This window comes from Streptomyces sp. NRRL F-6676 (genome assembly GCF_000725625.1).
GTDB lineage: Bacteria > Actinomycetota > Actinomycetes > Streptomycetales > Streptomycetaceae > Streptomyces.
In genome coordinates this window covers 171,336-285,875 of the sequence record NZ_KL647083.1, presented here as the reverse complement: position 1 = coordinate 285,875, position 114,540 = coordinate 171,336, and the positions used below count along the sequence as shown (strand labels likewise).

Genomic DNA, 114,540 nt, shown 5'->3' with positions numbered 1-114,540 from the left:
GAGGCCACCACCGTGGCGGAGATCGCTGCCCGGGCCGAGGTCACCGAACGCACCTTCTACCGGCACTTCGCCGACAAACGGGAAGTCCTCTTCCAGCCCAACGCCCTCGCTGACGTCCTCGCGCACGCCACGGCCACCGCCCCCGACCCGCTCCCGCCGCTGGAGGTGGTCACCCACGCCCTGATCGAAGCCGTTCCCGTCTTCGAAGAGCGCGAGGACCTGGTACGGCAACGCCAGACCGTCATCGCCGCCAACCCCGAACTCCAGGAACGCGAACTGGCCAAGCTCGCGGCACTCGCCGCGACACTCACCCGGGCGCTGCGTGAACGCGGGGTGGACACCACCACCGCGGCGCTCTCCGCGGAAATGGGGATCGCCGCGTTCAAGGTCGCCTACGAACGCTGGGTCAACGACCCCGACCGGCGCACCCTCGCCCAGCACATTCGAGAAACCCTGGACACGGCCGGGCGCCTCACCGCTGCCGCCGAGAATGCGGCCGGGAGCGACGACGTGAGCCGCACAGGCCAGGACGACATGGCATGAATACGGGGGCACGCTGAGCGAGGAGGCCCCCGGTGGCCTCGCTCAAGGCTCGCGCCTGCGATCGGTGGTTCAGTCGGGCGGGGGCGAAGCGGATCCAGTGCCGTGCCGAGGGAAGGTCCAGGAGGGCCCGGGCGACCGCCAGGCACAGCAGTTCGGCGTCCACACGAACCAACGGGCACCCTTCGCCATGGTCGCGGCCGGCACAGACACCGGACTCATTCCTCCAGTGCGAGCACACGCCGCTCGCGCACCGCGAGCCGAGCCAGTTTCCTCAGCATCATGCCGTTGCGGACCTTGACGACGTAGTCCACGGGGAGTCCGTGCATCCGGGTGCCGGGACCTCGAAGCGGGTGCCAGTCGAGCGTGAACAGTGTGCTCTCGCCCCAGGGGATCAGCCTCATCGCGATGCGGGCCGAGCCGAAGGGGTCCGCCCTCGCTTCCAGCTCCAGTCGGTGTCGTGGCTCGCAGATGCGGACGACGCAGGTGTCGTCGAGGACCAGGGGACCGACGCCGACCCGGACCTTCAGGCGGGCGCCCACCTCTGGCCAGTGCGGGTCCGCCGCAAGAACCTGCTGGGTGCCGGTCACCCACTCGCCGTAGCGGCGGCCGTCGGACAGCAGGCGCCAGACGTCGGCGGGCGAGCTGAGGATCAGACAGCGATTCCGGGCCATGCCATTCACACTCCGGGGGGGATGGGGACGTGACCGGAGAACCGAAGCTCCTGTGCGACGGCCGGCCGCGGCCGGAACAGGTGAGAGCGGTCGTCCACCCAAGGGCCTGGCCTCAAGCCTCCTGCCGATGGCCCCCCGTGCACAGTCCGGCAGGTCCAGACGGGGGCCGGGCCCCGCCCCCGTCTGGACCTGCCGGACTGCGCGGGTGACGCCGTACGCGTGAGTCTGGGGGGCCAGGCCCCGCGGCGGCGGACTGCGGGCCCCAGTGGCCGCCCGCTCGCCGTCGCACCGAGGAGGAATCATGGCTGACCAGCAGGGAAAGACGGACCGCATCGTGGTCGGGGTGGACGGTTCGCAATCGTCGAGGCAGGCCCTTCGCTGGGCCGCACGCCAGGCGGAACTCACCCGTGGAGTGGTGGAGGCGGTGGCCGCCTGGAACATTCCGCATTTCTACGGCGCGCGCGCCTGGCTCCCCCCGTCCAGCACGGACGAAGCAGCTCTGAAGAGCCGGGCGCACAGCGAACTCGTCGAGGCCGTCGAGGAGACCCTGGGATCGTCGCCGCCGGTCGAGGTGCGGGCCGAGGCGCGCTACGGCACCGCGGCCAGTGTGCTGATCGACGCGTCGCGAGACGTGGCCGTGCTCGTGGTGGGCAGCCGAGGTCTCGGCGGCTTCTCGGGGCTGCTGCTGGGATCGGTGGCGCAGCACTGCGTTCAGCACGCCGTCTGTCCGGTCCTGGTGGTCCGCGGCGGTGAGAGCTGAGCCCGCGCGCCCGGGCCCGGTGGTGAGTGCCGTTGCGCCGAGTGGTCCCTGTATTCACCGGAAAGCAGCACTGCGCGGGCGGCCGTATCGCGGTGCGGCGCCGCCCCCGTGACCGTGGAGGCGTGAGCGGCGCGGGCGACGACCTTCCCGGCGCGGAGTGAGCCCACTCGGTCCTCGCCGCCGCTCATGTGACAGCGGCGCACCGGCAGGAGGACGCGGCACGTGAAGGCATTCGTGATGAAGGAGATCGGGCGGGTGGGTTTCATGGAGAAACCCGTTCCGCAGCCGGGTCCGGCCGACGCCGTCGTGCGCACGACCAGGGCCCTGATCTGCACCTCCGACTCCCATACGGTCCAGGGCGGCATCGGCCCACGGGAGAACCTGACACTGGGACACGAGGCGGTCGGCGTCGTGGACGCCGTCGGCAGCGAGGTGCGGGACTTCCGGCCCGGCGACCGCGTGCTCGTCGGCGCCATCACCCCCGACTGGGGCGACCTGGCGTCGCAGAACGGCCACCCCTCGCAGTCCGGCGGTCCGCTCGGGGGCTTCAAGTTCGCGAATTCCAAGGACGGGGTGTTCGCCGAGTACTTTCACGTGAACGACGCCGATGCCAATCTCGCCAGGATCCCCGACGGCATCACGGACGCGGACGCGGTCTACTGCGCCGACATGCTCTCCACCGGATTCATGGGCGCCGAACACGGCAACATCCCGATCGGTGGCACCGTGGCCGTTCTCGCCCAGGGGCCGGTCGGCATGATGGCGACGGTGGGGGCCCGGCTCCGCGGCGCCGGCCTCGTCATCGGCGTCGAGTCGGTCCCGAGCCGGCAGAAGCTCGCGCAGCTGTACGGCGCCGACGAGATCGTCGATTTCACCAGCGAGGACGTCGTCCAGCGGGTCCTCGAACTGACCGGGGGACAGGGCGTCGACACCGCGATCGAGGCGCTCGGCGCGGACGTGACGTTCCAGACCGCGGTCAAGATCACCAAGCCCGGCGGCACGATCTCCAACACCGGCTATTTCGGCGAAGGCGAGTTCGTGCGCATCCCACGCGTCGAATGGGGCGTGGGCATGGCGGACAAGACCATCGCCACAGGACTGTGTCCCGGCGGAAGACTGCGGATGGAACGACTTCTGCGGGTGCTGGAGACCAAGCGTGTCGACACCTCGCACCTGACGACCCACGAGTTCCACTTCGATGACATGGAACGGGCTTTCGAGGTCTCCGACAAGAAGCTCGAAGACGTCATCAAGGTGATGATCACCTTCTAGCGGACCCGCGTTGACAGGACGATCTGCCCGGCGCTGCGGAAGCGAGACGGCATGCACGATCCCGATCCACCGTTCCGGCCGGTCCGCGGCCGTGCGGGCTATCTGCCGCTGGAGGACCTCGGCCTCATCGGGGACGGAACGACCACCGCACTGGTGGGCCTGGACGGCTCCATCCCCTGGATGTGCCTGCCCCGGTTCGACGCCGAGCCGCTGTTCTGCGGCCTGCTGGACCATGCCCGAGGCGGCCACTTCACCCTGGCCCCCGAGGAGCTGGTGGAGGCGCGGCAGCGCTACGAACCGGACACCGGCGTCCTGGTGACCGAACTGCGCGGCCGCACCGGCCTGGTGCGCGTTACCGACGCGCTGACCCTGCGCTCCGGCGCCGACCTGACCGACGACGCACCGGCCGACCGGGCCGAACTCGTGCGGTCGGCGGTGGTGTTGGCCGGCACCGTCCGCCTGCGGGCGGAGGTGGAACCCCGGGGCGGCGCCCAGGTGCGCGCCTTGTTCAGCGGACTGGAGGTGCGCCCGTCCAGGCGGCCGGACCTCCGGCTCCACCTGCGCTCCAACCGTCCCCTCACCGGCCTGCACAGCACCCACGACCTGCGGCAGGGCGACCGCCTCGATCTCGTACTGTCCTGGGGCCGCTTCCACCGCCACCACCGTTTCGACACCGACGGGATGCTGCGGGCGACCGCCGACGCCTGGCACCGCTGGATGCGGCACTTCGACTACGGCGGTCCCGAGGAACCCCTGGTCAGACGAGCCGCGATCACGTTGAAGCTGTGCGACGACTGGGCCAACGGCTCACTGGTCGCGGCCCCCACCTCCTCCCTGCCCGCGCCGATCGGCGGCATCCGCAACTGGGACTACCGCTACGCCTGGATCCGCGACGCGGCCTACGCCGTGTTCGCGCTGCGCCGCATCGGCTTCCGCGGCGAGGCCGACGCCTTCCTCGGCTGGGTCCTCGACGCCTTCGAGTACAGCCGGCGGCCCCGGATCATGTACGACCTGAGGGGCGGGCCGGTGCCGGACGAGGTCGAGGACGCGGAACTGGAGGGCTACCAGCGCTCCGCGCCGGTGCGCTGGGGCAACGGCGCCGCCGACCAGCGCCAGCACGACGTCTACGGCGAGATCCTGGACTGCGCCCACCAGTGGCTGCGCTCCGGCGGTGAGATCCAGCCCGCGCTGTGGGCGAGCCTCGCGGGGCTCGCCGACACCGCGGAGCGGGCCTGGCGCCAGCCGGACCAGGGAATCTGGGAGGTGCGCAGCGAGGGCCGGGTGTTCACGTACTCGGCCGGGCTGTGCCAGGTGGCCCTGGACCGGGCCGCGCGGATCGGTGAACGGCTCGGTCTGCCCGGGCGGATCGCCGAGTGGCGGGCCTCCGCCGACGAGTTGCGCCGGCTCGTCCTGGAGCAGTCGTGGGACGAGAAGGCCCAGACCCTCAGCGCCCACCTGGACGGTGGCGGCGTACTGGACGCGAGCCTGCTCGCGCTCCCGCTGCGCCAGGTGCTGCCGGCCGACCACCCGCGGATGGTGGCGACCACCAAGGCCGTCTCCGAGCGACTGTCCGCGGGCGGCGGGCTGCTCTACCGCTACGTCCACGAGGAGTCCCCCGACGGCCTGGCCGGTGACGAGGGCGCCTTCGTGCTGTGCAGTTTCTGGCTGGTCGACAACCTGATCGGGCAGGGCCGGATCGCGGAGGCCGAAGAACTGTATGCCTCGCTCTGTGCCCGCAGCAGCCCGCTGGGGCTGCTGTCGGAGCAGATCAACCCCTCTACAGGAGAGTTCATGGGCAACTTCCCGCAGGCGTTCAGCCACATCGGCGTCATCGCCAGTGGCGTGAACCTGGCCCGAGCGAAGGCAGGCGGGCAGCGATGATCGACCGGCTGGCCGTCTTCGGCGCGACGGGCGACCTCACGGGGCGTTACCTGCTGCCCGCGCTGGCCGCCCTGCATGCGGCGGGGCACCTCGGCGAGCGGTGGGAAGTGACCGGCGCGAGCAGGGAGGACTGGGACACCGAGCGGTACCGGGAATGGATGGCCGCCCAGTTCGAGCGGCACGACCCGTCCGGTCCGGCCGGAGCCAAGGAGGCGATCACGGCCGCCGCCCGCTACGTACGGGCCGATGTCACCGATCCCGCCGACGACGCCGCGGCCGTCGCGGGGGACGGCCCCGTCGCCGTCTATCTCGCCCTCCCCCCGGCCCTCTTCCCGCCCGTGATCACGGCCCTGCACGAGGCGGGCCTGCCGGCCGGCAGCAGGATCGTGCTGGAGAAGCCGTTCGGGGAGGACCTGGCCGGTGCGCAGGAGCTGAACCGGCTGCTCGCCGACCTCGTACCGGAGCAGGCGGTGTTCCGCGTCGACCACTTCCTGGCCATGACGACCGTGCAGAACGTCCTCGGCAGCCGCCTGGCCAACCGCGTACTGGAACCCATCTGGAACAGCACCCACATCGCCGAGATCGAGATCGTCTGGGACGAGACGCTGGCACTGGAGGGCAGGGCCGGCTACTACGACCACGTCGGGGCGCTCAAGGACATGGTCCAGAACCACCTTCTGCAACTGCTCTGCCTGGTGGCCATGGAACCGCCGGTCACCCTCGGCGAGCGCGATCTGCGCGACCGGAAGGTCGACGTCCTGCGGTCCGTGCGGCTGCTGACCGAGTACGACGTCGTGCACCGCACACGCCGTGCGCGCTATCTGCCCGGCCGGATCGGCGACCACGACCTGCCCGCCTACGTCGACGAGGACGGCGTGGACCCACAGCGCCGCACGGAGACCTTCGCCGAGGTGGAGCTGGAACTGGACAGCTGGCGCTGGTCCGGCACGAGGTTCCGCCTCCGCAGCGGCAAAGCGCTCGCGGCGGACCGCAAGGAGGTCGCGGTCCGCTTCCGCCCCGTGCCCCATCTGCCGTTCGGGCACAGCGGGGAGGCACTGCCGAACGTGCTGCGCTTCAACCTCGAACCGGAAGGCCTGGCCCTGGACCTGACGGGCATCGGCGCCCACACCGACGAACTCGCCCCGCTCGCGCTCACCGCGCGGATGGAACCACCGGGCCTGCCCCCCTACGGACGGCTCCTGCTGGACGTCCTGGAGGGGGACCCGGCCCTGTCCATCCGGGGCGACGAGGCCGAGGAGGCGTGGCGGGTCCTCGAACCCGTCCTGTCCGCCTGGGAGAAGGACCTGGTGCCGCTGGAGGAGTACCCGGCCGGCTCAGCGGGACCGCCCCCACGCCAGCAGCCCGCGGACAGCCTGCGGCGGCGCGAGGCCCTGCTCCACGACCCCGCGGCCCCGCCGAACGACATCTGACGGCCGGGACAGGAACGCACCTGATGGCCGTCAGCACCGAGCGCCGCTCCCCGTGCCTCGTGGTCCTCGGCGTCTCCGGAACCGGCAAGACCACGGTGGCCCGGCTGCTCGCCGAGCGGCTGGGGGTTCCCTTCGTGGACGCCGACGACGTCCACCCGCCGGAGAACATCGCCAAGATGGCGGCCGGCGTCCCGCTCGACGACGCGGACCGTCAGCCCTGGCTGGAGGCCGTCGGCCGGCGGCTGCACGCAGGCGACGCGGCCGGTACCGGCTGCGTCGTCGCCTGCTCGGCGCTGCGGCGGCGCTACCGGGACACCCTGCGGTCGGCCTGTCCCGACGTCTTCTTCCTGCATCTGACGGCGGGTCACGACCTGTTGGCGCGACGGCTCGCGCACCGCACCGGCCACTTCATGCCCGAGCTGCTGCTCGACTCGCAGCTGGCCGCGCTCGAACCGCTCGAACCGGACGAGAGCGGCGCCTCCTTGGACGCGGGACCGGCCCCCGACCTGATCGCCGAGAAAGCCCTGCGTCTGCTGCCGCATCCGTGAATTCCCCCTGCCTCACGAGCCGTTGCAAGGCCGCCGGTCATACGGGTGCTCGTGGTGGCAGACGATCCTGACCCTGGCCTTCGCCCGCCGACTACCTGATCTTGATGATTACCTTTCCGAACGGGCTCGCCGATTCGTAGTACCGGTACGCTGCCATGGCTTCCTCGAACGGGAACACCCGGTCGAGGACTGGTCGGAGCCGATGCGCGGTGATGACGTCGTTCGTCGAGGTGAACTGAGCGCGACTGCCGACGGCCAACGCCCGGACCGTGGCGGCGGCGCCGAACAGCAGACGAGGGTCGACCGGCGGCCAGTTGCCGGAGACGGACCCCACGAAGGCGATATGTCCGTCGACGGCGACCGACTTCAGCGACTGCTCCAGCGTTCCGGCGGTGTCGACCACGCGGTCGACCCCTCGTCCGGCGGTGAGTTCGCGGGCCGCGGTGTGCCAGTCCGGGATGTCGCGGTAGTTGATGACCTCGTCGGCTCCGAGATCGCGAAGGCGCTGTTCCTTGTCCGCGCGGCTTGTCGTGGCGATTACTCTCGCGCCCAGGAGTGTGGCGAACTGCACCGTGAACAGCGATACGCCGCCGGAGCCGGTGGCCAGCACGGTCTGTCCGCGCTGGATTCCGCGGCCGTCGCCGGTCAGGGCGTTCCATGCCGTGACGGCGGCGCAGGGAAGAGTCGCCGCCTCGGCGTAGGAGAGGTGGTCCGGGACGGGCACGAGGGCGTCCTCGGGGAGGACGGCCAGTTCGGTCAGCATTCCGTCGAGCGAGCCACCCAGTTGCGGCAGGTATGCCGGTTCCAGCGGGCCGTCCAGCCACCGCGGGAACAGTGCGGCGGTGACGCGGTCGCCCGGGCGCACCCGCCGGACATCCGGCCCGACGGCGACGACCTCGCCGGCACCGTCCGAGACCGGTATGACGCCCGGATCGACGGGCAGCACGTACTGCCCTCGTAGCACCAGGAGTTCGCGGAAGCTGAGCGAGGTGGCGTGGACCGCGACCGCGACCTCTCCCTCCCCGGGTGTGCGTGGTTCGTGCGTGCGCAGCGACAGGCCGTCGATACCGCCGCCGGTGCCGACGTGGTAACTGCGCACCCTCGACGGGAGCATGGGCGCCACCGCGGTCATCCTTCGATGAACTGGTAGTCGCTGACGATGCGGCCGTCGGGGCCGAGCACGAGGATCTCCAGCCCGACGCCGGCGACCTCACCACCGTCCCGGGGCGCCATCTCCCAGTTGAACTTGACGACATCGTGGAGCCTGCCGGTGTTGCCGCGCGACCGGAAGACGAAGGTGCCCGGCGCGACGAACTCCTTGTGGGCGCGCGTCACCCGGAACTCCAACGCGTGGTGCCCGCGTGCCTCCAGAACGGGACGGTCGAAGCCCAGCCCTTCGGCCGCGTCCAGGATCTCCTGGGGAGGCCGCACCACATGGACCGCATCGGCGGACCACAGCTCGCGAATCGCGGCGCGGCGTCGCTCCGCATCGGGTTCGTTCCACACGGCGACGTAGCGGTCGGTGAGGTCGTGGATGTCGATGTCGGCCATGGTTGTTCCCCTCGGTCGCGAAAGCTCGGCGTACGGCGACGACCGTGCTGCCGCCGGCCGTCGCGCGGCAATTCCCCGCAGGGAATCGCGGATCGGCGGCCCAGCGGGTTACACAAGAGGAGTGATCGTCGAATCGACCGAAGGCGGGCTCGCCGGCGCGTTGCGTGAGTGGCGCACTCGGCGGCGCGTCAGCCAGCTGGAACTGGCCACGCGTGCCGGTACCACGCAGAGGCACGTCAGCTTCATCGAGAGCGGACGGTCGACCCCCGGCCGATCGATGATCATCCGGCTGGCCGAATCCCTGGAGGTGCCGATCCGCGAGCGCAATGAACTGCTCCTCAAGGCCGGATTCGCACCGGTCTACCCGCAGACCCGCCTGGACGACCCGCGGCTCGAACCGATTCGCACCGCACTCGAACGGATCCTGCACGGCCACCTGCCGTACCCGGCGGTGGTCGTCGACCGGCATGGTGACCTCGTCTCGGCCAACGCCGCGTTCCACTCGCTCACCGCCGGCGCGGCACCGCATCTGCTCCTGCCGCCGGTGAGCGTCCCCCGGGTGTTGCTGCATCCGCAGGGCCTCGCGCCACGCATCGTCAACCTCGACGAGTGGGCGTGGCACATCATCGACCGCGTCCGGGACGAGAGCGTGCGCAATCCGGACGACCAACTCCAGCGCCTGGCCGCCGAACTCACCGACCTGGCACCACCACGTTCGCGCGAGTCACCGCACCACCTCGGCTTCGCCGTACCGCTGCGCCTCCGGGCACATGATCCGGCCGACGACAGGGAGCTGACGCTCATCACCACGCTCACCCATTTCGGCACCGCTGTCGACGTCACCGTCGCCGAACTACGACTCGAGGCGTTCCTGCCGGCTGACCAAGCGACCAGCGCCATGCTGGCCGAACTCCTCACGCGGTAACCGATCCGCCCACCACAGCCCCGCGCAGCCCATGCCTTGTCGCGGTCATGCCGCTACGGCGTTACGCTGCGCGGACGGTTCTTGACTGGAGGTACGCATGCGTCGTCCCGTCGCACGGAATTGGGCGGTACTCGCGGTCTCGGCCGCGGTGGTGTCGGTGGGGGCCGCCGCGCCCCCGTCCGCGCCGCCGGGCCCGGCCGCCACCGCCGGCGCCACACCGGCGAAGGTCCCGGTCGCCGTCGGCTACGGCGGTGCCGTGGCCAGCGTCGACGCGGACGCCTCGGCGGCCGGCATCGAGGTGCTCAGAAAGGGCGGCAACGCGGTCGACGCGGCCGTCGCCACCGCCGCCGCCCTCGGCGTCACCGAGCCCTACTCCGCCGGCATCGGCGGAGGCGGCTACTTCGTCTACTACGACGCCCGTTCCCGCACGGTGCACACGGTCGACGGCCGTGAGACCGCGCCGCTCACCGCCGACAAGGATCTCTTCGTCGAGAACGGCAAGCCGCTCGCCTTCGCGGACGCCGTCACCAGCGGACTGAGCGTCGGCACCCCCGGCACCCCCGCCACCTGGGCCACCGCCCTTGACCGGTGGGGCAGCGAACGGCTCGGCACGGTCCTGAAGCCCGCCGAACGCCTCGCCCGCCGCGGCTTCACCGTCGACGAGACGTTCCGCTCCCAGACCGCGTCCAACGAGACCCGGTTCCGGTACTTCCCCGCCACCGCGAAGCTGTTCCTGCCCGGCGGCGAACTGCCCGCCGTCGGCTCCACCTTCAGGAATCCCGACCTCGCCCGCACCTACCGCGAGCTGGCCCGCGAGGGCGTCGGCGCGATCTACCACGGCGACCTCGGCGCGGACATCGTCGCCACCGCCGCCAAGCCGCCCATCGACCCGGCCACCGGCTACAACGCCCGCCCCGGCAAGCTGACCCGCAAGGACCTGGCCGCCTACCGCGCCAAGCTCCAGGCCCCCACGAAGACCGACTACCGGGGCCTCGGCGTCTACTCCATCGCCCCGTCCTCCTCCGGCGGCACCACCGTCGGCGAAGCGCTCAACATCCTGGAGCGGACCGACCTCTCCAAGGCGAGCGAGACGCAGTACCTGCACCACTACATCGAGGCGAGCCGCATCGCCTTCGCCGACCGGGGCCGCTGGGTCGGCGACCCCGCCTTCGAGGACGTCCCCACCAAGGGTCTCCTCTCGCAGAAGTACGCCGACTCGCGCGCCTGCCTGATCAAGGACGACGCGGTCCTCACCAGCCCGCTCGCCCCCGGCGACCCGCGTCACCCCGCCGCCTGCGGCGCGGGCGGTACGGCCGCCCCGACGACGTACGAGGGCGAGAACACCACCCACCTCACGGTCGCCGACAAGTGGGGCAACGTCGTCTCCTACACCCTCACCATCGAACAGACGGGCGGCAGCGGCATCACCGTCCCCGGCCGCGGTTTCCTGCTCAACAACGAGCTGACGGACTTCTCCTTCGCCCCCGCCAACCCGGCGGTCCACGACCCGAACCTGCCGGGCCCCGGCAAGCGGCCGCGCTCGTCGATCTCCCCGACGATCGTGCTCGACAAGCACGACCGGCCGGTCGTCGCGCTCGGCTCACCGGGCGGCGCGACCATCATCACCACCGTGCTCCAGACCCTGACCAACTTCGTCGACCGGGGCATGCCGCTGGTCGACGCGATCGCCGCGCCCCGCGCCAGTCAGCGCAACGCGGCGAAGACGGAGCTGGAACCGGGCCTGTACGACAGCGCGCAGCGGGCCCGCCTTGAGGCGCTCGGCCACGCGTTCTCCCTGAACCCGGAGATCGGCGCGGCGACGGGTGTCCAGCGCCTGCCCGACGGCGCGTGGCTGGCGGCTGCGGAGAAGGTCCGCAGGGGAGGGGGTTCGGCGAGGGTGGTACGGCCGACGAGCTGAGTCGGACGGGTGCCGGGCCCGCCGCGCCCGGCACCCCATGAAGCGTCCAGTGAACGGGTGCGTGAGCGGGAGACGAAACCGCTCACCGCTCCGCGTCGAACACCCGCTCACCGCTCCGCGTCGAACACCAGCTCCCCCTCCTCCGCGTCCACCCGCACCCGGTGCCCCGCCGTCACCCTCCCGTCCAGCAGGAAGCGCGACAACTGGTTGTCGACCTCCCGCTGGATCGTGCGTCGCAGCGGCCGCGCCCCGTACTCCGGCTGGTAGCCGCGCCGGGCCAGCAGGTCGACCGCCGCGTCGGTGAAGTCGACGTCGATGTCCTGCGCCCGCAGCCGCCGCCGGGTCTGGTCGAGCAGCAGGTCGGTGATGCGGCGGAGCTGTTCCTCGGTGAGCTGCCGGAAGACGACGACCTCGTCGATCCGGTTGAGGAACTCGGGCCGGAAGTGCTCCCGCAGCGGCCGCAGGATCTGCTCCCGCCGCGCCTCCTCGGCGGCCTCCGCGCCGCCCGCCGTGAAGCCGAGTCCGGCGCCGCGCCGGGTGATGGCCTCCGAGCCGAGGTTGCTGGTCATCACGATGACGGTGTTGGAGAAGTTGACCGTGCGGCCGTGGGAGTCGGTGAGCCGGCCGTCGTCGAGCACCTGGAGCAGGATGTTGAAGACGTCCGGGTGCGCCTTCTCCACCTCGTCGAGCAGCAGCAGCGAGTACGGGTGGCGCCGTACGACCTCGGTGAGCTGCCCGGCCTCCTCGTGGCCGACGTAGCCGGGCGGGGCGCCGACGAGCCGGCTGACGGTGTGCCGCTCCTGGTACTCGCTCATGTCCAGGCGCACCATCCGCTCCTCGCTGCCGAACAGCGCCTCCGCGAGCGCCCGGGCCAGCTCGGTCTTGCCGACGCCGGTCGGGCCGAGAAAGAGGAAGCTGCCGATGGGCCGGTCGGGACTGGCGAGCCCGGCCCGGGAGCGCAGTACGGCCTCGGAGACCGCGCGGACCGCCTCGTCCTGCCCGACCACCCGCTCGTGCAGATGCTGCTCCAGGCCGAGCAGCCGGTCCTTCTCCTCCTGGGTGAGACTGGCGACGGGGATGCCGGTCTGCCGGGAGACGACCTCCGCGATGGCCTCGGTGGTGACCACCAGGTGCTGCCCGTCGTCGACGGCCTGCTCCTGGCTCCCGTCGCCGATGCGCTCCTTCAGCTCGGCGATGCGGTCGCGCAGCTGGGTGGCCTGCTCGTACTGTTCGTCGGCGACCGCCTGGTCCTTGTCCCGGACCAGTTGCTCCAGCTCGCGTTCCAGGGCGCGGGCGTCGGTGCCCTTGGTGCGCGAGCGCAGCCGTACGCGGGCGCCGGCCTGGTCCATGAGGTCGATCGCCTTGTCGGGCAGGTGCCGGTCGGTGAGGTAGCGGTCGGAGAGCTCGACGGCGGCGACCAGCGCCTCGTCGGTGTAGCGGACCTGGTGGTGGGCCTCGTAGCGGTCGCGCAGTCCGCGCAGGATCTCGACGGCGTCCGGCACGGACGGCTCGGGCACCAGGATCGGCTGGAAGCGGCGGGCGAGTGCCGCGTCCTTCTCGATGCGCCGGAACTCCTCCAGCGTGGTGGCGCCGACGATGTGCAGTTCACCACGGGCCAGGGCGGGCTTGAGGATGTTGCCGGCGTCCATCGAACCGCCCTCGCCGCCGCCCCCGGCGCCGACCACGGTGTGCAGCTCGTCGATGAAGACGATGAGCTGGTCGGAGTGGGTGCGGACCTCGTCGACGATGGTGTTGAGCCGTTCCTCGAAGTCGCCCCGGTAGCGGGTGCCGGCCACCACGCCGGTGAGGTCGAGGGCGACCACCCGGCGGCCGAGCAGGATGTCCGGCACGTCCCCCTCGGCGATGCGCTGGGCCAGCCCCTCCACGATGGCGGTCTTGCCGACGCCCGCGTCGCCGATGAGCACCGGGTTGTTCTTGCCGCGCCGGGACAGCACCTCGATCGTCTGCTCGATTTCCTCGTCCCGCCCGATCACCGGGTCGACGCGGCCCTGGCGGGCGAGGTCGGTGAGATCACGGCCGTACTTGTCCAGGGTGGGGGTGCCGGTGCTCCGGGGCCGCTCGGGGCGGGCCTGCGCGACGGCCTCCGGCGACTCGGCCGGCAGCGGGCCGCCGGGGCCGCCGAACCGCAGCGAATTGAGGATGTGCCCGGCGGCGGAGTCCGGATTGGCGGCGAGCGCGCTGAGCACGTGCTCGGGGCCGATGTAGCCGGCGCCGCTCGCCCGGGCCATGTCGTGCGCGTCGAGGAGGGCGCGCTTGACCGCCGGGGTCAGGGCGACGGAGGTGGGCGGCGGGCCCTCGCCGGCGCCGTGGACGGGGCCGGAGCGCTCGTCGATCTCCGTCGCCAGGTTGTCGGGGTCGGCCCCGGCGCGGCTGAGCATGCGCCGGGTCGGCTCGACCGCCAGCGCGGCGCGGAGCAGGTGCTGGGTGTCCAGGTCCCGGCTGCCGTGCTCGGCGGCGTAGGTGGCGGCCCCCGCGACCAGCTCCCGGGCCGGCTGGCTGAGCAGCCGCCCGATGTCGATCTGCCGGGGGCCGGGGCGGGCACCGCCGAAGAAGCGGGCGAAGAACTCTGCGAAGGGGTCCGAACCGAAGCCCTCCGGGCTGGTGAAGCCGCTGGTCATGGCCTTCCGTTCCCTGGCTTCCCGGTCGGTCTGGGGACGCCATAGCTCTGGGTGCCGGTCGGCACGGCGAGTGCCCGTGCGCTCCGCTGTTATGCATGGGGCGCCCAGGGGGGAGGGGGTTCTGCCGTCCGGCGGGTGCGGGTTGTGTGTGGCTGGTCGCGCCCCGCGGCGGAGCCGCAGATCGACACAGCCCCGCGCCCCTGGGCGGGCGGGGGTTCCGTGGATCGGTGGGTGCGGGTTGGTTGCCTGGCGCGGTACCCGCGGGGCGCGGCACCTTGGCAAGGGGGCGCCGGAGGCCTACCGTCGTCGTTCCGTGGTCGTGTCTACGGGCGTAGAGGGTCTGTGGAGGTGTGGCACGTGGGTCATGTCGTGCGCGCCGCGCTGGTTCAGGCGAGCTGGACCGGTGAGGGCGAATCCATGATCGCCAAGCACGAGGAGCATGCCCGGGAGGCCGCCCGGCAGGGGGCTCGGGTGATCGGGTTCCAGGAGGTGTTCAACGCTCCGTACTTCTGTCAGGTGCAGGAGCCCGAGCACTACCGCTGGGCGGAACCCGTGCCGGACGGGCCAACCGTCACCCGGATGCGGCAGCTGGCGCGCGAGACGGGGATGGTGCTCGTCGTGCCCGTGTTCGAGGTCGAGCAGCCGGGGTTCTACTACAACACCGCCGCCGTGATCGACGCCGACGGCACCTACCTCGGCAAGTACCGCAAGCACCACATCCCGCAGGTCGAGGGGTTCTGGGAGAAGTACTACTTCCGGCCCGGCAACGCCGGCTGGCCCGTCTTCGACACCGCCGTCGGCAGGATCGGCGTCTACATCTGCTACGACCGGCACTTCCCCGAGGGCTGGCGGCAACTCGGGCTGAACGGGGCGCAGTTGGTCTACAACCCGTCCGCCACCCACCGCGGCCTCTCCTCGTACCTGTGGCAGCTGGAGCAGCCCGCGGCGGCCGTCGCCAACGCGTACTTCGTCGCCGCGATCAACCGCGTGGGCCAGGAGGAGTACGGCGACAACGACTTCTACGGCACCTCCTACTTCGTCGACCCGCGCGGACAGCTCGTCGGCGGGGCCGCCAGTGACACCGAGGAGCAACTCCTCGTCCGCGACCTCGACTTCGGGCAGATCGACGCGGTACGGCAACAGTGGGCGTTCTACCGCGACCGCCGCCCCGACGCGTACGAAGGACTGGTGCAGCCGTGACCGACGACCTCCACGCCCGCCACCGCGCCGTACTCCCCGAGTGGCTCGCCCTCTACTACGACACCCCGCTGGAGATCACCCACGGCGAGGGCCGGCACGTCTGGGACGCCGACGGCACCAGGTACCTCGACTTCTTCGGCGGCATCCTCACCACCATGACCGCGCACGCCCTGCCCGAGGTCACCAAGGCGGTGAGCGAGCAGGCCGGCCGCATCCTGCACTCCTCCACGCTCTACCTCAACCGCCCGATGGTCGAACTCGCCGAGAAGATCGCCGAGTTGAGCGGCATCCCGGACGCCCGCGTCTTCTTCACCACCTCCGGCACCGAGGCCAACGACACCGCGTTGCTGCTCGCCACCACATACCGGCGCAGCAACACCCTGCTGGCGATGCGCAACAGCTACCACGGCCGCTCCTTCTCCACGGTCGGCATCACCGGCAACCGCGGCTGGTCGCCCACCTCCCTCTCCCCGCTCCAGACGCTCTACGTCCACGGCGGCGTCCGCACCCGCGGCCCCTACGCGCACCTGGGCGACGCCGAGTTCGTCACGGCCTGCGTCGAGGACCTGAAGGACCTGCTCGGCCACACCCGCCCGCCGGCCGCCCTGATCGCCGAACCGGTGCAGGGCGTCGGCGGCTTCACCTCCCCGCCCGACGGGCTGTACGCGGCCTTCCGCGAGGTGCTGCGCGAGCGCGGCGTCCTGTGGATCGCCGACGAGGTGCAGACCGGCTGGGGCCGCACCGGCGACCACTTCTGGGGCTGGCAGGCGCACGCCGAGAGCGGCCCGCCGGACATGGTGACCTTCGCCAAGGGCATCGGCAACGGCATGTCCATCGGCGGCGTGGTGGCCCGCGCCGAGCTCATGAACTGCCTCGACGCCAACAGCATCTCCACCTTCGGCGGCACCCAGATCACCATGGCGGCCGGCCTCGCCAACCTCTCCTACCTGCTGGAACACGATCTACAGGGCAACGCCCGGCGGGTGGGCGGGCTGCTCCTGGAGCGGCTGCGGGACGGCACCGCGGACAACCCGGCCGTTCGGGAGGTGCGCGGACGCGGGCTGATGATCGGCGTCGAACTGGTCCGCCCCGGCACCGACGAGGCGGACCCGGCCGCCGCGGCCGCCGTACTGGAGGCCGCACGCGAGGGCGGACTCCTCGTCGGCAAGGGCGGCGGCCACAACACCAGCGCCCTGCGCATCGCCCCGCCCATGACCCTCACCGCCGCCGAGGCGGAGGAGGGCGCGGAGATCCTTCTGCGCGCGCTGCGGAGCGCCCACTAGCCGGACAGGAGAGGCAGGCAGCATGAGCAGCCGTACCGTCGTCCGTGGCGGCCTCGTCGTCACCGCCTCCGACGAACTCCACGCCGACGTCCTGATCGAGGACGGCCGCATCGCCGCCCTCGCCACGACCGGCAGCCCGGCCGCCGAGGCGTTCACCGCCGAGCGCACCGTCGACGCCACCGGGAAGTACGTCGTCCCGGGCGGCGTCGACGGCCACACCCACATGGAGATGCCCTTCGGCGGCACCTACGCCTCGGACACCTTCGAGACCGGCACCCGGGCCGCCGCCTGGGGCGGCACCACCACCATCGTCGACTTCGCCATCCAGAGCGTCGGCGGCACCCTGCGCGAGGGCCTGGACGCCTGGCACGCCAAGGCGGAGGGCAACTGCGCGATCGACTACGGCTTCCACATGATCGTCTCGGACGTCCACGACGGGACGCTCAAGGAGATGGACCGCCTCGTCGACCGCGACGGGGTGACCTCGTTCAAGCAGTTCATGGCGTATCCGGGGGTCTTCTACTCCGACGACGGCGAGATCCTGCGGGCCATGCAGCGCGCCGCCGGCAACGGCGGGCTCATCATGATGCACGCCGAGAACGGCATCGCCATCGACGTCCTCGTCGAACAGGCCCTCGCCCGCGGCGACACCGACCCCCGCTTCCACGGCGAGGTCCGCAAGGCCCTGCTCGAGGCCGAGGCCACCCACCGGGCCATCCGGCTCGCCCAGGTCGCCGGGGCGCCCCTGTACGTCGTGCACGTCTCGGCGCGGGAGGCGCTCGCCGAGCTGGCCAGGGCCCGCGACGACGGGCTGCCCGTCTTCGGCGAGACCTGCCCGCAGTACCTGTTCCTGTCCACCGACAACCTCGCCGAGCCGGAGTTCGAGGGCGCCAAGTACGTGTGCAGCACCCCGCTGCGCCCGCGCGAGCACCAGGCGGCGCTGTGGAAGGGGCTGCGCACCGACGACCTCCAGGTCGTCTCCACCGACCACTGCCCGTTCTGCTTCACCGGCCAGAAGGAGCTGGGCCGCGGCGACTTCTCGAAGATCCCCAACGGGCTGCCGGGGGTGGAGAACCGCATGGACCTCCTCCACCAGGCCGTCGTGGACGGGCACATCTCCCGCCGCCGCTGGATCGAGCTCGCCTGCGCCGCCCCGGCCCGCATGTTCGGCCTCTACCCGAGGAAGGGCACGATCGCCCCCGGCTCCGACGCCGACCTCGTCGTCTACGACCCGGGCGCCGAGCAGGTCCTCTCCGCCGCGAGCCACCACATGAACGTCGACTACTCGGCGTACGAGGGGCGGCTGATCACCGGCCGGGTCGAGACCGTGCTCTCGCGGGGCGAACCGGTCGTCACAGCGGGGGAGTTCACCGGCCGAGCGGGTCACGGCAGATACCTCCCGCGCGGCACCTGTCAGTACCTCGGCTGACGGCCGCCGTCAGCGACCCGGACCCTTCCAGGAGTGGCGCATGGATGACGGACGCACGGATGACGCGCGCATGGACTTCGGACTCGTCCTCCAGACCGACCCGCCCGCCTCGCGCGTCGTCGACCTGATGCGGCGCGCCGAGCGCAACGGCTTCACCTACGGCTGGACCTTCGACTCGGCCGTGCTCTGGCAGGAACCGTTCGTCATCCACAGCCAGATCCTGGCGCACACCGAGACCCTGACCGTCGGCCCGATGGTCACCAACCCCGGCACCCGTACCTGGGAGGTGACCGCCTCCACCTTCGCCACCCTCAACGACATGTTCGGCAACCGCACGGTGTGCGGGATCGGCCGCGGCGACTCCGCGATGCGCGTCGCGGGCCGGAAGCCCCACACCCTGGCGCGGATCAGCGGGGCGATGAAGGTGATCCGGGCGCTGGCGCGGGGCGAGGAGGCCGACCTCGGCGGCGGCACGGTCGTCCGGTTCCCGTGGGTCCGGCCGGGGGCGCGACTTCCGGTGTGGATGGCCGCGTACGGGCCGAAGGCGCTGCGGATGGCGGGGGAGGAGGCCGACGGGTTCATCCTCCAGCTCGCCGACCCCTACCTCACCGCCTCCATGGTGCGGACCGTGAAGGACGCCGCCGCGGCGGCCGGGCGCGACCCCGGCGAGGTGACGGTGTGCGTCGCCGCCCCCGCGTACGTCACCGCCGACGACTCGCCCGAGGCGCTCGCCCACGCGCGGGAACAGTGCCGGTGGTTCGGCGGCATGGTCGGCAACCACGTCGCCGACCTCGTCGCCCGCTACGGGGAACACTCCGCCGCCGTGCCCGACGCGCTCACCGACTACATCACGTCCCGTGAGGGCTACGACTACTCCCACCACGGCCGCGCCGACAACCCGGACACCGCGTTCGTGCCGGACGACATCGTCGACCGGTTCTGCGTCCTCGGCCCGGTGGCGGCGCACATCGGGAAACTGCGCGCCCTGCGGGACCTGGGCGTCGACCAGTTCGCCCTCTACGCCATGCACGACGCCCAGGAGGCCGTCATCGACGCGTACGGGGACAGGGTGATTCCCGCCGTCAACTCCGCTTGAGCGAGCGCCGGTCGCGGCTGCTCTCAGCCCTTCCCCAGCGCCGCCACCGCCTCCTTGGCGGCCTTGATCGCGCCCTTGTTGATCTCGTCGGTGCCCGGCGCCTTCTTCGTCTCGAAGTCGCTGCCGTTGTAGGTGACGACCACCAGCGCGTTGGACACCCGGGCCACCACCACGCCCTCGCGGGTCTGCTGCTTCTTGTCGGTGGTGAGGTTGACGACGGAGTAGCCCGCGTCACCGAGCCCGGGCACCGCGCCGCCGCCGCTCTTCTCCTTCGTACGGTCCTCGTACGCCGTCCGCGCGGCCTTCACGGAGTCCGTGATCTCGAAGGAGACGTCGAGCCAGCGGTAGTCGAAGCCCTTGAGGGCGTTCCAGGAGCAGGTGCGGCGGACCGTCTCGTCCGTGGACGCTATCTCCTTGCCGGCCGTCTTGGCGCCCGGCACAAGGGACTTGACGGTCTTCTCGGCGATGCTGCCGCAGGGCGCGGGCGCCGAGTCGTACGCCTTGGCCGCGGGGGAGGCGGAGGAGCCGTCGCCGTCCTGCTTCCCGGCCGGGTTCCCGGCGTCCGGCGACCGCTCCGCGGCGGTGTGGCCGGAGTCCGAGTCGGACGCGGAGGCGAGGGGACCGGAGGACAGTGCCCAGCCCGCCGAGGCGAGCACGGCGACCGGCAGCAGTCGCGCGGTGAGCGCGAGGGGCAGGGGAAGTGAGCGCACGGGCACTTCTCGTGGGGGAGGGTGCGGAGGGGTCCGCACTGCGGACGGGAGGCACAGTCTCACACGACTCCCTGTGCGGGGAAAGGCCGAACTCGCTCCGTGCCTGTGCGGTCACTGTGACCGACCGGGGGCCCGCTGTTTCCGGTCACCGTGGCCGACGGTCGGCGTGCTACTCGCGGTTACCGTGGCCGACGGGCGGCGTGCTGCTTCGGTCACCGTGGCCGACGGTCGGCGTGCTCCTTCGATTACCGCGGCCGACGGGCGGCGTGCTGCTTCGGTCACCGTGGCGGCCAAGGCCGGCGTGTTGCTGCCGGTTGCCGCGACTGGCCATGGGCGCCCGCCGGTCCGGGCCGCGTGGCATGATCACGCCGTGACCGTTCACCGCCGTCTCCGAAGCACCGCCGGCCTCCTCGCCGTCTCCCTGCTGGCCGCCGGGTGCGGGCTGTCGGCGGAGCTGGACCGGGAGAGCGACCCCGACCGCCGCCCGGACGTGACCCCGGCGACGACCCCCGCGGTGCCCGCCGTGACCCCCGGCGAGGTGGAGACCGGCGCCCTGCCGGGCGAGCCGGCCCGCTCCCCGACGCCCACCAGCACCGCCTGCCCCGCCTCCGGGGTGCGCATCGAGCCGGGGCCCGTCGACGCGGCCATGGGGCTGCGCGCGATGACCGTACGGCTGACCAACTGCGGCAAGGCGGTCTACCGGCTCGGCGGCTACCCCGTTCTCACCGTGCTCGACGGGGACCGCCAACCCCTCGACGACGTGAAGGTCCTGAAGGGGCCGGGGGAGATCACCACCCTGGACGACCCCGGCCCGCACCCGGTCTCCCTGGCGCGCGGGGAGTCCGCCACCACCTCGCTGGTGTGGCGCAACACCGTCACCGACCCCACTACGACCGCCGTGAACGCCCCCTGTCTGCGGATCGCCCCGGTCAAGGGCGCCGCCACCACGGTGCTGACCGTCGACGGCGGCCTGGACCTCGGCAACACGGGACGGCTCGGCACCACGGCCTGGAAGAAGGCCGGCTGACCGAGCGCGGCCGGGCCGCGGGTGCTCAGACCCCGATCGCGTAGCCGATGAACCCGGCGGCGAACAGCAGCACCAGCAGCAGGATGATCGCCAGCGGCGCCTTGGCCCAGCCGCGCGGCGGGTTGTACTCCGTGTCACGGGGCAGTGTTCCCGAGATGCCGTCCTCGGCCGGCGGGGTCTCGCCCGGCGGAACGAGACCGGCGGTGTCCACCGTCCGGCCGGTGGGCCGCGGATCGGGCACCCGGCGGGCGGACCCCGGTTCGGAGGAGGAGTTGCCGTACTGCATGGACATGAGAGGCCCCTGTCGGTCGGACCCGGACGCGCGGGTCAGTCGGAACCGAAAACGGTGCGGCTGACCTTGTTCGGGCCGTCGAATTCGTCCTTGCCGTGTGCCGCGAGCGCGTCCACGAGCGCGCTGTCGGCCCCGTTGTCCCGGGCCAGCCGTGCCAGGTCCTCGCCCGTGGCCGGATAATCGGCGCCCTTGAGGGCCTGCTGGAGATCGACCGGGCTCAGTTTCGCCATCCGCGGCTCATTCCTTCCCGCTGCTCGTGTCGGCTGCTCGTGTCGGTGGGGGCTCCTCGTCCGGCGGGGGGCTCCGGTATGCGGTGGGACGTTACGCAGTACCCCTCGGCACGCGGGCCATGCAGAACCCCCGGTACCCCCCGTCATCAGTGAGGTGTTCAGACCGCATGTTCACCACCCGGCCCACCGATGTGACGGCTCCGAGGGGTTTTGAACAGGCCGATGGCGAGGCTGCGGAAGGCGGCCATGGCGCGGGGTGCGGTGCCGGTGTGGAGGGTGGAGGCGTCCTCGGCGTAGGTCATGTCTCTCACGTGGTGCGGGGCCTCGACGGCCCGGTGGCCGCGGACGGCGGCGAGTTCGGCCGTGGGGGAGGGGGGAAGACGATCCCGCCGAGTTCGTCGGCGATGCCGCAGGTCTTGATCGAGCGGGGCTCCCGGCGACCGTGTCCGGCAGGGGAAGCGGTGTGCTGGACGGCGACGTCCGGGCAGGCCAGGGCAGGGCGGCGAGCTGCCAGTGGGCGGTCGGCTGATTTCGCTTGATCACGGCGATGTAGTGGGCGTTCTTCGTCTCGACCAGCCAGGTGACGTTCGCCTCGACCGAGTGCGGGGCGTCGAGGGTGACGACGGCGCCGGTCAGGTCCAGCGGTTCGAGCAGGGGCCGCAAGTGCGCGGTCTCGTTCGTCTTGGTTCCGATCTCGGCCTGGGCGGGGGTCCGGGCCCGGTGGTGAGTGAGGGCGGAGAGCAGGTGTCTGCGGCCGGCGGACAGGCGGGCCGATCCTCGCGGTGACTCGCAGTCGACGGCGATCACCTGTCGTTTCTCCGAGACTGTTCCCGCGGGGTTCCGGGCGGTGAGGTCGGCGCCGACCACTTGGTCCTGGGCGTCACCGTCGACGGCCGCGCGCATGCGGCGGATCGTGGCCCGCGAGGGGGGCACGGCGCCACCTGAGCGGATGCCGGCGGACTCCGACGGCCGTCAGCACGGTGTCCGAGGCCCGTGCCGCCCACTCGGCGATCTCGTCCACACTCCTCATTCCGGAGACGGCCGCGCGGGCACAGACCAGGAGGATCGCGGTCAGCGAGTACCAGCGGCCCCGCCTCGCCCGCGGGTCGGGCACCCGCTCCAGAAGGGCCGCAGGCCAGCGACTTGACCGGCATCCAGCGGACCCAGCCTCACCAGCACCGGCGGGATGAGAGAGGATGCGGCGTCAGGCACGGGCCACCGCATGTTCGTTGAGCTTCGAAGTCGCAAGGTGACCAGTGTTAGGGTCCGACACACCCAAAGACACAGACTCGAGAGTGGAGGACCCAGCGTGAGGGCTCACGATGGTCGGGCGCCGGGGGCCGTGCCGCCGCGCCGAAGTGTCCCGGCTGCTGCTCTGCCGCAGATGGTGCAGCGGTTGGCCAAAGGCGGAATTTCCGATGGAGAGCGTGAACAAGCCGCCGCGATGCTGATGGCTCGGGGCCAGCTTCCCATTGGCAACGCTGCTTTGGGGCATCTACTCGGCCGTGAAGAACGGCATGTGCAGGGCGCTGAGGGCGCGACGCAGAACACCGTATCCTCTCCTGCGTCGGCCACCTCCATCCAGCGTTCCCCGTCCGGTCGGCGTCACCGCAGCAGGCCGTCGTCGCAAGACCAGGATCCGTACAACGCCTACAACGCCTACGCAAATCCGTACTACGCATATGGCGATCCGGAGGAAGGCGTCTCTCCTTTGTCCCCTGGCGTTGCTCCTTGGGACGACAATGTCTCACCTGTGGCCCCCTCTGTGGCTCCGAGTTTCGGCGATATAGATGACCCGGCCGCCCTTGCGGAGGCGATGCATGGCTGGGACCCCTTTGGCGTTGCCAGTGGCGGTCAGCCCTATCAGGGCGACAGTTCAGGGCACGACTCCAAGGGGAAAGCCCCGGCCCACGGAGCTGCTGCCGCCTCACGCGCTCCTGACCCGGCTGCGAATCCTGCATTGGCTGGACAGGCAATGATTGGCGTTGATCCCCAAACACTCCACCAGCTCGGCAGCCCAGACGGTGTCAAGCGCAGGTCGGCGGTCCGTCATCGCAGGGATGGGGACAAGAAGCGTGAAAGGATGCGGCAAAAGGCAGACCATATGGAGGCAATCAAGGAAGAAGGCGAGGCGTCCAAGTATCACTTCAGGCGCAGGGGTGGCAACTCAAATGTGGAAAGGTGGATGAGTCAAGGCACAGCTGGTCGAGCCGCAGAAGATCCTGCTCCGTTCCATGGCTTGGGGACAAGCCCGGTGGAGGACGGGCCGGTTGACGAGAGGGACGTGCCGGGATATTTGCCGAACGCTGCTCAGGCCGATCCTGAGGTGCCGTGGTGGCATCAAGAGTCATGAGCGTGGACTCGTGATGTCGTTTTCGGTGATCAGGGTTGCGGGCGCCCCCTCTCGGTGAGGCGGCCGTCCGCAGGTTCTGATGCGCCGCACGGTGACTTTCCCTGTCGTCGGCGTGCGTGCCAGGGCTTGGGCGCGTTCCGGGGGCGGGCGGTTGGTACTGCCTGGACGAGGTGAGTGATGCGGGTGGTCGAGCAGGGGAGTTTGCGCAGGAGGCGCCAGGTCTTCAGGGAGGCGATGGCGGGTTCGACGAGGGCTCGGATCCTCGCGTGGGACCGGTTGACGGCCTGCTGACCTGTGGAGAGCTTCTCCCAGCGGCCCCAGCAGGGGACACGGACGGTGCCTCCAGCTCCTCAGTAACCCTTGTCCGCCCAGCACGTGACGTCGGCCTCGGCCAGAGCGTCGATGATTCCGTACTCGCGGGCGGCGCGGACGTCGTGGATCGCGCCCGGCAGGGCCGGTGAGGCCCACAGCAGCCGACCCGCCGGATCCGTGAGGATCTGCACGTTCATACCGTGCTTCTTGTGCCTGCCGGAGTAGAAGGGCCGGTCCGCGGCGGTCCGGCCGGTCGGCAGCAGCGTCCCGTCCAGCAGGACGAACGCCCTCGACGATGCGGTTCGTGCTGCTTCGGCCAGGCCAGGAGACAGCGCGGCCAGGACCTCCACAGCCTCGGTGATGTATCGGTAGGCGGTCGTGGTTCCGATGCCGAACCCGGCTGCGAGCTGGGCGTACGGGTGGCCGTGACGCAGGTGAGCGAGCGCGAGCAGGGCCTGTCGGCCGGCGCCACCGGCTGCCGATCGCACGGCGGCGTTCCCGCAGACGCGTGGTGAGGAAGCGAAGATGCGAGCTGGACAGGTCCAATCCGGACGGGTAGACAAGCATGCGAAGCCTCTGACGGAACGGGTGATCTTGGTCGTGAACCCGTCTACCAGGGGCTTCACTCATTTGTCACGCCAACCGCCCGACGGTCGCAGCAGGTTGGAAAAGGCTCACTGGCGCCTAACTTATGGCGGCCTACTTCCTCCGCCCCCGCTTACTCGGCCTATCAGCAACCCGAGACGGCGGTCGTTCGACATACGACGACGACCCGACATACGACGACGACCCGGCATGCGACGACGGCCCCGCATGAGAATACCCAAAATTACTGGGAAGGTATGACTCGGCTGTTATCGGATTCGTTGGATACCCGCCCCCGCCGGAGAAATCACTGACCCCGTAAGCCGACTCCTGTGTAGCAGGAGTGTCCCAGGTGGACCAGTTGGCAGCAGGCAAGGATGCATCCGCAGATGCGGTGACCGACATCTGTTCCATTCCCTGAGACAACGCAGCAACCTAACTGCTGGCCCCCTGCGCCGGATCGTAACCGTACATACTCACCGGATTCTGCGGGTACTGCTGTTGTTGATTCAAGGCGTCTTTATCAATGAGCCATTTGCCGCCCTCGACCTGTTTCACGGGAATTAGCGCGTCTTGCAACGCGGCCGCCTCATGTGGCCCCGCCTTACTCCCGTCACTCTCTCTAGTGAGGTAGTACAGCCGATTCCGCGTGCTTATCTCGAATTCGGAGGCGTCTCGCGGCATTCTCCGGCCCGGTAGGGATCCTTTGTCCAGGATGGGTTCGCTTCCGTCGAGGCCGTAGAAGGTACGGACGGCGGCGGCGTTTTGCCGGTCTATGGCTTCTGCCTTGACTTGCGATTCTTTGCCCGCCAGGTCTTTGTCAATGATCCACCTGCCGCTCTCGACCTGTTTCACGGGTATTTGCGCCTGTTGCAAAGCGGCCGCCTCATACGGCCCCGCATTATGCTTAGTCTTAGTTTTAGCGAGGGAGGCCAGCCGCGACCGCGTGCTTATCTCGGATTCGGAGGCGCCTTGCGGCGCGTACTCGCTCGGCAGGTATCCCCGGGCCAGGATGGGGTCGCTTCCGTCGAGGCCGTAGAAGGTACGGACGGCGTCGGCTTTTTGCAGGTCTAAGGCGACTGCCTTGGCTTCCGCTTCTGTGCTCGCCGCGGCTCTGTCAATACACCATCCGTCGCCCCGTTCTTTCAGGGGTAGCTGCGCCTCTCGCAACGCGGCCGCCTCAAGTGGCCCCGCATAACGCTCATCACTCTCCCTGGCGAGATGGTCCAGCCGGCTCCGCATGCTGCTTTCGAATCGGGAGGCGCCTTGCGGCACTCGCTTGCTCGGCAGGTATTTCGGGGCCAGGATGGGGTCGCTTCCGTCGAGGCCGTAGAAGGTACGGACGGCGGCGGCTCGTTGCTCATCTGTTGTAACTCTAGGCATGGAACCCTCCATAGTAGGTCAGAGTCAATGAACTTCGTCAGCGAACCCTTGTCCGAGTGAAAGGCGGCATCGAGTTGACCGAGTAAAAGCCCCTGCGTCACCCGGTAGATCACACCCCACAGTCGTTAAGAAGCTCAATGTAATCCCACAACGCACCAGACGGCCCTGTGGTTCAGGGCTTCGGCGTAGTTGTGTGACGCCCGGTTCATGTCGATCTATCAGGTGGGCGGCGCCCTCAGAGCGTGACAGGCGCGGCTTCCAAGATCATGGAGTTTTCGACGCCCCGTGATCCGAGTGGAAGACCGTGAGCCCTTTCCATCTTGATCAGGTAGCGAGTTCGAGGGCGATGACAGCACGGACGACAACTGCGATCCGAGTGGTGCTGCAATGGAGCTTCGATCACGCCAAGATCCGCAGCCTCGGTGAACGTGCCATGGCCACCCTCAAATGCCGGCGGCTCCTGCGGAAGCGGTTGTGACGCCGACGCCATCCGCGCAGACCCTTGCCCCGGAACCAGGGTCTTTGAGAAGTGATCTTGTGTCCGGGTTCGTCATGCCAGGCCGAGGGCGGTGAGGGGCCGCAGGTGGTTTCGGGCGGTGTGGCGGAGGCAGGGTCCTTCGCGTGATCGACGTCTGTCCGGGTTGATCCGGTGATGCCGAGGGTGGTCAGGGGCCTTCGCCAGTCGCGAGAGGTGTGGCGTAGGGCGGCGGCGATGTTGGTGTGGCCGTCCTGACGGTGGGCGCCGATGGCGAGGTTGCGCAGGCCGGCCATGATGCGCGGGAGATGGCCGGCATGGATCTTGGAGTCGTCCTCGCGGAACGTGCGGTCGCGGACGTGGTGCAGGAGGTTTTCGATCTTCCAGTGTCCTCGGATCCAGTCGGCGAGCTGTGCGCCGGTAGCCGCGCCGGGCGGCAGGCTGGTGATCAGGTAGACGCGCTCGATGGTGAGCCTGCCGGTGGTGAAGTCCGCCCTCCAGCGCACGACGTGCAGGGCCTGGCGTGCGTCTGGGTAGTCCAGGTGGGCGAAGGCAGCGGTCTTCAGCCGCCGGATCTCCAGGCGGTGGTGGGCCCGCGTGCGGTCGTAGTGGCCGAGCGTGATCTCGCGCCAGGGCAGGCGGCGGACGCGGTCGAACAGACCGGGATGGTTGGCCTTGACCTGGGCGATGTAGTGGGCACCACGCTCGCGAAGGTAGGTGCCGTGAGCGTGCTGGGTGTGCAGCGCGTCGGCGGTGATGACCGTGTCGGTCAGGTCGACGCTGTCCAGCAGGGGCCGGAAGGCGGGGATCTCGTTGCTCTTGTCAGCTACCTGGCGCTGGGCCAGGACGTGGCCGGTGTGGTCCATCGCGGCGAGCAGGGTGACGTAGGTGGTGGTAGCGGTGCGTGAGCCGCGCAGGGCCTTGCCGTCGACGGCGATCGCCCGCGGTCCGGGGCCGGCCGGGGCTGCGCGGGCGGTGAGGAAGTTGCCGATCGCGCGGTCCAGGGCGTCGCCGTCGAGCTGGACGAGCAGACGGCGCAGGGTGTGGGGGTGCGGGACCGACACGGTGCCGGAGAGCGGGTCGACGGGGAAGCCCAGAACCTGGCAGGCCCACGCGGGGACGTCGCTGATCCATTCCGTGATCGCGGTGAGCGAGCGGGCACCGGCCAGGACACTCGCCGCGGCCGCGGCGACCAGGGCGGACAACCGGTAACGGCGGCCACGGACGCCTCGCGGATCGGGCACCAGGTCCAGGAAACCGGACAGTGCGACCGCGTCCGCCAGCGGGACCGGCGCGGCAGTCCGGCCCAGTTGGGCCAGCGCGGTGGCATGGGAGAAGATGCAGGAGCAGGCACGGACTCGCCAGGTGTTCATGGGACTTCGACACTCACATGATCACTGAGACCGTGCCTGCACTGCGTCCACCCTCGCCCGAACCGGGACGTCCCCTCCAAGGAAGGGTCAGCACGGCACTTCGGAAAAAACGCAATCATGCAACAGCCCCTGGAGAGGCAACGCCGAGAACGCTCAATGACGGCTCCCACGTGCTGAGGCACACGTACGCGTCCCTCGTCCACGAGGCAGGCGAGTCGGTCGTGACCCTCTCCAAGTGGTTGGGGCACTCGTCGCCGACCATCACCCTCGACCACTACGCCCACTTCATGCCGGAGGCGGGGAAGAAGGGGCGCAGGGCGATCGATAGCCTTCTGGGGGAGCGGGGGGAGGAGGCCGTCGGCGCGAACTCCCCAGATTCTCCCCAGGACCTGTCCTGAGTGCCCATCAATCGGGCCGCGACACGTAAACAACGAGGTGAGAGGCCCTATGTTCACGACCCGGCCCACCCTCCAGGGCACCTTCGGCATGGTGTCCTCCACCCACTGGCTCGCCTCCGGCTGCGCCATGGCCGTACTGGAGGACGGCGGCAACGCCTTCGACGCGGCCGTCGCCGCCGGTTTCGTCCTGCACGTCGTCGAGCCGCACCTCAACGGGCCCGCCGGGGAACTCCCGGCGCTCGTCGCCCCGGCCGGGGGACCGGTACGGGTGCTGTGCGGCCAGGGCGTGGCGCCCGCCGGCGCCACGATCGCCCACTACCGCTCCCTCGGCCTGGACCTCGTCCCCGGCACCGGTCCGCTGGCCGCCGCCGTGCCCGGCGCCTTCGACGCCTGGATGCTGCTCCTGCGCGACCACGGCACCAAGCCGCTCGCCGACGTCCTCACGTACGCCATCGGGTACGCCGAACACGGGCACGCCCCCGTCGAGCGCGTCGGCGGGACCGTGGAGACCGTACGGGAGCTGTTCGAGACGGAGTGGACCTCCTCGGCCGCCGTGTATCTGCCGGACGGCGAGCCGCCGCGCCCCGGCCGGCTCTTCCGCAACCCCGCCCTCGCCGCCACCTGGAAACGGCTGCTCGCCGAGGTCGCCGGGGCGGGCGGCCGGGAGGCGGAGATCGACGCGGCGCGCGAGGTGTGGCGCACCGGGTTCGTCGCCGAGGCACTGGTCCGGCAGTCCGCGCGGCCCACCCTGGACACCAGCGGCACGCACCACACCGGGACGCTCACCGCGGCCGACCTCGCCTCCTGGTCCGCCACGTGGGAGCGGCCCGCGACGTACGACTGGAACGGCTGGACCGTGTGCAAGGCCGGGCCCTGGAGCCAGGGCCCGGTGCTGCTCCAGCAGCTCGCCCTGCTCCCGTCCGAACTGCCGCCGTACGCCTCCGCGGACTACGTCCACCTCCTCGTCGAGGGCTGCAAGCTCGCCATGGCCGACCGCGAGGCCTGGTACGGCGACGCCGCCGCCGTACCCCTGGAGGAGCTGCTGTCCGCTCCGTACAACGCGGAGCGGCGGGCGCTGATCGGGGCGGCGGCCTCGTACGAGCTGCGGCCGGGCGCGCCCGGCGGGCGGACACCCCGGCTGAGCCGGTACGCGCTCGGGCTCGCCTCCGCCGAGCCGGGACACGACGCGCTCGGCGTGGGAGAGCCGACCGTCGCCAAGAGCCCGCTGTCGCCCGTGCCGGGCGAACCGGCGGGCGCGGACGGAGAGCCGACGGTGGCCGGTGACGGTTCGACCCGGGGCGACACCTGCCACCTCGACGTCGTTGACCGCTGGGGCAACATGATCGCGGCGACCCCCAGCGGCGGCTGGCTGCAATCCAACCCGGTCGTGCCCGAACTGGGGTTCCCGCTCGGCACCCGGTTGCAGATGACCTGGCTCGACGAGGGGCTGCCGGGCTCCCTCACCCCGGGTCGCCGCCCGCGCACCACGCTCAGCCCGTCCCTGGCGCTGCGCGACGGGGTGCCGGTCATGGCGTTCGGGACGCCCGGCGGCGACCAGCAGGACCAGTGGGGGACCCACTTCTTCCTCGCCGTGGCGCTGCGCGGCCGGATACGCGGCGGCCTCGACCTCCAGGGCGCGATCGACGCCCCCAACTGGCACAACGACAGCTTCCCCGGCTCCTTCTTCCCGCGCGGAATGCGGCCCGGCGCGCTCACCGTGGAGTCGCGCACGGACCCTGCGGTCGTCGCGGAGCTGCGGCGGCGCGGGCACGACGTGCTGGTGGGGGAGGCGTGGTCGGAGGGCCGGCTGAGCGCGGTCGCCCGGGACCCGGAGACCGGCGTGCTCTCCGCGGCGGCCAACCCGCGGGGGATGCAGGGGTACGCGGCGGGGCGCTGAGGGGGAGCCGGGAGGGGCGGCGCCGACGGCACACGGGGGCGGGCGGCGCCGGGTGCCCCGCACCCCGGAATTCACCCCGATTCCGCCCGCTGTGCACCGGGCGGGACGGGAATGTCAGTGGCGCGTGCTCTCATGGAGCCATGATCGAGAGCATGGACATCAGCACGGGAACCATCGACGAGTTCCTCACCCGGCACGCCGACGACGTCGAGACGGCGGTCCGCAGGGCGGCCGCCACCGAGATCATGCCGCGCTTCCGCCGCCTGGAGGCCCACGAGGTCGACGAGAAGACCGGCCCGCACGACCTGGTCACCGACGCCGACCGCAATGCCGAGGCGTATCTCACCGAGGAGCTGGCCCGGCTGCTGCCCGGCTCCGTGGTGGTGGGCGAGGAGGCGGTCCACGCCGACCCGCGCGTGTACGAGGCGATACGCGGCGAGGCCCCGGTGTGGGTCGTCGACCCGGTGGACGGCACCCGCCAGTTCGTCCACGGCGACACCGGCTTCTGCACGCTGGTCGCGCTGGCCCGGGGCGGCGAACTCCTCGCCTCCTGGACGTACGCGCCCGCCCGCGAGCAGTTCGCCACCGCGCTGCGCGGCCGGGGCGCGTTCCTCGACGGCACCCGGCTCAGCGCCGGCTCCCCGGACCCGGCCGGCGCTCTGGAGGTGGCCACCTCGCACCCCGACTACACCACCGACGCGCAGAAGGAGGCGCTGCTCGGCCTGCGCACCGAGGGCGTCCGGCCCCGGCCCTGCGGCTCGGCGGGCCTCGAGTACCTGGCGGTGGCCCGCGGCGAGCTGGACGCCACGGCGTTCACCTGGGAGGCCGCCTGGGACCACGCCGCCGGGCTGCTCCTGGTCGAGGAGGCGGGCGGCACCCACCTCACACGCGCCGGTGTGCCGTTCCGTATCACCGGCGGCAATGCCCTGCCGTTCAGCACCGCGCGCGACGGCGCCACGGCCCGCAGGGTGGTGGAACTGCTGGGCGGCGCCCGGTGAGCACGGCCGCCCTCCCACCCGCGCCCCGGCGCCGCCGGAGGTGCGGCATATCCTGATGCCTCAGTGGCCGTCGGCCGGCGAAGGAGTCCGAAGGTGCCGTCAATGCTCGATGCGGTCGTGGTGGGAGCGGGCCCGAACGGACTGACGGCCGCCGTGGAGCTGGCCCGCCGGGGGTTCTCGGTGGCCGTGTTCGAGGCCAGGGAGACCGTCGGCGGGGGAGCGCGCACCGAGGAGCTGACCCTCCCCGGCTTCCGGCACGACCCCTGTTCCGCCGCCCATCCGCTCGGCATCAACTCGCCCGCGTTCCGGGCGCTGCCCCTTCAGCGGTACGGCCTGGAGTGGCTCCAGCCGGAGCTGCCCATGGCGCACCCGTTCCCCGACGGCACGGCGGCCGTGCTCGCCCGGTCCGTCGCCGAGACGGCCGCCTCCTTCGGCCCGCGCGACGCGGGCACCTACCGCAGGCTCGTCGCCCCGTTCCTCGACAAGTGGGACACCCTGGCGAAGGACTTCATGTCGCTGCCGGCCACCGCGCTGCCCCGCGACCCGGTCACCCTCGCCCGGTTCGGCCTGGTCGGACTGCCGCCGTCCACCTGGCTGCTGCGCCGCTTCCGCGACGAGCGGGCCAAGGGCCTGTTCGCCGGGCTCGTCGCCCATGTCATGGCACCCCTCGGCGGCTTCGCCACCTCCGCCGTCGGCCTGGTCTTCGCCCTGGCGGCGCACGCCCGGGGCTGGCCCGTCGCCCGCGGCGGCTCCCAGGCCATCTCCGACGCGCTCGCCGGGTACCTCACCGCACTCGGCGGCACCCTGCACACCGACTACGAGGTCAAGCGGCTCGACGACCTGCCGCCGGCCCGCGCCTACGTCTTCGACACCTCGCCCACCGCCCTGGCCCGCATCGCCGGCCTCGGCCGGACTTACGACAACTACCGCTACGGCCCCGGCGTCTTCAAGATCGACTACGCGCTGGACGGCCCGGTGCCCTGGACCGCGGAGGAGGCGCGCACCGCCGGCACCGTACAGATCGGCCCCACCAGCGGCGACATCGACACCGCCCTGCACGCCGCCGGCACGGGCCGCGCCCCCGACGCGCCCTTCCTCATCACCGTGCAGCCCGGCGTCGTCGACCCCACCCGGGCCCCCGAGGGAAAACAGGTCTTCTGGGCGTACGGCCATGTGCCGCACGGCTGGACCGGCGACCTCACCGACGCGATCGAACGCCGACTGGAGCGGTTCGCCCCCGGCTTCCGGGACCGCGTCCTCGCCCGCGCCACCGCCGGGCCGCCCGAACTGGCCGTGCGCAACGCCAACTACGTGGGCGGCGACATCGCCACCGGTTCCGTCGCCGGACTCCGGCTGCTGCTGCGCCCCAAGCTGTCCCTGTTCCCGTACGCCACTCCGCACCCGGCCGTCTTCCTCTGCTCCTCGGCGACCCCACCGGGCCCCGGTGTGCACGGCATGTCCGGCCACAACGCGGCGAAGGCGGTGTGGCGCCGGCTGCGTCAGACCTGACCGGGCCGGTTCGCGAAAGGAGACAGCAGCACCGATGACGACCCTGACCGTGATCCGCGGCGACCTCACCCGCCAGTCCGCCGACGCACTCGTCAACGCGGCCAACTCCTCGCTGCTCGGCGGCGGCGGGGTCGACGGCGCCATCCACCGCCGGGGCGGACCCGCGATCCTCGCCGACTGCCGGGCGCTACGCGCGGCGAAGTACGGCCGGGGGCTGCCGACCGGCCAGGCCGTCGCCACCACCGCCGGTGACCTGGACGCCCGCTGGGTGATCCACACGGTCGGCCCCCGCTACTCGCCCGACGAGGACCGCTCCGCACTCCTCGCCTCCTGCTACCGCGAGTCCCTGCGCGTCGCCGACGAACTCGGTGCGCGCACGGTCGCGTTCCCGGCCGTCTCCGCCGGTATCTACGGCTGGCCGGTCGAGGACGCCGCCCGGATCGCCGTGGAGACGGTACGGTCCGTGCGGACGGAGGCCGAAGAGGTCCGGTTCGTCCTCCTGGACGAACGGGCGTACGACGCGTTCGCCGCCCGGCTCAGCTGAACCGTACGGAACGGGATGCCCCTCATGACCACACCCCGGGACCTGCTGATCGTCAGCCTGGACGTCCCGTCCGCCCACCCGGTCGGGCAGGGCGACCTCTCGCTCGCCCTCGCCGGCGCCGAGCTGGTCGACCTGCTGCGCGCCGGTGCCCTCGTCCTGGACGGCGACCGCATCGTGCCCGGCGCGGCCCCGAAGGCCCCGGAAGCCTTGAAGGACCCGAAGGACCCGAAGGACCCAGAGCCCCCGAAGGACCCGGAGAACCCGGCGGACCCGGTGGACGCGGCGGCCCCGGCGGACCCGGCCGAGCCGGAGGACGCGCTGCTGCGCGCGGCCGGGGCCTCCCTGCGGCGCGAGGTGCCGCACGAGTCGGTCGAGGACTGGCTGTGGCGCCGGGGCAACGGGCTGGCGGCGGCGTACCACTCCGGTCTGGAGGCGGACGGCCTGCTGGTCCGGCAGCGGCACCCGTGGATCCCGGTGCGCACCGGCCGTACCGCCCTGGTGGACTCGCCCGCCCGGCGCCGCGCCGCCGTCCGCTGGCGGGCCGGCGACCCCGTCCTCGCCGGGCTCGCCGCCGCCCTCGGCATCCACGACGAACCGGCCGAGGACTTCGGCAGCCTCGCCGACGAGTCGCTCGTCACCGTCCTGGCCGCCGTCCACCACGCGGTGGCCGAACTGGAGGCGGTACGCCAGCGGCGCAGCATCGAGAAGGCGGCGTTCGACAACATCTGGCGCGGCTGACGGCATCTGGCGCGGCTGACGGCATCCGGCGCCGCTGATGGCATCCGGCGCGGCTGATGGCATCCGGCGGAACTCACGGCAGCCGTCGGGCCGACGACTAAACCAACAGATTCCGACAACAGCATTGATCAAGCCCTACGCCTGGTTCTAGTGTGACCAGCCAAGTTGGTTTTACCGACAACAGCGAACAGAACCAGACGCACCTCAGTCAGCGCAGTACGCACCCTGTCGCACCGAGGAAGGCCACGGTCATGCCGCACCCCACCACGCCATCCGCCGACCGGCCCGCGGGCCCCCACCGGGCGGTCGTCAGCCGCCGCCGACTCCTGGAGGGCACCGCCGCCGTCCTCGGCGGTCTCGCCCTCTCCGCCACCCCCGCCGCCGCCCTCGCCACCGGCCGGACGACGGCGGCCGGGGACACCGCCGCCACCCCGGAGTGGAACGGGAACATCGCCACCTTCCAGGTGGGCACCGAGCCCCCGCACACCACCCTCATGCCCTACGGTGACCTCCGGCAGGCCCTCGCCGCCGACCGCACCCGCTCCCCGTACCGGCTCAGCCTCGACGGCACCTGGAAGTTCGCGCACAGCGACCGCCCCGAGGACCGGGACCCCGACTTCCACCGCACCGACCTCGACGACCGCTCCTGGGACACCCTCCCCGTCCCCTCCGCCTGGCAGACCCACGGCTACGACGCCCCCATCTACGTCAACATCACCTACCCCTGGTGGGGCCCCAACGGCCGGGGCGAGGAACCGCAGCCGCCCGCCGCACCCACCCGCTACAACCCCGTCGGCCAGTACAGACGCACCTTCACCGTGCCCCGCGACTGGTCGGGCCGGCGCACCTTCCTGCACTTCGAGGGCGTCAAGTCCGCGCACTACGTGTGGATCAACGGCCGGCTCGTCGGCTACCACGAGGACTCGTACACCCCCGCCGAGTACGACATCACCGACCACCTGAAGCCCGGCACCAACCAGATCGCCGTCGAGGTCTACCGCTACAGCGACGGCGACTGGCTGGAGGACCAGGACATGATCCGGCTGAGCGGCATCTTCCGCTCGGTCTACCTCTACTCCACCCCCACCGTGCACCTGCGGGACTTCAAGCTGGAGACCCCGCTCGGCGACGGGTACACCAGCGCCGAGCTCAAGGTCACCGCCGGCGTGCGCGCCTACGGCGACGGGGACGGCGGCCGGTACACCGTCGAGACGCAGCTCTACGACGACCGCGGGCACGCCGTCTGGTCCCGGCCGCTGAACCAGTCCGCCGACCTGGACTCCGCGGGCGCCGGCGAGGACGTCACGGTGACCGCCTCCCGGGCCGTGCCCGACCCCCGGCTGTGGTCCGCCGAGCACCCGTACCTCTACACCGCCGTCCTGCGCCTGCGCGACCCCGCCGGGAAGGTGGTCGAGACCCTCTCCCACCGCGTCGGACTGCGCGAGTTCGCCCTCAAGGACGGGCTCATGCGCATCAACGGCAAGCCCGTCTCCATCCGCGGCACCAACCGGCACGAGATGCACCCCGACCGCGGCACCGCCCTCACCCGCGCGGACATGGTCAAGGACGTCACGATCATCAAGCGGATGAACATGAACTCCGTCCGCACCTCGCACTACCCGAACAACCCGGTGTGGCTCGAACTCGCCGACGAATACGGGCTCTACCTCGTCGGCGAGACCAACCTGGAGACCCACGGCATCCGCGACGAGTACCCCGGCGACCACGCCGACTGGACCGAGGCGTGCGTGGCCCGCGCCCGCAACATGGTCCACCGCGACAAGAACCACGCCTCCGTGGTCATCTGGTCCCTCGGCAACGAGGCCGGCGGCGGCAGCACCTTCGTCGCCATGCACGACTGGATCCGCTCCTACGACACGACCCGCGTCATCCAGTACGAGGGCGACGACCGCCCCGGGATCAGCGACATCCGCTCGGCGATGTACGAGAGCCCCGCCCGGGTCGCCGAACGCGCCGCGGACACCTCCGACACCCGGCCGTACGTCATGATCGAGTACTGCCATGCGATGGGGAACTCCAACGGCAACTTCAAGAAGTACTGGGACACCGTCCGCTCCCACGACGTCCTCCAGGGCGGCTGGATCTGGGACTTCGTCGACCAGGGCCTCAACTGGCGCACCCCCGCCCGCATTCTGCTCACCGAGACCGGACCCGGCGCGCTGCGCGGCGAAGTCCTCGCCCCGCAGGGTGGTTTCGACCGCGACAAGGGCGTCAGCGGCGGCACCGTCTTCGCCCGCGACGACCGCCTCGACCTCACCGGCTCGCTGACCCTGGAGGCCTGGGTCACCCCGCGCTACACCGGCGACCACCAGCCGATCCTGGTCAAGGGCGACACCCAGTACGCGCTCAAGCAGACCAATGACAACATGGAGTTCTTCATCCACTCCGGCGGCCAGTGGATCAGCGCGAGCTGGAAACTGCCCGACGACTGGACCGGCACCGAACACCACCTCGCGGGCGTCTTCGACGCCGACGCCGGCACACTCACCCTGTACGTCGACGGCGCGGTGAAGGCCACCCGCTCCACCACCGCACGCCCCGACAGCACCGTCACCCCCGTCTCCCTCGCGACGGACATGGACAACGCGCTGCGCGAGTTCAGCGGCACGATCCGCCGCGCGCGCATCTACGCCCGTCCCCTGACCGCCGCCGAACTCGCCTCCGACGCGCGGAAACCCGGCGACGACGGCGTGCGCTTCTGGTTCGACGCCGCCACCGTCGGGCACACCGAGAAGCGACCACGCGAGCGGACCTTCCCGGCCTACGGCGGCGACTGGGGCGACAGTCCCAACGACGGCAACTTCTGTGCCGACGGCATCGTCACCGCCGACCGCGGCCACACCGGCAAGGCCGCCGAGATCAAACGCGTCCAGCAGGCCGTCCACGCCGCCCCGTCCTCCGGCGACGACACCCTCACCGACGGCGCACTCACCCTCACCAACGAGTATCTGTTCACCAACCTCCGCGAGTTCGACGGCAGTTGGTCACTCGTCGCCGACGGCCGGACCGTACGGCACGGCAGGCTCACCCGCGCCCAGCTCGACGTGGAGCCGCTGTCGAAGAAGCGGATCACCGTGCCCGTACCCCTCCCGGAGGACCCGGCGCCCGGTGCGGAGTACTTCCTGGAGCTGTCCTTCACCACCCGGGAGCACACCCCGTGGGCCAAGGCCGGCTTCGAGGTCGCCCGCGAGCAGATACCCGTCGACGCGGGCAGCCCGAAGGTGACCCCCGTCCCGCTGGAGAGCGTGCCGTCCCTGCGCCACGACGAGGACGACGGCTCGGTCACCGTCCGGGGCCGCGCCTTCTCCGTCACCCTCGACAAGAAGACCGGCACCCTCACCTCCTACGAGGCCGCGGGGCACCGCCTCCTCACCGACGGCCCCGTACCCAACTTCTGGCGGGCGCCCACCGACAACGACAAGGGCAACGGCCAGCACACCCGCAACCAGACCTGGCGCGACGCCGGCGCCCGCCGCGAGGTCACCGGTGTCGCCGTCCGGGCCCTGCGCGACAAGGCCGTCGAGATCAAGGTCACCGGCACCCTGCCCACCACCGTGGAGTCCGCGTACACCACCACGTACACCGTCTTCGGCAACGGCGAGATCAAGGTCGACCACACCCTGCACCCGGGAGCGTCGAGCCTGCCGTACCTCCCCGAGGTCGGCAGCATGCTCTTCCTGCCGGGCCGCCTCGAATACCTGCGCTATTACGGGCGCGGCCCCGAGGAGAACCACTGGGACCGCAACGACGGCACCGACGTCGGCGTGCACTCCGGGACCGTCTCCGACCAGTGGACCCCGTACATCCGCCCCCAGGAGAACGGCAACCGGACCGACATCCGCTGGGCCGCGCTCACCGGCCGCGACGGCACCGGGCTCCTCGTCACCGGCGACGCGCTCCTCGAAGTCAACGCCTCGCACTTCACCCCCGAGGACCTGTCCGTCGGGGCCCGCCACGACTACCAGCTCACCCCGCGCGAGGAGGTCGTCCTGCGGGTCAACCACCGGCAGATGGGCGTCGGCGGCGACAACAGCTGGGGCGCCCAGACCCACGACGAGTACAAACTCTTCGCCGACCGCGACTACAGCTACACCTACCGCCTCCGCCCGCTGACGGACGTGGACGAGGCGATGCGCCTGTCGCGCCGACCGACGGCGACGAAGTTCGCCTGAGCTGTTCAGGGGCGCGGGGAACTGCGCAAAACGGAGCGAAGCTCCGTAGGAGGGTCCGGGGGCGCAGCCCCCGGGGGACGATGGTGGTCCCCCCTGCTCGAACGAAGTTGAGAGCTTGGGGGAGGGTAGGGGCGGCGGGGGCGAAAGAACCCCACAGCCACCCCCACCCGCCCCGCACCCCCCGCCCACCTCCATGTCGGATTCCCGCCAGCCGGAGGCCTCCGCATGCCCGAGACTTGAGGCATGCGGAACGCGATGCACACAGACACCGAAGGCTGCGTCCGCGCCGTCCGTTCCAAGGACGCGCGCTTCGACGGCTGGTTCTTCACCGCGGTCCTGACCACGGGGATCTACTGCCGGCCGAGCTGCCCGGCCGTGTCCCCCCGCCCCGAGAACATGACCTTCTACCCCAGCGCCGCCGCCTGCCAGCAGGCCGGTTTCCGCGCCTGCAAACGCTGCCGCCCCGACACCACCCCCGGCTCCCCGCAGTGGAACCAGCGCGCCGACGCCGTCGCCCGCGCCATGCGGCTGATCGCCGACGGCGTCGTCGACCGCGAGGGCGTCCCCGGCCTCGCCGCCCGGCTCGGCTACAGCACCCGGCAGATCGAACGCCAGCTCCTCGCCGAGCTGGGCGCCGGGCCGCTCGCCCTGGCCCGCGCCCAGCGCGCGCAGACCGCCCGGCTGCTCATCGAGACCACCGCCCTGCCGATGGCCGACCTCGCCTTCGCCGCCGGGTTCTCCTCCATCCGCGCCTTCAACGACACCGTGCGCGAGGTCTTCGCGCTCTCCCCGAGCGAGCTGCGCGCCCGGCGCCCGCGCCGGACGGTGACCGCCCCCGGCGCACTCTCCCTGCGACTGCCGTTCCGCGCCCCGCTCAACCCCGACAACCTCTTCGGCCACCTCGCCGCCACCGCCGTACCCGGCGTGGAGGAGTGGCGCGAGGGCGCCTACCGCCGCACCCTGCGCCTCCCGTACGGCCACGGCGTCGTCGCCCTCACCCCGCGCCCCGACCACATCGCCTGCCGGCTCACCCTGAGCGACCTGCGGGACCTGCCCGTCGCCATCAGCCGCTGCCGCCGCATGCTCGACCTCGACGCCGACCCCGTCGCCGTCGACGACCAGCTCCGCACCGACCCGCTGCTCGCGCCGCTGGTCGACAAGGCACCCGGCCGGCGCGTGCCGCGCACCGTCGACGAGGCCGAGTTCGCGCTGCGCGCGGTCCTCGGCCAGCAGGTCTCCACCGCCGCCGCCCGCACCCACGCGGCCCGTCTCGTCACCGCGCACGGCGAGCCGGTCGAGGACCCCGAGGGCGGCCTCACCCACCTCTTCCCGGCGCCCGAGGCACTGGCCGCCCTCGACCCCGAGACGCTCGCCATGCCCCGCACCCGCCGCACCACCTTCACCACCCTCGTCCGCGAACTCGCCGAGGGCAGACTCCACCTGGGCGTCGAGAGCGACTGGGCCGAGTCCCGCGCGCAGCTCCTGGCCCTGCCCGGACTCGGCCCCTGGACGGTCGACGTCATCGCCATGCGCGCCCTCGGCGATCCCGACGCCTTCCCCGTCACCGACCTCGGTATCCGCCGCGCGGCCCGCGACCTCGGCCTGCCGGCCACCCCGGCCGCGCTCACCGCCCGCGCGGCGGCCTGGCGCCCCTGGCGGGCGTACGCCGTCCAGTACCTGTGGGCGACGGACGACCATCCGATCAACTTCCTGCCCGTCTGACCACCGTTGGTCCGTCCGCCAGTGGCTCACGGACCCGTCGAAGGAACACCTGTGACCGTGAAACAGCACACCGTGATCGACAGCCCCTACGGCCCGCTCACCCTCGTCGCCGACGACGGCGTCCTGTGCGGCCTCTACATGACCGAACAGCGCCACCGCCCGCCCGAGGAGAGCTTCGGCACCCCCGACGACACCCCCTTCGCGGCCGCGGCGGAACAGCTCGCGGCGTACTTCGCGGGCGAGCTGAAGGAGTTCACCCTGGACCTGCGCATGCACGGCACGCCGTTCCAGCGGCGGGTCTGGGACGAGCTGCGCCGTATCCCCTACGGCGAGACCCGCTCGTACGGCGAACTGGCCGCCGAGCTGGGCAGCCCCGGCGCCTCCCGCGCGGTCGGGCTGGCCAACGGCCGGAATCCGATCGGCATCGTCGTCCCGTGCCACCGCGTGGTGGGGGCCAACGGCAGCATGACGGGGTACGGCGGCGGCATCGACCGCAAGAAGCGCCTGCTGGCGTTCGAGAGCGGGGCGGAGGGGGCGGGGCTGTTCTGAGGCCGTCGGCGGGCGGCCGAATATGCCCGTGGCAGGCCGAATATACGGTCGCACCGGCCCGCGCGCCCGCCTTACCCTCGACCGCATGACGACCACGCCCCTCGTCGCGCTCCTGAGCGGCGCCGGGATCTCCACCGACTCAGGCATCCCCGACTACCGCGGCCCGGCCGGGCTGTGGCGGCAGGACCCCGAGGCCGAGAAGCTCGTGACCTACGAGCACTACATGGGCGACCCCGACGTACGGCGGCGCTCCTGGCAGCTGCGGCGGCGGACCGGGGCACTGCGCCCGGAGCCCAACGCGGCACACCGGGCCGTGGTCGAACTGGAGCGCTCCGGGGTGCCGGTACGGGTGCTCACGCAGAACGTGGACGGGTTGCACCAGCGCGCCGGGATGCCCGCCCGCAAGGTCCTCGAACTGCACGGCAGCGCGCGCCGCGTGGTGTGCGCCAAGTGCGGTACCAAGGGCGCGATGGAGGACGCGCTCGCCCGGATCGACGCCGGTGAGGACGATCCGCCCTGCCTGGAGTGCGGTGGCGTCCTGCGACCGGCGACGGTGATGTTCGGCGAGCCGCTGGACCCCTCCGTCCTGGCCGAGGCGGCGGCCATCGCCAAGGCATGCACGCTCTTCTTCGCCGTCGGCTCCAGCCTCCAGGTGCACCCGGCGGCGGGGCTCGCCCAGGTGGCCGCCGAGCACGGCGCCCGGCTCGTCGTCGTCAACGCCGAGCCCACGCCGTACGACGGCATCGCCGACGAGGTCGTGCGCGAACCCATCGGCACCGCGCTGCCGCGCCTGCTGCGGGAACTGGCGTAGCCCCGTTCAGCGGCCCTGCTCAGCGGCCCCGCTCAGAGGGCGGGGCTCACCTCGTCGACCGGGTCCGCCCGGTGGCCGTCCTCCAGTTCCGCCATGTGCCCGCCGCTCTCCAGTACGTCGAGGGCGGCGAGGACGCGGCGGCCCAGTTCGCCCAGGAGGTGGTCGGCGAGCTCCGCGCGCGGCACCAGCCGCCAGGACAGCAGCTCCGACTCCTGCAACCGGACCGCCGCGAGCTCCTCGTCGGTGAGCACCCCGCCGTCGTACAGATACGCGACCACGGGCGGACGGTCCGCGGTGCCGGACACCCAGTCCACCGCGAGCAGCCGGCCGAGCGTGCGGTCCAGACCGATCTCCTCGGCCGTCTCGCGCCGCGCGCCCTGCCGCGGACTCTCCCCGTCGTCCGACTCGACCGTGCCGCCCGGCAGCGCCCAGCCCTCCCGGTAGTTCGGCTCGACCAGCAGCACCCGCCCCTCCGCGTCCCGGAAGAGCGCGGCGGCCCCCACCAGGACGCGCGGCAGGCCGGCGATGTACGTGGCGTAGTCCAGAGTGCTCATCCAGGCAGGGTAACCACCGCCGGGGGCCGCCCGGCGCGTGCACAGCGTGTTGTCAGGGTCGTCCGGAGCGCGGTCGGGGGCATGACGGGGCGGGGCCGCCGTGGATAGGGTCGCCCACACGGGCTGAGAAAGCGCTTGCGGACACAAGGGGATACCAGGGTGACGAACGGTGCGGTGGCCGGCGGACGCGGGGTGCTCATCGCCGCGGACAAGTTCAAGGGGTCGCTGACGGCCGTGGAGGTCGCCGAGCGCGTGACGGCGGGACTGCGCCGGGTCGCACCGGAGCTGGAGGTGGAGTCGCTGCCCGTGGCCGACGGCGGCGACGGGACCGTTGCCGCGGCGGTCGCGGCCGGCTTCGCGCGCCGGGAGGTACGGGTCGCCGGACCGCTCGGCCAAGAGGTGACCGCGGCCTTCGCGCTGCGCGGCACGACCGCGGTGGTGGAGATGGCCGAGGCCGGCGGGTCGCGGCGGCTGCCCGGGGGCGTCCTCGCGCCGCTCACCGCGTCCACGTACGGCAGCGGGGAGCTGCTGCGCGCCGCGCTGGACACGGGGGCGCGCACGATCGTCTTCGGGGTGGGCGGGAGCGCGAGCACCGACGGGGGCGCGGGGATGCTGACCGCGCTGGGGGCGCGCTTCCTGGACGCGGCGGGGGAGCCGGTGGCGCCGGGGGGCGGCGGGCTGGCCGGGGTCGCCGCCGCCGACCTCTCGGGGCTCGACCTGCGGCTCGCCTCCGTCGACCTCGTGCTCGCCAGTGACGTCGACAATCCGCTGACCGGGCCGACGGGGGCGGCGGCGGTGTACGGGCCGCAGAAGGGGGCCTCGCCGGACGACGTCGCCGCGCTGGACGCGGGGCTCGCACGGTTCGTGCGGGTGCTGGAGGAAGCGGTCGGTACGCGCGCCGTCGCGTGCGCCGGGGCGCCGGGGGCGGGAGCCGCGGGTGGGGTGGGGTACGGGGCGTTGTTGTTGGGGGCGCGGTTCCGGGCGGGTATCGAGGTGATGCTGGAGGTGCTGGGGTTCGGGGCGGCGGTGGAGCGGGCGTCCTTGGTGATCACGGGGGAGGGGGCGCTGGACGCCCAGACGTTGCACGGGAAGGCACCGGTGGGGGTGGCTGCGGCGGCGCGGGGGGCCGGGCGGGGGGTGGTGGCGGTGTGCGGACGGTTGGCGTTGTCGCCGGAGGCGTTGGCGGGGGTGGGTATCTCGCGGGCGTACGCGCTGACGTCCCTCGAACCGGATGTGGGCCGTTGCGTCGCCGAAGCGGGGCCGCTGCTCGAGCGGCTCGCGGAGCGCGTCGCCCACGACCAGGGCTTGGCCTGACCAAAACCTTTTTCGCCCCCGCCGCCCCTACCCTTCCCGTCCTTAACAAGGGGCTCCGCCCCTTTGACCCCGGGAGAGCTCGGGTGGTGAGGTTCGTGGGCGGGTGCGGGTTCGACGTGGCTTGTCGCGCAGTTCCCCGCGCCCCTAAAGCAAAAGCAGTGGGGCGCCCCCTGCTTTTAAGTCTTTAGGGGCGCGGGGAACTGCGCGAGCAACCACCCACTCACCCGCACTCCCCAACGAACCCACGCCAACCGAGCTCTCCCGGGGTCAAAGGGGCGGAGCCCCTTGTAAGGACGGGACGGGTAGGGGCGGCGGGGGCGAGGAAAAGAGGGTACGGAAAGGGCCCCGTACCGGTGGGGTACGGGGCCCTTCGATGTGGTGTGAAGCCGGAGGCTACGGGAGCTGGGCCGCACGCGCCTCGCGGCGGTTGTCGCGGAAGTTGTTCACCCGGCGAGCCGTCGCGAACAACGGAATCACCGCCCCCATCACGAGCTGCAACGCACACCCCGTCTGCAACAGCAACTGCCCGCTCGGCGCATCGAACGCCCACCCCGCCAGCAGCCCCATCGACAGCACGATCCAGCCCAGCATGGCACCCGCCAGGCGCCCCCTCGGCTTCGGGTACTCGACCCGGCTCACCATCAGCCACGCCGTACCCAGAATCGCCAGCAGCGTCGCGAAGAACGGCAGCTCGAGCAGGACGATGGAGACGACCGTGAGCGCCCCGAACGGCGAGGGCATGCCCTGGAACATGCCGTCCTTCAGCGTCACGCACGAGAACCGCGCGAGCCGCAGCACCACCGCCAGCAACACCACGATGCCACCGACCGCGGCCACTCTCTGGTGCGCGTCGTCGGCGACCATGCCGTACACCAGCACGAAGTACGCCGGCGCGAGCCCGAAGCTGATGAGGTCGGAGAGGTTGTCCAGCTCCGCGCCCATCGGAGAGGAGCGCAGCTTGCGGGCGACGAGACCGTCGAACAGGTCGAAGACGGCCGCGCACAGCATCAGGATCACCGCGGTCGCCGCGCTGTGGCGGGCCATGCCCGCCGACTCGTCGCTGCCCGTGAGGTGCGGAATCAGGATGCCGGTGGTGGTGAAGTACACCGCCATGAAGCCGCACGTGGCGTTGCCGAGGGTGAGCGTGTCCGCTATCGACAGGCGCAGCGAGAGGGGCATCTCCTCCTCGTCGTCCACGTCGGCGGCCTCCGGCACCCAGCCGGCCTGGGTCTGCGGGTCAATCACGGTCAATGCGAGTCACCCCAGCCACGGTCTTCTGTCCGACCTCGACGGCCACCTCGACGCCCTCGGGCAGATAGATGTCGACGCGCGAGCCGAACCGGATCAGCCCGATCCGCTCGCCCTGCTCGACCTTGGTGCCCTGCGGCAGGTAGGGGACGATCCGACGGGCGACGGCACCGGCGATCTGGATCATCTCGATGTCACCGAGCTCGGTGTCGAAGTGCCAGACCACCCGCTCGTTGTTCTCGCTCTCCTTGTTGAAAGCGGGAACGAAGCCGCCGGGGATGTGCTCGACGGACGTCACCGTGCCGGCCAGCGGGGCCCGGTTCACGTGCACGTTCAGCGGGCTCATGAAAATCGCGACGCGGGTGCGCCCGTCCTTCCACGGCATGATGCTCTGCACCACACCGTCGGCGGGAGAGATGACCCTGCCGGGAGCGATCTCCCGCTCGGGGTCCCGGAAGAACCACAGCATGCCCGCCGCGAGAGCGGTGGCGGGCACCGCCACGGCCCGGGCGGCGCCGGAGCGGCGCGACCGGGCGAGGCTGAGGGCTGCGGTGGCAACGGTCGGGAGGAGCCACGGCGATGCTCCGCGCGCGAGGCGTGTGCCGACCAGGCTGTCGCGAGGTGCAGAGGTTTGGCTGTGGGGCATGGATGACCTTCGTAGCGGATGAATGCCGCGCTGCGTGAGGGGGACGGCGGCTTTCCGGCGATCGTAGCGGCTCAGGGTCACAACTGGGTAAGCCGGGAAGCCGAGTCGGCGGCCGAGAAGGGTTGACGGGGTGTGATCCTCTTCCCCAAGAAAACACCCCCAACCCGGACAATCATCCTGGCATCAGCCCTGGAATCGATACTCCTCGAGCAGCCTGCGCCCGATGATCATTTTCTGGATTTCGGCGGTACCCTCACCGATCAGCAGCATCGGTGCCTCCCGGTAGAGCCGCTCGATCTCGTACTCCTTGGAGAAGCCGTAGCCGCCGTGGATCCGGAAGGCGTCCTCCACGACCTCCTTGCAGTACTCCGAGGCGAGGTACTTCGCCATTCCCGCCTCGAGATCGTTTCGTTCCCCCGAATCCTTTTTGCGTGCCGCGTTCACCATCATCGCATGCGCGGCCTCCACCTTGGTGGCCATCTCCGCCAGTTTGAACTGGATGGCCTGGTGGTGGGCGATCGGCTTGCCGAACGTGTGCCGCTGCTGCGCGTAGTCGATCCCCAGCTCGAAGGCCCGCTGGGCGACCCCGCAGCCGCGGGCGGCGACGTTGACCCGGCCCACCTCGACGCCGTCCATCATCTGGTAGAAGCCCCGGCCGGTGACCCCGCCGAGCACGCGGTCGGCCGGCACCCGCAGGCCGTCCATGATCAGCTCGGTGGTGTCGACGCCCTTGTAGCCCATCTTCTCGATCTTGCCCGGAATGGTCAGACCGGGACGGACCTCGCCGAAGCCGGGCTCCTTCTCCACCAGGAACGTCGTCATCGACTTGTGCGGGGCCGTGCCCTCGGGGTGGCCTTCGTCACTCCGGACGAGAACGGCCACCAGCGTGGACGAGCCGCCGTTGGTGAGCCACATCTTCTGGCCGTTCAGGACGTACTCCTCCCCGTCCTTGACAGCCTTCGACGTGATCGCCGACACGTCGGAGCCCAGCCCCGGCTCCGACATCGAGAAGGCGCCGCGGGTCTCGCCCAGCGCCATCTTCGGCAGGAAGTACTCCTTCTGCTCCCGCGTGCCGTGCTGCTTGAGCATGTACGCCACGATGAAGTGCGTGTTGATGATGCCGGAGACCGACATCCAGCCGCGGGCGATCTCCTCCACGCACAGCGCGTACGTGAGCAGCGACTCGCCCAGCCCCCCGTACTCCTCGTCGATCATCAGCCCGAAGAGGCCCAGCTCCTTGAGGCCGTCGACGATTCTCTGCGGGTACTCGTCGCGGTGCTCCAGCTCGGTGGCGACCGGGATGATCTCCTTGTCGACAAAGTCCCTGACGGTGGAGAGGATCTCCTGCTGGACGTCGGTGAGACCGGCGGTCCGGGCGAGTCGCGCCATGGCTACTTCCCCTGTTCCTTCAGTACCGGGCGGCCGGGCTGCTCGCCGCCGCGCTCCTTGATGTACGTCCCGGTGGGCACCATCACCTTGCGGCGGAAGACGCACACCAGGGTGCCGTCCTGCTTGTAGCCCCTGGTCTCGACGTGCACGATGCCGCGGTCGTTCTTCGACTTCGAGGGCCGCTTGTCCAGCACGGTCGTCTCGCCGTAGAGCGTGTCGCCGTGGAAGGTCGGCGCCACGTGCCGGAGCGACTCGATCTCCAGGTTGGCGATCGCCTTGCCGGACACGTCCGGGACGGACATGCCCAGCAGGAGTGAGTAGATGTAGTTGCCGACCACCACGTTCCTGCCGAAGTCGGTGGTCTCCTCGGCGTAGTGCGCGTCCAGGTGGAGCGGGTGGTGGTTCATGGTGAGCAGGCAGAACATGTGGTCGTCATACTCGGTGACCGTCTTGCCGGGCCAGTGCTTGTAGACCGCGCCGACCTCGAACTCCTCGAAAGTGCGTCCGAACTGCATCGCGCTGAGGCCTTTCTAGTCGGTGGGCGTCTCGAACTTCGACGTGCGGGTCATGCCGGCCGCCCGCCCCTTGCCGGAGACGACCAGCGCCATCTTGCGGCTGGCCTCGTCGATCATCTCGTCGCCGAGCATCGCGGAGCCCTTCTTGCCGCCCGCCTCGGACGTGTAGTAGTCGTACGCGTCCAGGATCAGCTCGGCGTGGTCGTAGTCCTCCTGGGAGGGCGAGAAGATCTCGTTGGACGCCTCGACCTGGCCCGGGTGCAGCACCCACTTGCCGTCGAAACCGAGGGCCGCGGCGCGCCGCGCGACCTCGCGGTAGCCGTCGACGTTGCGGATCTGGAGGTAGGGGCCGTCGATCGCCTGGAGGTCGTTGGCGCGGGCCGCCATCAGGATCTTCATCAGGATGAAGTGGTAGGCGTCCGCCGGGTAACCGGGCGGCTGCTCGCCCACGACCAGGGACTTCATGTTGATGGACGCCATGAAGTCGGCCGGACCGAAGATGATCGTCTCGATGCGCGGGGACGCCTCGGCGATCGCGTTGACGTTGTTCAGGCCCCGCGCGTTCTCGATCTGCGCCTCGATGCCGATACGGCCGACCTCGAAGCCCATCGTCTTCTCGATCTGGGTCAGGAGGAGGTCGAGCGCGACGATCTGCGCCGCGTCCTGGACCTTCGGGAGCATGATGCAGTCCAGGTTCGGGCCCGCGCCCTCCACCACCGTCACGACATCGCGGTACGTCCACTCCGTCGTCCAGTCGTTGACCCGCACCACCCGGGTCTTGCCCGTCCAGTCGCCCTCGTTGAGGAACTTCACGATGGTGTGCCGCGCGTCGGGCTTGGCCAGCGGGGCGCACGCGTCCTCCAGATCCAGGAAGACCTGGTCCGCCGGGAGGCCCTGCGCCTTCTCCAGGAAGCGGGGATTGCTTCCGGGAACGGCCAGGCAGGAGCGGCGGGGGCGGAGCCGGTTGACGGTCGTCATGCGGGGACCTCCAGGGGGTCGGGCCGGGGCTCGGGCTGTGGTTCGAGCAGGGGTTCGAGCTGGTTCGCGTGCCGGATCTCGTCGACGATACGGCCGATGATCCCGGTGATGTCGAAGTCCTTCGGGGTGAAGACCGCGGCCACTCCCGCGGCCCGCAGTTTCTCGGCGTCGGCGTGCGGGATGATCCCGCCGGCGATCACCGGGATGTCGGCCGCGCCGGCCGCGCGCAGCCGCTCAAGGACGTCCGGCACGAGTCGCGCGTGCGAACCGGAGAGGGCGGACAGGCCCACCGCGTGCACGTCCTCGGCGAGGGCCGCGTCCACGATCTGCTCGGGGGTGAGCCGGATGCCCTGGTACACCACCTCGAAGCCGGCGTCCCGGGCCCGTACGGCGATCTGCTCGGCCCCGTTGGAGTGCCCGTCCAGGCCGGGCTTGCCGACCAGGAACCGCAGCTTGCCGACGCCGAGGTCACGCGCGGTCAGCTCGACCCGGCGGCGCACCCGCGACAGGGCCGAGCCCTCCTCCGCCGCGACCGCGACCGGGGCGGACGAGACCCCGGTCGGCGCCCGGAACTCGCCGAACACCTCGCGCAGCGCCCCGGCCCACTCGCCGGTCGTCACCCCGGCGCGGGCGCACTCCAGGGTGGCCGCCATGAGGTTGTCGGTGCCCTTGGCGGCCTCCCGCAGCTTCTCCAGCGCCTTGCAGGGGCGTGTGTGGTTGAACGGCGGCTGGTAACGGGTGTCCCGCCACTGCCGGAGCGCGGCGACGACCCGGGCCTCCACCGCCGGGTCCACCGTCTGGACCGCGGTGTCCAGATCGGCGGTGAGCGGGCTGGGCTCGGTGCCCTCGAAGGCGTTGACGCCGACGATCTTCTCCTCGCCCGACTCGATCCGGGCCCGCCGCTCGGCGTGCGAGGCGACCAGCTGCGACTTGAGGTAACCCGACTCGACGGCGGCCATCGCCCCGCCCATCTCCTGGATCCGCTCGATCTCCGCGGACGCCGCCCCGACCAGCTCGTCGACCTTCGCGCCGATCACCGTCGACCCCTCGAAGAGGTCCTCGTACTCCAGCAGGTCGCTCTCGTGCGCCAGCACCTGCTGGATGCGCAGCGACCACTGCTGGTCCCAGGGCCGGGGCAGCCCCAGCGCCTCGTTCCAGGCGGGGAGCTGCACGGCACGCGCGCGTGCGTCCTTGGAAAGGGTCACCGCCAGCATCTCCAGCACGATCCGCTGGACGTTGTTCTCCGGCTGGGCCTCGGTCAGCCCCAGGGAGTTGACCTGGACTCCGTACCGGAAACGGCGGTGCTTGGGGTCCTCGATGCCGTACCGCTCACGGGTGACGCGGTCCCAGATGCGGGTGAAGGCCCGCATCTTGCACATCTCCTCGACGAAGCGGACGCCCGCGTTCACGAAGAAGGAGATCCGGCCGACGACGTCGCCCATGCGCTCCTGCGGCACCTGGCCGCCGTCGCGCACCGCGTCCAGGACGGCGATCGCGGTGGACATCGCGTACGCGATCTCCTGCACCGGCGTGGCGCCCGCCTCCTGGAGGTGGTAGCTACAGATGTTGATGGGGTTCCACTTGGGCAGGTGGGACACGGTGTACGCGATCATGTCCGTCGTCAGCCGGAGGGAGGGGCCCGGCGGGAAGACGTGCGTCCCCCGGGACAGGTACTCCTTGACGATGTCGTTCTGCGTCGTGCCCTGGAGCTTGGTGACGTCCGCGCCCTGTTCCTCCGCGACGACCTGGTAGAGCGCCAGCAGCCACATCGCGGTGGCGTTGATCGTCATCGAGGTGTTCATCTGCTCCAGCGGGATGTCCTGGAACAGCCGGCGCATGTCACCGAGGTGCGCGACCGGCACCCCGACCCGGCCCACCTCGCCGCGGGCGAGGACGTGGTCGGGGTCGTAGCCGGTCTGCGTCGGCAGGTCGAACGCGACCGACAGTCCGGTCTGGCCCTTGGCGAGGTTGCGCCGGTACAGCGCGTTGGACGCCTCGGCGGTGGAGTGACCGGCGTACGTGCGCATGAGCCACGGCCGGTCCTTGTGACGTTCACTCATGTGCGCCTCCTAGATGTTCCGGAAGCGGTTGATGGCATCGGCGTGCCGGGCGCGCTTCTCCTCGTCGCGCACGCCGAGCCCCTCCTCGGGCGCCAGGCACAGCACGCCGACCTTGCCCTGGTGGAGGTTGCGGTGCACGTCGTACGCCGCCTGGCCGGTGTCCTCCAGCGGGTACACCTTGGACAGCGTCGGGTGGATCTTCCCCTTCGCGATGAGCCGGTTGGCCTCCCAGGCCTCGCGGTAGTTGGCGAAGTGCGAGCCGATGATCCGCTTCAGGGACATCCACAGATAGCGGTTGTCGTACTGGTGCAGATAGCCCGAGGTCGAGGCGCAGGTGGTGATGGTGCCGCCCTTGCGGGTGACGTAGACGCTGGCACCGAAGGTCTCGCGGCCGGGGTGCTCGAAGACGATGTCGATGTCCTCGCCGCCGGTGAGTTCGCGGATGCGCTTACCGAACCGCTTCCACTCCTTGGGGTCCTGGGTGTGCTCGTCCTTCCAGAACCGGTAGTCCTCGGCATTGCGGTCGATGATCGCCTCGGCACCCATGGACCGGCAGATCTCCGCCTTCTGCGGCGAGGAGACGACACAGACCGGGGTGGCGCCGCCGGCCAGCGCGAACTGCGTGGCGTAGGAGCCGAGTCCGCCGCTCGCGCCCCAGATGAGCACGTTGTCGCCCTGCTTCATGCCGGCGCCGTTGCGGGAGACGAGCTGCCGGTAGGCGGTGGAGTTGACGAGGCCGGGGGCGGCGGCCTCCTCCCAGCTGAGGTGGTCCGGCTTGGGCATCAGCTGGTTGGACTTGACGAGCGCGACCTCGGCGAGGCCGCCGAAGTTGGTCTCGAAGCCCCAGATGCGCTGCTCGGGGTCGAGCATCGTGTCGTTGTGGCCGTCGGAGGACTCCAGTTCCACCGACAGGCAGTGCGCGACGACCTCGTCGCCGGGCTTCCAGGAGTTGACGCCGGGGCCGGTGCGCAGGACGACGCCGGCGAGGTCGGAGCCGATGACGTGGTACGGCAGGTCGTGGCGCTTGGTGAGCTCGCTGACGCGGCCGTAGCGCTCCAGGAAGGCGAAGGTGGAGAGCGGCTCGAAGATCGACGTCCACACCGAGTTGTAGTTGACCGAGGAGGCCATCACGGCGACCAGGGCCTCGCCCGGGCCGAGTTCGGGGAGCGGGACGTCGTCCAGGTGGAGCGACTTGCGGGGGTCCTTGTCGCGGGTGTCGAGGCCCTCGAACATGTCCGTCTCGTCCTTGTGCACGGTCATCGCGCGGTACGAGTCGGGGAGCGGGAGTGCGGCGTAGTCGGCGGACGTGGCCGTCCCCGACTGGATCGCGTCCAGGATTTCCTTCACGGTGTGCCTCCGGCGAGATGGCGTTCTGGGGGAGGGGTGCCGTCGGTTCGGCGAGGGGTGTGGGTGTGCGCGGGTGGCGCGGGGGTGCGAGGGGGTGCGGAGTGTGCGAAGTGAGCCTGTGACGCAGGCGTCCGGGCGGGCGGCGGGGCCGCCGGGGACAGGCCGGCGTGGCGGGGGTTGCCGCCGTGCGCGGTCGCTCGGACATGTCCAACGTATGGCACGGTGTGCCAGGGCGCAAGGCACGGAGTGCCAAGAAATGGTCTCAGGTGAATTTTTCTGCGCTCAGGTGAGCGATGATCGATCAGAGGGGGCGGGGGAGTGGGCAGCGGGGGGTGCGGGTTCGCGTGCGCGGGTTTCTCGCCCCCGCCGCCCCTGCCCGTTCCCGTCCCCCGGGGGCTCCGCCCCCGGACCCCCGTGGGGTGCGTTGTCGGGTGCGGGTGCGTCGTGGCTGGTCGCGCAGTTCCCCGCGCCCCTACTGCGGCGCGGGTGGGCGCAGCGGCGCCCGGCGGGCGCCGGTGAGCGGAGCCGCCGTGACGGTCACCCCGGCGCCGGGTGCCCAGTGGTCGTGGGGTGTCAGCGGCGGGCCTGGAGGGCCGCTTCGATCGTGCGCATGACCTCGTCGAGGGGGGCGTCCGTGCGGGCCACCGTGACCAGGACCTCGCCCTGCGCGGCCGTGGTCGCCGGGGGAGCCGCGGGCGGCGCCGTGTCGCGGCCGGCGCCGATCCCCGTGCCGAACGTCCGCCGGACGATCGCGAACGCGTGGTCGAGCTGCGACTCCACGTCGCCCTTGCCGTCCGCCCGCAGCCAGCGGCGCAGTACGTGGTTGTGGGCGGTGACCACCGCCGACGCCGCGACCTCCGCCAGCAGCGGGTCGTCGTATCCGTCGTCCGCGTGCGCCCGCTCGTCGAAGTGGCCCAGCAGATAGCGCGTGAACAGCCGCTCGTAGCGGGCGACCGACGCGATCTCCGCCTCCCGCAGCGTCGGCACCTCGCGGGTCAGTCGGTAGCGGGCCACCGAGATCTCCGGCTGGGCCGCGTACATCCGCATGACTTCCTTGATGCCGCGGCACACCGTGTCGAGCGGGTGCTCGTGCGCGGGAGCGGCGTTGAGCACCGCCTCGGCGCGGACCAGGGTGTCGTCGTGATCGGGGAAGATCGCCTCTTCCTTGGAGCGGAAGTGCCGGAAGAAGGTCCGGCGGGCGACCCCGGCGGCCGCCGCGATCTCGTCGACCGTGGTCGCTTCGTACCCCTTCGTGGAGAAGAGCTCCATGGCCGCCGCGGCCAACTCGCGGCGCATCTTCAGCCGCTGGGCGGCGGCGCGGCTGCCGGCGGCGCTCTCCGGCGCGTCGGTCGAGGCGGCGATACGTGAGGACTTGGCGGACTGGGGCATGCCCCGAACGTACTGCATGTGCGCAGCTTGGTGGGCATGTCCCCGGTTTACCGGCCCTCCGGGAGGCGGGTGCGGGGGCCGGGACGGGGCGGCCGGATCGAGCAGTCCGCCCCACTCCCGTCCCGCCGGGAACCGGCCGTCGGGGCACTCCGTGCCACCCGCGCCGGGCCGCACGGCCTCCGATCGCTCACGCCCCGGCCGCTCACGCTCCGGCCGCTCACGCTCCGGCCGCTCACGCTCCGGCCGCTCACGCTCCGGCCGCTCACGCTGCGGCCGGTCAGCGCCGGGCATGTTCGCGGAAGCCGCGGCCCGTCTTGCGGCCGAGGCAGCCCGCGGCCACCAGATGCTCCAGGAGCGGCGCGGGCGCCAGGCCCGGGTCGCGGAACTCGCGGTGCAGGACCTTCTCGATGGCCAGGGACACATCCAGCCCCACCACGTCGAGCAGTTCGAACGGGCCCATCGGGTAGCCGCCGCCCAGCTTCATCGCGGCGTCGATGTCGTCGAGCGTCGCGTAGTGCTCCTGCACCATCTTCACCGCGTTGTTCAGATAAGGGAACAGCAGCGCGTTGACGATGAAGCCGGCCCGGTCGCCGCAGTCCACCGGGTGCTTGCGCAGATGCGCGCAGACCTCGCGGACGGTGGCGTGCGTCTCGTCCGAGGTCAGCACCGTGCGGACCACCTCGACCAGCTTCATCGCCGGGGCCGGGTTGAAGAAGTGCATGCCGATCACGGACTGCGGGCGCGAGGTGGCGCGGGCGCAGGCGACGACCGGCAGCGAGGAGGTGGTGGTGGCCAGCACCGCGCCCGGCTTGCACACCTTGTCCAGCGTGGTGAAGAGCTGCTTCTTGACCTCCAGGTCCTCGGTCACCGCCTCCACCGCGAGGTCGACGTCCGCGAAGGCGTCCAGGGAGTCGGCCGGGGTGATCCGGTCCAGGGCCGCTGCGGCCGCCTCCACCGTCATCCGGCCCTTGTCCACCGAGCGGGAGAGCGACGTGCCGATCCTGGCCCGCGCGGCTGCCGCCTTCTCCTCGGTGCGGGCGGCGAGGACGACGTCGTAACCGGCCTTGGCGAACACCTCGGCGATCCCGGACGCCATGGTGCCGCTGCCGGCCACACCCACCGCGCGGACGGGGCGGGCGGTGCCGGTGGCCGGGCCGCCGGCCAGCGGGGTCAGCGCGTCCCGTACGACCGTGCCGCTGCCGGGCGCCTCGTAGGTGTAGAAGCCGCGGCCCGACTTGCGGCCGGTCAGCCCCGCCTCGCTGAGCTGGCGCAGGACGGGCGCGGGGGCGTGCAGCCGGTCGCGCGAGGCGGCGTACATCGCCTCCAGGACCGTACGCGCGGTGTCCACGCCGATCAGGTCGAGCAGCGCGAGCGGGCCCATCGGCAGGCCGCAGCCCAGCTTCATCGCGGCGTCGATGTCCTCGCGGGAGGCGTACTTCGCCTCGTACATCGCGGCGGCCTGGTTGAGGTACCCGAACAGCAGTCCGTCCGCGACGAAGCCGGGGCGGTCGCCGACCGCGACCGGCTCCTTGCCCAGGTCCAGCGCGAGGTCGGTGACGGCGGCGACGGCCGCGGGGGCAGTGAGCACCGAGGAGACCACCTCGACCAGCCGCATCGCCGGGGCCGGGTTGAAGAAGTGCAGGCCGAGCACGCGCTCGGGGTGCGCGGACTCGGCGGCGAGCCGGGTGACGGAGAGCGCGTTGGTGCCGGTCGCCAGGATCGTCTCCGGGCGCACGACCGCGTCGAGCTCCCGGAACACCTGCTGCTTGATCTCGTACGACTCCGGAACCACCTCGATCACCAGATCGGCGTCGCCCGCCGCCTGGAGGTCGGTGAAGGTGCGGAAGCGCGCGAGGACGTCGCCGCGCCGCTCCTCGGTGAGCCGGCCGCGCGCCACGGAACGGGCGGTGGCGGCCTCCAGGGCGGCGACGGCCCGGGTGGCCGCGGCCTCGCTGATGTCGATGCCGACGACCTCGCGGCCGGCCTGGGCGAGGACCTCGGCGATGCCGGTGCCCATGGTGCCGAGGCCGACGACGGCGACGGTGCGGAGCGGGGACAGGGAGGTGTCGGAGAGGGGAGTGGCCATCGCGGGACTCCAGGAAGGTGGGTGACGACGGGGAACACGCCCGGGTACGCCCGACGGCGCACCGAGTGCGTGCGGAAGGAAGGTGCTGTGCGGAGAGGTGCGGGTGGTGCCGGGTCCGGGCGCGCACGCCCGGCGCCGCCCCGGGGCGTGTGCACGCCCGCGCGACGGCGGTGTCCGACCGGCCCTGTCCCCAGGCCGGGTCGCACCGCGGTGCCCGCGCAGAGGACGGGCACCGAACCGGTTGCTCCGCCCGCACGACGGCTGCGTCACCAAGCCGCCATGCGGAGTCCGACGAGTACCGGAAAAACGAGAAGCCATGCGAGTGGTGACTCGCTCGTCTGAGATTAACTCACCGGTAACGAGCGCGCCAGGCCTTGGGGGTTGCCGGGTTGCCGGGTTGCCGCGTTGGCGGGTCGCCGGGTTGGCGGGTTGGCGGGCCGCTGGGTCGCTGGGTCGCGCTTGTTCCTGATCCGCGTCCCACGTGCGCGGCACCGCGCCTACTCTCTCGTCCATGGACGAAGAGTTGCGATCACTCACGGAGCGCTTACGGCGCGAGGCGGGCGGCGGCCCGGAGTTCGAGCGCCTGGTGACGACCGAGGACCCCGACGACCTCGCGGCCGTCCTCACCGCACCCGGCCGCCCGTTGTGGGCCCGGGAACTCGCCGCCTTCCGCCTCGGCCTGGCCGGCGACCGCCGTGCCTTCGAATCGCTCGTCCTCCTGCTCAACCACCGCGACCCGCCCCGCTGCGCCTCGGCCGCCCACGCCCTGGCCCGCCTCGGCGACCCGCGCACCGCCCGCGCGGCCGCCGCCCTCGCCACCAACGAACTCCGCGTCGCCTACGCCCTGCACCCCGTGCGCCTGCTGACGGAACTGCGCGCCCCCGAGGCCGTACCGGCGCTGATCACCACGCTGCGCCGCCGGCTGCGCCCGCACGACCCGTACCGCCGTGTCGCCCTGGCCTGCGTCGAGGGCCTGGGCACCCTCGGCGACCCCCGCGCCGTCTCCGTCCTGCGCGAGGCCCTGGCCCACCCGGCCCTGGCCGAGGCGGTCGTCCGGGCCCTGGCACGCATCCCGGGCGCCCGGTGAACGCCCCGGCCGACGGGCGCCAACGGCACGCGCGGGGACGGGAGACGGCCTACGAAGCCACGACCGCGAGCGCCTCGATCTCCATCAGGAACTCGGGACGCACCAGCGCGGCGACCTGTATCGCGGAGGCGGCCGGCAGCCGGTCGTCGGGTATGTGGGCGGCGCGGGCCGCGCGGATCGCGGGCATGTGCGCCATGTCCGTGACGAAGAAGGTCAGCTTCACCACGTCGTCGAACGTCGCCCCGGCGGCCGACAGGCAGCGGCGCAGGTTCTCGAAGACCTGACGGGCCTGCGCCCCCGCGTCGCCCTCGCCGACGAGCGTGCCGTCCTCGTCCAGCGCGAGCTGGCCCGAGACGGCCACGAACCGTCCGGTGGCGGCGACGACATGGCTGTACTGGGCGGCGGGGGCGACCCCGGCGGGGGCCGGGAGGCGGGTCGGCTGGCTCATGGGTCCATGGTGGACCATGGGTCCGACAACGCGTCCCGCAGCCCGGCCACCGCCGGTTCCGCGACGGCCGGGCTCAGCCCCGGAAGCCGAGCAGCCCGTGCAGTGCCGCGCCGCGCGAGGGCTTCGAGGCCGCCTCGGATGCCTTGGGTGTCTTCGGCGTCTTCTGTGTCTTGGACGTCGTGGATGTCTTGGATGTCTTGGACGCCTCGGAGGTCGTCTCGGCCGGCAGCGGCTTCGGCGCGGGGAGCGCGGCGCAGGTCGCGTCGGCCTCGCCGCGGCCGTGCGGCACCTTGCCGGTGCGCAGGTACGCCGCCAGACGGTCGTCCAGGCAGGCGTTGCCGCTCAGGGTGATGCCGTGGTTCCCGCCGCCCTCCTCGACGACGAGGCGGGAACCGCGCAGCAGGTGATGCATCGTCACCCCGCCCTCGTACGGCGTGGCCGCGTCGTCGGTGGCCTGGAACAGCAGCACCGGCGGGAGCTTGTCGTTGGCCACGTCGACCGGCTGCTTCGCCCGTGTCGGCCAGAACGCGCACGGGGCGTTGTACCAGGCGTTGTTCCAGACCATGAACGGCGCCTTGGAGTACACCGCCCAGCTGTCCTCGCGCCACCGCTCCCAGTCCCGCGGCCAGCCCGCGTCACGGCACTGGACGGAGGTGTAGACGCTGTAGCCGTTGTCGCCCGCGGCGTCCACCGCGCCGAAGGTCCGGTACGCGTCGACCAGCGCGTCCGCGTCCTTGTCGTGGACGTACGCCGCGAACGCCCCGGCCAGGTAGGGCCAGTAGCCGTCGTAGTAGCCGCCCGGGATGAACGTGTCCTCCAGCTCGGCGGCGCCGACCTTGCCCCCGGCCGGGTGCGCGGCGACCGCCGCCCGCATCGCGTACCACTCGGTCTCGACCCGGGCGGGGTCGGTGCCGAGCCCGTACGTCTCGTCGTGCTCGGCGATCCAGGCCAGGAACGCCCGGTGCCGGTCGTTGAAGGCGTAGTCCTGCTGGAGGTTGTCGTCGTACCAGACGCCCCTGGGGTCCACGATCGAGTCCAGCACCAGCCGCCGGACCCGCTGCGGGTACAGCTTGGCGTAGACGGCGCCCAGATAGGTGCCGTACGAGTACCCGAAATAGTTGATCTTCTTCGCGCCGAGCGCCCGGCGCATCGCGTCCATGTCGCGCGCGGCGCTGACCGTGTCGAGATACGGCAGCAGCTTCTTGTACTTGGCGCCGCACGCCCGCGCGAAGGAGCGTGCGCGGTCGAGGTTCGCCCGCTCGAGCGCGGGCGTGCGCGGCACGGTGTCGGGGCGCACGGGATCGAAGTGCCCCGGCGCGCAGTCCAGCGCCGGCTCGCTCGCGCCCACGCCGCGCGGGTCGAAGCCGATCACGTCGTACTGCGCCGCCACCGCCTTCGGCAGCGAGGAGGCGACGAACCCGGCGAGACTCCGCCCGCTGCCGCCCGGCCCGCCCGGGTTGACCAGCAGCGGGCCCTGGTAGGTGCGCGCGGTGTGCGGGACGCGGGACAGGGCGAGGGTGATCTTCCGCCCGTTCGGCTTCGCGTGGTCGAGCGGCACCTCGAGGGTCGCGCACTGGAGGGTCGGGTAGTCGCCGGTGGCGCACTTCTTCCACGCGAGCTTCGCCGTGCCGGTGGCGCTCGCGCCGGCGGTCGTCACGGCGCGCGGGGCGGCGCTCGCCGCGGCCAGGGCGCCGGCCGGCAGCCCCGCCATCACGACCGCCGCACCGCACAGCACCGCTGCGGTTCTTCTCATGCCGGGCCTCCCAGAACGTGGGGCAGGACGCGGGATCCGCGCCCCCAGGCCGGGGCACGGTCCTCGCCGCATCGTCCCGGGAAGCACGCCCGGAGGAACCCGTTCCGCGGAATTTCAGCCGATCGGGCCGCGGGAAGCGCCCGGCTGCCGCCCGCCTGTCCGCCGTTCGCCCGGGTGCCCTTCGCCTGTCTGCCCTTCGCTCGGCTGTCTCCCGCCCGCGCACCGTCCGCCCGGCTGCCGGCGTCGTCGGCTCAGAGCAAAGAGAGCTGGGTGGGACCGGGGACCACCGTGGGGTCGAGGGCCGGTTCGGACGCGGGCTCGGCGGACTCGGCGGGCCGGATCCGGCGCGGCATTCCCGCGCGCGTGGGGCCGATCCCGTACTCCCGCGCCAGCTCGTGCACCTGACGGGTGATCCGGCGCTGATACCAGGTCGGAGCGTAGGCGCCCGCGGCGTACAGGCGCTCGTAACGGCGCACGAGGTGCGGGTGGTGGTGCTCCAGCCAGGCCATGAACCACTCGCGCGCCCCTGGGCGCAGATGCAGCACCAGGGGCGTCACCGAGGTCGCCCCGGCCGCGGCGATCGCCCGTACGGTGGCCCGCAGCTGGTCGGGACGGTCGCCGAGGAACGGGATGACGGGGGCCATCAGGACCCCGCAGCCGATGCCGTGCTCGCCCAGCACCCGCACGACCTCCAGACGCCGTTCCGGAGCCGGGGTGCCCGGCTCGACCGTGCGCCACAGCGCGGGGTCGGTGAATCCCACGGAGACCGAGATGCCGACGTCGGTGACCTCGGACGCCTGCTTCAGCAGCTCCAGGTCGCGCAGGATCAGCGTGCCCTTGGTGAGGATCGAGAACGGGTTGGCGCGGTCGCGCAGGGCGGCGATGACCCCCGGCATCAGCCGGTAGCGCCCCTCGGCCCGCTGGTAGCAGTCGACATTGGTGCCCATCGCGATGTGCTCGCCGCCCCAGCGCGGCGAGGCCAGCTGCCGGCGCAGCAGCTCGGGCGCGTTGACCTTCACCACGATCTGCGAGTCGAAGCCGATTCCCGTGTCGAGGTCCAGATAGCTGTGCGTCTTGCGGGCGAAGCAGTACACGCACGCGTGCGCGCAGCCCCGGTACGGGTTGACCGTCCATTCGAACGGCATGCGCGAGGCGCCCGGTACCCGGTTCACGATCGAACGGGCGCGCACCTCGTGGAACGTGATCCCGCGGAACTCGGGGGTGTCGAACGTGCGTGTGGTCACCGCGTCCGCGTGGAACAGCGCGGCGTCGCGGGCGCGGTCCCCGGTGGGATCGCGGGTGAGGTTCTCCCAGCGCATGGCGCCTCCTCGGGTAGTGCTGCGTCCACAGAATAGAACATACGTTCCCTTGATCGGGGGAGCGGGGTCGTTCGTGTGTTCGATATTCGAAGGAGGTGGTCCCGGCCTGGGGCTTTTCCGGTGGATTCGCGCTCCCGTCCGGCGTGGCGGACGGCGCGTGCGCCGGAGCGCGGGCGCGTACGGTCCCGGTCCGCGTCCGCCCGCGGCTCCGGGTGTGGTGGGATTGGCCGTACCCCCGTCACATGTACAGGAAGAGGAACGTCATGGCGCAGGTCGAGGCCACCACCGAGCGGGTCATCGCTGCGGACGCGGAGAAGGTGTTCGACTCCCTGGCCGACTACACCGGCACGCGCGCGAAGCTGCTGCCCGAGCACTTCAGCGAGTACGAGGTGCGCGAGGGCGGCGACGGCGAGGGCACCCTCGTCCACTGGAAGCTCCAGGCCACGAGCAAGCGGGTGCGCGACTGCCTGCTGGAGGTCAGCGAGCCGACGGACGGGGAGCTGGTCGAGAAGGACCGCAACTCGTCCATGGTGACGACGTGGCGGGTGACGCCGGCGGGTGAGGGGCGGGCGCGGGTCGTCGTCACGACGACGTGGAACGGGGCGGGGGGTATCGGCGGGTTCTTCGAGAAGACGTTCGCGCCGAAGGGGCTGGGTCGCATCTATGACGCGGTGCTCGCGCGGCTCGCCGCGGAGACGGAGAAGTAGGGGGTAGCTCCCTGCCCTTGAGGCGGCTGGTCGTGCCCACGCGGCGGAGCCGCGGATCGACACAGTCCCGTGCCCCTCACCGGATCGGGTGGATCTTCTCGTTGCTGGTTCTCGTGCCGTAACTCCGTGTGGTTGGGCGGAGTTGTGTGGGGGCGCGGGCAGGGCGCGGAGGGTGCGGTGAGGGGAGCGTTTCGTGGGTGGGATCACTCTGGCGCAGGAGGACGTGGAACTCGCGCCCCCGCGCGCCCCCGAGCCACCGCTTCCGCCCCCGGACGCCCCGCTCACCCCGCGCCGGGTCCGGCTGGTCTTCCTCGGGCTGATGCTCGCGCTGCTGCTCGCCGCGCTGGACCAGATGATCGTCGCCACCGCGCTGCCGAAGATCGTCGGCGAGCTGCACGGGCTGGACAAGATGTCCTGGGCCGTCACGGCGTATCTGCTCACCGCGACCATCGGACTGCCCGTCTACGGCAAGGCCGGTGACCTCTTCGGGCGCAAGGGCGTCTTCCAGTTCGCCATCCTGGTCTTCGTGGTCGGCTCCGCGCTGGCCGGCCGGGCCGGGAGCATGGACCAGATGATCGCCTACCGGGCGGTCCAGGGCGTCGGCGCCGGCGGGCTGATGATCGGCGTGCAGGCGATCATCGCGGACATCGTGCCGCCCCGTGAACGCGGCCGCTACATGGGCGCGATCGGCGCCGTGTTCGGGCTCGCCTCGGTGGCCGGGCCGCTGCTCGGCGGTTACTTCACCGACCACCTCTCCTGGCGCTGGTGCTTCTACATCAACGTGCCGTTCGGTCTGGTCACCCTCGCCGTCGTCGCCGTCGTCCTCAAGCTGCCCAAGCCCGAGCGCCGGGCCCGGCTCGACGTGCCGGGGGCGCTGCTGCTGGCCGCCGCCTCCACCTGCCTCGTGCTGCTGACGAGCTGGGGCGGCACCGAGTACGCGTGGGGCTCCCGTGTCGTCCTCGGGCTCGGCGCGGGGGCGGTCGTGGCGACCGTGCTCTTCCTGATCGCGGAGCGGTTCGCCGCCGAACCCCTCATCCCGCTGCGGCTGTTCCGGGACTCGGTGTTCAACGTCACCGCGCTGGTCGGACTGGTCATCGGCGTCGCCCTGTTCGGCGCGGCCAGCTATCTGCCGAGCTTCCTGCAAATGGTCGACGGGGTCTCGGCCACCGAGTCCGGGCTGCTGATGCTGCCGATGATGGCCGGGATCGTCGGCGCCTCCATCGTCTGCGGGCAGCTCATCAGCCGCACCGGCCGCTACAAGCCGTACCCGCTGCTCGGCAGCGCGCTGTCCGCCGTCGGCATGTGGCTGCTGTCCGGGCTCGGCACCGACACGCCCCGGCTGCACTACAGCATCTGGATGGCCGTTCTCGGCACGGGCATCGGCATGGTGATGCCCGTGCTCGTCCTCGCCGTGCAGAACGCCGTGCGCCCCGCCGACCTCGGCACCGCGACCAGCGCCAACAACTACTTCCGGCAGATCGGCGGCAGCGTCGGCGCCGCCGTCTTCGGCACGCTCTTCGCCCAGCGGCTCGGCGACGCCCTGCGCGACCGGCTACCGCGGAACGCGGGCCGCGGGCTGCCGGACCCCGAGTCGCTCACCCCGCAACTCGTGCGCACGCTCCCGCCCGCACTGCGCGACGCGTACGTGCGCGCCTACGCCGACGCGATGCCGCGCATCTTCCTCTATCTGGTGCCGGTCCTCGTCCTCGGGCTGCTCATCGCCTGCTTCCTCAAGGAGAAACCGCTGGTGTCCCACCCCACCCCCACCGACGCCCCCACCACCGGGCAGGTCCCGCCGGCCCGTCTCTCCTACGGTGCCGGGGTGCCCGTCTGCGGCAGCGTGCAGCATCCCGACGGCACCGTCGTGCCGCGTGCGGCGCTCACCCTCATCGACGTCACCGGTGCGCAGATCGGGCGCGGGGCGAGCGGGGAGGACGGACGGTACGCGCTGGCCACGCCCGGGCCGGGGGCGTACGTGCTGATCGCGGCGGCCGGCGGGCACCAGCCGCAGGCGGTGTCCGTGACGGTCGGCGAACGGCCGGTCGAACTCGATGTGGTGCTCGGGGGTGCGGGGCGGCTGGCGGGCAGTGTGCTCACCGCCGACGGGACGCCGGTGCGGGACGCGACGGTGACGCTCACCAACGCGCACGGGGAGGTCGTCGCGACGACACGGAGTGCGGCGGAGGGCGGCTATCTGATCACCGAGCTGGTGGCCGGCGAGTACACGCTCGCGGCGAGCGCGCCCGCCTTCCGGCCGGCGGCGCTGCCGGTCACCGTGCACGCGTCCCGGGAGACCCGGCAGGACGTCGAGCTCGCGGGTGGGGCGGTGTTGCGGGGGACCGTGCGGGCCGGGGGCGGGCGGCCGGTGGAGGATGCGAGGGTGACGTTGCTGGATGCGGCGGGGAACGTGGTGGACTCGGTGACGACGGGGGCGGACGGGGTGTTCCGGTTCGTGGACCTCTCGTCGGGGGAGTACACGGTGATCGCGGCGGGGTACCCGCCGGTGGCCACGGTGTTGCGGATGGCCGGGGGCGGCCGGACGGAGCGGGACCTGCACCTGGGGCATGAGGACTGAGGGTTCGCGGGACGTTTTCTCGCCCCCGCCGCCCCTACCCTTCCCGTCCCCTCAAGGGGCTCCGCCCCTTGGACCCCGGACGGGGCTTCGCCCCGTGCGCAGTTCCCCGCGCCCCTGACAGGGGCGCGGGGAACTGCGCAATCTTTTTGGGGGTCCGGGGGCTTGCCCCCGGAGGGACGGGAAGGGTAGGGGCGGCGAAAAAGAAGGACAGAACGCGTACCGTTTCGGCATGAAGATCCTCCTCAGCGCCGACATGGAGGGCGCCACCGGGGTGACCTGGCCCGCGGACGTGCTGCCCGGCACCGCCCAGTGGGAACGCTGCCGCACCCTGTTCACCGGCGACGTCAACGCCGCCGTCCAGGGGTTCTTCGAGGGCGGTGCCGACGAGGTCCTCATCAACGAGGCCCACTGGAGCATGCGCAACCTCCTCCTCGAACAGCTGGACGACCGCGTCGAGATGCTCACCGGCCGCCACAAGTCCCTCTCCATGGTCGAAGGTGTCCAGCACGGAGACGTGGACGGCATCGCCTTCCTCGGCTACCACGCCGGCGCCGGCATGGAGGGCGTCCTCGCCCACACCTACCTCGCCAACCAGATCACCGGCGTCTGGCTGAACGACGTACGCGCCAGCGAGGGCCTGCTCAACGCGCATGTCGCCGCCGAGTACGGCGTCCCCGTCGTGCTCGTCACCGGCGACGACGTGGCCTGCGAGGACGCCCTCGGCTACGCGCCCGAGGCGCTGAAGGTCGCCGTCAAGGACCACGTCTCCCGGTACGCGGCCGTCTGCCGCACCCCCGCCCGCACCGCCGCCGACATCCGCGCCGCCGCCAAGGAGGCGGCCGCCCTCGCCGTCCGCCACGCGCCCGCGCACGACGGACCGTTCACCGTCGCGCTGGAGTTCGACGCCGAGCACCTCGCCGCCGCCACCACCGTCGTCCCGGGCGTCGACCGCATCGGCGAGCGCAAGGTGGCGTACACCAGCGCCACCATGTACGAGGGCATCCGCACCTTCAAGGCGGTCACCACGATCGCCTCGGCCGCCGTGGAGGAGCAATATGGCTGACGTCGAACACACGGTGGGTCAGCGGGCGTTGGACGAAGTCGTCCGGTTCACCTCCGAGCTCATCCGTATCGACACCACCAACCGGGGCGGCGGCGACTGCCGTGAGCGGCCCGCCGCCGAGTACGCGGCGGCACAGCTCGCCGACGCCGGCCTCGAACCGGCGCTCCTGGAGCGCACCCCGGGGCGCGCCAACGTCGTCGCGCGCCTCGCGGGCACCGACCCCTCCGCCCCCGCCCTGCTCGTCCACGGTCATCTCGACGTCGTCCCCGCGCGGGCGGACGACTGGAGCGTGCACCCGTTCTCCGGCGAGGTGCGCGACGGCGTGGTCTGGGGGCGCGGCGCCGTCGACATGAAGAACATGGACGCGATGATCCTCGCCGTCGTCCGCGACTGGATGCGCGCGGGCGTACGCCCCCGGCGCGACCTCGTCATCGCGTTCACCGCCGACGAGGAGGCGAGCGCGGTGGACGGCTCCGGCTTCCTCGCCGACCACCACCCCGGCCTGTTCGAGGGCTGTACGGAAGCCATCGGCGAGTCCGGCGCGTACACCTTCCACGACGGCTCCGGGCGTCACCTCTACCCCATCGCGGCGGGGGAGCGCGGCACCGGCTGGCTCAGGCTCACCGCGCGCGGGCGCGCGGGGCACGGCTCCAAGGTCAACCACGACAACGCGGTCACCCGGCTCGCCGCGGCCGTCACCCGCATCGGCGAGCACCGCTGGCCGATGCGGCTCACCCCGACCGTCCGCGCCGCCCTCACCGAACTGGCCGCGCTGCACGGCATCGAGACAAGCCTGAGCGGTGCCGGGACCGACCCGAGCGGCACGGAGGACGCCGCCGCCGAGGTGGACGCCCTCCTGGAGAAGCTCGGCCCCGCCGCCGCCCTCGTCGAGGCCACCGTCCGCAACAGCGCCAACCCGACCATGCTGGAAGCCGGTTACAAGGTCAACGTCATCCCCGGCGAGGCCGTCGCCCACGTGGACGGAAGGTTCCTGCCCGGCGGCGAGGACGAGTTCCGCACCACCCTCGACCAGCTCACCGGCCCCGACGTCGACTGGGAGTTCGAGCACCGCGAGGTCGCCCTGCAAGCCCCCGTCGACTCGCCCACGTACGCGAAGATGCGCGCCGCAGTGGAGGAGTTCGCGCCCGAAGGACACGTCGTCCCGTACTGCATGTCGGGCGGCACCGACGCCAAGCAGTTCTCCCGGCTCGGCATCACCGGCTACGGGTTCGCCCCGCTCAGACTCCCCGAGGGCTTCGACTACCAGGCGATGTTCCACGGCGTCGACGAACGCGTCCCCGTCGAGGCGCTGCACTTCGGCGTCCACGTCCTCGACCGCTTCCTGCGCACCGCCTGAGGAGAGCCGCGACCATGGTGCACACCCTCCCCTACGGGACCTGGCCCTCGCCGATCGACGCGGCCACGGCCGCCGCGCACGACGGCCGGCCGGACCACGTCGGCTTCGTCGGCGACGAGCCCTGGTGGACCGAGCCCCGCCCCACCGAGGGCGGCCGCCGCACCCTCGTACGGCGCACCGCCGACGGCACCGAGGAGTCCGTACTGCCCGCGCCCTGGAACGTGCGCAGCCGGGTCCACGAGTACGGCGGCCACCCCTGGGCCGGGGTCATGCGCCTCGAGGGCCCGCTGGTGGTGTTCAGCGAGGGCGCGGACCAGCGGCTGTACGCCCACGAGCCCGACGCCCCCGGCGCCGTGCCGCGCCCGCTCACCCCGCTCTCGCCGGTCGGCGGCGGGCTGCGCTGGGTGGACCCCGTGATGCGTGTCGAGCGGGGCGAAGTGTGGTGCGTCCTGGAGGAGTTCACCGGCGAGGGGCCTTCCGACGTACGGCGGGTGGCCGTCGCCGTACCGCTGGACGGCTCCGCCGCCGAGGACCGCGCCGCAGTGCGCGAACTCACCCCCGCCCGGCACCGGTTCGTCACCGGCCCCCGCCTCTCGCCCGACGGGCGCCGCGCGGCCTGGCTCGCCTGGGACCACCCCCAAATGCCGTGGGACGGCACCGAACTCCTCGTCGCGGACGTCGGCGACGACGGCCTCCTGCACGACCCCCGCACGGTCGCCGGGGGCCCCGGGGAGGCCGTCGCCCAGGCGGACTGGGCCGCCGACGGCACCCTGCTCTATGTCTCCGACCGCAGCGGCTGGTGGAACCCGTACCGGCTCGACGAGGCCGGGCGCCACCACCCGCTCTGCCCGCGCCAGGAGGAGTTCGGCGGCCCCCTGTGGACGCTGGGGCAGCGCTGGTTCGCCCCGCTGGCGGACGGACCGGTCGCCGTCCTGCACGGGCGGGGCACCAGCGCGCTCGGCATCCTCGACCCGGGGACCGGCGAGGTCGTCGACGCCGCCGGGCCCTGGAACGAGTACCCCCCCACGCTCGCCGTGCACGGCAGCCGGATCGTCGGCGTCGGCGCGGGCCCGCGCAGCGCGCCCGCGGTGATCGAACTCGACGCGCGCACCGGGCACGCCCGTGTCATCGGCGCCGCGTCCCATGATCCCGTCGACCCCGCCTACTACCCCGAGCCGCAGCTCCGCACCTTCACCGGGCCCGCCGGGCGGGACATCCACGCCCGCCTCTATCCGCCGCACAACCCGGGGCACACCGCGCCCGGCGGTGAGCTGCCGCCGTACGTGGTGTGGGCGCACGGCGGTCCCACCAGCAGGGCGCCCGTCGTCCTCGACCTGGAGATCGCCTACTTCACCTCGCGCGGCATCGGGGTCGCCGAGGTCGACTACGGCGGTTCGACGGGGTACGGGCGGGAGTACCGCGAGCGGCTGCGGGAGCAGTGGGGCGTCGTCGACGTCGAGGACTGCGCTGCCGTCGCCCTCGCCCTGGCCGAGGAGGGCACCGCCGACCGGGGGCGGCTCGCCGTGCGGGGCGGCAGCGCGGGGGGCTGGACGGCGGCGGTGTCGCTGGCGACGACGGACGTGTACGCGTGCGGGGTGATCCGCTATCCGGTGCTGGATCTTCTCGGCTGGGCGGACGGCGGCACGCACGACTTCGAGTCGCGGTATCTGGAGGGGCTGGTGGGGCCGGTGGGGGCCGCGGCGTACACGGAGCGCTCGCCGGTGGAGCGGGCGGACGGGATCACGGTGCCGTTCCTGCTGATGCAGGGGCTCGACGACGTGATCTGTCCGCCGGAGCAGTGCGAGCGGTTGCTGGAGCGGATGGCGGGGCGGGGGGTGCGGTATGCGTATCTGACGTTCGAGGGGGAGGGGCACGGGTTTCGTCGTGCGGAGACGACGGTGCGGGCGTTGGAGGCGGAGCTGGGGTTGTACGGGGAAGTTTTCGGGTTGCGGGGGGTCCGGCGGCTGGGGTTGCGGGGCACGTGATCCGGGTTTTCCTCGCCCCCGCCGCCCCTACCCGTCCCATCCCGTCAAGGGGCTCCGCCCCTTGGACCCCGTACGGGGCTTCGCCCCGTTGCGCAGTTCCCCGCGCCCCTGACAGGGGCGCGGGGAACTGCGCAATCTTTTGGGGGTCCGGGGGCTTGCCCCCGGGTTGGGACGGGAAGGGGCGGCGGGGGCGAAGAAACTTGGGCGGTGCACGCCGCGTCGTACAGTGAACACGTGACCGTTCGTTATCTCGCCGAAGGCGACCGCGTGGGGATACGGCCGTTCTCCTACGACGACGCCGCCGAGTTCACCGGACGTGTCCGGGAGAGCAGGGCGTTGCACCGCCCCTGGCTGTTCCCACCCGACACCACTTCCGCCTACCGCGCCTACGCCGGCCGCCTCATCGACGACCCCGCCAAGGCCGGTTTCCTCGTCTGCGACCGCGCCGACCACACCCTCGCCGGTTACATCAACATCAACAACATCGTCCACGGCGCCTTCCTCAGCGGCGCCCTCGGCTACGGCGCCTTCGCCCACGCCGCCGGCCGCGGCCTGATGACCGAGGGCCTGAACCTCGTCGTCGCGCACGCCTTCACCACCCTCGGCCTGCACCGCCTGGAGATCAACGTGCAGCCCGGCAACGCCGCCTCCATCGCGCTCGCCCGCCGCTGCGGCTTCCGTCTGGAGGGCTACTCGCCCGACTTCCTGTTCATCGACGGCGCCTGGCGCGACCACGAACGCTGGGCCCTCACCGCCGAGAAGGCGCGGGCCGGGGCCGCCTTTGCCCAATCCTGACCGGAACGCCCCCTGGTCCGGGCGCCGACGGGCGGGTTCCATGACCGGGTGACGACGATCCGACGTGCCGCAGTGACCCTGCCCGCCGCCGACCTCGGCCCCGCCAACCCGCTGCCGCCCCTCACCCCGCTCGACGAGGCCCACCACGTCGACGAACGGGACCTCGAAGGGGCGCCCCGCGACATGGCCCGGCAGATCCGCTACGCCCCCCTCGACAGCGTCCTGCCCGCCCCCCTCCGGGACGGCTACGACAGACAACGCGCACCGCGCACGCTCGACGCACTCGTCCTGGAGAACGACCGGCTGCGCGCCACTGTCCTGCCCGGCCTCGGCGGCCGCGTCGTCTCCCTCCTGCACCTGCGCACCGGGCGCGAACTCCTCTACCGCAACCCGGTGTTCCAGCCCGCCAACTTCGCGCTCAACGGCGCCTGGTACTCCGGCGGCATCGAGTGGAACATCGGCGCGACCGGCCACACCACCCTCTCCTGCGCGCCCCTGCACGCCGCCCGCGTCACCGCCCCCGACGGCGGCGAGATGCTGCGGCTGTGGGAGTGGGAACGGCTGCGCGACCTGCCGTTCCAGGTCGACCTGTGGCTGCCGGACGGCTCGGACTTCCTCTACGCCGGCGTCCGCGTCCGCAATCCGCACGACCGCCCCGCGCCCGTGTACTGGTGGTCCAACATCGCCGTCCCGGAGGAGTGCCGGGTCCTCGCACCGGCCGACCAGGCGTGGCACTTCGGTTATGAGCGTCGGCTGCGCCGGGTGCCCGTGCCCGAGTGGGCGGGCGCCGACCGCTCGTACCCGCTCAACAGCCCCCACGCGGCGGACTACTTCTACGAGCTGCCCGAGGACGCCCGCCGCTGGATCGCCGCGCTCGACGACACCGGACGCGGCCTCGTGCAGACCTCCACCGCCGCGCTGCGCGGCCGCAAGCTGTTCGTCTGGGGCGCCAGGCCCGGCGGCCGGCGCTGGCAGGAGTGGCTCACCGAACCCGGCACCGGCGGCTACTGCGAGATCCAGGCGGGCCTGGCCCGCACCCAGCTGGAGCACGTACGCCTCGACGAGCGGGGCGAGTTCAGCTGGCTGGAGGCGTACGGGCCGCTCGCGGCCGACGCGGACGCCGTGCACGGCGCCGACTGGTCCGGGGCCCGGGCGGAGGTGGAGCGGCGGCTCGACGCGGTGCTGCCGCACGCGCGCGTCGCGGCGGCGTACGAGGCGTGGCTGCCCTGCGCCGACACCGAGCCCGGCGAGGTGCTCGCCGTCGGATCCGGGTGGGGTGCGCTCGAAGTGCTGTGCGCGGGGGAGAAGTTGCCGGGCACGCCGTTCGAGGAGAGCACGCTGGGTGAGGCGCAGGAACCGTGGGTGCGGTTGTTGCGGTCGGGGGTGCTTCCGGAGGCGGAGGTGCCCGGGGAGAGTCTCGTCGGTGCGCACTGGCGGGACATGCTGGAGACCGCGCCCGCGCGGCCGTTGACCGAGTACCACCTCGGCGTCGCCCAGTGGCACGCGGGTGACCGGGCGCAGGCCGTGCGCAGTTGGGAGCGGGCGCTGCGGTGCGGGGCCGTGCGGTGGCCGTCGCTGCGGTGTCTCGCCGTCGCCGACCGGGTGGCGGGGGACGGGGAGCGGGCCGCGGGGCGGTATGCGGAGGCGTTCGACGAGCTGTGCGGGGAGCGCGGTGCCGATGAGGCCGTCGTCGCGGCTGTGGGGCGGGAGGTGCTCGAGGCCCTGCTGGGGGTGGGGCGCGTGGCGGATGCCCGGGGGGTCTGGGAGCGGCTTCCGGAGCGGGTGCGCGAGCGGGGGCGGTTCCGGCTGCTCGGGGCGCGGCTGCTGCTCGCGGAGGGGGACCGGGCGGGGGCGCGGGCCGTGTTCGACGGCGGGGTGGAGGTGGCCGATCTGCGGGAGGGGGAGGAGGCGCTGGGTGAGCTGTGGGGGCGGGTCGCGGGCGAGGGGGAGTCGCTGCCCGCGCGCTACGACTTCCGGATGCGGGCGGGCGGCGACGGCGGCTGAGGTCCGGTCGGGTGGGTCAGGACGTCGCGGTGCGGTCCACGTACTCGAAGATCGAGCCGTCGGGGTGGCGGACGATCATGTTGCGCCCCGCGGGGGTGGGGACGGGGCCGGCGATGATCTGGGCGCCGAGGGCGGAGAGGTCGTGGTGGGCCTCCTCCACGTCCTTGACCGCGATGGTCGCGGTGACCTTGCGGAGGATGTCCAGCTCTGCCTGGGGGCCGCTCATGAGGAGGAAGAATCCTATGGCGGCGACCTTGACGCCTCCGCGTTCGAAGCGGAGGGCGGGGGCGGAGGCGATCCTCTCGTAGAAGGGGATCGACGTTTCCAGGTCGTCTACGCAGATGCGCAGCGTGGCTCCCATAATCTCCATGGGGGTCAGGGTAGTTGGGTGTTTTCGCCCCCGCCGCCCCTGCCCTTCCCGTCCTTGGCCCGGGGGCTGTGTCACGTGAGCCGCGGCAGCACCTTCGTGCGGTAGAAGTCGAAGAAGCCCCGTTGGTCGGGGCCTATCTGGTTGACGTAGACGCGGTCGAAGCCGGCGTCGGCGAAGGCGGTCAGGGCCTGGACGTGTTCGTCGGGGTTGTCGCCGCAGACGCGGTTCTCGCGGACCATGTCCTCCGTCACCAGCGGTTTGAGCTGCTCATAGTGTTTCGGGGAGGGGAGCACCTGGCCCATCTCGCCGGGGAGTTGTTCGTTGAACCACAGGTCGCGGACCGTGCGGACCGCCTCGTCCTTGTCGGTGCCGTAGCAGACCTTCGTGCCGCCGCTCACCGGCTTGGCGCCGCCGCCGCCCTTGCGGAACTGCTCGACCATCGACTCGTCCGGCATCATCGTGATGTAGCCGTCGCCCACCCGGGAGGCGAGTGACGTGGCCGCCGGGCCGAAGCCGGAGATGTCGATGGGCACCGGCTCGTCGGGGACCGTGTACAGGCGGGCGTTCTCCACGGTGTAGTGCGTGCCGTGGTGGCTGACCTCCTCGCCGGTGAACAGCCGCCGCATCACCTGGATGGACTCCTCCAGCATCTCCATCCGTACGTGCGCCGGCGGCCACGCGTCGCCGAGGATGTGCTCGTTGAGCGCCTCGCCCGTGCCGACGCCCAGCCGGAACCGTCCCCCCGTCATCACCGCGCTGGTCGCCGCCGCCTGCGCGACGACCGCCGGGTGCGTGCGGACCGTCGGGCAGGTCACCGCCGTCTGGACGGGCAGCGACACCGCCTCGGAGAGCGCCCCGATCACCGACCACACGAACGGGCTCTGGCCCTGCGCGTCGTGCCACGGGTGGTAGTGGTCCGAGATCCACAGCGCCTGGAAACCGGCCTGCTCGGCCATCCGCGCCTGGTCGATCAGATCCGCGGGACCGTGCTCCTCGCAGGAGAGGAAATAGCCGTACTCGGGCATGGGATACCTCCGCGACGGGGGTGGGGTCGGTCGTCCGTTCGGGTAACCGCCCCGCATACCGCGAAACGCGCCCCGCGTACCGCCGAACACGGCCCCGCGTACCGCCGACACGGCCCCGCCCCGGCCGGGCCACGTTTGGCCGCCCTGACCAGGGGGACGCGGAAAGTTCGAGCACCGGACACCTACACCACGGGGCACCAGCCCATGCCGACCACCGCCGGAGGCGAATCGTGAGCCGACCCCGCATTCTGATCATCGGAGCCGGATTCGCCGGCTACCAGACCGCCCGCACGCTGTCCAAGCTGGCCCGGGGCAAGGCCGACATCACCCTGCTCAACCCGACGGACTACTTCCTCTACCTCCCCCTGCTGCCCCAGGTGTCCGCCGGCATCCTGGAGGCCCGCCGGGTCACCGTCTCCCTCTCCGGCACCCTGCCGAAGGTGAAACTGGTGCTCGGCGAGGCCGACGGCATCGACCTCGACGCCCGTACGGTGCACTACACCAACCCCGAGGGCGACGAGGGCTCGCTCGGCTACGACCGGCTGGTGCTCGCCGCCGGCAGCGTCAACAAACTGCTGCCCATCCCCGGCATCGCCGAGCACGCGCACGGCTTCCGGGGCCTGCCCGAGGCCCTCTATCTGCGCGACCACATCACCCGCCAGGTCGAGCTGGCCGCCGCCTCCGACGATCCCGAGGCCTGCACCGCGCGCTGCACATTCGTGGTGGTCGGCGCCGGCTACACCGGCACCGAGGTCGCCGCGCAGGGGCAGATGTTCACCGATCAACTGGTGAAGGAGCACCCGCTGCGCTCCGGGATGCGCCCGCGCTGGCTGCTCCTCGACGTGGCGAAGAAGGTCCTGCCCGAGCTGGACGAACGGCTCTCCCGCACCGCCGACAAGGTGCTGCGCGAACGCGGTGTCGACGTGCGGATGGGCACCTCCGTGAAGGAGGCCACCTCCGAGGGCGTGCTGCTCACCGACGGCGAGTTCGTCGACACCCGCACCCTGGTGTGGTGCGTCGGCGTCCGCCCCGACCCGCTCGCCGAGTCCACCGGGCTCACCCTGGAGCGCGGCCGGCTGCTGGTCGAGCCCACGCTCCAAGTGCCGGGCCGGCCCGAGGTGTTCGCCTGCGGCGACGCGGCCGCCGTGCCCAATCTGGAGGACCCGGGCACGTTCTACCCGATGACCGCCCAGCACGCCTGGCGGCAGGGCAAGATCTGCGCCCACAACATCGCCGCCTCCTTCGGCCAGGGCGACCCGCGCCCCTACCGCCACCGTGACCTCGGCTTCGTCGTCGACCTCGGCGGGGTCAAGGCCGCCGCCAACCCGCTCGGCATCCCGCTGTCCGGCCTGCCGGCCGGCGCGGTCACCCGCGGCTACCACCTCGCCGCGATGCCCGGCAACCGGATCCGGGTCGCCGCCGACTGGCTCCTGGACGCCGTACTGCCGCGCCAGGGCGTCCAGTTGGGCCTCGTACGGTCCTGGTCGGTGCCCCTGGACACCGACTCGCCGGAGCTGGCCCGGATGCCCGGGGCCCCGGAGAAGCCGAGGAACGGCAAGAACGGCAGCGGGAAAAGCAGCAAGAACGCGAAGAACGGGAGCGAGAAGACGTCATGAACAACGAGCAACTGACCGAGCTCGCGCAGCAGTTGCGCGTCGACAGTGTGCGTGCCGCGGCCGCCGCCGGCTCCGGGCACCCCACGTCCTCGATGTCGGCCGCCGATCTGATGGCCGTCCTGCTCGCCCACCACCTGCGCTATGACTTCGAGCGCCCCCAGCACCCCGCCAACGACCGCTTCGTGCTCTCCAAGGGCCACGCCTCGCCGCTGCTCTACGCCGCGTACAAGGCCGTCGGCGTCGTCGACGACGAGGAACTGCTCACCTTCCGCAAGCAGGGCAGCCGCCTCGAAGGGCACCCGACGCCCCGGCAGCTGCCCTGGGTGGAGACCGCGACCGGCTCGCTCGGCCAGGGGCTCCCGGTCGGCGTCGGCATCGCGCTCGCCGGCAAGCGGCTCGACCACGCCGACTACCGGGTGTGGGTGCTGTGCGGCGACAGCGAACTCGCCGAGGGCTCCGTCTGGGAGGCCGCCGAGCACGCCGGCTACGAGAACCTGGCCAACCTCACCGCGATCGTCGACGTCAACCGGCTCGGCCAGCGCGGCGCCACCCGGCACGGGCACGACCTGGACGCCTACGCCCGCCGCTTCAAGGCCTTCGGGTGGCACACCGTGGAGGTCGAGGGGCACGACGTGGAGGCCGTCGACCGCGCCTTCGGCGAGGCCCGCTCCACCACCGGGCAGCCCACGGTGATCCTCGCCCGCACCCTCAAGGGCAAGGGCGTCGAGGCCACCGAGGACCGCGAGGGCCTGCACGGCAAGCCGGTGAAGGACGCCGACGAGGCCATCGAGGAGCTCGGCGGCGTCCGCGATCTGCGGGTCACGGTGCAGGCGCCGCCCGAGGCCCGCGCGCTGCACTCCGTGCCCACCGGCACCCCGGAGCTGCCCCGCTACGACAAGGGCGACGAGGTCGCCACCCGCAACGCCTTCGGCGAGGCGCTCGCCGCACTCGGCACCGCCCGCGGCGACGTCGTCGCCCTGGACGGCGAGGTCGGCGACTCCACCCGCGCGGAGTTCTTCGCCAAGGAGCACCCCGAGCGGTACATCGAGTGCTACATCGCCGAGCAGCAGCTGATCGCCGCCGCGGTCGGTGTCGCCACCCGCGGCTGGGTGCCGTACGCGTCGACCTTCGCGGCCTTCCTCTCCCGCGCCTACGACTTCGTCCGCATGGCCTCCATCAGCGGCGCCGGGATCTGCGTCAACGGCTCGCACGCGGGCGTCTCCATCGGCCAGGACGGGCCCTCGCAGATGGGCCTGGAGGACCTGGCGATGTTCCGGTCCGTGTACGGCTCGACGGTGCTGTACCCGTGCGACGCCAACCAGACCGCCAAGCTCACCGCCGCCATGGCCGGACTCGACGGCATCCGCTATCTGCGCACCTCGCGCGGCGAGGCCCCCGTGCTCTACGGGCCCGACGAGGAGTTCCCGGTCGGTGGCAGCAAGGTGCTGCGCTCCTCCGACGAGGACCGGCTCACCCTGGTCGCCGCCGGCGTCACCGTGCACGAGGCGCTGGCCGCCGCCGACACGCTGGCCGAGGCCGGCATCAAGGTCCGCGTCGTCGACCTGTACTCGGTCAAGCCCGTCGACCGGCGCACCCTGCGCGAGGCCGCCGAGCAGACCGGCTGCCTGATCACCGTCGAGGACCACCACGAGGAGGGCGGAATCGGGGACGCGGTCCTCGACGCCTTCGGCGACGGCCGCCCCGTACCCCGCCTGGTCCGGCTCGCGGTGCGCAACATGCCGGGTTCCGCGACACCGGAGGAGCAGCTGCACGCGGCGGGCATCGACGCGGAGTCGATCGCGGCGGCGGCCCGGCTGCTGGTGGAACAGGCCGTGGTGCGCTGACATGAGCGGCGGGCGGAGCGTACGGGCGGGGCGGCGCACCCTGGAGATCCACCGGCCGGACAAGGTGCTGTTCCCGCCGCCGGACGACGGGGACGGCCCGGAGTACACCAAGGCCGATCTGGTCGCGTACTACCGGGCCGTCGCCCCGTACCTGCTGCCGCAGCTGCGCGACCGGCCGCTGATGCTGGAGCGGTACCCGGACGGCGTCGGCGGGCCGCGCTTCATGCAGAAGAACGTCTCCGCGCACTACCCCGACTGGATCGCACGGGTCGAGGTGGCCAAGGAGGGCGGCACCGTCTGCCACCCGGTGTGCCAGGACACTGCCACCCTGGTGTACCTCGCCGACCAGGCGAGCCTCACCCTGCACCGCTGGCTCTCCCGGACCGGCCACCTCGACCGCCCCGACCGGCTGGTCTTCGACCTGGACCCGTCGGGCGAGGACGACTTCGCCCTGGTCCGGGAGGCCGCCCACCACCTCGGGGAACTGCTCGACGCGCTCGGGCTCCCCTCCGCGCTCATGACCACCGGTTCCCGGGGGCTGCACGTCGTCGTCCCGCTCAACGGGCGGCACGGCTACGACGAGGTGCGCGCGTTCGCCCGGGACGTCGCCGACACGCTCGCCACCGCCCACCCCGGCCGGCTCACCACCGCCGCCCGCAAGAAGGACCGGGGCGACCGGCTCTACCTTGACGTGCAGCGCAACGCCTACGCGCAGACCGCCGTCGCCCCCTGGAGCGTCCGCGCCCGGCCCGGCGCCCCCGTCGCCGCGCCGCTGTCCTGGGACCAGCTCGACGACCCCGGTCTGCACGCCCGCCGCTGGACCCTCGCCGACGCCGCCGACCAGGCCCGTACCGACCCCTGGCGCGGGCTGCTGCGCACGGGCCGCGCCCTGGGCCCGGCCCGCCGCCGGCTCGACGCCCTTCGCTGACCGCACTCTCCACAATCTCCCTGTCTCAAAACCGCCCGTACAGGTTTGCGAGAGAGACGTGGGGCATGCGCCTTACGAGGTGGCCATGTCGAACACATCCCATGCATCGAATTCACGAGATTCATCCGAAGAGCCCGACAAAAGAAAATCCATGACACCCATGGAAGTCGTGCGCAAGGGAAGCGCCCAGTTCGTGGAGCTCACCGGCCTGGAGGCCGAATCCGTGTCGTCGTTCACACGCACGGACGACGGCTGGAGCCTCGAGATCGAGGTCCTCGAGCTGTCCCGGGTCCCCGACACGATGAGCCTGCTCGCCAGTTACGAGGTGGAGCTCACGGCCGACGGGGACCTGGCCGGTTACCGGCGGGTCCGCCGTTACGAGCGGGGCCGGGCCGACCGGCGGTCGGGCGGCTGAGCGACCGCGCTTCCCCGCGGACACGAAACGTCACAGAAGGAGGCATCACCGGTATGACCGTAGTTCCGGCCCAGCAGTCCGGAGGTGGAGGCGGCTCCAGCGGCCTCTACGACGTCCTTGAGCTCGTCCTCGACCGGGGATTGGTGATCGACGCGTTCGTCCGTGTGTCCCTCGTCGGTATCGAGATCCTGAAGATCGACGTCCGGGTCGTCGTGGCCAGCGTCGACACCTATCTGCGCTTCGCCGAGGCCTGCAACCGGCTCGACCTGGAGTCGGGCCCCAACAAGAGCACCGGCCTGCCCGAACTCGTCGGCGAGATGACCGAGTCCGGCGCGCGCGGCAAGTCCAAGGGCGCCCTCTCCGGCGCCGCGCAGACCATATCCGACGCCTTCAGCCAGGCCCGTGACGAGAGCCGGGGCGACGAGGGCAAGAGCGAGTCGCGGCCGCGGGCCCGCAGGTCCGCCCCCGCGCGCAAGAAGGAGGAGTCGGAGTGAGCACGTACGTCTACGGCATCGCCGCGGGCTCGCACCCTTCGCTCCCGGAGGAACTGGCCGGCGTCGGCGACCCGCCGCGCCCGCTCAGGACCGTGACGGGCGGCGGACTGACGGCCATCGTCAGCGACGCCCCCGAGGGGCTGCGCCCCAAGCGCAGGGACCTGCTCGCCCACCAGACCGTTCTCAGCGAGGCGGGCGCGGGCGGTTCGGTGCTGCCGATGCGCTTCGGCAGCCTCGCCCCGGACGACGACGCCGTCGCCCAGGTGCTCGACGAGCGCGCCGAGCACTACCGGGAGCGGCTGACCGCCCTGGACGGCCGCGTCGAGTACAACGTCAAGGCCAGCCACGACGAGGAGGCGGTACTGCACCGGGTGATGTCCGAGAACCCGGACCTGCGCGCCCTCGCCGAGTCCAACCGACGCTCCGGCGGCGGCAGTTACGAGGACAAGCTGCGGCTCGGCGAGATGGTCGCGCAGGCCGTGCAACGCCTGGAGGCCATCGACGCCGGCGAGGTCCAGCGGCAGCTGGAGCCGGCCGCCGAGGCGGTCAGCCCGGGACCCGAGTCCACCGGCTGGCTCGCCAACGTCTCCTTCCTGGTGCCCCGCGACGCCTCCGCGCGCTTCGTGGAGGCCGTCGAGGAGGTCCGCAAGAACAACCCGCACCTCGAACTGCGGGTCAACGGGCCGCTGCCGCCCTACAGCTTCGTCGAGCCCGGCCCCGCCGAGCCCGCCGCGACGCCGACCGGCACGGTGGCGGCCGAGGAGTGAGCCATGGGACTGCTCAGCGAAGTCCTGCTGCTGCCGTTCGCGCCCGCGCGCGGCAGCCTCTGGGCGATCAGACAGGTGGTCGCCGAGGCCGAGCGCCAGTACTACGACCCGGCGAACATCCGGGCCGAGCTCGGCCGGCTGGAGCAGCGGCTGGAGGCGGGCGAGATCACTGAGGACGAGTTCGACACGCAGGAGGACGCGCTTCTGGACCGCATGGAGATCGGCATGGGCCGTACATCGTCGACAGACAACGGGACGGCATGATGAACCGAGTGGCTCTGGGCCTCGCCGTAGGGGCCGGGTACGTCCTTGGACGTACCAAGAAGATGAAGATGGCGTTTGCCGTCGGCACGCTTGTCGCGGGCAAGAAGATGCAGCTCAGCCCGCGCGCGGTGGCCGATCTGGTGAATCAGCAGCTGAAGAACAACCCGCAGTTCAAGGAGATCGGCGACCAGTTGCGGACCGATCTGCGCGGGGTCGGCAAGGCCGCCTCCGGCGCGCTCGTCGAACGGCAGATCTCCGGCATCGCCGACCGGCTGCACAACCGCACCGGTCAGCTCCGCGACCAGGTCTCCGGTGTCGCCTCCAAGGCCACGGACCTGCCCGGTACGGGCGGCGGCGGCCGGGAGGACGACGAGGAGTCCGAGGGGCGGGGCCGGGAGGACAGCGGGCCCGCCGAGGACCGCGACGAGCGCGCGGACCCGGGCTCCGACGAGCAGTCCGGCGACGACCGGGACGAGACCCCGCGCCGCCGGCCCGCGAAGAAGGCCCCCGCGCGGAAGGCGGCCAAGAAGGCGCCCGCCAAGCGGACGGCCGAGGGCGCCGGAGGCGCCGCGGGCGCGGCGAAGAAGACCGCGCGCACCGCGAAGCAGGCGCCCGCCAAGAAGGCCGCGCCCGCGAAGAAGACCACCGCGGCCAAGGGCGCCGCACGCCGTGCCACCGGCGGTCAGTCCGGTGAAGGGAGGCGGTGACCATGGCCGACACCGTGGGATCCGCGGCCGGGAAGGCGACGGGGGGCCTCTCCGGGGTCGCCCGGAGCGAGGCGGTCGACCGCCTCAAGAGCGAACTCCAGGGCTATCTCGGCGCCCAGGCCGAGCGCGCGCTGGCCGGACTCGGCCGCAAGCTCGGCGAGACGACCGGGAAGCTCAACGACATCGCCGAGGGCAACAGCCCCGGCTTGGCCCGGCTCGCCCTGGACGGCGGCCGCAAGCTCGCCGAGGGCAAGGGGCCGCTGCGCTCCGCCCTGGAGGTGGGCGCCGGCCGGGCCAAGGACAGCGTCACCGACGCGTTCAAGAACCTCACCGGAGGCAAGGGCAAGCGCAAGGGCGGCGGAGCGGGCCAGAAGCCCACCGTCATCCTGGAGTCCGTCGACGTGGGCGTGCCGCTGCGCACCGCCTACGACCAGTGGACGCAGTACCAGGACTTCAGCACCTTCGCCAAGGGCGTCAAGAGCGCGAACCGCGCCGACGACACCAGCTCCGACTGGCAGCTGAAGGTGTTCTGGTCCAACCGCAGCTGGAAGGCGAAGACGACCGAACAGGTGCCCGACGACCGGATCTCCTGGTCTTCGGAGGGCGCCAAGGGCACCACCAAGGGCGTCGTCTCCTTCCACTCGCTCGCGGAGAACCTCACCCGGGTGCTGCTGGTCATCGAGTACTACCCCAAGGGGCTGTTCGAGAAGACCGGCAACATCTGGCGCGCCCAGGGCCGCCGGGCCCGGCTCGACCTGAAGAACTACGTCCGCTTCCTCACCCTCAAGGGCGAGGCCTCGGACGGCTGGCGCGGCGAGATCCGTGACGGCGAGGTCGTGCGCAGCCACGAGGACGCGGTCGCCGAGGAGGAGGCCGACCAGCGGGCCGAGGGCGAGGAGGAACCGGAGGACGGTTACGAGGGCGCCGACGAGTCCCGGTCCGAGTCCGGGTCGGAGGAGCCGGAGGACTCCGCCGGTGAGCCCGAGGAGGGCTACGAGGACGAGGAGGAGGGCGCCTACGAGGAGGAGCCCGAGGCCGAGTACGAGGAGGACGACGCCGGGTACGACGAGGAAGGCACGGAGGACGCCGAGGACGCCGGGGACGCCGAGGACCGGGAGCCCGAGGAGGGCTACGAGGAGGAGACCGACGAGGTCGAACCCGAGTACGAGCCCGAGGGTGAGGCCGAGCCCGAGGACGAGCGCCTCGCCTCCGGGAGCCGGCGATGACGACCCCCGCGAGATTCCCCGACCCCTACGGGGGCCCCTCGAGCGGCGCCAACCTGGCCGACATCCTCGAACGGGTGCTCGACAAGGGTGTGGTGATCGCGGGCGACATCAAGATCAACCTGCTCGACATCGAACTGCTCACCATCAAGCTGCGCCTCGTCGTCGCCTCCGTCGACAAGGCCAAGGAGATGGGCATCGACTGGTGGGAGAGCGACCCGGCGCTGTCCTCCCGTGCCCGCCACGACGAGCTGCGGCGGGAGAACGCCGAGCTGCGCGCCCGACTGGAGCGGCTGGAGGGTGGTACTCACGGCGGGGAGCAGGAGCTCGCCGAGGGTGCCGCCCCCCGCACCCCCCGCAGGGAGGAGTCCCCATGACCGCGCTGCGGTACGTCTACGCCGTCTGCCGCCCCCTCACCGCCCCCCTCCAGGCCGAGCTGAGGGGGGTGGCGGGCGCTCCGGCGCGCCAGCTGGAGCACCACGGCCTGATCGCCGTCGTCAGCCAGGTCCCGGAGTCCGACTTCGCCGAGGAGGCGCTGCGGACCCGGCTGGAGGACCTGGACTGGCTCACGGCCACGGCCCGCGCCCACCAGAACGTCATCGACGCGCTCACCGGCGTCACCACCCCGCTGCCGCTGCGCATGGCCACCGTGTTCCGCGACGACAGCGCCGTCCGCGTGATGATGGAGAAGCGCGAGGACGCGTTCCGGCACGCCCTCGACCGGCTGGACGGCCGCGTCGAATGGGGCGTCAAGATCTTCATGGAGAACCCGGACGAGGACGCGGGCGGTGACGGGGGCGCGGCCGCGGAGGCCGGCACCGGAACTCCGGCCCCGAAGGCCAGGTCCGGACGGGATTACCTGCGGCAGCGCCGTATGCGCACCACGGCCCGCGAGGAACAGTGGCAGAAGGTCGAGGAATTCGCCCGCCGACTGCACGAAAAACTTTCCGCGCAGGCCGAGGATTCCCGGCTGCACGCCCCGCAGAACCCCCAGCTTTCCGGGGCCTCGGGCCGTAACGTGCTGAATGCCGCCTATCTCGTGCCGCGGGCGCGTTCCGAGGAATTCGTGACGCTGGTCGACCGCACGAAGGACGACACCGCCGGAATTCGCGTCGAACTGACCGGGCCGTGGGCGGCGTACTCGTTCACCGGGCTCGCCGACGAGAGCACGGGGGAGCGGACGTGACGGTCGTCGAACGCCGGGAGATCGCGCTGGTCGACCTGCTCGACCGGCTGCTCGCGGGCGGCGTGGTGATCACCGGGGACATCACCCTGCGCATCGCCGACGTCGACCTCGTGCGCATCGATCTCAACGCCCTGATCAGCTCCGTCAACGAGAACGTCCCCTCGCCCTGGCCGGAGGCCGAATGACCATGACCGACAGGGACAGCGGTGGCGAGACCGGCGGCCGGCGCAGCGGCCGGCGCAGCGGCGGGATCGGCGGCGGGATCGGCGGCGGCTCCCACGATGGGGCCGACCCGGTGCCCGCGCGCGACGGGCGGCCGCGCCGCCGGATGGAGCTGGAGCCCGACACCGTCGAGCGCGACCTCGTCAAGCTGGTGCTGACCGTCGTCGAGCTGCTGCGCCAGCTCATGGAGCGGCAGGCGGTGCGCCGGTTCGACACCGGGGACCTCACCGAGGACCAGGAGGAGCGCATCGGGCTGACGCTGATGCTGCTCGAGGACCGGATGGCCGAGCTGCGCGACCGCTACGGCCTGCGGCCCGAGGACCTCAACCTGGATCTCGGGCCGCTCGGCCCGCTGCTGCCGCGCGACTGAACCGCCGTTCCCGCACGACCGAGCCCCCGCGGGAATTCCCGCGGGGGCTCGGTCGCACTTTCCGTTACCACCTATACCATCGGCCACGGGAGCCGGAGGAACTCGTACCGCGCACCAGGAATCCCAGCAGCCAGACCACCAGAACCACGAGCGCGATCCACCAGAGGATTTTCACCGCGAAGCCGGCACCGAAGAGAATGAGGGCCAGCAGAAGAACCAGCAGAATGGGAACCATGATTGTTGTACCTCCTGCGGTTCTTATTGCCCCTAACTCCCCGTTCAGACTTCCTTGCGGGCCAGAATTTCCGCGTGCAGAACGGCGAACCAGCCGTCGGTGCTGCGCCCCCACTCCCGCCACGCCTCCGAGACCGCCCGCAGCTCCTCCTCGGTCGCGTGACCGCCCGAGGTGGCGCGGTCGGCGTACGCGGAGGCGACGGTGCGGTCCGCCCACAGTCCGCTCCACCAGGCCCGCTCCTCCTCGGTGGCGAACGTCCAGGTGCTCGACGTGGCGGTCACGTCGGTGAGCCCGGCCGCCAGGGCCCAGGAGTACAGCCGCCGCCCGGCGTCCGGCTCGCCCCCGTTGGCGCGGGCCACCCGGCGGTACAGATCCAGCCAGTCGTCCAGACCGGGCACCAGCGGGTACCAGGTCATCGCCGCGTAGTCGGAGTCCCGTACGGCGATGAACCCGCCGGGCCTGGTGACCCGCACCATCTCGCGCAGCGCCTGGACCGGGTCGCCGACGTGCTGGAGCACCTGGTGCGCGTGGACCACGCAGAACGTGTCGTCCGGGTAGTCCAGGGCGTGGACGTCCGCGACCGCGAAGTCGGTGTTGTCCAGGCCGCGTTCGGCCGCCGCGGCCCTGGCCCTCGCCACGATCTCCGGGGCGCGGTCGACGCCGGTGACATGGCCGTCGGGGACCCGTTCCGCCAGGTCCGCGGTGATGGTGCCGGGGCCGCAGCCGATGTCCAGGATCTTCATGTGGGGCTTGAGCGACCCCAGCAGGTAGCCCGCCGAGTTGGCGGCGGTCCGCCAGGTGTGCGAGCGCAGCACGGACTCGTGGTGGCCGTGCGTGTAGACGGCGGTCTCCCGCGGTTTCGACATGGCGTCTCTCCCCTTCACGACGTACGGACGTACGGGTACACGACGTGCCGCCCCGCGGCGCCGAGGCCGCGGGACGGTACGTGACACCGTATGCCGCTCACCGCATGGTGAGACGAGTTGTCTTGAATAGTGGAATCAATTGGGTTCAGGAGAGCGGGCGGTAGACCGTCAGGGCCTCCGGCTGCTTGAACAGCGTGACCGTGCCCGCCACCTCGGTGACCTCGCCGTCGTACGCGAGCAATGTGCCCGGCGCGACCCCGTCGAGGCGCAGCCGCCGCACCCGTACGGCGGCGTGCGCGGGGGAGCGGGTGAGCGGGCCGGCGGCGGCCGCGGACAGCAGCCGCAGCGCGGGGCGCCGGCCGCCGTGCACGACCCGCACGTCGAGCTTGCCGTCCGCCAGGTCGTAGCGGCGGCCGGGCGCGAGGCCCAGCCGGTGGTAGGTGCCGTTGCCCGCGAACAGCAGCCACAGCGGGTGCGCACGGCCCCGGATCTCGGCCTGCAACGGGTGCCGGTCGGCGCGCAGCACCTTCAGCGCGGCGAGCAGTCCGGCCGGCCAGGCGCCGATCCGGTGCGACCAGCGCTCCCGCTCGCGCACCAGCTCCGGGTAGACGCCCAGGCTGAGGGTGTTGACGAAGACGCCGTCCCGCTCCGGCGTCGACCAGCGGCCCACGTCGACGCGGACGGCGTCGCCGCGCTCCAGGGCGCGGGCCAGATCGCGGACGTCCTCGATGCACAGGTCCTGGGCGAAGTGGTTGAGGGTGCCGCCGGGCACGACCGCCAGCGGCAGCGCGTGGCGGACGGCGACCTGGGCGGCGGCGTTCACCGTGCCGTCGCCACCGCACACGCCGAGCACCCGGGCGCGGGCCGCCGCCTTCTCCAACTCGTCGGCGACCTCCGACGGTTCGCACTCCACCGTCTCGGCGCGCGGCAACAGCTCCATGAGGTCCCGGACGCGGTCCGAGGTGCCCGAGGCGCGGTTGGCGACGATCACCAGGCCCTCGCCGGCGGGCAGCGCGGGCGCGTCCGCGCGGGGCCGGCCGGGGGCGGGGAGCTGGTCGCGGGTGGGCACCAGACCGCGTACGGCGAAGGCGGCGCCGACGCCCAGGGCGGCGCCGGCGAGGACATCGCTGGGGTAGTGCACTCCGGTGTACACGCGGGAGACCGCGACCGCGGTCGCCAGCGGCGCCACCGCCGCGCCCAGGCCGCGCGACTCCAGCGCCACGCCGGCGGCGAAGGCGGCGGCCGAGGCGGAGTGGCCGGAGGGGAAGGAGGTGGTGAACGGCTGCTGCTTGAGCCGGCGGGAGAGCGGGACGGGGTCGAGAACCGGGCGGGTGCGGCGGACCGAGCGTTTGCCGAGGGTGTTGATCGTGGCGGAGGCGAGGGCGAGGGAGGCGAGGCCGCGGGCGGCGGCGCGGCGGCCGCGGGGGGTGCGGGTGGCGGTGAGGGCGGCGGCTGTGGCGAGCCAGAGCACGCCGTGGTCGGCGAGGTGGGTGAGGCGGGGGAGGGTGGCATCGGCGCCGGGCCAGTGGCGGGTGGCGATGGCTTCGAACAGGCGGCGGTCGGCTGCGAGCAGGCGGTCCCGGAGGAGGTGACGGCCCGGGGGCCGGACGGTCAGATCGACATCAGGGCTCATGCGAACCGCCTACCCGGCGGGGGAGGTTGTGTGTATGGCGGGTGCGGGGAGGGTTTTCCCGCCCCCGCCGCCCCTGCCCGTCCCGTCCTCAAGGGGCTCCGCCCCTTTGACCCCGGACGGGGCTTCGCCCCGTTGCGCGCCCACGCGGCGGAGCCGCATGGTGACACAGCCCCGCGCCCCTGACAGGGGCGCGGGGAACCGCGCGATCTCTTCGGGGGTCGGAAACGTGGGGGTTACTTCCAGCGGAGGAGGGCGCCGAGGCCGCCGACGGGGGCTTCCGTCGGGGTCTCCGGTTCCGCCGGGGAGACCGAGATCGCGGGCGCGCCCGTCATCACGGCCGCCCGCACCAACGCGTCGTCCGCCCGCGCGGCCCACGAATGCTGCTCACCCAGCGTCTTCAGCTCCGTCCGCCGCACGGCCACCTGATCCGCGTCCTCCCCGATCCACACCTCCTGGTGCGCGTCCGCCCCGTCCGGCCGGACCAGCAACTCGTCGATGCGGTGCTCCCGGGCGGCCTCGATCACCGCCGGCACCCCCTCGACGGCCAGCGCCCGCCCCTCCTCGTCCGGCGCCCGCGCCGCCAGGAACCGCTCCAGGTCCTCCTCCGCCCGGTGCCGTACATGCTCCGCGCGGATGCGTTCGACGTCCTCGTCGAGGAGCCGGCTGCCCGGCCCGTGCGACGCCTCCACCGTCCGCTCCCGCACACCCTGCGGCAGCCGCTCGTGCACACTGCGCCGCTCCCGGTCGTCACCGACGAGGATCACCAGATCCGCCCCGGTCTCCTCCCGGCACGCCGCCAGCGCCTCGGCGACCTCCCCCGCGTTGTGCTCCCAGGTGTTCTCCACCGCGAGCTGGAAGTGCCGCTCGGACCAGTCCACCGAACGCGTCCGGTGGATCGGCCACTGCCGCCCGGTCACCGACCCGGCGTCCTCGCGGCCCAGCGCCCCGCGCAGCTCGAAGTCGGCGCCCCGGCGGTCGATGTACGCCACCACGCACACCGGATCCTCACCGGCCAGCTCCAGCAGTGGCGTCGTCCGCGGCAGCGGGGCCCAGCGGGCGGAGGAACCGCCGGCCGGCCGCTCGGCCAGCGGCGGATCGAGCACCACCTCGCCACCGCGCGCGAACAGCGCCCTGCCGTGCGGCTCCGACGAGTGCCGCAGCTCCTCGACGGCCGACCGCACCGCCTGGCAGGTCGCCTCGTCCGCACCCTGGCCGGCCAGCTCCTGGGAGAGGGCCTGGGCGGTCAGATGGCGTTCGTGCGGCGTCGACTCCGTGTGCCGCGAGGTGTCCACGTACACGGAGGCCCAGGGGCCGGGCTGTTCGTACAAGGGATGCAGAAAGGCGAGATCCATGGCTCCCTCCCGGGTGCCGCTCGGAGGTATTGCGTCCGGAGCGGGTACCCGCACGGCATGAACGAACACGACGAGCGGGACACCGCGACGACCGGAGTCGCCCCGGACCGATTCAGTGAGGACCAGCTCATGAAGGAGCTGGAGACCATCCACCGCACACGCCACGACACCCTGCTGCACGGCTCGGACGACGCGCTGCGCGCCCACAACGAGCGCATGGCGCAGCTGGAGGGCGAGTATCTGCGCCGCCATCCGCGCCGGCTGGTCTCCGCCGGCCGCACCCGGGAGGGCGCCCGGGAACGCGGCTGCGCGGACGGCGCGGCACCGCACTGACGCCGCGGAGACGTGGCCGGCACACACGGCGGAGGCGGTGGCCGGCACGCACGGCGGAGGCGGTGGCCGGCACCGGATCTCTCCGGTGCCGGCCACCGCCCCGGGTGCCGCGCGCACGGCCGCTGTGACGACGTCCGCTACGACTTCCGCGCCGCCTTGTCGAACTCCTTCAGGAACGTCTCGCAGAACGCCTTCAGATCGTCCGGCTTGCGGCTCGTGACCAGCACGTTCGGGCCGCCGTCGCAGACCTTCACCTGCTCGTCGACCCACGTGGCCCCCGCGTTGCGCAGGTCCGTCCGCAGGCTCGGCCACGACGTCAGGGTGCGGCCGGAGACGACGTCGGCCTCGATCAGCGTCCAGGGGGCGTGGCAGATCGCCGCGACCGGCCGGCCCTGGTCGAAGAAGGCGCGGACGAACGCCACCGCCTTCTCGTCCATCCGCAGCGCGTCCGGGTTGGCGACGCCGCCCGGCAGCACCAGCGCGTCGAAGGACTCCGCCGGCACCTCACCGGTCACCTCCTCCACGGGGAAGGTGTCCGCCTTGTCGAGGTGGTTGAACGCCTGGACCTCCCCGGACTTCGTCGACACGAGCACGGGTTCGTGCCCGGCGTCGGTCACCGCCTGCCAGGGCTCGGTCAGCTCGACCTGCTCTACTCCCTCGGGGGCGGTCAGGAATGCGATGCGCATCGTGGTCACTTCTCCTCTTCGTGCCTGGTTCCGTACATGGCCGCCCGGTCCGGCTCCGGTACGGCGCGGCTGATGTCGGCGAGCGCGGAGCCCGGGTCCCGGGCGAGCGCCACGTCCCCGAGGCTCACCATCCCCACCGCTCGCCCGTCCTGGACGACCGGCAGCCGCCGTACCGCGTGCCGCCGCATCAGCCGTACCGCGTCGGTGACGTCGTCGTTCGGTCCGACGACCACCGGGCGGGGCGTGCACACCGCCTGGGCGAGCACCGTCAGCGGGTCCGCGCCGTCGGCCACGGCCCGCAGGGCGATGTCGCGGTCGGTCAGGACGCCGATCAGCTGTCCCCCCTCGGCCACCAGCACCTCGCCCACGTCCTGGGCCCGCATGAGCCGCGCGGCCTCGACGAGCGGGGCGTCCGGCAGCACCGCGACGACGCCGGGGGTCATCACCTCCCGGACCAGTACCGCCGTCATGGCTGTCCGCCGCCGCCCTCGGCCGCCTCGACGACCGCCTCGGCGAGCTCCTGCGCGTTGGCGTAGCGCGCCTTGTGCGGCAACCCCTCCAGGGGCGCGATCAACGCGTCCGGGGCGTTGTCGCGGCGCAGCGCCCGGATCAGCTCGGCGGGCCCCGCGGGGAACGCCGTACGGCCCAGCCGACGGGCCAGCTCGTAGCGCACGCTCTCCAGCGACCCGGTCGTGCCGGGAGCCACCGGGCCGCCGGCGACCTCGGGGTCGTCGTCGGCGGTGGGCTCCGGGTCGTGCCACTCCTCGCTCCGCGTCGGGTGGCCGGACCGCAGCATGCCCTGCAATTCGTGCTTCATCTCGTCGTCCCGGTGGACGCTCAGCCTGTCGCTGCCTCGCTGCATGTCTGCACTCCAACTCTCGGGGGTTGTGCCCGCGTACCCGGTGAGGCGGGACCGACACGGCCGTTCGGGGACCGTTCCGCAAGGGGCCGCCCGCGCCCCGGTCTCCGGCGCCGCCACGCCGCCGACCTGCCCGGACGTGTTTGGCGGTGCGCGTTGTGGTGACCCGGCACGGCAGTCCCCGCGCGGTATTCCACTGGGGTCCTTCGAGGAGGACGAACCATGGTGGTGCTCGCTGTGATCATCCCGCTCGTGATGCTGGGCGTACTCATGGCCCTCGACCGGTACGAAGACCTCGTGTTCCCGGCGGCGCCGGCCGCCGACCCGGCCGACGGCGCGGCCGTCGCCTCCGCCGCGGCCGTTCCGTCCGGCCCGACCGCGGCCGCCGAGGGCACCGGCGGCCCCCTCGGCACCGGTACGCGGGTGCGGTGACCGGAGCGCCGGCGGGTGGTGTGTGACGGAGGGGACCCAGGAGACCCCAAGGGTCCCTACCGTCCCGGCAAAGGCCGGGCAAGGCAGGGCAACAGTCGGGGAAAGTCTGCGCGGGCCCCGGCGGGCGGCCGGCCAGCCCCATCCGCCGGGCCACCAGGTACGTGTCCCCGAAACGGGGTAAAACCCGCGGAACCACAGGTGCCGCTTGTGTTCTCCGGGGCGTTTGCTCCCCAGGCGCTCGGGCAGGCGCAGTCTCAGTGCTTCGGACAGGAGGCACGTCCGTGGGAGCGGCGACCGTCGTCACGGGTGTGTCCGGACCCGTCGGCCGGCGCGCTCCCCGGTGAACGTCCACCGCACAGCACTCCCAGGGAGCTGCGAGCACCATGCGTACCCAGGCAAGCGCGAAACACCACCCCCACGACGACGCCCCCGACACCTCCGCCGACTTCCGCCGACTCGCCGCACTTCCCCAGGGCCCCGAACGCGACGCGCTGCGCGCCCGGATCGTCGAGGCCTGGCTGCCCATGGCCGAACGACTCGCCGGACGGTTCCGCAGCCGCGGCGAGAGCTACGAGGACCTGCGCCAGGTCGCCGCGCTCGGCCTCGTCAAGGCCGTCGACCGGTACGACCCCGAGCTCGGCAACGCGTTCGAGAGCTACGCGGTGCCCACCGTCACCGGCGAGATCAAGCGGCACTTCCGCGACCACATGTGGACGCTGCATGTGCCGCGGCGCGTCCAGGACCTGCGCAACCGGGTGCGGTTCGCCTGCCAGGACCTGTCCCAGACGGTCTCCGGCCGCCGGCCCACCATCGCCGAGATCGCCGAGCACGCCCACATGAGCGAGGAGGACGTCAAGACGGGGCTCGAGGCGCTGGAGAGCTTCACCGCGCTGTCCCTCGACGCGGAGCTGCCGGGCAGCGACGACGGGTACTCGCTGAGCGACGCGCTCGGGTCGGCCGACCCCGCGCTCGACACGGTGGTCGACCGCGAAGCGGTCAAACCGCGGCTCGCCGCGCTCCCCGAGCGGGAGCGGGCCATTCTGTACATGCGGTTCTTCGGGGACATGACACAGAGCCGGATCGCCGAGCAGCTCGGCATTTCGCAGATGCACGTGTCCCGGCTGATCAGCCGGTGCTGTGCGCGATTGCGGGAGCAGATACTCCGGGAGGCGTGAGCCTTGGGCGCCCGGTGGCTCGGGGAGTTCCGTTCGTCGGCGGGTGCGGGCATGTCGTGATTGCTCGCGCGGCGCGCCCCTTGAGGGCGCCCGCGCCCGCGTTCACCCGGGCGGAGCCGTTTGTCGCGCTAATGGGCGGTGGCCCCGGGCGCGCTGAGCGGGGCGGGGCTGTCATGGGACGTGAGGCTTGACGTCCGTCCGAGGAGTTCGCCCATGCGTCGCTCTGCCCCCCGTGTTCTCACCGCCGTCGCCCTGGCCGGGGCCGCCCTGGGACTCGCCGCGCCGGGCGTGTCCGCGGCGGCCGATCCCGCCGCGCGGGTCGAACCCGGCGCCGCCACCCCCGGCGGCACCGTGACCGTCTCCGTCTCCTGTGACGCCGTCGGAGACGCTCCGCCCGCCTCCATCGAGGCCACCTCGCGCGGGTTCGAGGAGGGCAGGGTCATGCTGCACCGCGTCGACGCCACCGGCACCGCCGCCCTCACCTACACGGGCACCGCCCAGGTCCCGGCCGACGACGCCCCCGACGCCGTACCGGAGCCGGGTGAGTGGTCCGTCGACGGGGCGTGCCCCGCGGCTCCCGGCGGGGCCCAGGAGCAGTGGAGCACCTCCTTCGGGCTGGACGGGGGCGAGGCCGAGGGAGCCGACCCCGGCGACCCCGGCGTGGACCCCCAGCTCGCGCAGGAGCCGCCCGCCGCCGTACCCGGCACCGGTACCGGGAGCGGTACGGGCGCCGATGACACGGACACCGGCGCCGCCGCCCGGCCGCGGCCCTCCGCGTCGGCGCCGAGTCACCGTCCGGCCGCCCCCGCCACCGAGGCGCCGTCGGCCGGGGTGCAGCACGGCGTGGAGGCCGGGCGCGGTGGCGCGTTCACCGACTCCGTGCCGGCGATGGCCGCCGGCGCCCTCCTCATGGCGGGCGCGTTCGGCGCCGCCGTCCACCGGCTGCGCCGGCGCCTCGCCGACCCGCGCCGATGAGCATGCGACGGCTGCGACCCAGGGCGGCACCCATGACCCGGCGTGACTCGGGGTACTCAGAGCCCATGGGCACCGTCGGCACCGTACGGCACCCCAGGAGGACGGCAGGGCACGCCCGGGACCCCGGGCCCGGCACCACCGCGCGGAGGCAGCCATGGGGCGGACGGATCCCGAGGGGCACGGCCCCGTCCGGTACGGGCCGCCCCTGCCGGACCAGGGACTGCCCGTCCTGCCGAGCCTGGCCGCCGCGCTCTGCGCCGCCGCCGAACGCGCCGACGGCGAACCCCCCGCGGGCGGCACGCCCGACCTCCTCGACGCCGCCGCCGGCTACTTCGGCCGCCGCCGGCTGCCCGCCGGCCCCGCCCGGCTGGCCGCCGCGCCCGGCGCGCCCGCCCTGCTCGTCGCCCTCACCGCCGCGCTCGGCGGCGACGTGCTCGTGCCCCGGCCGTGCGCCGCCTGGTGGACACCGCTCGCCCGCGCGCTCGGCAGATCCGTCTTCCATGTGCCGATACCCGCCGAGGGCGGCGGCGTCCCCGACCCCTACGCGCTCCTCGAAACCGTCCGCCGGGTCCGCGCCGAGGGCGGCGACCCCCGCATCCTGGTCCTGTCGGCCGCCGACGACCCCACCGGCACCGTCGCCCCGCCCGAACTCGTGCACGAGACCGTGGAGGCGGCCGCCGCCGAGCGGCTGTACCTGATCAGCGACGAGACCTGGCGCGACACCCTGCACCGGCCGCACCAGGCCGTCCAGTTCAGCCCCGCCGAGATGCTCCCCGACCGGGTCACCGTCCTCACCGACCTGGCCGGCCCCTTCCTGCCACCCGGCTGGCCCGCCGCCGTCGCCCGCTTCCCCGCCACCGCCGACGGCGCCGGACTGCACGCCCGCGTCCTGGACGTCCTCACCGCGCTCGGCGCCCGCGTCGCCGACCCGGTCGCCGCCGCGGCCGCCCACGCGCTGGCCGAGCCCGCCGACGTCACCGGGCGCCTCACCGCCGCCGTACGGGCGCACGCGCGCGTGGCCGCCGCCGCGCACGACGCGGTGGTCGGCGCCGGCGCCCTGGCCCGGCCCCCGGCCGCCGGACGCCAGCTGTACGCCGACCTCGAACCGCTGCGCCCCGCGCTCGCCGCGCACGGCGTCGGCGACGCCCAGGAACTGGAGGAGTTCCTCACCGCCCGGCTCGGCAGTCCCGTGCCGGGCGGCCACCGGTTCGGCGACGACCTCGGCGCCCTGCGGGTACGCCTGTCCACCGGCCCGCTGCTCGGCACCGGCCCCGAGGAACGGCTGCGCTGCCTCGACGCGGCGGCCGCCGCAGCGGACTTCACGGAATTGCCGCACGTGCGACGCGCGTTGATCCGGCTGCGCGAGGTCTTCGACGACCTGCGCGGGGAGTGCCCGCCCGGCCGCCCCCCTCCCGTGCACGGCGACGACTGACCACCACGACGAACGACGCGACGAAGCCCAGCGATGGGAGCCCCTCGATGACGCAGCAGTCCGAGCCGACCACCAGATCCGTTGCCCCGGCGGACGCCGCCGCCTCCCTCCCCGTCCGCGGTCCGGTGTCCCCGGCCGCCGGCCCCCGCACCACCCTCGCCCCGCCGCCCGCCACCGACCCGCGCCCCCTCGGCGAACCGCGCCGCTGGCCGCGCTCCTTCGCCGACCGGCTCACCGCGCCCCTGCCGGGGCCCGGGGCCTACGCCAGGCTCGTCCGCGAGGGCGCGATACGGCCCCGCCCCGAGGCGCTGAAGGACATCCCGCTGCTGCCGTACGACCCGCGGCCGCTGCCCGCGGTGGACGCCGACACCGTCGCCGTCACCTGGGCCGGGCACGCCAGCTGGGTGGTGCGGATCGGCGGCCTCACCGTGCTCACCGACCCCGTCTGGTCGCGCCGCATCCTCGGCACCCCCGCCAGGATCACCCCCGTCGGCGTCGCCTGGAGCAGCCTGCCGCACGTCGACGCCGTCGTCATCAGCCACAACCACTACGACCACCTCGACGCGCCCACGCTGCGGCGGCTCCCGCGCGACACCCCGGTCTTCGTACCGGCCGGCCTCGCCCGCTGGTTCCGGCGCCGCCGCTTCACCCGGGTCACCGAGCTGGACTGGTGGGAGGCGGCCGAACTCGGCGGGGTGCGCTTCGACTTCGTCCCCGCCCACCACTGGTCCAAGCGCAGCCTCACCGACACCTGCCGCACGCTGTGGGGCGGCTGGGTCCTCACCGCGCCCGACGGCCGACGGGTGTACTTCGCCGGCGACACCGGCTACGGCCACTGGTTCCGCGCGATCGGCCGCCGCTACCCCGGGATCGACCTGGCGCTGCTCCCCATCGGCGCGTACGACCCCCGGTGGTGGCTGCGGGACGTCCACTGCGACCCGGAGGAGGCGGTGCAGGCCGCGCTCGACGTGGGCGCGCGGCGGATGGCCCCCATGCACTGGGGCACGTTCGTACTGTCCCCCGAGCCGGTGCTCGAACCTCTGGAACGGGTCCGCGCGGCCTGGTCCCGCACGGACCGCGCCCGCGAGGACCTGTGGGACCTCCCGGTCGGGGGCTCAGCGGTACTGAGATGAGGGGCGCGGGGAACTGCGCGATCTTTTAAGGGGTCCGGGGGCTTTCCCCCGGGGACGGGAAGGGTAGGGGCGGCGGGGGCGAAACACCCTTGCTCAGCCGGCGGCAGCCCGCCTCACCCGCCGCCACAGACTCGGCGCGACACTGATCGTCACCGTCAACAGCACCGCCGCCAGCACACCTTCCCACGGCTCGGCGAACAACGAGCCGCCCAGAATCCCGATCAGCTGATACGTCACCGCCCACGCCACACACGCCGGCACATCCCCCCGCACGAACGTCCGCATCGGCATCTTGGCCATCAGACACGCCAACATCACCGGTATCCGCCCGGCCGGCACCAGCCGCGACAACGTCAGCACCACGACCTCGTGTTCGCCCAGCTTCTCCTGCGCCCCCGCCAGCCGCTCCTCCGGCGCCCGCGCCCGTATCGCCTCCAGCCACCGCGACCCGTTCTTCGAACGCATCCCCCGCCGCCCCAGCCAGTACAGCGTCACGTCCCCGAGGAACGCGGCGAGCGAGGCCACCAGGAAGACCAGCAGCAGCGCCAGCGGCGCGCTCTGGTGGAAGGCGACGACCGCCGCCGTACTGACCAGCGCCCCGGTCGGCACGACCGGCACCAGCGCCCCGATCAGCACCAGCAGGAACAGTGAGGGATAGCCGAACGCCTGCTGTGTGGGGGCCGCCGGCAGCATCGAGGGCACCAGGGCGAGCGCCTTCACGCGGCGCCCTCCGGCCCGCCGGTCCGCACGCTCTCGCCGTGCCGCAGCAGATGCACCGCCACCTCCGGCGCGTGCACCGCCGCCCGGCGCACGAACTCCGCGCCGGGCGTGTGGAACTCGTGGGGGCGCACCGCGTCCATGCCGATCGGCCAGTACGTGCCGTAGTGCACCGGCACCGCGCTGCGCGGCTCCAGCCGGGCCAGCGCCTGCGCCGCCCGGTCCGCGTCGAGGTGCTCCTCGCCCAGGTACGGGCCCCAGCCGCCGACCGGCAGCAGCGCCACGTCGACCGGCCCGACCTCCTTCGCCATCGACTCGAACAGCCCGGTGTCCCCGGCGAAGTACGTACGGGCCGCGCCCTCGACGACGAATCCGAGCGCGGGGGAGCGGTGCGGCCCGAACGGCAGCCGGCGGCCGTCGTGCCGGGCCGGCACCGTCCGCACCAGCAGCCCGCCCACCCGCGTCTCGTCGCCGGGCGCGACCTCGGTGAGCCGCAGATGCCTGAGCCGGCGCAGCGAGGGCACCTGACGTACGGCACCGCGCGGCAGCAGCACCCGGGTGCCGGGTGCCAGCCGGGCCAGGGAGGGGACGTGCAGATGGTCGGCGTGCAGATGGGAGACGAGCGCCAGGTCCGCCAGCGCGGCGGCCGGCGGGGGCGGGGCGCCCCGGCGGCGGCGCAGATGCGCGAGCCGGCGGGCGAAGAGGGGGTCGGTCAGCACGCGCGTGCCGGAGTCCTCGACCGTGCAGGTGGCATGGCCCCACCAGGTGATCTCCACCGGCACTCCCTTTGCTCCCTTCGAGCGACTCCCCCCGAGCCTACGTGCAGCGGTAGGGTCGGCGGCGAAACCCTGAGGTGAGGGGGGGACACCATGGGAGATCCGCGTACCGCTCCGGAAGTGCCGTGCCCCGGCTCCCCGGTTCCATGCGCGACGGAGGAGGGCGGCGTGCCGCTGAGAGTCGCGGCGATCGCCAGTCTGACGCCGCTGGAGGAACTCGACGCGGACCCCTTCCTCGTGGACTCCCGCAGCCAGCACGCGATGTGCGCGCGGTGGGCGGCGGAGCGGGGGTACGTGGTCACGCGCGAACTCCTCGTCCGCGGGCTGCGCCCCGACCACGGGGCGCTGTGGTCGGACGTCGAGTCGGGCCATGTCGACCTGTTCGTCGCGCCGAGCCGGCGGGTGCTGGAGCGGGCGCTGGCGTCGGTGGAGGAGTTCGCGGCGGAGTGCGCGCGGCGGGGGGTGCGGATGGAGACGGTCGGCCGGGCGGAGCCCGCGTACGACGCGGACGCCAAGGCTCGCGTGCATCGCCGCCTGTCCATGCCGACGGCGGGCTACGACGGCCGTTAGCAAGAGGCTCCGCCCCTTGGACCCCGGGCGCCTGAGAGGCCGGGTGGGTGGGTTCGTTGGCGGTTGCGGGTCGCGTGTGGCTGATCGCGCAGTTCCCCGCGCCCCTTGAAAGCAGAGGGTGCCCCCTGGCTTTTAGGGGCGCGGGGAACTGCGCGACAAGCCCCCACCCACCCGCAGCCGCCAACGAACCCACCGACCCGAGCTCTCAGGCGCCCGGGGTACGGGCGGAGCCCCTCCGCGGGGGCGAAAACCGTACGTATGGCACGCTGGGCGACGGGCGCGGGCGAATCGTGGCCCGGACGGAGCGAGGTAGGTGGACGTGCGGAACAAGCGCTGGCGGAGCCTGTTCCGCGGGGCCCTGCGGAGCATCGCCGTATGGGCCGTCTCCACCCTCACCATGCTCGTCCTCGCCGGCCTCCTCCCCGACTTCCAGCTCCAGTCCGACACCGGCGACAGCGCCACCCGCATCGCCGTCACCGCCGCCGCCGGCGCCGGCGTGTTCGGCCTGCTCTCCGCCCTCGCCTGGCCCCTCCTAGTCCGGCTCCTCCTCCTCGTCCCGGCCCTCGTCCTCGGCCTGCTCGTCTTCTTCCTCAACGGCTCCCTCCTCCTCGTCGCCCTCCGCCTCAACCCCTCGGGCCGGGGCGAGGCCGCCCCGGAGACGGCGGTCGTGGTCGCCGCCGTGATGTCCGCCGTCGCCTCCGCGACCGGCGCCACCCTCGCCGTACGGGACGACGACGCGTACCGCAGACGCCTGTACCGGCTCGCCGACCGCCGCCGACGGCGCACGGCGGCGCGGTCCGGGCCGTCCTCCCCGGGCACCGTCTTCCTCCAGCTCGACGGCGTCGGCCACGACGTCCTGACGGACGCCGTGCTCAAGGGGCTGATGCCCACCGTCGCCGCCTGGCTGGGCGTGGCCATGGGCACGGCGACCACGCCCGGCCACGACGAGAAGACCGCCGACGACGCCGTCGTCACCCCCGCCACCGTCCCCGGCACCGCCCCCGCCCAGGGCACCGCCACCGCCGCCCCGACCCACCGCCTGATCCCCTGGCGCACCGACTGGTCCAGCCAGACCGGCGCCAGCCAGCTCGGCATCCTGCACGGCTCCAACCACGACGTCCCCGCCTTCCGCTGGTACGAGAAGGACACCGGCGAGACCGTCGTCGCCAACCGGCCCACCAGCGCCGCCGAACTCCAGCGCCGGGCCGAGGAGCGGACCGGCCACGGCGGACTGCTCGTCGTCGACGGCGCCAGCCGCGGCAACCTCTTCAGCGGCGGCGCCGGCGAACAGGCCCTGGTGCTGTCGATAGCCATCCGGCGCCGCGGCCGGGCGAACCGGTCCCGCGCGGGCTACTTCGCCTACTTCTCCGACCCCGCCAACGCCGTCCGCACCGCCCTGTCCTTCGCCGCCGAGGTGTGCCGCGAGATCGTCCAGTCCACCCGCGCCCGCCTGCGCAAGCAGCGGCCCCGGGTCGGCCGCGGCGGGCTCTACCCGTTCATCCGCGCCTTCGCGACCGTCGTCGAACGGGACGTCGTCGTCGCCGCCGTGATGGGCGACATGCTGGCCGGCCGTACCGCCGTCTACGCCGACCTGGTCGCCTACGACGAGGTCGCCCACCACTCCGGACCGCACAGCCGGGACGCCGAGAAGGTGCTCGCCCGGCTCGACCGCGCGCTCGCGCTGATCGCGCACGTCGCCGAGATGGCGCCGCGCCCGTACCGGATCGTCGTCCTGTCCGACCACGGCCAGAGCCCGGGCGAGACCTTCCAGACCCGCTACGGACTCGGCCTCGGCGATCTGGTCCGGGCGGGCTGCGGACTGCCCGTGCCGCGCCGGGCGCAGCGCACCCACAGCGGCGCCGAGGCCCGCTCCGCCGTACGGGCCGCGCTGCGCCGCCCGGTGGAGGAGGGCGGCGACCGGCACCGGCACACCGCCTGCGGCCACGCCCGCCCGGACCGCCGCTCCGTGCCCGCGCCCCGCTCCGCCGCCGAACCCGTCGTGCTCGCCTCCGGCAACCTCGGCCTCGTCTCCTTCCCGGACGTGCCGCACCGGATGAGCAAGGAGGAGATCGACCGCCGCCACCCGGCGCTGCTGTCCACCCTGGCCAACCACCCCGGCATCGGCTTCCTGCTGGTGCGCAGCGAGGAGCACGGCGGGGTGGTGCTCGCCGCGCACGGCGCCGAGGTGCCGGTGGACGAGCTGAGCGACGCGCACCCCGGGCCGCTCGCCGACTTCGGCCCCGGCGCCGCCGACGCCGTACGGCGCACGCACTCCTTCCCGCACACCGCCGACATCATGGTCAACTCCTGGTACGACCCGGCCGACGGCGAGGTGCTCGCCTTCGAGGAGCAGATCGGCTCGCACGGCGGGCTCGGGGGCGCGCAGGGGCGGCCGTTCCTGCTGTCGCCGCTGGAGTTCAGCCCGCCCGTCGCGGACGGCGCCGAGCTGACCGGCGCGGAGGAGGTGCACCGGGTGCTCGCGCGCTGGCTGCGCGAGTGCGACGGCCCGCAGATCCCCGTCGACCCCGAGCCGGGCACGGTCGTGCCCCGGCCCGCCGACCGCACTCCCGCGGTCACCGGCGGGGAGGGCGGCGACGACGCCGGCGAGCGGGCGGCCTGAACGAGCGGGTGCGCCGGGCGGGAATGTGATCGGATGGGGCCGGTACCCGTGCCGGGAACCACCTCGCACAACATTCGAAAGAAGGACGCACAGTGGCAACCACGCGCACCGCGCACACCGTCTGGGAAGGCAACCTGCTCGAGGGCAACGGCGTCGTCACCTTCGACTCCTCCGGCATCGGCCAGCAGCCGGTGTCGTGGCCGTCGCGCGCCGAGCAGGCCAATGGCAAGACCAGCCCCGAAGAGCTGATCGCCGCCGCCCACTCGAGCTGCTTCTCCATGGCGCTGTCGCACGGCCTGGCCGGCGCAGGCACCCCGCCCACCAGGATCGAGACGAAGGCCGACGTCACCTTCCAGCCGGGCACGGGCATCACCGGCATCCACCTGACCGTCGAGGGCACCGTCCCCGGCCTGGACGCCGACGCGTTCACCGCCGCTGCCGAGGACGCCAAGAAGAACTGCCCGGTCAGCCAGGCCCTGGCCGGCACCGAGATCACCCTGACGGCGAAGCTCGCCTGACGGTCCGTACGCGAACGACGAGCCGCGTCCCCGCACCCGGGGGGCGCGGCTTTCGTCGTCCCGGGGGTACCCGGAACCCGGTGGGCGACGGGGGCCGAAAGAGGGATTGACAACAGTCCGCTCAAGTTTTGTGCTGGAGTACAGGGCACCTCGGAGAACGGGCAGGGGCGGAATCCGGTCGAGAAGGGGTACGACGATGGCGCGTGCGGTCGGGATCGATCTCGGGACGACGAACTCGGTGGTGGCGGTCCTGGAGGGCGGTGATCCCACGGTCGTCGCCAACGCGGAGGGCGCCAGGACCACCCCCTCGGTCGTCGCCTTCGCCAAGAACGGCGAGGTACTGGTCGGCGAGGTCGCCAAACGGCAGGCCGTGACGAACGTCGAGCGCACCGCGCGCTCCGTCAAGCGGTACATGGGCGACGCGCACTGGCGCTTCCCGGAGCAGGGCTCGGTGGACGGCACCCGCTACCGGGCGCAGGAACTCTCCGCCCGCGTGCTGCAAAAGCTACGCCGCGACACGGAGGCGTATCTCGGCGAGGACGTCACGGACGCGGTGATCACCGTGCCCGCCTACTTCGACGACACCCAGCGGCAGGCCACCAAGGAGGCCGGTGAGATCGCCGGCCTGAACGTGCTGCGGATCATCAACGAGCCGACGGCGGCGGCGCTGGCGTACGGCCTGGACAAGGAGAACGAGCAGACCGTCCTCGTCTTCGACCTCGGCGGCGGCACCTTCGACGTGTCGCTCCTGGAGATGGGCGACGGCGTCATCGAGGTCAAGGCCACCAACGGCGACACGCACCTGGGCGGCGACGACTGGGACCAGCGGGTCGTGGACCACCTCGTCACCCGGTTCAAGGCCCACCACGGCGTCGACCTCGCCGCCGACAAGATGGCGGTCCAACGGCTGCGCGAGGCCGCCGAGAAGGCCAAGATCGAGCTGTCCAGCTCCTCCGAGACGACCATCAACCTCCCCTACGTCACCGCCTCCGCGGCCGGCCCGCTGCACCTGGAGGAGAAGCTCACCCGCGCCCAGTTCCAGGAGCTCACCGCGGACCTCCTGGAGCGCTGCAAGCAGCCCTTCCACCAGGCCGTCAGGGACGCCGGGGTGAAGCTCTCCGCGATCGACCACGTCATCCTCGTCGGCGGCTCGACCCGGATGCCGGCCGTCACCGAACTGGTCAGGGAACTCACCGGCAAGGACCCGCACAAGGGCGTCAACCCCGACGAGGTCGTCGCCGTCGGCGCGGCGCTCCAGGCGGGCGTCATCCGCGGTGACGTCAAGGACGTCCTCCTCCTCGACGTCACCCCGCTGTCCCTGGGCATCGAGACCAAGGGCGGCATCATGACCAAGCTCATCGAGCGCAACACGACCATTCCGACCCGGCGTTCGGAGATCTTCACCACCGCCGCCGACAACCAGCCCTCCGTGGGCATCCAGGTCTACCAGGGCGAACGCGAGATCGCCGCGTACAACAAGAAGCTCGGCGTCTTCGACCTCACCGGACTGCCGCCGTCCCCGCGCGGCATCCCGCAGATCGAGGTCGCCTTCGACATCGACGCGAACGGGATCATGCACGTCTCGGCGAAGGATCTCGCGACCGGACGCGAGCAGAAGATGACGGTCACCGGCGGCTCCGCCCTGCCGAAGGACGACATCGACCGCATGATGCGGGACGCGGAGACTTACGCGGAGGACGACCGCCGGCGGCGGGAGGCGGTGGAGACGCGGAACCAGGCGGAACAGCTCGTGTACCGGACGGAGGCTTTCCTGCGGGAGAACGGGGAGCGGGTCCCCGGGGACGTGAAGGCGGACGTGGAGTCCGCGGTGGGGGAGCTGAAGGGGTTGCTGGCCGGCGAGCCGGATGTCAGTGCCCTCCGGGCGGGGGTGGAGAAGGTGGCCCAGGTGAGCCAGCGGCTCGGGCAGGCGATGTATCAGGGGACGGCCCCCTCCGACTCTGGCTCCGACTCCGCGTCCGCGTCCGCGTCCGCCTCCGGCGGTTCGGAGGAGGGTGTGGTGGACGCGGAGATCGTCGACGAGGAGGACGGGGGTGGGAAGAGCGCGTCATAGCTCGGGGGTTCGGGTGCGTCGGCGGGTGCGGGTCGGCTGTGGCTTGTCGCGCAGTTCCCCGCGCCCCTGAAAAGCCGGGGGGCTGTGTCGACGTGCGGCTGCGCCGCGTGGGCGCGAGCAACCACCGATGGCCGTTAGGAGCGCGGGGAACTGCGCGGGCAACCACCCTCCACCCGCACCCGCGAGACAACCCGAACTCCCGAGCTGCTAGGCGCCGTTAGGGGCGCGGGGAACTGCGCGGGCAACCACGAATCACCCGCACCCGCCGGGACAACGCGAACCCCCGAGCCATCAGGCGCCCCCCGGCCGACGGAACGCCCGTAAGGCGAACCGTGGGGCCGGGCGGGCCCGGTCCTGGTCGGGCAGCGCGGCGAGCCGTGCCGCGTACGGGGCCGCCGCCGGGTCCCCCGGCGGAAGCGTCACGAACCACCCCCGGCGCAGATCCGCGAGCGCCCGACGGGGGCTGCGTCCCTGCCCCCGGAACTCGCCCCGCCCGGCGGGCACCAGCCCGGCCCCGGCGGCGTACGCCGCGACGTCGTCCGCCGCGTCCCGCGGCTCACTGTGCGGCCGCGAGGCCATCACCGCGTCGATGTCGCTGCCCACGTTGTGCGCGGCGGCCTTGTCGACCGTCGTCACCCACACCCCGCCCGGCGCCAGCACCCGGGCGCACTCGGCGACCATGGCCCGTACCCCGTCCGCGTGCGGGGCGAGATGCAGCAGCCACACCGTGGTGACCGCGTCGAAGCGGCCGTCGGGGAACGGCAGCCGTCGGGCGTCGGCGCGCACCACCGCGCCGGGCAGCCGCGCGGCCGCCCGGCGGGCCATCTCCAGGGAGAGATCGGCCCCCACCACCCGCGTGCCCGGCCGGGCCGCGGCGAGGCGGCGGGTGACGATGCCCGTGCCGCACGCCGCGTCCAGGAGCGTGCGCGCCCCGTCCGGCAGCAGCGCGAGCACGGCCTCGGCGGCGGCCGCCGCACGGGGCTCGCCGCCGCGCAGGTCGTCGTACCGCTCGGCCTCCTGGTCGTAGTCGAGCATCCCCGGCCTCCCCCTCGGCGCGCCCGGTCGGGTCAGTGCGCGCCGTGCGCGGGCGCGAGGTCCGCCACCCGGCGGGCGAGGCCGAAGTCGAGCGCGGTGACGGCGCCGCCCGCGCTGTGCGTGTGCACGGTCAGCGCGACCGTGTCGTACCCCAGGGTGAGGTCGGAGTGGTGGTTCAACTCCTCCTGGACCTGGGCGATGTGCACGACCATCGCGGTCGCCGCGAAATGGGAGCCGAGGCGGTAGGACCGGGTGAGCCGGCCGTCCGTCAGCGACCAGCCGGGCAGCTCCGCCAGCCGGTGATCGATCTCCTCCTGCGACAGGGGTTCGACCGCCATGACCTCGCTCCTCTTCAGGAATTCACAGGTGTACGCCCGTCCTCCGGGACGGCCAAGTACCTCAGAGGACTGGCATTCCGATCGGATGACATGATCTCATGCGGGAAGCGGTGGAGGCGGATTCAGGGGAACGCCACACCGCGCGCACACTTCGGCACGTGGGGAGGCGTGGCGTGAGCGAACGGCGGGCCGCGCCCACCGTGGGCCAGGTCGTGCTCGGCCGACGGCTTCAGGAGCTGCGCGAGGCGGCCGGACTGCGCCGGGAGGTGGCCGCACAGGTACTGCGGGTCGCCCCGGCCACCGTGCGGCGCATGGAAATGGCCGAGGTGACGCTGAAGATCCCGTACGTCCAGGTGCTGCTCACCACGTACGGCGTCCCGGAGCACGAGGTCGCCGCGTTCGTCGCGCTGGTCGAGGCCGCCAATGAACCCGGCTGGTGGCAGCGGTACCACGACGTGCTGCCCGACTGGTTCAGCATGCACGTCAGCCTGGAGGGCGCGGCACGCGTCATCCGCTCCTACGAGCCGCACTTCGCGCCCGGACTGCTCCAGACGGAGGACTACGCGCGGGCCGTCATGGAGGCCGGCACGATCGGGCAGACCAGCCCCCAGGACGTCGAACGGCATGTGTCGCTGCGGATGCACCGGCAGAAGCTGCTCGCCCGCGAGGACGCCCCCCATCTGTGGGTCATCATGGACGAAACGGCACTGCTGCGGCCGGTCAGCGTGCGGCCCGAGGTGATGCGGAACCAGCTGGACCGGCTTCTCGAGGCCTCCGAGAACGACCGGATCACGCTCCAGGTCGCCGAGTTCGCGTCCGGCCCGCATCCCGGCACGTACACGTCCTTCACCCTGTTCCGCTTCGCCCAGCCGGAACTGCCCGACATGGTCTACAGCGAGTACCTCACGGGCGCGCTCTACCTGGACAACCGCCAGGAGGTCGCCACCCACCTCGAAGTCCTGGACCACATGTCCGCCCACGCCGCCTCGGCCGCCCGCACGCGGGACGTCCTGAAGGCCTACCGAGAGCGCTACTGAGCCGCCGCGCCCGGCCGGGGCCCGCGCGCCCAGTGCGGGAACGAGACCTCGACCCCCTTTGACGCGTAAGAGTGATGTACGTCTCGTTTCCGCAACCATGTCCTCCTTACACGAGTCATCCACATGCACCACAGCCTCACCATGGGGGGACCATGAACCCGCAAAACCCGCAGTTCCCGCAGGACCCGCAGCACGCGCAGGACGCGCCACAGGCGCCGTACCCGCCGCACCAGCAGCCGCCGGTGTACCAGCAGAACCCGCAGCAGCAGGCGCCCTACCCGCCGCAGTACCCGCAGCAGCCCGGCTGGGGCACCCCGCCGCCGATGCCGCAGCCGCCCCGCCGGAACACCGGCAAGATCGTCGGCTTCAGCTGTCTCGGCGTGCTGGCCCTCTTCGTGGTCCTCGGCATCGTCGTCGCCGCCGTGGGCGGCGGGGACGACGACAAGAAGAGCACCGCCTCCAGCAGTCAGGCCAAGGACGACTCCGCGAAGGACGACGCGGCCAAGAGCGGCGGCGACGCCAAGAGCGACAAGGGCGATAAGAGCGACAAGAGCGGCACCGGCGCCAAGGACGACGACAAGAGCGGTGCCAAGAGCGACGAGAAGGCGACCGGCAGCCAGGCCGACCAGTTCAAGGCCTGCGTCGCCAAGAAGGGCACCGCCGGCGAGAAGGACGCCGTCCAGCACGTCACCAAGGTGACCGGCACCGACAAGCGCAACGACATCCTCGACTCGGCCGAGGTCTTCACCGACTTCACCGGCGGCTTCATGAGTGCCAACGCGGGCGACGCCAAGCTGATCACCTCGGCGTTCACCAGCTGCTACGAGTCCGACAACGGGCTCGTCACGGTGTACGGCAAGGACGGCGACATGATCACCAACGGCAACTACTGAGCACCGGCGGGCGCGCGCCGGGCGGACGGGAAACGGACGGCCGGGCGGCCCGCGTGCGCGGAGGGCCGCCCGGCCCGGTGCGGGTCCCGTCCCCAGGCGACGGGACCCCGTACGCGGAACCTCGGGCGGGGGCTATTCGAGGAGTTCCGCGTACGAGCCCATCGCGAGCGCGATGTCCGCCTGGGCCCAGAACCGGTGGTACGTGAACACGGGCGCGGCGCCGCCCTCCAGATAGCTCTCGACCTTCGACCACGCCGGGTCGTCCTGGTAGAAGGAGCGGATCGAGGCGAACGTCGACGACGAGTCGATCGCGTCGCCGTTGGGCATGGTGCCGGTCCAGCCGCTCGGGACGTACACACTGTCCCCGAAGCGGTTGTAGTCGGCGCGGGTCTCGGGGACGGCGATGCCGAGGTCGTCCCGGTAGTTGTCCCACGCGCCGTCGAGCAGGGCCTTCGCCGTCGTCTTCGCCTCCGTGTCACCGGACTTGGCGGCGTAGTACGTCAGCGTCTTGGCGTACGCGGCGGCCACGCCCACGTCGTTGGTGTAGTCCGCGACGGTGACGTGCAGGCCGCTGTTGTCGCCGGGGCTGGAGGCGCTCCAGGTGTCCGGCTGTCCCGACCAGTGGAGCGTGGAGGGTATCCGGTAGGTGCCGTCCGGGTTGATCGTGGTCTCGGACAGCGCCCAGTCGACCCACTTGTCGAGGACCGCCTTGGCGTCGGCGTCGCCCGTCTGCTGGTAGTACTCGGCGACGCGCTCCATCGACCACGCCTGGAAGCCGAACCACTGGTTGGACGGCGGGTCGTGGTACACGGGAGCCTCGTCGTAGTACATGCCGTAGAACGTGGACGTGCCGCTCGGCGGGGTGGCGTACCTGCCCTGCCAGCTGTTGGTCGCGCCGCCCGCGATCGCGCCCTCGTCCGATTGCAGCCAGCGGTAGAACTCCAGCTGCCGGCCGAGGGACGTGGACCAGTCGGCCGAGCCGGTGGACGACTTGGGCTTCAGGTCGGCGTAGGAGCTGAGCGCGTACGCGGCCAGCGGGTTCTGGTAGCCGCCGTGGACATGGCTGGAGCCGATCCGCCAGGCCCAGCCGGCGCTGGTGTCGGTGGCGCCGCCCCAGGCGTAGTACCAGGAGAGCAGATAGTCCGAGGCGTCCTTGCCGGTGCCGGCCGCACAGCTCGACGGGCCGACACAGTTGCCGATCTTCTTGAAGTACTTGTCGTACATCGCGTAGCGCAGATAGTCGCCCATCTTCGCGGCCTTGCCGACGGTCGCGGAGACGTCGCCGCCCTTGCCCTGCTCCTTGGCCCACACGTCCGCCCAGTACGCGGCCTGTACGGCGCGCGCGTCGGCGTCGGGGGCGTCGGTGTACTTCCACTGCTTGGCGTAGGAGGCGTCGCCGGTGAACAGGTCCAGATAGCCGTTCCTGCCGCCGTACGTGAAGGCGTCGCAGGTCGGCTGCGGGACCGTCTCCCAGACCGACTCCTGCGGTCCGCGCTGGAAGGTGTTGATGTACGAGGGTCCGGTGGCCGTCGGGCCCGCCTCGCACTTGCCGGGCGCGTTGCCGTACCCGTAGACGTTGTCGACGTCCTGGATCCAGTGCATCCCGTAGACGTCGTCCGTGCCGTACGCGCTCTTCAGCTCGCCCGCGATCGGGTCGGAGCCCACCGAGACGCCGGTGTCCAGCTCGGCCGGGTACTCGTCCGGGGTGTCGTACTCGGGCGCGTAGGTGGCCGGTTTGGACGCGTTGTAGAACGAGCTGGTCGGCTGGTCGGCGTGGGTGGGGATCATGTACTTCTCCATGATGTCCCAGGCGCCGTTGAACTTGGACCAGTCGCCGGTGACCTTGCCGTACATCGCCTGGAGCCACAGCAGATAGCTGTACGCCTCCGACGTGGTCTCATGACCGTAGTCGGGCGCCTCGACGATCAGCGTCTCCACCGAGTGGTACGGGATGCCCTCGGGGGAGAAGTAGCCGTTGGCCGGGTCGGTGATCTTCCCGTAGAGGTCCAGGAAGCGGGCGTCGTACGCCGTCGAGGCGGAGAGTTCGGTGACGGTCACGGTGGCCTTGGCGTGGCCGGTGGCCGTCGAGGTGAAGGTGGCGGCGCCGGTGCCGGAGTCGTCGGCGGTGACGGTCACTTTCTGCGCGGTGTCCCAGTTCGACGGGGTGAAGGTCAGTGAGTCGCCGCCGGTGAGCGTCAGTCCGCTGTTGCCGTCGGTGCGGGCGGTCGTCACGGTCACGTCGGCCGAGGGCTTCGTCGACAGCTTCACCTGGTAGGTGCCCGACTTGCCCTGCTGGACGCCCAGTTGGGAAGGCGAGGCGACGATGGCGGGACCGGAGGCGACGGTGATGCCGACCGGGGTCGACTCGGCCGACGCGCCGAGGCTGTCGTACGCCTTCGCCACCAGCGAGTGGCTGCCCACGGACAGCCCCGAGGCCGCGTACGTGAAGGGCGCGCTGGTGTCGGTGCCGAGCAGTGTGGTGTCGTCGTAGAACTCGATCTTCGAGATCGAGGCCCCGTCGGCCGCGGCGGCCGTGGCCGCGAGCGGGACCGCGTCGCCCTGCGAGTAGACCGCGCCGGCGCTCGGGCTGGTCAGCACGGTCACCGGCGGCTGGTGCGCGCCGGTGCAGCTGGTGCCGTTGACGGCGAAGTCGGTGGGGGCGGCGTTGCTGCCGCTGTAGGTGAACTGCCCGCCCGTGGTGACGGCGGCGCCGGCGGCGACCTTGCCGTTGTAGGAGGCGTTCTTGACGGTGACCGACCGCCCGGACTGCGACCAGGTGCCGTTCCAGCCGTTGCTGAGCTTCTGGTTGCCCGCGTAGGAGTACGTCAGGGTCCAGCCGTCCAGGGCTTCGGAACCCCGGTTGGTGAGGGTGAGGTCGGCGGTGAAGCCGGAGCCCCAGTCGTTGGTCTTGTAGTCGACGCCGCACTGGACCGAGGCCGCGTGCGCGGCCGTCGATCCCGCCGACAGCAGGGCGAACGGAAGGGCGAGGGCCGCCACGACGGCGGTCCACAGCCGCCGTGCGGTACGGCGTCTGCGTCTGCGTGAGGGTTCCATCGTGCTGGTTCCTCCTTGCGGCTCTGGCAAGTGGGGGGAGGAGCGACAAGCTGTGAACCAGTGGGAGCGCTCCCATAGTGGGGAGAGGGGCCCTCGCGGTCAAGTCGTGTGAAGAGCCGAAAAGATTTCGGCGGAGTTCACCTACGGTGAGGGGCTGGTTTCGCGGTGTTCCTGACGCAACCCCCTTGGCCTCCACCACGACTTGGCGCTACCTTCCCCACACCAGTGGGAGCGATTCCATTCAGTCGACGCGTCCGCCCCGGACACGACCGAGCTGCAAGGAGTCGCTCATGCGACACCCCCCGCGTTCATTGCTTTTAGCTGTGACCGGCGCGGTCGTGCGCCCGGCGGGCGTGACGGTTCCGGTGGTCACGGCGTCGGCCGCCCCCGTCCGCACGGTGGAGCACTCCGCCCGCGACGCCGACGGCGGCACGACGGATCCCACCGATCCGCCGGTCGGCCCCACCGACCCGCCGGACGACGGCGAGGACGGTGTGCCGCCCGAACCGCACGTCTCCGGCAACGGGATCGCCGACGCCGACGGCCAGAGCCGGCGGCTGCTCGGAGTGAACCGCTCCGGCGGCGAGTCCCGTCGCGTCCAGGGCCACGGCATCCGGGACGGCCCGGTCGACGACGACGCCCTCCAGGCGATCGCCGACCGGGACGCCGGCACCGTCCGCGTCCCGCTCAACGAGGAGTGCCGGCCGGGCCTTTCCGACGTCGAGGCCGAGTACGGCGGCGCCCACCGCCTCGACGCGGTCAGGGACCTGGCCCGCGTCGAGGCGCACGGCATCAACCCCGCCCCGGTCGCGGCCGAAATGCCGCTGGTGGCCGGGGAGACCGGCGAGAACACCTGCGCGCACTCCTTCACCGACCAGGTCATGAAGTGGTTCGACGACCGGGACCTGCCCTGCCCGGGCCGGCCCTGGAACACCTGGGACCGCTCCTCGGGTCCCTCCCTGATCTCCGACTACGACGGCACACCCGCGTCGTACGGAGCCGGGCCGCGCGACCGACTGCGCGCCCTGAACGGATGACCCCGCACGGCACCACACGGACCCAACCGGGACAACACCCGACAGGAAGAAGGAAAACCGCACTCATGAGCCGTACCAGAACAGCGTTGTTCGCCGCCCTGGCGCTGGTCGCCGGGGGGACGGGCACCGCCCTCATGGCACCCACCGCAGGCGCCGCCACCGCGGCCGTTCCCTGCTCCGTCGACTACCAGATACAGAACGACTGGGGCTCCGGCTTCACCGCCAGCGTCACCGTCAAGAACAACAGCGCCGCCAAGACCAGTTGGTCGCTGAAGTGGTCCTACGCCGGCAGCCAGAAGGTCACCAGCGGCTGGAACGCCAAGGTCAGCCAGAGCGGCAGCACCGTCACCGCCGCCAACGAGAGCTACAACGGCACCCTGGCCACCGGCGGTTCGACCAGCTTCGGCTTCCAGGGCACCTACAGCGGCTCCAACGCCGTGCCCACCAGCTTCACCCTCGACGGCGCCACCTGCAACGTCGACGACGGCAGCGGCGGCGGGGACGACGGGGGCGGCGGGGACGACGGCGGCGGCACCACCGACCCGTCGGACCGCGTCGACAACCCGTACGCCGGCGCCAAGGTGTACGTGAACCCCGAGTGGTCCGCCCTCGCCGCCGCCGAACCGGGCGGCGACCGGGTCGCCGACGAGCCGACCGGCGTATGGCTGGACCGCATCGCCGCCATCGACGGCGTCAACGGAGGCATGGGCCTGCGCGACCACCTCGACGCGGCGCTGGAGCAGAAGGGCAGCGGTGAGGAGGTCGTCCAGCTGGTCGTCTACGACCTGCCCGGCCGCGACTGCTCGGCCCTCGCCTCCAACGGCGAGCTCGGCCCGGACGACATCGACAAGTACAAGTCGGACTTCATCGACCCGATCGCCGACATCCTCTCCGACGCCAAGTACGCCTCGCTGCGGATCGTCGCCACGATCGAGATCGACTCGCTGCCCAACCTCGTCACCAACACCGGGAGCAAGGCGACCGCCACGCCCCAGTGCGACACGATGAAGGCCAACGGCAACTACGTGAAGGGCGTCGGCTACGCCCTGGCCCAGCTCGGCGCGATCCCCAACGTCTACAACTACGTGGACGCAGGCCACCACGGCTGGCTCGGCTGGGACGACAACTTCGGTCCCACGGCGCAGCTGTTCGCGCAGGCGGCCACCAGTGAGGGCGCGAGCGTCGACGACGTGCAGGGCTTCATCACCAACACCGCCAACTACAGTGCGCTGAAGGAGGAGAACTTCACCATCGACGACACCGTCAACGGCACCTCCGTGCGCCAGTCCAAGTGGGTGGACTGGAACCGGTACGTCGACGAGCTGTCGTACGCCCAGGCCTTCCGCGAGGAGGCGATCTCGGCCGGCTTCAACTCCGACATCGGCATGCTGATCGACACCTCCCGCAACGGCTGGGGCGGTTCCCAGCGGCCCACCGGGCCGGGGGCCAAGACCAGTGTCGACACGTATGTCGAGGGCGGGCGCATCGACCGCCGCATCCACGTCGGCAACTGGTGCAACCAGTCCGGCGCCGGCCTGGGCGAGCGCCCGCAGGCGGCGCCCGAGGCCGGGATCGACGCCTATGTGTGGATGAAGCCCCCGGGTGAGTCCGACGGCGCGAGCCAGGCCGTCGACAACGACGAGGGCAAGGGCTTCGACCGGATGTGCGACCCGACGTACACGGGCAACGCACGCAACGGCAACAGCATGTCGGGCGCCCTTCCGGACGCCCCGCTGTCGGGCCACTGGTTCTCCGCCCAGTTCCAGGAACTGATGAAGAACGCCTCCCCGCCGCTGTCGTAGGCGGCCCGTAGCGGCCGGGCTCCGTTCCTCCGTCCTACCGGCCGGAGGAACGGAGCCCGGCTCCGCGACGGTTGTCAGCCGTTGACGTCGGCCGGGTCGGAGCCGATCCGCCGGTCCTCGTTGAGCGCGCTGATCGCGCCCAGGTCCTCGTCGTCCAGCGAGAAGTCGAAGACCTCGATGTTCTCCTTGATCCGCGACGGCGTCACGGACTTCGGGATCACGATGTTGCCCAGCTGCACATGCCAGCGCAGCACCACCTGCGCGGGCGTCCGCCCGTGCTTCCGCGCGATGGCCACCAGCGCCGGCACGTCCAGCAGCCCCTTGCCGGAGCCGAGGGGGGACCATGCCTCCGTCGCGATGCCCTGCTCCGCGTGGACCTCGCGCGCCGCCCGCTGCTGCAAATGCGGGTGCAGCTCGATCTGGTTGACCGCCGGGACGACCGAGGTCGCCTCCAGCAGCGTCGTCAGATGCTCGGGCAGGAAGTTGGAGACGCCGATCGCCTTGGCGCGGCCCTCCTCGTACAGCTTCTCGAACGCCTTGTAGGTGTCGACGAACAGACCCCGGTCCGGCATCGGCCAGTGGATCAGGTAGAGATCCACGTACTCCAGGCCGAGCTTCTTCAGGGAGGTGTCGAAAGCGCGCAGGGTGCTGTCGTAGCCCTGGTCGGCGTTCCACAGCTTGGTGGTGACGAAGAGCTCCTCGCGGGGGAGCCCGGCGGAGGCGATCGCCCGGCCGGTGCCCTCCTCGTTGCCGTAGATCGCGGCGGTGTCGATGCTGCGGTAGCCCGCCTGAAGGGCGGTGCCGACGGCACGCTCCGCCTCGTCGTCCGCCACCTGCCAGACGCCGAAGCCCAGCTGGGGCATCTCGACGCCGTTGTTGAGGATGATCGGGGGGACCTTGCTGCTCACGAGCTCTCTTATCCTTAGGTTGTCGATGGGTGCGGCGGGCGGGACGCCCGTCAGGACACACGAGGGTGCTCCTGCCCGTTCCTCCGCCCGCTTACCCCATCGTCAACGATCACGCTCCGTGATGCATTCCGGGAGGTCTGCTCCGTGCCGGGGCCGGGGGCAGGGACGGAAGGACAGGGGGAGGGGCAGCGGGGCGGGGACGGCGAGGCGAAAGGTTCCCTCACGCCTGGTACAGCGCCTCCACCACGGCCTCGTAGGCGTTCTCGATCGCCCGGCGCTTCAGCTTCAGCGAGGGCGTGAGCAGCCCGTGCTCCTCGGTGAACTGGTTCGCCAGGATGCGGAACGTACGGATCTGCTCCGCCCGGGAGACCTGCGTGTTGGCGGCGACCACCGCGCGCCGCACCTCGGTCTCCAGATCCGGGTCGCGCACCAGCCGGGCCGGCTCCAGCCGCGGCTTGCCGCGCATCTGCAACCAGTGCTCCACCGCCTCCTGGTCCAGGGTGACCAGCGCCGCCACGTACGGCCGGTCGTTGCCGACGACCAGGCACTGGGCGACCAGCGGATGGTCCCGCACCCGCTCCTCCAGCGGCCCGGGCGAGACGCTCTTGCCGCCGGAGGTGACCAGGATCTCCTTCTTGCGCCCGGTGATGGTGAGGTAGCCGTCCTCGTCGAGGGTGCCGAGGTCGCCGGTGGCCAGCCAGCCGTCGTGCAGCGCCTCGTCGGTGGCCTTCTCGTTGTTGAGGTAGCCCTGGAAGACGTTGTCGCCGCGCAGCCAGACCTCGCCGTCCTCCGCGATGTGCACGGACATGCCCGGGATGGCCTGGCCGACCGTGCCGTAGCGGGTGCGCTCGGGCGGATTGGCGGTCGCGGCCGCCGTCGACTCCGTCAGCCCGTAGCCCTCGTAGATCTGGACGCCCGCGCCCGCGAAGAACAGCCCGAGACGGCGGTCCATCGCCGAGCCGCCGGACATCGCGTGCCGGACCCTGCCGCCCATCGCGGCGCGGATCTTGGCGTAGACCAGCTTGTCGAAGACCTGGTGCTGCATCCGCAGCCCCGCCGTCGGCCCCGGCCCGATGCCCCAGGCCTTGGCCTCCACGGCGTCGGCGTATCTGACCGCCACCTCCACGGCCTTCTCGAACGGTCCCGCCCTGCCCTCCTTCTCGGCCTTGCGGCGGGCGGCGTTGAAGACCTTCTCGAAGATGTACGGCACCGCCAGGAAGAACGTCGGCCGGAACGCGGCCAGGTCGGGCAGCAGCGCGGAGGCGCTGAGCTGGGGCTGGTGGCCGAACGTGACCCGGCCGCGGATCGCGGCGACCTCCACCATCCGCCCGAAGACGTGCGCCAGCGGCAGGAACAGCAGGGTCGACGCCTGGTCGCCGCGGCGGGAGTGGAACACCGGCTCCCAGCGCTCGATCACCGTGTCCGCCTCGAACATCAGGTTGCCGTGGGTGAGGACGCAGCCCTTGGGGCGGCCGGTGGTGCCCGAGGTGTAGATGATCGTGGCCACCGTGTCGGGGGTGACCGCCTGCCGGTGCCGGTGGACCGTGTCGTCGTCGACATGCGCGCCCGCGTCGTACAGCTCCTGCACCGCTCCCCTGTCCAGCTGCCACAGCCGGTGCAGCCGGGGGAGGCGGTCGATGACCGTGGCGATCGTCATCGCGTGGTCCTCGTGCTCCACCATCGCGGCGCTGACCTGCGCGTCGTGCAGCATCCAGCAGACCTGCTCGGCGGAGGACGTCGGATAGACCGGGACGACCTCGGCGCCGATGGACCACAGCGCGAAGTCGAACAGGGTCCACTCGTAGCGGGTGGGGCACATGATGGCGACCCGGTCGCCGAAGCGGACGCCCTGCACGAGCAGGCCCTTGGCCAGCGCCAGCACCTCGTCACGGAACTCGGCGGCGGTGACGTCGCGCCAGCGGCCGTCGGGTCCCTTGCGGCCCAGGGCGATGCGCGACGGGTCCTCGTGGGCATACTCGAAGACGACGTCGGCCAGTCCGCCCACGGGCGGCTGCGACGTCGTCGGCGGAGGGTTGGTGAACTCGTGCAAACCCCGCTCCTCGTGCGCTCCCGGACAGGGCGTGAAAGCTACCCCACGGCGCGGCGGGGCGGGAGTGGGTTGAAATATGAGCGCCGTTCACGGAACGTGCTGGTCAGCGCGAGAAAGTGCGCTGACATGGGTCGGGGCGGGACGGAAACCTGACGTCGGGGTAAGTTCCGGGCCCGCAATCTCCACGGGATCTGCCCGGGGCATGCACCGAGTGCGAACGGTTACCGAGGAGTAGGGGTTGGTTTTCGGGTAGGGGCGGATGGGCGGTCGCTCGGTGGTTGCGCGTCGCCGTCCCTCGCCCGCCGCCGGGCGATCACCGCGCACACCATCAGCTGCATCTGGTGGAACAGCATCAGCGGCAACACCGCCAACGACGCCTGCGCCCCGAACAGCACACTCGCCATCGGCAGCCCCGACGCCAGCGACTTCTTCGACCCCGCGAACTGGATCGCGATCCGGTCCTCGCGCCCGAACCCCAGCGCCCGCGCCCCGTACCAGGTCAGCGCCAGCATCACCGCGAGCAGCACCGCCTCCACCCCAAGCAGCCCGGCCAGCCGGGCCAGGCTCACCTGGTGCCAGATCCCCCGCACCATGCCCTCGCTGAACGCCGAGTAGACGACCAGCAGGATCGAACCCCGGTCGACGAGCCCCAGCACCTTCTTGTGCCGGGCCACGAACCCCCCGATCCAGCGCCGCAGCACCTGCCCGGCCATGAACGGCACGAGAAGCTGAAGCACGATCTTGACCAGGGAGTCCACGGAGAACCCGCCCCCGCTGTCACCGAGCAGCCCCGCCGCGAGCAACGGCGTGACGACGATCCCGGCGAGCGAGGAGAAGGAGCCCGCGCAGATCGCGGCGGGCACGTTGCCGCGGGCGATGGAGGTGAACGCGATCGAGGACTGGATGGTGGACGGGACGAGCGTGAGGAAGAGCAGCCCGGTGTAGAGGGAGTGCGTCAGCAGCACCGGCACGAGCCCGCGCGCGGCCAGGCCGAGCAGCGGGAAGACGACGAAGGTGCAGATCAGGACGGTGACATGGAGCCGCCAGTGGCGCAGCCCGTCCATCGCCTCACGGGTGGAGAGCCGGGCCCCGTAGAGGAAGAAGAGGAAGGCGATCGCGGCCGTGGAGGCGCCGGAGACCGCGTCGGCGGCGGTGTCGCGCGCCGGGACGAGGGCCGCGAGCCCCACCGTCGCCAGCAGCAGGACGATGTACGGGTCGACGGGCATCCATCGCGGCCATCGCAGGCGTTTCACTGTGCTCCACCACGTCGTGTGCGATGCGGGCCCGGGTCCGCTCGCGGGGCCCGGGTGCGCTTCTTCCAGGTCTCCATGGTCCGACCCACCAGGGCTATCGGGAAACCCGTACGCCCCTCTTACTGTGTTCGTGTTCCGTGATGAACGGCTAGGGTGGCCGCCATGTACGAGCCCTCCCAGCTGCGTACCTTCCTCGCGGTGGCGCGGACGCTGAGCTTCACGCAGGCCGCGCGGCGGCTCGGGCTGCGCCAGTCGACGGTCAGCCAGCATGTGCGCCGGCTCGAGGACGCGACCGGCCGGGCGCTGTTCGCCCGGGACACCCACTCCGTGGAGCTGACGGAGGACGGCGAGGCGATGCTCGGCTTCGCGCGCCGGATCCTGGAGGTGCACGAGCAGGCGGCGGCACACTTCGGCGGTGCGCGACCGCGCGGGCGGCTGCGGTTCGGGGCGTCGGAGGACTTCGTCCTGACCCGGCTGCCGGAGATCCTGGAGGGGTTCCGGCGGGAGAACCCCGAGGTCGATCTGGAGCTGACGGTGGAGCTGTCGGGCACGCTGCACGAGCGGCTCGCGGCCGGGCAGCTCGATCTGGTGCTGGCCAAGCGGCGGGACGGGGACCCGCGGGGGCAGCTCGTCCGCCACGACGAGCTGGTGTGGATCGGGGCGGAGCGGTTCCGGCTGGATCCGGCGCGGCCGGTGCCGCTGATCGTCTATCCGCCGCCGGGGATCACCCGGGAGCTGGCGCTGCGGGCGCTGGAGCGGGCGGGGCGGGCCTGGCGGATCACGTGTACGAGCGCGAGCCTGAACGGGCTGGTGGCGGCGGCGCGGGCGGGGCTCGGCGTGATGGCGCACTCGCGGGGTCTGGTGCCGCCGGGGTTGGTGCGGGTGCCGGAGCGGGTAGGGCTGCCGGTGCTGGGGGAGGTGGACTTCGTGCTGGTGCACGCGGAGCGGGCGGGGGCGGCTCGGCCCGCGGCGGAGGCGCTGGCGGGAGCGGTGCTGGCGGGTGGGGCGCGGTTGCGACGGGCGGGGCAGTGACGGTTGCGGCGTGCGGAACGCTGAAGTAGGTGGCGGTTCGCCGCCGGCCGGGTCGGTGGTGCACGGAGGACATCACCGGCCCGGGCTGTTCTCGCCTCCGCCCGCCCGGTTGTGGCTTGTCGCGCGGTTCCCCGCGCCCCCTGAAAAGCAGGGGGCGCCCTCAGACCCGGGGTGTCGCTGCCCCCAGGGCGAGCCGGTGGTCGCCGGCGTACACGTTCATGGACGTGCCGCGGAGGAAACCGATCAGCGTGAGGCCCGTTTCCGCCGCCAGGTCGACCGCCAGGGAGGACGGGGCCGAGACCGCGGCCAGGACCGGGATGCCGGCCATGACCGCCTTCTGGGCCAGCTCGAAGGACGCCCGCCCCGAGACCATCAGGATCGTGCGGGACAACGGCAGCGCGTCGTTCTGGAGCGCGCGGCCCA

General features: G+C 72.2%; 102 protein-coding genes and 3 pseudogenes (2 of these 105 running past the window's edge). 61 read left to right on the top strand and 44 right to left on the bottom strand.

The genetic code is table 11. The annotated features are described in order from the left end of the window. On the top strand, positions 1 to 543 hold the 3' portion of the coding sequence (locus tag IO29_RS32680; protein ID WP_030378269.1) for a TetR/AcrR family transcriptional regulator. Its footprint begins 75 nt before the window's first position; 543 of the gene's 618 nt are visible here — the last part of the coding sequence; the start codon falls outside the window, past its left edge; it ends in the stop codon at positions 541 to 543. A 64-nt stretch (positions 544 to 607) separates the two neighbouring features. Here IO29_RS32680 and IO29_RS40490 read toward each other — a convergent pair. Together IO29_RS40490 and IO29_RS32675 are read right to left on the bottom strand one after the other, a co-directional pair. Continuing rightward, a pseudogene (locus IO29_RS40490) lies at positions 608 to 709 on the bottom strand (IS982 family transposase); the annotation flags it as partial. A gap of 49 nt (positions 710 to 758) precedes the next feature. Beyond that, positions 759 to 1,214, bottom strand: coding sequence for an SRPBCC family protein (locus tag IO29_RS32675; RefSeq protein WP_030378270.1), 456 nt, complete (start codon positions 1,212 to 1,214; stop codon positions 759 to 761). Between the two features lie 301 nt (positions 1,215 to 1,515). On the opposite strand from IO29_RS32675, the gene IO29_RS32670 reads away from it, so the two are divergent. From IO29_RS32670 to IO29_RS32650, 5 genes are all read left to right on the top strand, one after another. Beyond that, positions 1,516 to 1,974: a universal stress protein gene (locus IO29_RS32670; protein WP_030378271.1), complete on the top strand. Its 459-nt coding sequence runs from the start codon at positions 1,516 to 1,518 to the stop codon at positions 1,972 to 1,974. 222 nt (positions 1,975 to 2,196) lie between these two features. Continuing rightward, a complete protein-coding gene (locus IO29_RS32665; RefSeq protein WP_030378272.1) occupies positions 2,197 to 3,246 on the top strand; it encodes an NAD(P)-dependent alcohol dehydrogenase in 1,050 nt (349 codons plus the stop codon). 51 nt (positions 3,247 to 3,297) lie between these two features. Continuing rightward, a complete protein-coding gene (locus tag IO29_RS32660) occupies positions 3,298 to 5,127 on the top strand; it encodes a glycoside hydrolase family 15 protein (protein WP_030378273.1) in 1,830 nt (609 codons plus the stop codon). Next, complete coding sequence (locus IO29_RS32655) at positions 5,124 to 6,557, top strand: glucose-6-phosphate dehydrogenase (protein ID WP_030378274.1); 1,434 nt, start codon at positions 5,124 to 5,126, stop codon at positions 6,555 to 6,557. Before IO29_RS32660 ends, IO29_RS32655 begins: the two co-directional genes overlap by 4 nt. Positions 6,558 to 6,580: 23 nt before the next feature. Further along, entirely contained in the window at positions 6,581 to 7,105 is a 525-nt protein-coding gene (locus IO29_RS32650) for a gluconokinase (RefSeq protein ID WP_030378275.1), read from the top strand. Between the two features lie 91 nt (positions 7,106 to 7,196). On the opposite strand, the gene IO29_RS32645 is transcribed toward IO29_RS32650, so the two are convergent. Next, positions 7,197 to 8,219, bottom strand: a complete 1,023-nt coding sequence (locus IO29_RS32645; RefSeq protein ID WP_234307435.1) for a zinc-dependent alcohol dehydrogenase family protein — start codon at positions 8,217 to 8,219, stop codon at positions 7,197 to 7,199. Between the two features lie 14 nt (positions 8,220 to 8,233). Further along, positions 8,234 to 8,656: a hypothetical protein gene (locus IO29_RS32640; protein WP_030378277.1), complete on the bottom strand. Its 423-nt coding sequence runs from the start codon at positions 8,654 to 8,656 to the stop codon at positions 8,234 to 8,236. A 121-nt stretch (positions 8,657 to 8,777) separates the two neighbouring features. Between IO29_RS32640 and IO29_RS32635 the strand changes: the two genes are divergently transcribed. Beyond that, a complete protein-coding gene (locus IO29_RS32635; RefSeq protein ID WP_051707606.1) occupies positions 8,778 to 9,581 on the top strand; it encodes a helix-turn-helix domain-containing protein in 804 nt (267 codons plus the stop codon). 97 nt (positions 9,582 to 9,678) lie between these two features. Continuing rightward, the gene (gene ggt / locus IO29_RS32630) at positions 9,679 to 11,499 is read left to right on the top strand and encodes a gamma-glutamyltransferase (RefSeq protein WP_030378279.1); all 1,821 of its coding nucleotides are present in this window, start codon (positions 9,679 to 9,681) and stop codon (positions 11,497 to 11,499) included. Between the two features lie 107 nt (positions 11,500 to 11,606). On the opposite strand, the gene IO29_RS32625 is transcribed toward ggt, so the two are convergent. Then, positions 11,607 to 14,138 carry an ATP-dependent Clp protease ATP-binding subunit gene (locus IO29_RS32625; protein WP_030378280.1) on the bottom strand — a complete coding sequence of 844 codons (2,532 nt, stop codon included), beginning with the start codon at positions 14,136 to 14,138 and terminating at the stop codon, positions 11,607 to 11,609. 357 nt (positions 14,139 to 14,495) lie between these two features. Between IO29_RS32625 and IO29_RS32620 the strand changes: the two genes are divergently transcribed. The 4 genes from IO29_RS32620 to IO29_RS32605 all read left to right on the top strand — a co-directional run bounded on the left by IO29_RS32620 (position 14,496) and on the right by IO29_RS32605 (position 19,146). After that, positions 14,496 to 15,338, top strand: coding sequence for a nitrilase-related carbon-nitrogen hydrolase (locus IO29_RS32620; RefSeq protein ID WP_030378281.1), 843 nt, complete (start codon positions 14,496 to 14,498; stop codon positions 15,336 to 15,338). Continuing rightward, positions 15,335 to 16,621 (top strand): aspartate aminotransferase family protein, encoded by a 1,287-nt coding sequence (locus IO29_RS32615; protein ID WP_030378282.1) that lies wholly within the window; start codon positions 15,335 to 15,337, stop codon positions 16,619 to 16,621. Before IO29_RS32620 ends, IO29_RS32615 begins: the two co-directional genes overlap by 4 nt. Before the next feature lie 22 nt (positions 16,622 to 16,643). Then, entirely contained in the window at positions 16,644 to 18,050 is a 1,407-nt protein-coding gene (hydA, locus tag IO29_RS32610) for a dihydropyrimidinase (RefSeq protein WP_030378283.1), read from the top strand. A gap of 70 nt (positions 18,051 to 18,120) precedes the next feature. Beyond that, positions 18,121 to 19,146, top strand: a complete 1,026-nt coding sequence (locus IO29_RS32605) for a TIGR03842 family LLM class F420-dependent oxidoreductase (RefSeq protein WP_030378284.1) — start codon at positions 18,121 to 18,123, stop codon at positions 19,144 to 19,146. 23 nt (positions 19,147 to 19,169) lie between these two features. On the opposite strand, the gene IO29_RS32600 is transcribed toward IO29_RS32605, so the two are convergent. Next, positions 19,170 to 19,856, bottom strand: coding sequence for a hypothetical protein (locus IO29_RS32600; RefSeq protein WP_030378285.1), 687 nt, complete (start codon positions 19,854 to 19,856; stop codon positions 19,170 to 19,172). A gap of 370 nt (positions 19,857 to 20,226) precedes the next feature. On the opposite strand from IO29_RS32600, the gene IO29_RS32595 reads away from it, so the two are divergent. Continuing rightward, positions 20,227 to 20,883, top strand: coding sequence for a DUF4232 domain-containing protein (locus IO29_RS32595; RefSeq protein WP_030378286.1), 657 nt, complete (start codon positions 20,227 to 20,229; stop codon positions 20,881 to 20,883). A gap of 25 nt (positions 20,884 to 20,908) precedes the next feature. On the opposite strand, the gene IO29_RS32590 is transcribed toward IO29_RS32595, so the two are convergent. The 4 genes from IO29_RS32590 to IO29_RS39875 form a co-directional block, all read right to left on the bottom strand. After that, positions 20,909 to 21,175 (bottom strand): DUF6480 family protein, encoded by a 267-nt coding sequence (locus tag IO29_RS32590; RefSeq protein ID WP_051707607.1) that lies wholly within the window; start codon positions 21,173 to 21,175, stop codon positions 20,909 to 20,911. A gap of 35 nt (positions 21,176 to 21,210) precedes the next feature. Next, positions 21,211 to 21,405 (bottom strand): DUF2795 domain-containing protein, encoded by a 195-nt coding sequence (locus tag IO29_RS32585; protein ID WP_030378288.1) that lies wholly within the window; start codon positions 21,403 to 21,405, stop codon positions 21,211 to 21,213. Positions 21,406 to 21,563: 158 nt separating this feature from the next. Beyond that, complete coding sequence (locus IO29_RS39880; protein ID WP_234307423.1) at positions 21,564 to 21,707, bottom strand: hypothetical protein; 144 nt, start codon at positions 21,705 to 21,707, stop codon at positions 21,564 to 21,566. A gap of 578 nt (positions 21,708 to 22,285) precedes the next feature. Then, positions 22,286 to 22,519 carry a transposase family protein gene (locus tag IO29_RS39875; RefSeq protein WP_234307424.1) on the bottom strand — a complete coding sequence of 78 codons (234 nt, stop codon included), beginning with the start codon at positions 22,517 to 22,519 and terminating at the stop codon, positions 22,286 to 22,288. A 270-nt stretch (positions 22,520 to 22,789) separates the two neighbouring features. On the opposite strand from IO29_RS39875, the gene IO29_RS38750 reads away from it, so the two are divergent. Further along, a complete protein-coding gene (locus IO29_RS38750) occupies positions 22,790 to 23,758 on the top strand; it encodes a hypothetical protein (protein WP_158709329.1) in 969 nt (322 codons plus the stop codon). A 149-nt stretch (positions 23,759 to 23,907) separates the two neighbouring features. On the opposite strand, the pseudogene IO29_RS32575 reads toward IO29_RS38750, so the two are convergent. The 3 genes and pseudogenes from IO29_RS32575 to IO29_RS32565 form a co-directional block, all read right to left on the bottom strand. Further along, positions 23,908 to 24,637: pseudogene (locus IO29_RS32575) on the bottom strand (transposase family protein); the annotation flags it as partial. A gap of 453 nt (positions 24,638 to 25,090) precedes the next feature. Further along, positions 25,091 to 26,038 carry a hypothetical protein gene (locus IO29_RS32570; RefSeq protein ID WP_159072902.1) on the bottom strand — a complete coding sequence of 316 codons (948 nt, stop codon included), beginning with the start codon at positions 26,036 to 26,038 and terminating at the stop codon, positions 25,091 to 25,093. Positions 26,039 to 26,437: 399 nt separating this feature from the next. Continuing rightward, positions 26,438 to 27,886 (bottom strand): ISAs1 family transposase, encoded by a 1,449-nt coding sequence (locus IO29_RS32565; RefSeq protein WP_234307425.1) that lies wholly within the window; start codon positions 27,884 to 27,886, stop codon positions 26,438 to 26,440. A gap of 158 nt (positions 27,887 to 28,044) precedes the next feature. On the opposite strand from IO29_RS32565, the pseudogene IO29_RS32560 reads away from it, so the two are divergent. The 10 genes and pseudogenes from IO29_RS32560 to IO29_RS32515 all read left to right on the top strand — a co-directional run. After that, a pseudogene (locus IO29_RS32560) lies at positions 28,045 to 28,284 on the top strand (site-specific integrase); the annotation flags it as partial. 49 nt (positions 28,285 to 28,333) lie between these two features. Then, complete coding sequence (locus IO29_RS32555) at positions 28,334 to 30,181, top strand: gamma-glutamyltransferase family protein (RefSeq protein ID WP_030378291.1); 1,848 nt, start codon at positions 28,334 to 28,336, stop codon at positions 30,179 to 30,181. 140 nt (positions 30,182 to 30,321) lie between these two features. Next, complete coding sequence (locus IO29_RS32550; RefSeq protein ID WP_030378292.1) at positions 30,322 to 31,179, top strand: inositol monophosphatase family protein; 858 nt, start codon at positions 30,322 to 30,324, stop codon at positions 31,177 to 31,179. 102 nt (positions 31,180 to 31,281) lie between these two features. Continuing rightward, positions 31,282 to 32,688 carry a phytoene desaturase family protein gene (locus IO29_RS32545; protein WP_030378293.1) on the top strand — a complete coding sequence of 469 codons (1,407 nt, stop codon included), beginning with the start codon at positions 31,282 to 31,284 and terminating at the stop codon, positions 32,686 to 32,688. 34 nt (positions 32,689 to 32,722) lie between these two features. Beyond that, a complete protein-coding gene (locus IO29_RS32540) occupies positions 32,723 to 33,232 on the top strand; it encodes an O-acetyl-ADP-ribose deacetylase (RefSeq protein ID WP_030378294.1) in 510 nt (169 codons plus the stop codon). 24 nt (positions 33,233 to 33,256) lie between these two features. After that, positions 33,257 to 33,970, top strand: a complete 714-nt coding sequence (locus IO29_RS37425; RefSeq protein WP_030378295.1) for a GPP34 family phosphoprotein — start codon at positions 33,257 to 33,259, stop codon at positions 33,968 to 33,970. A 251-nt stretch (positions 33,971 to 34,221) separates the two neighbouring features. Then, positions 34,222 to 38,163 (top strand): glycoside hydrolase family 2 TIM barrel-domain containing protein, encoded by a 3,942-nt coding sequence (locus IO29_RS32530; protein WP_030378296.1) that lies wholly within the window; start codon positions 34,222 to 34,224, stop codon positions 38,161 to 38,163. A 255-nt stretch (positions 38,164 to 38,418) separates the two neighbouring features. Further along, a complete protein-coding gene (locus IO29_RS32525; RefSeq protein WP_030378297.1) occupies positions 38,419 to 39,885 on the top strand; it encodes an AlkA N-terminal domain-containing protein in 1,467 nt (488 codons plus the stop codon). Positions 39,886 to 39,942: 57 nt separating this feature from the next. Further along, positions 39,943 to 40,434, top strand: coding sequence for a methylated-DNA--[protein]-cysteine S-methyltransferase (locus IO29_RS32520; RefSeq protein WP_033224577.1), 492 nt, complete (start codon positions 39,943 to 39,945; stop codon positions 40,432 to 40,434). An 85-nt stretch (positions 40,435 to 40,519) separates the two neighbouring features. Further along, positions 40,520 to 41,245 (top strand): SIR2 family NAD-dependent protein deacylase, encoded by a 726-nt coding sequence (locus tag IO29_RS32515; protein ID WP_030378299.1) that lies wholly within the window; start codon positions 40,520 to 40,522, stop codon positions 41,243 to 41,245. A 32-nt stretch (positions 41,246 to 41,277) separates the two neighbouring features. On the opposite strand, the gene IO29_RS32510 is transcribed toward IO29_RS32515, so the two are convergent. Then, positions 41,278 to 41,799: an NUDIX domain-containing protein gene (locus IO29_RS32510; protein ID WP_030378300.1), complete on the bottom strand. Its 522-nt coding sequence runs from the start codon at positions 41,797 to 41,799 to the stop codon at positions 41,278 to 41,280. Between the two features lie 174 nt (positions 41,800 to 41,973). Between IO29_RS32510 and IO29_RS32505 the strand changes: the two genes are divergently transcribed. Beyond that, on the top strand, positions 41,974 to 43,113 hold the full coding sequence (locus tag IO29_RS32505; protein WP_030378301.1) for a glycerate kinase: 1,140 nt from the start codon (positions 41,974 to 41,976) through the stop codon (positions 43,111 to 43,113). 393 nt (positions 43,114 to 43,506) lie between these two features. Here IO29_RS32505 and pssA read toward each other — a convergent pair whose 3' ends face one another. The 9 genes from pssA to IO29_RS32460 all read right to left on the bottom strand — a co-directional run bounded on the left by pssA (position 43,507) and on the right by IO29_RS32460 (position 54,771). Continuing rightward, on the bottom strand, positions 43,507 to 44,328 hold the full coding sequence (pssA, locus tag IO29_RS32500) for a CDP-diacylglycerol--serine O-phosphatidyltransferase (RefSeq protein ID WP_030378302.1): 822 nt from the start codon (positions 44,326 to 44,328) through the stop codon (positions 43,507 to 43,509). A gap of 22 nt (positions 44,329 to 44,350) precedes the next feature. Beyond that, the gene (locus IO29_RS32495) at positions 44,351 to 45,007 is read right to left on the bottom strand and encodes a phosphatidylserine decarboxylase (protein ID WP_030378303.1); all 657 of its coding nucleotides are present in this window, start codon (positions 45,005 to 45,007) and stop codon (positions 44,351 to 44,353) included. A gap of 183 nt (positions 45,008 to 45,190) precedes the next feature. Further along, complete coding sequence (locus IO29_RS32490; RefSeq protein ID WP_030378304.1) at positions 45,191 to 46,396, bottom strand: acyl-CoA dehydrogenase family protein; 1,206 nt, start codon at positions 46,394 to 46,396, stop codon at positions 45,191 to 45,193. Positions 46,397 to 46,398: 2 nt separating this feature from the next. Continuing rightward, complete coding sequence (locus IO29_RS32485; RefSeq protein ID WP_030378305.1) at positions 46,399 to 46,911, bottom strand: MaoC family dehydratase; 513 nt, start codon at positions 46,909 to 46,911, stop codon at positions 46,399 to 46,401. A 15-nt stretch (positions 46,912 to 46,926) separates the two neighbouring features. After that, the gene (locus IO29_RS32480) at positions 46,927 to 47,889 is read right to left on the bottom strand and encodes an HpcH/HpaI aldolase/citrate lyase family protein (protein ID WP_030378306.1); all 963 of its coding nucleotides are present in this window, start codon (positions 47,887 to 47,889) and stop codon (positions 46,927 to 46,929) included. Then, positions 47,886 to 49,949, bottom strand: coding sequence for a protein meaA (locus IO29_RS32475; protein WP_051707255.1), 2,064 nt, complete (start codon positions 49,947 to 49,949; stop codon positions 47,886 to 47,888). Before IO29_RS32475 ends, IO29_RS32480 begins: the two co-directional genes overlap by 4 nt. A 9-nt stretch (positions 49,950 to 49,958) precedes the next feature. Beyond that, a complete protein-coding gene (gene ccrA, locus IO29_RS32470; RefSeq protein WP_030378308.1) occupies positions 49,959 to 51,296 on the bottom strand; it encodes a crotonyl-CoA carboxylase/reductase in 1,338 nt (445 codons plus the stop codon). Between the two features lie 573 nt (positions 51,297 to 51,869). Next, positions 51,870 to 52,685 (bottom strand): TetR family transcriptional regulator, encoded by an 816-nt coding sequence (locus IO29_RS32465; RefSeq protein WP_033224573.1) that lies wholly within the window; start codon positions 52,683 to 52,685, stop codon positions 51,870 to 51,872. Positions 52,686 to 52,962: 277 nt separating this feature from the next. Further along, positions 52,963 to 54,771 carry a 3-hydroxyacyl-CoA dehydrogenase family protein gene (locus tag IO29_RS32460; RefSeq protein ID WP_030378310.1) on the bottom strand — a complete coding sequence of 603 codons (1,809 nt, stop codon included), beginning with the start codon at positions 54,769 to 54,771 and terminating at the stop codon, positions 52,963 to 52,965. Between the two features lie 511 nt (positions 54,772 to 55,282). Between IO29_RS32460 and IO29_RS32455 the strand changes: the two genes are divergently transcribed. Continuing rightward, a complete protein-coding gene (locus IO29_RS32455) occupies positions 55,283 to 55,858 on the top strand; it encodes an adenylosuccinate lyase (protein WP_030378311.1) in 576 nt (191 codons plus the stop codon). A gap of 49 nt (positions 55,859 to 55,907) precedes the next feature. On the opposite strand, the gene IO29_RS32450 is transcribed toward IO29_RS32455, so the two are convergent. The 3 genes from IO29_RS32450 to IO29_RS32440 form a co-directional block, all read right to left on the bottom strand. Then, on the bottom strand, positions 55,908 to 56,306 hold the full coding sequence (locus IO29_RS32450) for a RidA family protein (protein ID WP_030378312.1): 399 nt from the start codon (positions 56,304 to 56,306) through the stop codon (positions 55,908 to 55,910). Positions 56,307 to 56,379: 73 nt separating this feature from the next. Further along, positions 56,380 to 58,059: an alpha/beta hydrolase gene (locus IO29_RS32445; RefSeq protein WP_030378313.1), complete on the bottom strand. Its 1,680-nt coding sequence runs from the start codon at positions 58,057 to 58,059 to the stop codon at positions 56,380 to 56,382. A gap of 251 nt (positions 58,060 to 58,310) precedes the next feature. Next, on the bottom strand, positions 58,311 to 59,378 hold the full coding sequence (locus IO29_RS32440; RefSeq protein WP_030378314.1) for an Rv2578c family radical SAM protein: 1,068 nt from the start codon (positions 59,376 to 59,378) through the stop codon (positions 58,311 to 58,313). Between the two features lie 263 nt (positions 59,379 to 59,641). Between IO29_RS32440 and IO29_RS32435 the strand changes: the two genes are divergently transcribed. From IO29_RS32435 to IO29_RS32405, 7 genes are all read left to right on the top strand, one after another. Then, on the top strand, positions 59,642 to 60,085 hold the full coding sequence (locus IO29_RS32435) for an SRPBCC family protein (protein WP_030378315.1): 444 nt from the start codon (positions 59,642 to 59,644) through the stop codon (positions 60,083 to 60,085). Positions 60,086 to 60,278: 193 nt separating this feature from the next. Further along, positions 60,279 to 62,660, top strand: coding sequence for an MFS transporter (locus tag IO29_RS32430; RefSeq protein ID WP_030378316.1), 2,382 nt, complete (start codon positions 60,279 to 60,281; stop codon positions 62,658 to 62,660). Positions 62,661 to 62,889: 229 nt separating this feature from the next. Further along, the gene (locus tag IO29_RS32425) at positions 62,890 to 63,723 is read left to right on the top strand and encodes a M55 family metallopeptidase (RefSeq protein ID WP_030378317.1); all 834 of its coding nucleotides are present in this window, start codon (positions 62,890 to 62,892) and stop codon (positions 63,721 to 63,723) included. Beyond that, positions 63,716 to 65,080 (top strand): M20/M25/M40 family metallo-hydrolase, encoded by a 1,365-nt coding sequence (locus IO29_RS32420; RefSeq protein ID WP_030378318.1) that lies wholly within the window; start codon positions 63,716 to 63,718, stop codon positions 65,078 to 65,080. Before IO29_RS32425 ends, IO29_RS32420 begins: the two co-directional genes overlap by 8 nt. Before the next feature lie 14 nt (positions 65,081 to 65,094). After that, positions 65,095 to 67,065 carry a prolyl oligopeptidase family serine peptidase gene (locus IO29_RS32415; RefSeq protein ID WP_030378319.1) on the top strand — a complete coding sequence of 657 codons (1,971 nt, stop codon included), beginning with the start codon at positions 65,095 to 65,097 and terminating at the stop codon, positions 67,063 to 67,065. Positions 67,066 to 67,299: 234 nt separating this feature from the next. Beyond that, positions 67,300 to 67,860, top strand: coding sequence for a GNAT family N-acetyltransferase (locus tag IO29_RS32410; protein WP_030378320.1), 561 nt, complete (start codon positions 67,300 to 67,302; stop codon positions 67,858 to 67,860). A gap of 48 nt (positions 67,861 to 67,908) precedes the next feature. Continuing rightward, positions 67,909 to 69,864 carry a DUF5107 domain-containing protein gene (locus tag IO29_RS32405; protein WP_030378321.1) on the top strand — a complete coding sequence of 652 codons (1,956 nt, stop codon included), beginning with the start codon at positions 67,909 to 67,911 and terminating at the stop codon, positions 69,862 to 69,864. A 16-nt stretch (positions 69,865 to 69,880) separates the two neighbouring features. Here IO29_RS32405 and IO29_RS32400 read toward each other — a convergent pair whose 3' ends face one another. Both IO29_RS32400 and IO29_RS32395 read right to left on the bottom strand, forming a co-directional pair. Then, positions 69,881 to 70,234: a VOC family protein gene (locus IO29_RS32400; RefSeq protein WP_030378322.1), complete on the bottom strand. Its 354-nt coding sequence runs from the start codon at positions 70,232 to 70,234 to the stop codon at positions 69,881 to 69,883. 71 nt (positions 70,235 to 70,305) lie between these two features. After that, positions 70,306 to 71,259 carry an LLM class F420-dependent oxidoreductase gene (locus IO29_RS32395; RefSeq protein WP_030378323.1) on the bottom strand — a complete coding sequence of 318 codons (954 nt, stop codon included), beginning with the start codon at positions 71,257 to 71,259 and terminating at the stop codon, positions 70,306 to 70,308. Positions 71,260 to 71,489: 230 nt separating this feature from the next. On the opposite strand from IO29_RS32395, the gene IO29_RS32390 reads away from it, so the two are divergent. The 13 genes from IO29_RS32390 to IO29_RS32330 all read left to right on the top strand — a co-directional run bounded on the left by IO29_RS32390 (position 71,490) and on the right by IO29_RS32330 (position 81,295). Next, positions 71,490 to 72,875: an NAD(P)/FAD-dependent oxidoreductase gene (locus IO29_RS32390; RefSeq protein WP_234307427.1), complete on the top strand. Its 1,386-nt coding sequence runs from the start codon at positions 71,490 to 71,492 to the stop codon at positions 72,873 to 72,875. Further along, entirely contained in the window at positions 72,872 to 74,719 is a 1,848-nt protein-coding gene (locus IO29_RS32385) for a transketolase (protein ID WP_030378325.1), read from the top strand. The genes IO29_RS32390 and IO29_RS32385 overlap by 4 nt, the downstream gene beginning before the upstream one ends. A 1-nt stretch (position 74,720) precedes the next feature. Beyond that, the gene (ligD, locus tag IO29_RS32380) at positions 74,721 to 75,647 is read left to right on the top strand and encodes a non-homologous end-joining DNA ligase (protein WP_030378326.1); all 927 of its coding nucleotides are present in this window, start codon (positions 74,721 to 74,723) and stop codon (positions 75,645 to 75,647) included. Positions 75,648 to 75,732: 85 nt separating this feature from the next. Further along, complete coding sequence (locus IO29_RS32375) at positions 75,733 to 76,062, top strand: gas vesicle protein GvpO (RefSeq protein WP_078618119.1); 330 nt, start codon at positions 75,733 to 75,735, stop codon at positions 76,060 to 76,062. A gap of 53 nt (positions 76,063 to 76,115) precedes the next feature. Further along, entirely contained in the window at positions 76,116 to 76,556 is a 441-nt protein-coding gene (locus IO29_RS32370; protein ID WP_030378328.1) for a gas vesicle structural protein GvpA, read from the top strand. Further along, entirely contained in the window at positions 76,553 to 77,323 is a 771-nt protein-coding gene (locus IO29_RS32365; protein ID WP_030378329.1) for a GvpL/GvpF family gas vesicle protein, read from the top strand. The genes IO29_RS32370 and IO29_RS32365 overlap by 4 nt, the downstream gene beginning before the upstream one ends. Before the next feature lie 3 nt (positions 77,324 to 77,326). Further along, positions 77,327 to 77,587: a gas vesicle protein GvpG gene (locus IO29_RS32360; protein WP_030378330.1), complete on the top strand. Its 261-nt coding sequence runs from the start codon at positions 77,327 to 77,329 to the stop codon at positions 77,585 to 77,587. Further along, complete coding sequence (locus IO29_RS32355) at positions 77,587 to 78,294, top strand: hypothetical protein (protein ID WP_030378331.1); 708 nt, start codon at positions 77,587 to 77,589, stop codon at positions 78,292 to 78,294. The genes IO29_RS32360 and IO29_RS32355 overlap by 1 nt, the downstream gene beginning before the upstream one ends. A 2-nt stretch (positions 78,295 to 78,296) precedes the next feature. Further along, on the top strand, positions 78,297 to 79,520 hold the full coding sequence (locus tag IO29_RS32350; RefSeq protein WP_030378332.1) for an SRPBCC family protein: 1,224 nt from the start codon (positions 78,297 to 78,299) through the stop codon (positions 79,518 to 79,520). Next, positions 79,517 to 79,894 carry a gas vesicle protein gene (locus IO29_RS32345; RefSeq protein WP_030378333.1) on the top strand — a complete coding sequence of 126 codons (378 nt, stop codon included), beginning with the start codon at positions 79,517 to 79,519 and terminating at the stop codon, positions 79,892 to 79,894. Before IO29_RS32350 ends, IO29_RS32345 begins: the two co-directional genes overlap by 4 nt. Then, on the top strand, positions 79,891 to 80,703 hold the full coding sequence (locus tag IO29_RS32340) for a GvpL/GvpF family gas vesicle protein (protein ID WP_030378334.1): 813 nt from the start codon (positions 79,891 to 79,893) through the stop codon (positions 80,701 to 80,703). Before IO29_RS32345 ends, IO29_RS32340 begins: the two co-directional genes overlap by 4 nt. Further along, the gene (locus IO29_RS32335) at positions 80,700 to 80,888 is read left to right on the top strand and encodes a gas vesicle protein (protein ID WP_030378335.1); all 189 of its coding nucleotides are present in this window, start codon (positions 80,700 to 80,702) and stop codon (positions 80,886 to 80,888) included. The genes IO29_RS32340 and IO29_RS32335 overlap by 4 nt, the downstream gene beginning before the upstream one ends. Positions 80,889 to 81,031: 143 nt before the next feature. Then, positions 81,032 to 81,295 (top strand): gas vesicle protein K, encoded by a 264-nt coding sequence (locus IO29_RS32330; RefSeq protein ID WP_030378336.1) that lies wholly within the window; start codon positions 81,032 to 81,034, stop codon positions 81,293 to 81,295. Positions 81,296 to 81,359: 64 nt separating this feature from the next. On the opposite strand, the gene IO29_RS32325 is transcribed toward IO29_RS32330, so the two are convergent. The 4 genes from IO29_RS32325 to IO29_RS32310 form a co-directional block, all read right to left on the bottom strand. Beyond that, a complete protein-coding gene (locus IO29_RS32325; protein ID WP_006142940.1) occupies positions 81,360 to 81,530 on the bottom strand; it encodes a hypothetical protein in 171 nt (56 codons plus the stop codon). 44 nt (positions 81,531 to 81,574) lie between these two features. Then, a complete protein-coding gene (locus tag IO29_RS32320) occupies positions 81,575 to 82,396 on the bottom strand; it encodes a methyltransferase domain-containing protein (RefSeq protein ID WP_030378337.1) in 822 nt (273 codons plus the stop codon). Between the two features lie 145 nt (positions 82,397 to 82,541). Beyond that, positions 82,542 to 84,029 (bottom strand): bifunctional phosphatase PAP2/diacylglycerol kinase family protein, encoded by a 1,488-nt coding sequence (locus tag IO29_RS32315; RefSeq protein ID WP_030378338.1) that lies wholly within the window; start codon positions 84,027 to 84,029, stop codon positions 82,542 to 82,544. A 233-nt stretch (positions 84,030 to 84,262) separates the two neighbouring features. After that, positions 84,263 to 85,381: a baeRF2 domain-containing protein gene (locus tag IO29_RS32310; RefSeq protein ID WP_030378339.1), complete on the bottom strand. Its 1,119-nt coding sequence runs from the start codon at positions 85,379 to 85,381 to the stop codon at positions 84,263 to 84,265. Between the two features lie 57 nt (positions 85,382 to 85,438). Between IO29_RS32310 and IO29_RS32305 the strand changes: the two genes are divergently transcribed. Further along, positions 85,439 to 85,714, top strand: a complete 276-nt coding sequence (locus IO29_RS32305; RefSeq protein ID WP_030378340.1) for a DUF6158 family protein — start codon at positions 85,439 to 85,441, stop codon at positions 85,712 to 85,714. Between the two features lie 137 nt (positions 85,715 to 85,851). Here IO29_RS32305 and IO29_RS32300 read toward each other — a convergent pair whose 3' ends face one another. From IO29_RS32300 to IO29_RS32290, 3 genes are read right to left on the bottom strand one after another with little or no spacing between them, the layout of a single operon-like run. Next, positions 85,852 to 86,400, bottom strand: coding sequence for a type 1 glutamine amidotransferase domain-containing protein (locus tag IO29_RS32300; protein WP_030378341.1), 549 nt, complete (start codon positions 86,398 to 86,400; stop codon positions 85,852 to 85,854). Between the two features lie 5 nt (positions 86,401 to 86,405). Then, positions 86,406 to 86,870 (bottom strand): CBS domain-containing protein, encoded by a 465-nt coding sequence (locus IO29_RS32295; RefSeq protein WP_030378342.1) that lies wholly within the window; start codon positions 86,868 to 86,870, stop codon positions 86,406 to 86,408. Beyond that, a complete protein-coding gene (locus IO29_RS32290) occupies positions 86,867 to 87,262 on the bottom strand; it encodes a DUF2795 domain-containing protein (RefSeq protein ID WP_030378343.1) in 396 nt (131 codons plus the stop codon). The genes IO29_RS32295 and IO29_RS32290 overlap by 4 nt, the downstream gene beginning before the upstream one ends. A gap of 219 nt (positions 87,263 to 87,481) precedes the next feature. Between IO29_RS32290 and IO29_RS32285 the strand changes: the two genes are divergently transcribed. From IO29_RS32285 to IO29_RS32265, 5 genes are all read left to right on the top strand, one after another. Further along, a complete protein-coding gene (locus tag IO29_RS32285) occupies positions 87,482 to 87,691 on the top strand; it encodes a hypothetical protein (RefSeq protein WP_030378344.1) in 210 nt (69 codons plus the stop codon). A gap of 383 nt (positions 87,692 to 88,074) precedes the next feature. After that, positions 88,075 to 88,866 carry an RNA polymerase sigma factor SigF gene (locus tag IO29_RS32280; RefSeq protein WP_030378345.1) on the top strand — a complete coding sequence of 264 codons (792 nt, stop codon included), beginning with the start codon at positions 88,075 to 88,077 and terminating at the stop codon, positions 88,864 to 88,866. Positions 88,867 to 89,079: 213 nt separating this feature from the next. Continuing rightward, positions 89,080 to 89,841 carry a hypothetical protein gene (locus tag IO29_RS32275; RefSeq protein WP_030378346.1) on the top strand — a complete coding sequence of 254 codons (762 nt, stop codon included), beginning with the start codon at positions 89,080 to 89,082 and terminating at the stop codon, positions 89,839 to 89,841. A 154-nt stretch (positions 89,842 to 89,995) separates the two neighbouring features. Beyond that, the gene (locus IO29_RS32270; protein WP_033224538.1) at positions 89,996 to 91,273 is read left to right on the top strand and encodes an aminotransferase class I/II-fold pyridoxal phosphate-dependent enzyme; all 1,278 of its coding nucleotides are present in this window, start codon (positions 89,996 to 89,998) and stop codon (positions 91,271 to 91,273) included. Between the two features lie 47 nt (positions 91,274 to 91,320). Continuing rightward, a complete protein-coding gene (locus tag IO29_RS32265) occupies positions 91,321 to 92,406 on the top strand; it encodes an MBL fold metallo-hydrolase (protein ID WP_030378348.1) in 1,086 nt (361 codons plus the stop codon). 93 nt (positions 92,407 to 92,499) lie between these two features. On the opposite strand, the gene IO29_RS32260 is transcribed toward IO29_RS32265, so the two are convergent. After that, positions 92,500 to 93,099, bottom strand: a complete 600-nt coding sequence (locus IO29_RS32260) for a DedA family protein (protein ID WP_030378349.1) — start codon at positions 93,097 to 93,099, stop codon at positions 92,500 to 92,502. A 23-nt stretch (positions 93,100 to 93,122) separates the two neighbouring features. Then, a complete protein-coding gene (locus tag IO29_RS32255) occupies positions 93,123 to 93,905 on the bottom strand; it encodes an MBL fold metallo-hydrolase (RefSeq protein WP_030378350.1) in 783 nt (260 codons plus the stop codon). A gap of 87 nt (positions 93,906 to 93,992) precedes the next feature. Between IO29_RS32255 and IO29_RS32250 the strand changes: the two genes are divergently transcribed. From IO29_RS32250 to dnaK, 4 genes are all read left to right on the top strand, one after another. After that, entirely contained in the window at positions 93,993 to 94,469 is a 477-nt protein-coding gene (locus tag IO29_RS32250) for a hypothetical protein (RefSeq protein WP_420705338.1), read from the top strand. A 319-nt stretch (positions 94,470 to 94,788) separates the two neighbouring features. Next, positions 94,789 to 97,089 (top strand): alkaline phosphatase family protein, encoded by a 2,301-nt coding sequence (locus IO29_RS32245; protein WP_030378352.1) that lies wholly within the window; start codon positions 94,789 to 94,791, stop codon positions 97,087 to 97,089. A gap of 92 nt (positions 97,090 to 97,181) precedes the next feature. Continuing rightward, positions 97,182 to 97,607: an OsmC family protein gene (locus IO29_RS32240; protein WP_030378353.1), complete on the top strand. Its 426-nt coding sequence runs from the start codon at positions 97,182 to 97,184 to the stop codon at positions 97,605 to 97,607. 196 nt (positions 97,608 to 97,803) lie between these two features. Then, entirely contained in the window at positions 97,804 to 99,678 is a 1,875-nt protein-coding gene (gene dnaK, locus IO29_RS32235) for a molecular chaperone DnaK (protein WP_030378354.1), read from the top strand. Positions 99,679 to 99,969: 291 nt separating this feature from the next. Here dnaK and IO29_RS32230 read toward each other — a convergent pair whose 3' ends face one another. Both IO29_RS32230 and IO29_RS32225 read right to left on the bottom strand, forming a co-directional pair. Next, a complete protein-coding gene (locus IO29_RS32230) occupies positions 99,970 to 100,713 on the bottom strand; it encodes a class I SAM-dependent methyltransferase (RefSeq protein WP_030378355.1) in 744 nt (247 codons plus the stop codon). A gap of 32 nt (positions 100,714 to 100,745) precedes the next feature. Next, a complete protein-coding gene (locus tag IO29_RS32225) occupies positions 100,746 to 101,051 on the bottom strand; it encodes a 4a-hydroxytetrahydrobiopterin dehydratase (protein ID WP_030378356.1) in 306 nt (101 codons plus the stop codon). Between the two features lie 173 nt (positions 101,052 to 101,224). Between IO29_RS32225 and IO29_RS32220 the strand changes: the two genes are divergently transcribed. Together IO29_RS32220 and IO29_RS32215 are read left to right on the top strand one after the other, a co-directional pair. Further along, complete coding sequence (locus tag IO29_RS32220) at positions 101,225 to 102,088, top strand: helix-turn-helix domain-containing protein (protein WP_030378357.1); 864 nt, start codon at positions 101,225 to 101,227, stop codon at positions 102,086 to 102,088. 152 nt (positions 102,089 to 102,240) lie between these two features. Next, entirely contained in the window at positions 102,241 to 102,981 is a 741-nt protein-coding gene (locus IO29_RS32215; protein ID WP_234307428.1) for a hypothetical protein, read from the top strand. Between the two features lie 132 nt (positions 102,982 to 103,113). Here the strand turns inward: IO29_RS32215 and IO29_RS32210 are convergent, their stop codons facing one another. Then, positions 103,114 to 106,035 (bottom strand): glycoside hydrolase family 48 protein, encoded by a 2,922-nt coding sequence (locus tag IO29_RS32210; protein WP_030378359.1) that lies wholly within the window; start codon positions 106,033 to 106,035, stop codon positions 103,114 to 103,116. A 323-nt stretch (positions 106,036 to 106,358) separates the two neighbouring features. Here IO29_RS32210 and IO29_RS32205 point away from each other — a divergent pair, with 323 nt between their 5' ends. Together IO29_RS32205 and IO29_RS32200 are read left to right on the top strand one after the other, a co-directional pair. Next, complete coding sequence (locus tag IO29_RS32205; protein WP_030378360.1) at positions 106,359 to 107,072, top strand: hypothetical protein; 714 nt, start codon at positions 106,359 to 106,361, stop codon at positions 107,070 to 107,072. Positions 107,073 to 107,137: 65 nt separating this feature from the next. Next, positions 107,138 to 108,874: a glycoside hydrolase family 6 protein gene (locus tag IO29_RS32200; protein ID WP_037840744.1), complete on the top strand. Its 1,737-nt coding sequence runs from the start codon at positions 107,138 to 107,140 to the stop codon at positions 108,872 to 108,874. A 74-nt stretch (positions 108,875 to 108,948) separates the two neighbouring features. Here IO29_RS32200 and IO29_RS32195 read toward each other — a convergent pair whose 3' ends face one another. From IO29_RS32195 to IO29_RS32185, 3 genes are all read right to left on the bottom strand, one after another. Continuing rightward, positions 108,949 to 109,782: an aldo/keto reductase gene (locus IO29_RS32195; RefSeq protein WP_030378362.1), complete on the bottom strand. Its 834-nt coding sequence runs from the start codon at positions 109,780 to 109,782 to the stop codon at positions 108,949 to 108,951. Positions 109,783 to 110,002: 220 nt separating this feature from the next. Then, on the bottom strand, positions 110,003 to 111,832 hold the full coding sequence (locus IO29_RS32190) for an AMP-dependent synthetase/ligase (protein ID WP_030378363.1): 1,830 nt from the start codon (positions 111,830 to 111,832) through the stop codon (positions 110,003 to 110,005). A gap of 221 nt (positions 111,833 to 112,053) precedes the next feature. Beyond that, a complete protein-coding gene (locus IO29_RS32185) occupies positions 112,054 to 113,085 on the bottom strand; it encodes a bile acid:sodium symporter family protein (protein WP_030378364.1) in 1,032 nt (343 codons plus the stop codon). A gap of 162 nt (positions 113,086 to 113,247) precedes the next feature. Between IO29_RS32185 and IO29_RS32180 the strand changes: the two genes are divergently transcribed. Then, positions 113,248 to 114,117 (top strand): LysR substrate-binding domain-containing protein, encoded by an 870-nt coding sequence (locus IO29_RS32180; RefSeq protein WP_030378365.1) that lies wholly within the window; start codon positions 113,248 to 113,250, stop codon positions 114,115 to 114,117. Positions 114,118 to 114,277: 160 nt separating this feature from the next. On the opposite strand, the gene fdhD is transcribed toward IO29_RS32180, so the two are convergent. Beyond that, positions 114,278 to 114,540, bottom strand: the end of a protein-coding gene (fdhD, locus tag IO29_RS32175) for a formate dehydrogenase accessory sulfurtransferase FdhD (protein WP_030378366.1). It continues 604 nt past the right edge of the window; only the last 263 of its 867 coding nucleotides appear in the window; its start codon lies beyond the right edge, outside the window; it ends in the stop codon at positions 114,278 to 114,280.

Coding starts and splice junctions, on each gene's coding strand:
- IO29_RS32385 (WP_030378325.1), top strand. CDS start 72,872: ATGAACAACGAGCAACTGACCGAGCTCGCGCAGCAGTTGCGCGTCGAC.
- IO29_RS32475 (WP_051707255.1), bottom strand. CDS start 49,949: ATGAGTGAACGTCACAAGGACCGGCCGTGGCTCATGCGCACGTACGCC.
- IO29_RS32640 (WP_030378277.1), bottom strand. CDS start 8,656: ATGGCCGACATCGACATCCACGACCTCACCGACCGCTACGTCGCCGTG.
- IO29_RS32675 (WP_030378270.1), bottom strand. CDS start 1,214: ATGGCCCGGAATCGCTGTCTGATCCTCAGCTCGCCCGCCGACGTCTGG.
- IO29_RS32495 (WP_030378303.1), bottom strand. CDS start 45,007: ATGCCCCACAGCCAAACCTCTGCACCTCGCGACAGCCTGGTCGGCACA.
- IO29_RS32510 (WP_030378300.1), bottom strand. CDS start 41,799: ATGAGCACTCTGGACTACGCCACGTACATCGCCGGCCTGCCGCGCGTC.
- IO29_RS32180 (WP_030378365.1), top strand. CDS start 113,248: ATGTACGAGCCCTCCCAGCTGCGTACCTTCCTCGCGGTGGCGCGGACG.
- IO29_RS32525 (WP_030378297.1), top strand. CDS start 38,419: ATGCACACAGACACCGAAGGCTGCGTCCGCGCCGTCCGTTCCAAGGAC.
- IO29_RS32265 (WP_030378348.1), top strand. CDS start 91,321: ATGACGCAGCAGTCCGAGCCGACCACCAGATCCGTTGCCCCGGCGGAC.
- IO29_RS32415 (WP_030378319.1), top strand. CDS start 65,095: ATGGTGCACACCCTCCCCTACGGGACCTGGCCCTCGCCGATCGACGCG.
- hydA (WP_030378283.1), top strand. CDS start 16,644: ATGAGCAGCCGTACCGTCGTCCGTGGCGGCCTCGTCGTCACCGCCTCC.
- IO29_RS32515 (WP_030378299.1), top strand. CDS start 40,520: ATGACGACCACGCCCCTCGTCGCGCTCCTGAGCGGCGCCGGGATCTCC.
- IO29_RS32530 (WP_030378296.1), top strand. CDS start 34,222: ATGCCGCACCCCACCACGCCATCCGCCGACCGGCCCGCGGGCCCCCAC.
- IO29_RS32210 (WP_030378359.1), bottom strand. CDS start 106,035: ATGGAACCCTCACGCAGACGCAGACGCCGTACCGCACGGCGGCTGTGG.
- IO29_RS32305 (WP_030378340.1), top strand. CDS start 85,439: ATGAACGAACACGACGAGCGGGACACCGCGACGACCGGAGTCGCCCCG.
- IO29_RS32200 (WP_037840744.1), top strand. CDS start 107,138: ATGAGCCGTACCAGAACAGCGTTGTTCGCCGCCCTGGCGCTGGTCGCC.
- IO29_RS32670 (WP_030378271.1), top strand. CDS start 1,516: ATGGCTGACCAGCAGGGAAAGACGGACCGCATCGTGGTCGGGGTGGAC.
- IO29_RS32225 (WP_030378356.1), bottom strand. CDS start 101,051: ATGGCGGTCGAACCCCTGTCGCAGGAGGAGATCGATCACCGGCTGGCG.
- IO29_RS39880 (WP_234307423.1), bottom strand. CDS start 21,707: ATGACCTACGCCGAGGACGCCTCCACCCTCCACACCGGCACCGCACCC.
- IO29_RS32360 (WP_030378330.1), top strand. CDS start 77,327: ATGGGACTGCTCAGCGAAGTCCTGCTGCTGCCGTTCGCGCCCGCGCGC.
- IO29_RS32480 (WP_030378306.1), bottom strand. CDS start 47,889: ATGACGACCGTCAACCGGCTCCGCCCCCGCCGCTCCTGCCTGGCCGTT.
- IO29_RS32445 (WP_030378313.1), bottom strand. CDS start 58,059: ATGAGAAGAACCGCAGCGGTGCTGTGCGGTGCGGCGGTCGTGATGGCG.
- IO29_RS32490 (WP_030378304.1), bottom strand. CDS start 46,396: ATGGCGCGACTCGCCCGGACCGCCGGTCTCACCGACGTCCAGCAGGAG.
- IO29_RS32590 (WP_051707607.1), bottom strand. CDS start 21,175: ATGTCCATGCAGTACGGCAACTCCTCCTCCGAACCGGGGTCCGCCCGC.
- IO29_RS32290 (WP_030378343.1), bottom strand. CDS start 87,262: ATGCAGCGAGGCAGCGACAGGCTGAGCGTCCACCGGGACGACGAGATG.
- IO29_RS32485 (WP_030378305.1), bottom strand. CDS start 46,911: ATGCAGTTCGGACGCACTTTCGAGGAGTTCGAGGTCGGCGCGGTCTAC.
- IO29_RS32660 (WP_030378273.1), top strand. CDS start 3,298: ATGCACGATCCCGATCCACCGTTCCGGCCGGTCCGCGGCCGTGCGGGC.
- IO29_RS32605 (WP_030378284.1), top strand. CDS start 18,121: ATGGACTTCGGACTCGTCCTCCAGACCGACCCGCCCGCCTCGCGCGTC.
- IO29_RS32650 (WP_030378275.1), top strand. CDS start 6,581: ATGGCCGTCAGCACCGAGCGCCGCTCCCCGTGCCTCGTGGTCCTCGGC.
- IO29_RS32645 (WP_234307435.1), bottom strand. CDS start 8,219: ATGCTCCCGTCGAGGGTGCGCAGTTACCACGTCGGCACCGGCGGCGGT.
- IO29_RS38750 (WP_158709329.1), top strand. CDS start 22,790: ATGGTGCAGCGGTTGGCCAAAGGCGGAATTTCCGATGGAGAGCGTGAA.
- IO29_RS32585 (WP_030378288.1), bottom strand. CDS start 21,405: ATGGCGAAACTGAGCCCGGTCGATCTCCAGCAGGCCCTCAAGGGCGCC.
- IO29_RS32320 (WP_030378337.1), bottom strand. CDS start 82,396: ATGTCGAAACCGCGGGAGACCGCCGTCTACACGCACGGCCACCACGAG.
- IO29_RS32450 (WP_030378312.1), bottom strand. CDS start 56,306: ATGAGCCAGCCGACCCGCCTCCCGGCCCCCGCCGGGGTCGCCCCCGCC.
- IO29_RS32565 (WP_234307425.1), bottom strand. CDS start 27,886: ATGAACACCTGGCGAGTCCGTGCCTGCTCCTGCATCTTCTCCCATGCC.
- IO29_RS32260 (WP_030378349.1), bottom strand. CDS start 93,099: ATGCTGCCGGCGGCCCCCACACAGCAGGCGTTCGGCTATCCCTCACTG.
- IO29_RS32460 (WP_030378310.1), bottom strand. CDS start 54,771: ATGGCCACTCCCCTCTCCGACACCTCCCTGTCCCCGCTCCGCACCGTC.
- IO29_RS32540 (WP_030378294.1), top strand. CDS start 32,723: ATGACGACCCTGACCGTGATCCGCGGCGACCTCACCCGCCAGTCCGCC.
- IO29_RS32250 (WP_420705338.1), top strand. CDS start 93,993: ATGGGAGATCCGCGTACCGCTCCGGAAGTGCCGTGCCCCGGCTCCCCG.
- IO29_RS32325 (WP_006142940.1), bottom strand. CDS start 81,530: ATGGTTCCCATTCTGCTGGTTCTTCTGCTGGCCCTCATTCTCTTCGGT.
- IO29_RS32655 (WP_030378274.1), top strand. CDS start 5,124: ATGATCGACCGGCTGGCCGTCTTCGGCGCGACGGGCGACCTCACGGGG.
- IO29_RS32425 (WP_030378317.1), top strand. CDS start 62,890: ATGAAGATCCTCCTCAGCGCCGACATGGAGGGCGCCACCGGGGTGACC.
- IO29_RS32570 (WP_159072902.1), bottom strand. CDS start 26,038: ATGCCTAGAGTTACAACAGATGAGCAACGAGCCGCCGCCGTCCGTACC.
- ligD (WP_030378326.1), top strand. CDS start 74,721: ATGAGCGGCGGGCGGAGCGTACGGGCGGGGCGGCGCACCCTGGAGATC.
- IO29_RS32550 (WP_030378292.1), top strand. CDS start 30,322: ATGATCGAGAGCATGGACATCAGCACGGGAACCATCGACGAGTTCCTC.
- IO29_RS32400 (WP_030378322.1), bottom strand. CDS start 70,234: ATGGAGATTATGGGAGCCACGCTGCGCATCTGCGTAGACGACCTGGAA.
- IO29_RS32350 (WP_030378332.1), top strand. CDS start 78,297: ATGGCCGACACCGTGGGATCCGCGGCCGGGAAGGCGACGGGGGGCCTC.
- dnaK (WP_030378354.1), top strand. CDS start 97,804: ATGGCGCGTGCGGTCGGGATCGATCTCGGGACGACGAACTCGGTGGTG.
- IO29_RS32330 (WP_030378336.1), top strand. CDS start 81,032: ATGGAGCTGGAGCCCGACACCGTCGAGCGCGACCTCGTCAAGCTGGTG.
- IO29_RS32310 (WP_030378339.1), bottom strand. CDS start 85,381: ATGGATCTCGCCTTTCTGCATCCCTTGTACGAACAGCCCGGCCCCTGG.
- IO29_RS32295 (WP_030378342.1), bottom strand. CDS start 86,870: ATGACGGCGGTACTGGTCCGGGAGGTGATGACCCCCGGCGTCGTCGCG.
- IO29_RS32465 (WP_033224573.1), bottom strand. CDS start 52,685: ATGCCCCAGTCCGCCAAGTCCTCACGTATCGCCGCCTCGACCGACGCG.
- IO29_RS32435 (WP_030378315.1), top strand. CDS start 59,642: ATGGCGCAGGTCGAGGCCACCACCGAGCGGGTCATCGCTGCGGACGCG.
- IO29_RS32340 (WP_030378334.1), top strand. CDS start 79,891: ATGACCGCGCTGCGGTACGTCTACGCCGTCTGCCGCCCCCTCACCGCC.
- IO29_RS32270 (WP_033224538.1), top strand. CDS start 89,996: ATGGGGCGGACGGATCCCGAGGGGCACGGCCCCGTCCGGTACGGGCCG.
- IO29_RS32375 (WP_078618119.1), top strand. CDS start 75,733: ATGTCGAACACATCCCATGCATCGAATTCACGAGATTCATCCGAAGAG.
- IO29_RS32280 (WP_030378345.1), top strand. CDS start 88,075: ATGCGTACCCAGGCAAGCGCGAAACACCACCCCCACGACGACGCCCCC.
- IO29_RS32455 (WP_030378311.1), top strand. CDS start 55,283: ATGGACGAAGAGTTGCGATCACTCACGGAGCGCTTACGGCGCGAGGCG.
- IO29_RS32345 (WP_030378333.1), top strand. CDS start 79,517: ATGACGACCCCCGCGAGATTCCCCGACCCCTACGGGGGCCCCTCGAGC.
- IO29_RS32355 (WP_030378331.1), top strand. CDS start 77,587: ATGAACCGAGTGGCTCTGGGCCTCGCCGTAGGGGCCGGGTACGTCCTT.
- IO29_RS32440 (WP_030378314.1), bottom strand. CDS start 59,378: ATGCGCTGGGAGAACCTCACCCGCGATCCCACCGGGGACCGCGCCCGC.
- IO29_RS32215 (WP_234307428.1), top strand. CDS start 102,241: ATGAACCCGCAAAACCCGCAGTTCCCGCAGGACCCGCAGCACGCGCAG.
- IO29_RS32370 (WP_030378328.1), top strand. CDS start 76,116: ATGACCGTAGTTCCGGCCCAGCAGTCCGGAGGTGGAGGCGGCTCCAGC.
- IO29_RS32625 (WP_030378280.1), bottom strand. CDS start 14,138: ATGACCAGCGGCTTCACCAGCCCGGAGGGCTTCGGTTCGGACCCCTTC.
- ggt (WP_030378279.1), top strand. CDS start 9,679: ATGCGTCGTCCCGTCGCACGGAATTGGGCGGTACTCGCGGTCTCGGCC.
- IO29_RS32275 (WP_030378346.1), top strand. CDS start 89,080: ATGCGTCGCTCTGCCCCCCGTGTTCTCACCGCCGTCGCCCTGGCCGGG.
- IO29_RS32555 (WP_030378291.1), top strand. CDS start 28,334: ATGTTCACGACCCGGCCCACCCTCCAGGGCACCTTCGGCATGGTGTCC.
- IO29_RS32300 (WP_030378341.1), bottom strand. CDS start 86,400: ATGCGCATCGCATTCCTGACCGCCCCCGAGGGAGTAGAGCAGGTCGAG.
- IO29_RS32420 (WP_030378318.1), top strand. CDS start 63,716: ATGGCTGACGTCGAACACACGGTGGGTCAGCGGGCGTTGGACGAAGTC.
- IO29_RS32285 (WP_030378344.1), top strand. CDS start 87,482: ATGGTGGTGCTCGCTGTGATCATCCCGCTCGTGATGCTGGGCGTACTC.
- IO29_RS32315 (WP_030378338.1), bottom strand. CDS start 84,029: ATGAGCCCTGATGTCGATCTGACCGTCCGGCCCCCGGGCCGTCACCTC.
- IO29_RS32230 (WP_030378355.1), bottom strand. CDS start 100,713: ATGCTCGACTACGACCAGGAGGCCGAGCGGTACGACGACCTGCGCGGC.
- IO29_RS32545 (WP_030378293.1), top strand. CDS start 31,282: ATGCTCGATGCGGTCGTGGTGGGAGCGGGCCCGAACGGACTGACGGCC.
- IO29_RS37425 (WP_030378295.1), top strand. CDS start 33,257: ATGACCACACCCCGGGACCTGCTGATCGTCAGCCTGGACGTCCCGTCC.
- IO29_RS32395 (WP_030378323.1), bottom strand. CDS start 71,259: ATGCCCGAGTACGGCTATTTCCTCTCCTGCGAGGAGCACGGTCCCGCG.